The organism is Pontibacter russatus (genome assembly GCF_009931655.1).
GTDB lineage: Bacteria > Bacteroidota > Bacteroidia > Cytophagales > Hymenobacteraceae > Pontibacter > Pontibacter russatus.
On sequence record NZ_CP047984.1, the window covers coordinates 2,549,853 to 2,665,195 of the forward strand.

A 115,343-nucleotide genomic window follows, 5' to 3' on the forward strand; every position below is an offset into this window, starting at 1 on the left:
CCGAGAACCGCATCTCCGTGGAGCGGCGCAAGTTTAACGAGGCGGTGCAGGATTATAACTCCTATATCCGCTCCTTCCCACGCAACATGATAGCCGGCATGTTTGATTTCGAGCAAAAAGGCTACTTCGAGGCCGAGGCCGGCGCCCAGACCGCCCCGACGGTAGAGTTTTAATTGTTGATTGCTGATTGGCGGGGCTGCCCTTTAGGCAGCCCCGCCAATCAGCAATCAACTCCCAACAATCAAGTTTATGCCAAAAGACACCATTACCCCAGACGACGAGAAGCAGATTATGGCCGCCATTGCCGAGGCGGAACAGAACACGTCGGGGGAGATTCGGGTGCATGTGGAAAGCAACTGTGAGGGAGATGTGCTGGACCGGGCCACGGAGGTTTTCGCGGACCTGCATATGCACCAGACCAAACTGCGCAACGGCGTGCTGTTTTACGTGGCCCTCGACGACCACCAGTTCGCAGTGCTGGGCGACGCGGGCATCAACGCCATTGTGCCCGAGCGTTACTGGGAGGACATCACCGCTGAGGTCATCAGGCATTTCAAACAGGGAAAGTACGCCGAGGGCCTGGCAACGGGCATCCGGATGGCTGGTGAGCAACTGAAAACGCACTTCCCCTACAACCCGGCAGGAGACACCAACGAACTGAGAGACGACATCTCGTTCGGCGATTAAAACCTTTCTATGAAGCACCTCTTTCTATTTCTGCTCCTTTTTCCCTTTTGCCTCACGGCTTTAGCCCAGGACGGTGATTTTCCGCCGCGGCCTGACCCGCCGCGCCTCGTCAACGATATGGCGGACATGCTGAGCGCTGAGGAGGAGCAGGCGCTGGAGCAGAAACTGGTCAACTACTACGACACCACCTCCACCCAGATTGCCATCGTCACCATCACCTCCATCGGGGGCTACGACGCGAACCAGTATGCCGCTGAACTGGGCGAGCGCTGGGGCGTGGGCAGCAGCGAAAACGACAACGGCCTGATTATACTGGTGGCGAAAGACGAGCGCCGCGTGGCTATCCAGACGGGATACGGGATGGAGGCCTATATACCTGACGCACTCGCCAAGCGCATCACGGAAAACACGCTGAAGCCGAACTTCCAGCAGGGCGCGTATTACAAGGGTCTAAACGATGCCACCAACCTGATCATCGGGCTTGCCAGCGGCGCCTACCAGGCTGACCCTACCGCCCAGGGCGGCGAAGGTGAGGGTGGCCCGTCCTGGCTGTTCATCATCATAATCGTCATCCTGGTTGTCTTCCTGTTTTCGAGGAGGGGAGGCGGTGGCCGGGGCGGCAGGAGATATTCCCGCACGTTCGGGGGGCCGGTCTTCATTCCCGGCGGGTTCGGCTCTTTCCGCACGGGCGGCGGCATGTTTGGCGGCGGCATGTTTGGCGGCGGCGGAGGCGGCGGCTTTGGAGGCTTCGGCGGCGGCTCCTTCGGAGGCGGTGGCGCCAGCAGCAGTTGGTAGTACCAGTGCCTGGCGAACGGCAGCGGGGGCGGCATGAAAGAAAATCATGCCGCCCCCGCTGCCGTTTTCGCTGCCCGATAGATTCCTATATACCGCCCACGGCTGCAAAAGACAGAATACCCAATACAACCGCACCCACGCCGAAGCCCGCGGCCGCCCTGCCTGCTTTGCGGCGGTGGGCCTGCCTTTGGTAAGCCTCCTGGTAAACAGTGTCTTTCATCAGGTAGCGGTTCGGGTTCTGGTCAGAGGCTGTGTTGGGGGGCACGGCCGATAGTACAGACCCAGTCGCCAGCCCTGCCACCGGATGCAGGACAGTGGAGCCCAGGGTAGTCCAGAAAACGCCTTTTGCCTTGTAGTAACTTTTGGCGTCGAGTTTTGCCTGCAGCGCCAGCAGGCGGAGGTTGTCGGGGCTGCTCACGCCCTCTTTATATACAAGTTCGGGAGCGTCCGCCGGTTCAGCCCAGTACCTTCGCCTTGCCTCCTCGGTCTCCTCGCGGGGCATGGCATAGGCAATCTCACCAGTATTGCCCGGGTGCCGGTACTGTGCTGTGTCAGCGCTTTCCTGCGCCGTTCTCCCCACGGTATCCTTCCCGCTGTTCTGCCCAACACTGATGTCCTGCGCCCATCCTGCTGTGCAAAGCAGACATAAGACCAGCGCCAGCGCCTTTCTTGCAATTCCCGCCATATACTTTATATATAAAATGATGCTCAGGCTGTTGCTCCGCTGGCAGGCTGCAGTTTCAAAACCGGCGCAGCAGCAGAGATAGGTATATATGAATTCAGCTATACGAAAAGCTACGGTCTTTGTTTATTTTTATTTTATCTGATAATGCTGCAAGCAAAATAATTTATTAGGTTGTTCCTGTTGCGGGCGCGTAATCATTTCAGCATTTTTGGCGTTATAGGAACTTTGAAGCTTCCAAGCCTCTTTAGAAGCAGAGGACTCAACACATGAAAATATTCGGAGACAGCACTAAATCGAAAGTGATTGTCGGCTTTGTGCTGGCACTGGGCATTGTGCTGGCCGCCATCAACCTGACCTATACCAGTTTCACCAAACTGCTCGGCTCCGTAGATGTGCTTTCCCGCCCGAACAGGAAGCTGGCAGAGATGCAGTACACGCTGGCCACCATCTCCACCGCCGAGAGTTCCATCAGGGCGTACACGCTGACGATGCAGGAAGACCACTTCCGGAATTACCTGGCCCACCTCGATACCATTGAAAACCAGATAGACTCGCTGCAGTTCCTGATGCAGCACACCCCGCAGGAACTGGCCCAGCTGGATTCCATATCGTCGCTCTTGCAGGACAAGCAGAAAAGCCTGGAGCAGTACGTTGCCTTGAAGAAGGAGCAGCAATCGCTTGATTACTCAGACAAGGCCATGCGCCAGATTGCCTCCACCGTAGAGGAGCAACCGCTGGCCACCACCATCAAGCAGCATACCACCACCACCATCTCCGACAGGCTCACGCTGAACACAGGAGAGACGGCAGAAGACAGCATCCAGCAACTGCAGCGGGAGTATGAGGTATATAAAGAGCCCAAGCGGGGCTTCCTGAGCAAAATTTTCTCCCGGAAGGAGAAGAAAGAAGAAAAGATGCTGCCGCCGCCCAAAGTAATCGTGCCGCAGCTTAACGTGACACAGGAAATAAGAATAGACACCAACGCCACCGCCACGCCTGTGGCACCGCTGGCGAAAGTGCGCCGCATCCTCCATAACGTGCAGCGCGAGTCTGACCGCAAGAAGGAACAGCTGCAGGCCAAGGAACTGGCCCTGCTGCAGCAGGACAAGCACATCATGGACCAGGTGCGCGACATGATGTACCGGCTGGAGCGCAACGAGCAGGAGCAGATACAACAGAAATCGCAGCAGGCGCGGGCCGTGGCAAAGGAAACCTCCATGGTGCTGCTCCTGATAGGCGTGCTCGGGCTCGGGGCCGGCGTGGCGTTTATACTGGTGATTCTGCGCGACATTACCCGCAGCAACAACTACAAGGCCCGGCTCATATATGCCCAGAAGGAAGCCATACAGTTAGCCCGCGCCAAAGAGGCCTTTGTGGCGAACATGAGCCATGAGATGCGCACGCCCCTGAACGTGATTCTGGGCTTCTCGCAGCAACTGCGCCACACGCCCCTGCTGCCGCAGCAACAAGAGCACCTGGAGGCTGTGAACGGCGCAGGCGAGCACCTGCTGCACATCGTCAACGATGTGCTGGACCTTTCGAAGATAGAAGCGGGCAAGCTGCACATCAGCCATACCGTATTCAGCCTGAAGCAGTTGCTGAAGCAGCTGGAACACGCCTTCGCGCTGAAAGCCTCCACTAAACGCATCCATTTCCTGACACGCACAGACGAGACCATTCCGGATGTGCTGCAGGGAGACGCCCTTCGCCTGAAGCAGGTGCTTTTCAACCTCGTGGACAATGCCATCAAGTTTACGCATGAGGGGCAGGTGCTGGTGAGCGTGCGCCTTAAAACCATCCGGCGCACCCGCGTGGTGGTGAGCATCGCCGTGTCCGATACCGGCATCGGCATTCCGGAAGAGCGCATACAGCATGTGTTTGGGGAGTTTAACCAAGCCGACAGTTCTATCCTCCGGAAATACGGCGGCACCGGTTTGGGCCTTTCCATCAGCAAGAAGCTGGTGGAGATGCAGGGCGGGACGCTGTCGGTACAAAGCGTGCATGGGCAGGGCACTACCTTTACCTCGGTGCTGCCACTGCAGGTGGCAAAAGGCGAGTTGCCGGTGCCTGCTGACACCGTCGCTCCATTAGCAGCCACCTTCCAGGGCGTTAGAGTGTTGGTGATTGATGATGATGCCTACAGCCGTAAACTCTGCGATCTTATCCTGTCGAGATGGGGCATGAAGGTGCACCTGGCGAACGACGGCATGGAGGCCATCGAGCAAGTGCGCAGCCATCGGTTCGACGTGGTGCTGACCGACATACAGTTGCCAGGCATGAGTGGAAAAACGGTGGCCCGCAATATCCGCAAGCACGACAAAGAGGTGCCGATACTGGCGCTGACGGCAAATATCCTGAGCAACGAGGAAGACTTTTTCAAGAACTCCGCCATTTCCGGGCACCTGCTGAAGCCCTTTACGGAGCAGGAGTTGCACCAGAAACTGGCCGAAGCCTTGCCGGGCACACTGGTTGCAGCCGAGGCAGAAGAGCCGCAGCCAACTGTAGCGGGCGCAGCGCCCGCGCTTTTGCTTTCTCCTCCCGCAGCAGCAGAGCGGCTGTATGACCTGAGTGAGATGCGCCTTTTCACGGGGCCTGATGAAGAAACACTGGCTGCCGTGCTCGAGGTATTGCTGGCAGACCAGCACCGGAACCTGCAGGAACTGACCTCTGCCGCCAGGCAGGAGCAGTGGCCAAAGGCTGCAGGCGTAGCCCACAAGATGCTGACGGCCTTTAAGCACCTGAAGGCGCACAGCGTGACGCCGGACCTGCTGAAACTGGAGCAGGTGCTGCACACCGGTAAAGTGGAGCAGGGGGACTTAGCGGAGGTGGTAGCCCGCGCGGCTCGGAACACACAACAGGTGCTGGCCGCACTGCAGGAGGAAACAGAAGCGCTGCGTGCAGTGCCTCAGCTTTAGCTAAGCCTCGATATCGTACAGCTTCAGTTTGTTGTAAAGCGTTTTGCGGTCGATGTTGAGCAGGCGCGCTGCTTTCGACTTGTTGTATTTCACGCGCTCCAGCATCTGCAGTATCATCTCCTTCTCGTTGCGCTCGTTGATGCTCTTCAAATCCGTATCATATGCATCTATACCGGCATATGCGGCAGTCACTCCGTTTACCCTGGCGGGCTCGGTAAGGGCAGGTGTGAACGTCACAATCTCAGCGGGGAAGTCCTGTGTGGTAATTAAATTGCCTTTGGCCAGCAGCACCGCCCGCTTCACCACATTCTTCAACTCGCGCAGGTTGCCGGGCCAGGTATAGGTCAGCAGCACCTCTTCCGCCGCCTCGTCAAATCCCGCCACGTTCCTGTCCATCTCCTGGTTAGCCTGCTGCATGAAGTGGTTGGCAAACAGGAGCACGTCATCATCGCGCTCGCGCAGCGGCGGCACGTTTATCTTAAACTCGTTCAGGCGGTGGTACAGGTCCTCTCGAAACTGCCCGTTGGCCACGGCCTGCTGCAGGTCCTCGTTGGTGGCTGCCAGCACCCGCACGTCCACGTCTGTGTCGGTGGTGCTGCCTATCTTCCGCACCTTGCGCTCCTGCAGCGCGCGCAGCAGTTTCACCTGCACCTCGTAAGGCAGGTTGCCAATCTCATCCAAAAAAATGGTGCCGCCTTCGGCTGCCTCAAATTGTCCCTGCGTGTCTTTCATGGCCCCGGTAAAGGCCCCCTTCAGGTAACCGAACAGTTCGCTCCCGGCCAGTTCACGGGAAAGCGCGCCGCAATCTATCGCCACAAAAGGCATGTGCTGCCGTTTGCTGCGCTCATGGATCATGCGGGCCACGTACTCCTTGCCGGTGCCGCTCTCGCCTTCTATGATCACAGAGAGGTAGGTAGGGGCAACCAGGGATATAAACTCTTCTATATGGGCCGCCTCGCGGCTTTTGCCCATCACAAACCTGGGGAGGCGGGTTGCTGCTTCCGGCGCTGCATCTGCACTGTCTTCGGTTTTCTTGTGGAGGGCGTTCTGTATCACCAGCAGGGTCTCGTCCGGGTTGATGGGCTTGGTGATGTACTCAAAGGCCCCCATCTTGATTGCCCGCACGGCGGTGCGGATGTCGGCGTAGTGCGTCATCAGGATAACGGGTACGTCCTCCGCCAGCACCTTTATCTGGGGCAGCAGTTCCAGCCCATCCTTGTCAGGCAGCCGGAAATCCGTCAGCACCAGGTTAAAAGAAGACGACTTGAGCAAACGCAGCCCATCATTGGCTGTAAAAGCAGTTTCCACTTCATACTGCTGCCTTTGCAGAAAGGCCTTCAGCATCATGCAGAACGAGGGGTCATCATCAATTAATAATATCTTAGGCATAAATTTGTGTAACTAAAGTACCGCCATGTCACGTAGCGGCAAAAGCACTTAAGTAACGACAAAGATACACCGATTGTTCTACACTTGCCCGCTACTTATTTATCTGCTGCCTGCGGCGGCGGTATAATGCGGCGCCGGAACGGCTGCCACGGGCCCTATAAACAAAAAAAGCCTCCGCGCCAACGGAAGCTTCCCCTCTGAAAAAATATCTGCGCCAACAGAAAACCTCTCACTAATAACCTATGAGTAAAAGGACAAAAGTATCAAGATGCAAGACTTTCTATGCTATATAGTATTGATTTTCAGGCAGCTTATATATATGGTGATTTTATGGCTATAGTGCAAGTTAATTTTGTCCGGGAACTTAACTGATGTTACGCAAGCTTCATTTTGTCATCCTCTGAAGGAAGCGCATATATGGCGCTCGCACCATATACGCAGAGACTTTTAAACCGGTCCCTTTTACCTTCGCCGCCACTTTTGTGCCTGCAGCTGCCAATGCGTCAAGTTTTCCCTTTTTCCGGTTTCGTTAGTTGTGCGCACTATGGTTTTCCGTGGGCTGCACTGTATTCCCCTCTCCGTCGAAACGGGCAATAGCCCGCATCTGATCAGGATTGGTGAAATATATTTCATATATGGCTCCGGCCTGCGCGTCTGCCGCACCGGTTGTCACCAGATACACCTCCCTTACTTTCCAGACTGTCAACACGTCACTTTTCAGGGCTTTCCGAACCCCGGCAGGCAGTTCCTTTTCCAGGATTTGCCGCCTCTCCGCATCCGGCCGCGCCTGCTCTGCCACTGCCGGCTGCTGCGTTGAGGAGGAATTAATGAGCTGGGCTTTGGCTTCCGTAAAAAATAATCCCAGACCAATAACCGCAATTACCAGAACACCCGTTTTTTTCATTCCCTCTTTTCAGGTTTTTCAAATTTATATGCTGCCGATCCGGCAAGAGATAATTATGCCAGAAACCTCCTTTCATATATAACCTTTTAAAACACAGCACTATACAACCGAAGCACATCACTTAAACCGCCACAAAGAAGGTTATGCTTGTGGAAACTTTCTACACGTTGTGGCAGCTGGCAACACAATGTGCAACGGGTGTAGCTGCACTACGCGGGCTCGCCTTTTCCATACAGCCCCTGCCCCCGCACCTGCTCCTGTTGCTGAAAAATTACCTATCTTTATACCATGAGCGAACCACGTAAAAAACTGTTCCTGCTGGATGCCCTGGCACTTATATACCGCGCGCACTTTGCCTTCAGCAAGAACCCGCGCATTAACTCCAAAGGCATGAACACAGGCGCCGCCCTTGGCTTCACCAATACGCTGGTGGAGGTGCTGCAAAAGGAGCGGCCCACCCATATAGGCGTGGCGTTCGACACGGCAGCAAAAACCTTCCGACACGACAACTTCGCCGACTACAAAGCCAACCGCCAGGCACAGCCCGAGGACATCTCCATCGCCATCCCCTACTGCAAGAAGATTGTGGAGGCCTTCAACATTCCGGTGCTGATCCTGGACGGCTATGAGGCCGACGATATCATTGGCACCATGGCGTGCAAGGCAGAGAAGGAGGGCTTCGATGTCTATATGATGACGCCCGACAAGGACTATTGCCAACTCGTGACGGAGCACGTTTTCCTGTATAAGCCTGCTTTTTTGGGCAACGCCGTGGAGGTGTGGGACGTGCAGAAAGTGCTGGACAAGTGGGAAATCGAACGTGTGGAGCAGGTAATCGATATACTGGGCCTGCAGGGCGACGCCGTGGACAACATCCCGGGCATACCGGGCATTGGCGAGAAAACAGCCAAGGCGCTGATACAGCGCTTTGGCTCCGTGGAGAATCTGATTGCCAACGCGGAGCAACTGAAGGGAAAGCAGAAAGAGAATGTGGTGAACTTCGCGGACCAGGGGATGATGTCGAAAGAACTGGCGACGATTCACTGCAACGTGCCGCTTGATTTCAGCGCGGAAGCCCTGCATTACGACGGCCCGAACGAAGAACGAATTGCCGAACTCTTCGCGGAGTTGGAGTTCCGGCAGCTGGCGCAGCGCGTGCTGGGGCAAAGCCTGGCCTCGGCTGTTTCGGCGCCGGCTGCAAAACCGGCACGCAAAGGCAAGGCCGCTGACCAGAGCCAGACCTCGCTGTTTGGCGCTGCCGCCGTCGCAGCTGTAGAGGAAACAGACATAGCGGCCTCCGGGGAGGCTCCGGCTGCCATGCAAACCATCAACTCCACCATCCACAGCTATCACCTCATCGACACACCGGAGCTGCGCCAGCGCCTTGTAAAGTACCTGCTGAAGCAGGACGAGATTTCCTTCGACACAGAGACCACCAGCATAGACGCCATCACCGCCCGGCTCGTGGGCATGTCGTTCTGCTACATCCCTGGTGAGGCGTATTATGTGCCTGTGCCCGCCGACGACCAGCAGGAGGCGAAGCGCATCGTGGCCGAGTTTAAGCCCGTGCTGGAGAACCCGAACATCGCCATGGTCGGCCAGAACATCAAGTACGACATCCTGGTGATGAAGAACTACGACGTGGAGGTGCAGGGGCCGATTTTCGACACCATGCTGGCGCATTACCTGCTGGAGCCCGAGATGCGCCACAACATGGATGTGCTGGCCGAAACGTACCTCAACTACTCCCCTGTGCCCATCACCGACCTGATCGGTCCGAAAGGAAAGAACCAGAAAACCATGGCCGACCTGGAGCCGGAGGAGGTAAAAGACTACGCCTGCGAAGACGCCGACGTGACGCTGCAGCTAAAGCAGTACTTTGAGCCGCTGCTGCAGGAGCAGGGCCTGATGAAGCTGTTCTGGGATGTGGAGACGCCGCTGGTGCAGGTCATCGCTGACATGGAGAAGGAGGGCATCAGCATCGACTCGGATGCGCTGGCTGATATATCTATTCAACTGGAATCTGAAATTATAGGGCTGGAGAAGCGCATATTTGATATAGCCGGCGAGCAGTTCAACATCGGCTCGCCGAAGCAGCTGGGTGAGATACTTTTTGACAAACTGGAACTGCACGGCAAAAGCAAGCTCAAGAAAACAAAGACCGGCCAGTACGCCACCGGCGAAGAGATCCTCTCAAAGATGGCCGCAGAGCACGAGATCGTGCGCCTCATACTGGAGCACCGCGAGCTGACGAAGCTCAAATCGACGTACGTGGATGCGCTGCCGCAACTCGTCTGCCACCTCGACGGCCGCGTGCACACCTCCTTTAACCAGGCCGTCACCGCCACCGGCCGCCTCAGTTCCACCAACCCGAACCTGCAGAACATCCCGATCCGGACGGAGCGCGGCCGCGAGATCCGCAAGGCCTTTGTGCCCCGCAACAACAAGCACCTGATCATCTCCGCCGACTACTCCCAGATTGAGCTGCGCATCATGGCCGATTTCAGCGGCGACCCGACCATGAAGGAAGCCTTCAAAAACGGCATCGACATTCACGCCTCCACGGCCAGCAAAGTGTTTCATGTGCCGCTGGAGCAGGTGGACAGCGAGATGCGGCGCAAGGCCAAGACGGTGAACTTCGGGATCATATATGGCATCTCCGCTTTCGGGCTGGCGGAGCGCCTGGCGATCCCGCGCCGCGAGGCCGCCGATATCATCGAAGCGTACTTCCAGGAGTTCCCGGCGGTGAAGGAGTATATGGACAGCACCATTGAGAAGGCACGGGAACTGGAGTATGCCGAGACGCTGCTGGGCCGCCGCCGCTACCTCCGCGACATCAACTCGCGCAACCAGACCATCCGCGCCTTTGCCGAGCGCAACGCCATCAATGCCCCCATCCAGGGAACCGCTGCTGACATCATCAAGATCGCGATGATCCATATACAGGATTACCTGAAGCAGGAGAAGCTGCAGACGCGCATGATCCTGCAGGTGCACGACGAACTGCTCTTTGATGCCCCGAAAGAGGAAGTGGAGGTCGTAACGCCGAAGATCGTGGAGCTGATGACGAACGCCCTGCCGCTGAGCGTGCCGATGGAAGTAGGCCTGGGCGTGGGCGAAAACTGGCTGGAGGCGCATTAATGACCTCGCGGTGTCCAAAGGTCCCGCGAGCGTCTAACCCGCACCAGACGCTCGCAGGAGCTGCGCACGCTGCGAGGTCTCTTCAGTAAGCCACCCCATATATAAAAAAGCACCTCATGCGGAGGTGCTTTTTTATATATGGCTCTATGCTTATTAGAATGATTACGGGAAAAGCACCGCGCGGTACTGCGTCACATCCACTGTCGGGATTTTAGCGTTGTACTTGCTGTTGATGGCCTTGATCATTTCATTCGCGATGATGGCGTAGCCTCTCGGCGTGGGGTGGACGCCGTCCAGGGAGAACAGGTTGCCGGATATATAAGCCGGAGAATAAGCGACGCCATTTTCCGAAAATCCTCCCTGAATAGCAGTAAAGAACTGATTGGCATCAAAAATTGCCAGTCCTCTGTTCTCAGCCTGCGCTCTGATAATGCTGTTGAAAGCCTCTGTGGCAGCTTTTATATTGGATATTTCTGCCATGTCGAGCAACAGCGCGCTTGGCCAGGGGTTGCCTCCCGAAAGACCGAACATTTGGGTCGTGTCAATCTGGTAGGCGGCCAACAGGCTTAGAAGTGTTCCCCGCACCACCAGCGCATCTTTGCTTGGGCTTACCTGTCGGGCCAGGTCTCTCCAGTACTTGCCGGTAGGCTGCGCCAGCAAAGGAGCGTAAGCAGAAGCCGTCAGAGGAATCAAAACGCCATTTTGGGGAGCATTGATCTGGCCTGCTGCCACTTGAATACGGTCTCTGCCCCCTCCTGTAAGGGCCACAAAACCCGGAATGCCGTTTGCATCCAGCGATTGCTTTAAGACTGGCCCTACTGTTGTGAAGAAAGGAACAGCCTCCACACCCGGTATAGTGCCTACGATGCCCTCCTGCCCGTCTGCAGTCAAGGTGTTAAGCATGGCAGCATAGTTTGCATCGAAGGTGTTTGTAGGTGTGATCGTCCGGAAATCGGAGTTTAACACACCGCCTGAAAACGCACCGCCGGAAGTTGCATAAAGCAGCACGTCGTTGTTTCCCAACCACATGCTAAAGAAGGTATGGTCAGTGGCGGCTACACGCTCCAGGTACGTTTGGTTGGGAGCAGTGTCAGGCGTGATTCGCTCATAGTACGGGTTCGCGCTACTGTAGCTTGTCGAGGTGATATCTGCCACCCGGATGTCAGGCACGCCCAGGTTTTGTATTGGTCCGGTGTACTTTGTGAGCAGGCCATTGGGCCTTGTCACGGCAAGCTGGTCTGTAACAGGCGCAGTGATGGGTGTGCCCTGCGCGCTGAAGCCTGTCAGCCGCAGATAACCGGAGCCATTCTTCTGCTCTTGCGTGAACAGCGGCTGCGTAAAATCGCCGCCGCCCACCAACTGCAGCTGTTCCGCCAGAATCGCCGGATAGGAATTCAACTGGCCATCGAGGTACAACCCATTGTCCTGGTAACCTGCTGTCAGGGAGTTGCCCACGGCAATGTAAGTAGAGAAATCAGCCGTTTCCCCAGCCGTTGGCGCCGGTGCGTCAATCTCCGGGTCGCAGCCAGCAAGCAGCACGCCAGCAAAAAGAGCCGCCAGCACACCTGGTTTATATAGATGTCTTTTCATGTTCGTGAGGAGAATTAAAAGGTGAAGTTCACAGCCAGGCCCGGTATATAGGCCACAGACTTGTAAGTGCCGGCAATGCCGCCGGAGGCCGCGCCGGTGTCAGTTCTCTCTTTTTTGTTGATGTACAGGAAAGACGCGTCGAGGCTGATGTTGTCGGTAACAGCATAGCCCACCCCAACAGACAGCCCGCGGGAATCAGCGTCCGGTGTCTCGGGCGTCAGGTAGCCATCCTGCACGGGCGTCTTGTCCAGGTAGGCTCCGGCCCGGAGCGCCAGGCCCTCGCTCACCCTGTACTCAGCGCCGACACGGTATATATAGGCATCCTCGTAGTTGCGGGCGTTCTCTGTAAAGTCTGCCCCGTTCACTGTTTTGGAGTAGTCGAAGCGCAGGCTCTCGTAGGCGCTCCAGCCCACCCGGCTAATGTCCACGGCCAGCGTCAGGGCCTCGGTGGGCATATAGCCGATTCCGAGGGAAAGCGTGGAAGGCAGAGGAAGCTCCGCGTCAAACTGCGTGCCCTCCGGGAAGCGCCCGCTGATAGACGGGGCAACGGTGAACGTGGCATCGCCGCCCTCCACTTTCATATCTACGCGCGAGCGGTAGCTTAGCCCCACCGAGAACTTTTCGGTAGGCTGAAAGAAAACACCCGCGTTGAAGCCGAGGCCGCTCGCGTTGCCGTCCAGTTCCGCCTTGCCATATTCGCCCTGCTGGTTTTGCACCGGAATGCTGCGCTGCAGGTTTACCCCGCCCACCGAATACACGAAGCCCACACCCACACCCAGCTTGTCCGTCAACTGGTAACTGAGCGTCGGCTGGATGAAAACGGCCGTCAGCGAGAGCTCGTTCAGTCCAAAACGGCCGCTCCACGCATCGCCCCACACCACCGAACTGCCAAAGGGGGTGTACACGCCCAAACCGGCCTTCAGTTTGTCGTTGATGCCATATACTGCATATAGCTGGAAGGGAGTTCCCACGGGGCTGTCCGTCAGGGCCTCCGCCCCGCCCGGCTCCGGGGCCCGGTACGCAATTTTGGAGACGATGCCGCTTACTCCAACCGTAACGCCGTTCTCGCGCAGGTAGCTCATAGCCCCGGGGTTAAAGAAGATGCTGGACGTGCCGGTATAAATGCCGGTGCCGGTGTGGCCCATGCCTATCTGGCGCTGGCTGGCGAGGTTCACCTGGAAGCCGCCGGCCATGGCCGAGGCCGAGAGTAACGTGCCTCCCAGTAGGGCTATAATTTTGTTTTTCATATATGCTGCTGTATAAAAGAGCGGTTAAAGTGTAAACAAATATATCATGAAAGGCGGGATGCACAAGGCCGGTTTATAAATAATTTTTAGTTCGGGCCCAAGAATGAAGAACCCCAACTGTACCACTTGAATTTAAGATCATCTGCCTGGCAACAGGCGAAACCGATGCCTGCGCCACATATGCCACACCTTATATATACCATATATAGCTATGCGGGCCAAAGGCAGCCGCAATACGGCGCCGCCGGACACGGTGTGGCGCGGCCTGTTAAAGTGTAACTATTTCATGGCAAAGGGGCTATCTTATTTCTCCCCCCTACGTTTACAAATCTTCGGAAACAGAAAGAGAATTTTATGTATGATGTGATAGTGATAGGAGGAGGGCCAGCCGGGCTGAACGCTGCCATGCTGCTGGGCCGCTCAAGGCGAAAGGTACTATTGTTCGATGGGGGCAAGCCCCGCAACCGCTGGTCCCGGAGCATGAACGGCTTCCTGACCAGCGACGGCATGAACCCGCGTGAGTTTATACAGCGGGGCCGCGCAGAGCTGGAAAAATACAGCGTTGAGATAAAGGATATAGAAGTAGCCTCTGCCACTTACAGCAAAGGCCAGTTTGTGGTGAACGACGCCGGGGGCACTGTGTACCGCTCGCGCAAGCTGCTGCTGGCCACCGGACTGAAGGACAACTGGCCGGAGGTGGAAGGTTTTGAGGAGTTCTACGGCAGGAGCGTACACCACTGCCCCTACTGCGACGGCTGGGAGAGCCGCGACAAGCCCATTGCGGTATATGGCAAAGACCGCAGCGGCATCGGGCAGGCGCTGGCCATGAAAAACTGGAGCGACGACGTGACGCTATTCACCGATGGCACCGACAAGTTGCAGCGCGCTGACCTGGAGCTGCTGGAGCTGAACGGGATAAAAGTAGTGAAAGGAAAAATTGACCGCCTGGAGGGAGAAGACGGCATGCTGCAGCACATTGCGCTGAAGAACGGCGAACGGGTTCCGCAACAGGTCCTGTTTTTCTCAGAGGGCGCCCGTCAGCAGTCTGATTTGGGCGAAATGCTGGGCTGTGAGTTCACCAGCAAGGGCGTTGTGAAAACCCGCCGGAAGCAGCAGTCCAATATTCCGGGTTTATATGTGGCCGGCGACGCGGCCCGCGACATGCAGATGGTGATAGTGGCCGCCGCAGAAGGGGCCAAGGCGGGCGTCGCCATCAACATGGATTTGCAGCAGGAAGACCGGAAGCGCGTGCCTGAGGCGGAGCGCCACATGTAGTGCTCGGTGTGCAAAGTTTATATATAACGGGGGCCAGCCGCTACCCGCCGGGCACTGCCTCGGGGGTGGCGCGCTCGCCCTGCGGCACCGCCTGAAACAGGTGCTCGCGCAGGCAGTAGCGGTAGCCGTGTACCAGCAGGTGCATCTTCAGGTTATCTACCGCGATCGGCTCGTTCTCTTCCACCGCGCGGGTATTCGAGAAACGGATATCGCCGCCATCGATGATGGTCACCACACCGGGCCCGAACACCTCCACCTGGTCACCTCCCTTGATAATGATGCCAGTCTCTTCGCTCAACCCGACACCGATATACTCCGGCTCGTGGGCCACCGCGTGCGCCAGCCTGCCAAAGCGGCCCCGCTCCGCAAAGTGCGTGTCTATATACACATGCCTGATAAAGGAGCAGCCCTCGGTGGTTTTCATCTCGCCTTTGATGAGCGAATAGTGCCCGTAGCCATCATATATCATCCGGTCAGACATGATGGCGGCGCCCGCGCTGGTGCCGGAGATAATGATGTCCTCCGCGCGGTAACGGTGGCGCATGATGTGGAGTAGTTGCGTGCCGTTCAGGAAGTTTGCCAGCCGCACCTGGTCTCCTCCGGTGAAGAAGATAACGCTGGCGCTGCCGATGCGCTGCAGGTTTTCGGGGGTGTCGGCGGGGTGGTTCTCATCTATCCGCATAAAGCGCACGTTGCTGCAGCCAAGTTCCTCAAAGGCTTCTTTGTAAGCATTGCCCGAGTTTATGGCATCCAAAGGCTGCGGCGTGGCCGTGGCAATCACTTCTATATGTGCCGTCCGTTCGCATATCTTGCTTCGGATAAGTTTAATCAGGCCTTCGTCATCCCCGCCGCCCAGTGCAATCAATTTTCCTTTCACCTGTTCCATAGTCACGTTCACATCCAAAGATGTACCTTATACTCGGTGTGGGTGTGCTTTGTTGAGGCAGGAATGGTGCAGATGAACCTATAGGGCCCGGTAATGGCTGATGCAGAGCAACTAAGGAAGCAACACCTGCCGGGGCTGGCGCTCTTCCCGATCCGGCACCGTGCCGTCTGGCAGTTGCCACGGCCGCTGCCGCTCAAAGGGCAGCATAAACAGGCGCTTCGGCGACTGCTCCTGCGGATCGCGGTAGGCGGGCACGCCAATCGTAATCTCATCCTGCGGCACGTTCAGGCGCAGCGACCGGTGCAGGCGGTCCCAGCACGAGAAGATGACGGAGAAGTTGCTGTTGGTTTCGCGGGCCACAATGGAGTGGTGGATGCCGTGCATGCGCGGCGTTACGATGAACTTGCAAAGCTGGCGCTCTGCGCGGTAAGGCAGCCGCAGGTTGGAGTGGTGAAAGGCGGCGGCGCCCTCAAAAATCACCTCGTAAAAAAGCACCAGCGGCGCAGGCACCCCAATTAAAGCGATGGCGGTGGCGCGGTAAGGCACCGAGGCGATGTTCTCGCCTATATGGAAGCGCCAGGCCGTGGAGAGGTCCAGGTCCAGGTCGGAGTGGTGTACGTTGTGGAAGCGCCAGAGCAGGTCGGACTTGTGCAGCAGCACGTGCCACAGGTAGTTGGTGTAGTCGAGCAGCAGGAACCCCGCCGCGTATCGGACCCACTTTGGCAACCCCAGCCAGCGCAGCAGCCCAAAGTTATATGCCTGCGCCCGTTGCGCGGCAGCGTACATGCCGGGCACCAGCAACAGCCGCAGGGCGGGCAGCGCCGCCGCCGCCACGCTCCCGTTTTCCAGCAGCCGCTCCATTTTGGGGCGCGTGCGCCGCCGCAGTTGCCGTTTCGCCTCCAGCACAAACAGCGCCGCAGCGGCCATGCCCAGCAGTGGCATGCCTATATTATCAAACTTAGGAAATATGATTTTCATGTTCTTCCATTATTCTTAAACCTGCCGCTTGGTTACAGCAAAAAGCGCCTGCTTTGGCCGATACGCGTCATTTCTGATGATCCGCCGGAGCAGCAGTATAAAGAAAAAATATTTTATGTTCGGTTGCGAACATAAAAGTGTTCGGCATCGGACACTCCCAATAGGCCTATTCTGATTAAAAACGTATATAATATATTGACAGACAACATTTTATATATTCTGGCATACTTCATGTAATTCTGTCAATCAGAAGTTAGAGAATAAATAGGACCCCAAGCAACCTTTTAACCAGCGGGACTATCTATTAAGCAGAACAGTGACTAAAAATAAAACAGAAACTTAAAATTTACTACCATGAAAATCGTAATCCTTCTTTTCGCTTTTGTATTCGGCTTTGGTGCCAACGTTAAAAAGTCAGCAGATGACATGAAAGAGATCTCGCAGAGAAACGAGGTCAGAAAGTACCATAGCTACCCGAACCTTCTGCCGGTGGTAGAAATTGTTGCCGAGCGCAGCTAAGCCTACCGTGCATCACCTGACATCAGTCACCCATTAGACGCAACAAAATACTACTATGAAAATCATCGTTCTTCTTTTCGCCATTGCTCTCGCGCTGGGAGCGACAATCAAAAAGTCTGCCGCAGACCTGCAGGAAATCAGCGTCAGGCAGGAACTGAACCTGTACAGGCACCAGGGCAACATGCTGCCGGTGGTGGAGGTGGTGGCACCGCGCAGCTAAGCTGCCTGCCGCCGCCCCGCCCGCACCCGCTTCCTTACGCTCACCTGTCTTTAGTACCATTACCGCCATTAGTGCATCTAAAACTATGAAAATTGTAATGCTGCTCCTCGCAGTTTTTGCATGCCTGTGCTTTGCCTGCAAAAAAACCCCCGACCAAAGCACCCTGGTGGCACAACGGCAGCAACTGCTGGCCACTGGTGCCCCGGTGCAGGAAACTCCTTCGCACCCCCTGGCTATGAACTCCATATAGCCTGGGGATGCCCAGGTCCCTCCCGGACAAGAGTTGCGCCAGTTGCGGTGGCGGCGACAGTAAAAAGGAAAAACGTCGGAAGCCAGGCAGAGGTTAGTCCCCGGCGCGTGTTTGCAAACACAGGATACATGCATCCTGCCACTCAAAATGAGTCCAATAAATAGCTGCGGGCCTCTACCCAAGCCTACCGGAACAAGCTATTTGTGCCATATACTATGAAAGCGGGCCGCGCAGCACGCTGTCAGGTTGCAAATCAGGAACCGGCCGCGTTAGGTTTTCTGCCACGTGCTACTTCTTCAGGAAAGCCCGGCAGCACCTGGCTTTCCTTTTTCATCTGCACTTTAAATACTGCCTTCCGGTTTAGTTCTCCTGCTTTTTGAAAATGTCCAGGACGCCGGGCTTGTCGTCACGCTTCCTGTTGTTTTTGTCGTTCTGCCGGCCGAAGGGCCACAGCCGCTTCTTCTCTTTTTTCTCCTTTACCAGCACATAGCGCACCGAAACGCCCGAAGAAAGCTGTATCCAGTCCTCGTGGTGGATGTGGAAGGCGGGCTTCACGTCGGCGGAGAGCAGGAAAGGCAGGCCGTTCACTTTGTATTCGATGCCGAGGATGACATCGCCCCCCGTGAAAACGCCGCTGTCCTTGAGGTTGCCGATGTGCGCGCCTGCGCCAAGGTAGTAGTTAAAGCGCTCGCCCAGCAGCGGGAAGTGCCACTCATACAGGCCGGTGGCGCTGTACTCGCGCGAGCCGACCGCCGCAATGGCCTCCAGGGTGCCTCTGTCGTGCAGTTTCTGCTGCAGGGTCACGCCAAAGCGGTCGCTCTCGAGGCGCACACCGGCCGCGGTTCTGTATTTCTGCGCCACACCTGCCACGCTTATGCCGCAGAGCAGGCCAACTAGCATCAATATCTTTTTTATCATAGGGGTCCGGATGTTCTAAGTTTGGGCAGCAGGTGCAAATATCTTACCTGAAACGCACATTTGCAGCCGCTTCATATAGAAGGAGAGGGAATTGCGGACGCAGGGTCGCCGCCTGAGTTTATATATGGCTGACACTCAAAAATTTAAATCTGCGCCTGTGCCGTATACGATTTTAGCATAACCGCGCCACGGAGGCCTTCCCTATATATCGCGGCGGTAGCCCCGGTTGGCTTTCTTCTGGGCCTGCCGCTTTTTGCTTTCCAGGCGCTGCCTCACGCTGGAGCGGGTGGGCCTGGTGGCGGTGCGCTTCTTCTGCCTCGTGAGGGCCTGGCGCAGCAGTTCATAAAACCGACTGATACACAGTTCTTTATTCCGAAGCTGCGTGCGTTCCGTCTGGCTCACCACCTGCAGGTAGCCCTCGTTGTTGATGCGGTTCGCAAGCTTTTCCTGCACCAGCGCCTTTTCCTCCTCCGTCAGCAGCTCCGACTGCTGCACCTGAAACCGCAACTCTACCTTGGTGGCCACTTTATTCACGTTCTGGCCGCCCGCGCCCCCGCTCCTCGAAGCCTGAAACTGCAGCTCGCTCTCAAAATCTCTTGCCTGTACGTCTGTCATATATCTTACAAGAATACTGAAAATACCCGGTTTTGATACGTTAGCATGAAGGTTGTGCCCCCAACTCAAGGGAAAATGCGGGAAAAGGTGATGCTATATATCATCCGGATATAGTACGGCAAACATCCCGCCGCAAAACATTGAAGCCTTTCAACTTGTATCCCGTTATATACATACGCCTGAATGATTTAGCCTATGAAATGGTCTCTTAACCTTGGTCGCGTGGCCGGTATAAAAATACTGGTACACTGGACGTTTGTGCTGCTGCTGGGCTGGGTGGCTTTCACGGAAATGCAGCGCGGCAGCGACCTGCAGACCACCCTGCTTGCCCTGGCCTTTATCCTGTTGGTTTTCTTATGCGTGGTGCTGCACGAGTTGGGGCACTCGCTAACGGCGCAGCGCTTCGGCATCAACACCAAAACCATCACGCTGCTGCCCATCGGCGGTGTGGCTAGCCTGGAGCGGATGCCCGAGAAGCCGAAGCAAGAGCTGCTGATAGCGGCTGCGGGCCCCGCCGTGAACGTAGTAATCGCGCTTATTCTCTGGCTGGTGCTGCCCTCGCTGCGCGATGTGCCTACCGAGGAGTTTTTCATGCGCATCACACCGGCCAACTTTTTTTACCTGCTGTTCTTCGTGAACATCGTGCTGGTGCTGTTCAATGCCATCCCCGCCTTCCCGATGGACGGCGGCCGGGTGCTGCGCGCGCTGCTGGCCTTTAAGCTCGGCCGCCCGAGGGCCACGCAAATCGCGGCTAACCTGGGGCAGTTGCTGGCCATAGGGTTTGTCTTCATCGGATTCTTCTACAACCCGTTTCTCATCCTGATCGGCGCTTTCGTGTACTTCGGGGCATATTCCGAGAACATCCTGGTACAGCACCTCGACTACCTGCGCGGCCACCGCGTGCGCGAGGGCATGATGACCAGTTTCGTGACGCTGCCCCCCACCGCCACCGTGCGCGAGGCGCTGGACAAGCTGCTGATGGGCTCGGAGCATGAGTTCATTGTGGAGCAGGACGGCGTGGTGACGGGCACCCTCACCCGCTCACAACTGATACAGGCCGTGAAAGCAGAGCAGATGCAGCTGCCTGTGGCGGAGATTATGTCGGCGGAGGTGCGGACGTTTGATGTGCAGGACAAGCTCTCCGATGCCTATACCGAGCTGCAGAAAACCCGCGTGCCCCTCTACCCCGTGCTGGAGAACGGCCGACTCGCCGGCGTCATCAACACCGACAACATCAACGAGTTCATCATGATTAAATCAGCACTCACGCATTAGGCCGTATATAAGCTCTTGTTCTTTCCATATACAGGCATCTCCTCGTGGGGCTACGCGAGCCGGTTTGTCAGATTCAGGATTTATAAGATTTGCAGGATGGACAGGATGAACTTTGATTGTCACATCAGCCTCCTGCGTTTCAACCCTCGGCTGTCGCGCGGACAGTTTGCGAACCAATGCCGTCCAATCCGGAACGAAGCCACTTAGATATAGAAGTCCCGCCTATATCTAAATGGGATATATAAACTGCCTGCCCGTATATCCCTTCGCCCCATGTTATGGACACTCCACCGCCTGCTCCGGCCTCCTTCACCTATATATACGAAAAAAATCGTACATAAATTTCTTTTTACGAAAAGATTCGTATATACTTGTAACGCATCTTCTGCTGCACCTTAACCTTCTATAAACTATATGGCATTGGAAAAGACACTTAAACCCACCGAGTCGGAGCTGGAGATACTGCAGGTACTCTGGCAGCACGGCCCAAGCACCGTGCGCCTTGTACACGACGAGCTGAGCAAAACCAAGGAGGTTGGCTACACCACCACCCTGAAGCTGATGCAGATCATGACCGAGAAGGAAATGCTGGAGGCCGATAAAACCAGCCGCTCCCATATATACCGCCCGCTGCTGGAGGAGGAGCGCACGCAGCGCCAGTTGCTGGACCGTTTTCTGGATGCCGCCTTCCGCGGGTCGGCCAGCAAGCTGGTGATGCAGGCGCTTGGCAACAGCAACGCCTCGAAGGCGGAACTTGACGAAATCAGAGACTTACTTGACAAACTGGAAGGAGGCAAGAAATGAACCCGATCCCTAACATCATCCCCGAGACCCTGACACATGCCCTTGGTTGGGCACTGCTGCACTCGCTGTGGCAGGGCGCTTTCGTGGCCCTGCTGCTGGGCCTGCTGCTGGTGCTGCTGCACCGCCACAGCGCCGCTACCCGCTATGCCGTGGCCGGAAGCGCCCTGCTGGCGCAACTGCTGCTGGCGGCGGGCACTTTTCTGTATTACTACAGCCAGCCGGATCCGGGTGCGCCGCTTGCTCCCGCACAGGCCAGGGCCGTAGCCGCCACAGAATTACAGGCGGCGGCACCAGCCTCTTTCTGGGCCGCGCCTTTTGAGGTGGGCGCCGCCTATTTCGAACAGCACATGCCCCTGCTTGTCACGCTGTGGATGCTGGGCATGCTGGTGATGGCCCTTCGCTTTTTGGGCGGGCTGGCCTACACCAGGCGCCTGCGCCACCTCAGCACCTCGCCGCTGGGGGCGTACTGGCAGCAAAAAGCGGAGACACTCGCACAGGCCATGGGCATGCGGCAGGCCATCCAGTTGATGGAGTCGGCGGTAGTGCAGGTGCCCATGGCCATCGGGTTTGCCAAGCCTGTGATCCTGCTGCCGGTGGGTGCCGTAACCGGCCTGACGCAGGCGCAGGTGGAGGCTGTGCTGGCGCATGAGCTGGCGCACATCCTCCGCAAAGACTACCTGGTGAACCTGCTGCAGTCGGTGGTGGACATGCTGTTCTTCTATCATCCGGCGGTTTGGTGGGTATCGGGGGTGGTGCGGGCGGAGCGCGAGAACTGCTGCGATGATATGGCCGTGGCCGTATGCGGCGACACCCTTATATATGCCCGCGCCCTCGCCGGTATCGAGGCCATGCGCCTGCCTGTCGCCCCGGCCACGGCGGTTGCCTTCTCAGGAAACAGAGGCTCCCTCCTCAACCGCATCAAACGGCTGGTGGGGCAGCCTTCGCTGAAGCCCACGTTTACCGAGGGTTTTGCCGCAGCCCTGGTGCTGGTGGTGGGCCTGCTGGTGCTCTCGTTCGGTGCCGTGGCGGGCCTACAGCCGCAGGAAGAGGAGGATGCCGTGAAACTGGCGCACCGCATTGCCTCCGTAACACCCCCTGCGGCAGTTGAAGGCGTAGCCGAGGGTGGCGAAGCGTTTTCATATGCCGTGCAGGACTCTACCGGAAACACTCGCGACATTGTGATCATCAAAAACAAGAAAGGCAGGGTGAAGGAGCTGTACGTAGATGGCAAGCGCATCCCGAACAGGCATATTGACGAATATGAGTCTCTGATAAACCAGCGCCTGCAGGCCGTGAACGATGCCCCACGGGCAACACGCCAGGAAGTAGCGACGGAACTGCGGGCGGCGCGCGCTGCAGCAAGGGAAGCCCGCAGCAGTAACCTGGAAGCCAGCGCCTCCCGGTTTGACTTCCCTGACCACCAGTTCGATTTCTCTGACTTCCAGTTCAACTTCTCCGGCTTCGACACCCTGGTACCGCCGCCTCCACCACCATTGCCGCCTATGCCACCATTGCCGCCTATGCCGCCGGCTCCGGCCATCGTTCCTCCTGTGCCGCCCGTGCCGCCCCTGGAGGGCGACAAGAAGGCTCAGAAGGCTTACCAGCGGGAGCTGAAGGCATATGAGGCTGCAATCAAGGTGTTTGAGACAGAGATGGAGAAGTGGGGCGAAGATTATGAAAAGGCGGCAGCGCAGTATGAGAAAGATCTGCACGAAAGTGGGGCGTTGAAGGCTTATGAGAAGGAAGTGAAGAAGTATGAGGAGGAGCTGCGCAAAAGCGGGGCATTGAACACAGACCAATACCAGAAGCAGGCAAACCAGCACCGGGAACAGGCGCAGCGCCACGCACAGCAAAGCCGCGAACTGGCCCGCCAGCAGCAGGAACTGGCGCTGGAGCACCGTAAAATGGCGCAAAAGCACGAAGAGCAGTTCCGGAAAATAAAGGACGAATTGGTAAAAGACGGCATCCTTAAAAAAGACGAGGAGAGCCTGAGCATCCGGATTGACAACGGCGACCTGTACGTGAACGACAGGAAGCAGCCGAAGAAGGTATATGAGAAGTACAGGAAGCTGCTGAATATGGGAGAAGACGCTCCCTCCAATTTCAGGTATCAGCGCAAGAGCGACTGATTTACCGCGAACCAGCAGCCATTGTGCCCGCCAGCTTTTCTTGTTGGCGGGCATTTTTTAATTTTGGCCCTGCTTAACCCTGCAACCGGCAACGGAGAGCCCCCCTTCAGGATACTGCACCGGTGCCATATGCCTGAAAGCAGCGGGTATCGGGCTCAGAAAAACCATGCCTCCGAGGGCACCGCCTGAACGGGAGCCCCGGAATAGCACGGACTTCCGCCCGAACAAAAAACTATATATCCCGGCAAGGGTTGTTTCGCGTACGTATAAACCGCCGGACTTTTTTCGTTAAGATGTTTTATATGTTTTACCATCTTCTGACCTATAGCTTCCTCCATGGATAAATTTTACACGCCAGCCGCTGCGGTACTTCGCGGCAAGCCCCTGCTGTTGCTTTTCACGTTCCTCTTTCTTGCCTTCCATACCCGCGCCGCCGAGAACCCGCACATGGTTCCGCTGACGCTGGCCGAGCGCGTGCAGGCCGCAGGCATGGTGGTGGAGGGAGAGGTGGTGTCGCAGCAGGCGTTCTGGGACGCCCGCCACGAGAACATCTATACCTCTAACATCATCCGGGTATATAAATCCTTTAAAGGAGGCACAGAAAGCCAGCTGGTGGAACTGATAACGGAGGGCGGCAGCATCGGCCTGAAAAAGCACGTGTTCTCCAGCGCCCTGCAGCTGAAGCCGGGGCAGCAGGGCATCTTCTTCCTGGCGCCGCAGCAGGCGCTGCAGCGCACGCCGGGCAGCCAGCACCCCAGCACCAAAGCCTACGGCAGCCAGCAGGGCTTCGTGCAGTACCGCATCCCCGAGAACAAAGCCACCGGCGTTTTCGAGACTTATGAGAGCGTGCAGGCGCTGTACCAGCGCCTGACAGAGCAAACGGGCCAGCGCTACCGCACCCTCACCCCGAACACGCGCCTGGAGGCAGGGCTCTCCGCAGCGAAACAGCAGCAGGCGCAGGCCGGGGCACAGGCCCCGTCTATCTCCAGTTTCTCCCCCATCACCACCAACGCCGGCACAGGCGTGGTGCTCACCATCAACGGCTCCGGCTTCGGCAGCACACGCGGCAAGGGTGCCGTAGAATTTAAGAACGCCGACGACGGCGGCCAGACCTGGGTGCGCCCCCTGGCCCCGGAATACATCTCCTGGTCCGACAAGCAGATAAAACTGTACATACCGTCTGTCTCGGAGGAGGGCGGCACGCCAGGCTCAGGGCTTATCCAGGTGGTGACAGACGCAGAGAGCAGCACGCTCAGTTCCGTTCCCATCATCATCGAGTTTGCCTACTCCAACGTTTCATTCGAGGAAAAACCCTTCCGGCCCATCCTCACGAACATAGACGGACTGGGCGGCTACACCATCCGGTTTGCACCCAGCATGCAGAACAGGCTGCCCGCGCAGGAGGGCTTTCGCCGGGCCATGAACACCTGGATATGCGTGTCGGGGGTAAACTGGCGACTGGGCGAGCCCACCGACAAGGAAGCCATTGCCGAAGACGGGATCAGCGTCATCGGGTTTGCACCTGCCTCCACTGTCGGGCAGGGGGTGCTGGCCCGCACCGTCAGCCGCTACGAGGGCTGCAGCAGCGGGCAGGACACGCTGTTCTGGGTAACGGAGTTCGATATGGAGATTAACAGCAACATCACCTGGCAATATGGCCCCGCGCCGCCCATTCAGCGCCAGTTCGACTTCGAGACGGTGATGCTGCACGAACTGGGCCATGCCCAGCAGCTGAGCCACGTTATCCTGTCGCGGGCGGTGATGCACTATGCCATTGAGTTTGAGGTGCTGGTGCGCGACCTCAGCACTGCCGACATTGCCGGGGGCAACCTGGTGGTGGCCAACAGCACCGGCCCCAACATGTGTGCTAAGCCGCCGATGGTGCTCAATGACGAGGGGCGGTGCAACCTCGCTCCGGAGATATATTCGCTTCAGGCGGACTTCACCAGCCCGGAGGCCGTCACTGTGGCCTGGAGCTCGATAAACGAGCGGGTGGTTGCCAGCTATATGGTGGAGCGGAGCGCCGCTGGCACCGACTGGGAAGATGTGGGCAGCGTAGCCGCAAAAGGCCCCAAGGAGGGCCTGCTGGATTATGTGTTTGTGGACAACAACCCTGTTACGGATATCGGTTACTACCACCTGCGCGTGGTGTACAACGACGGCTCATTCAGCTACTCGCCACCGGTGCGCGTCATTAACCCGGCCTCGCTCCGCCAACTGCAGGTATACCCGAACCCGATAAACGAAGAAACGCAAACCGTAACGCTGCTATACCTCGTGGAAGGCACCGCCACCATGGAGGCGCGGCTCTACGACACGGCGGGCAGGCTGGTATGGGCATCCGACCTCACCTTCGGGGACGCCAACCTGCCCGTCGAGGTGGAGGTGGGCGACCTGGCGGCTGGTCTGTATATCCTGAAGTGGCAGGAAGAGGACAGAAGCGGGAGCGTGAAGATACTGAAACGCTGACTACCATCCAGAAAAGGCAGCGCCCGACAGGCCCTGCCTTTTCTTTTGGCGGATTTTATAAGCCAGCCTTTTATATATAAAAATGCCTGATTCCGATGCCTGAAAGCCCCCCTTTACTAAAGTGAAGGCACTCCCAAAAACAGACGGCCAGCCTTTCCATTCCCCGGCATTCGCCGTACCTTTGCAACCGTTCAATGTTGAAATTTCTGAAAGGATATAGAGCTATGATCAGACGACCGAGACGCAACCGCCAGACAGAGGCCATTCGCAATATGGTGCAGGAAACCACCCTCACCACCCACGATTTTATATACCCGCTTTTCCTGATTGGCGGCCAGAACCAGCGCATGGAAGTGAAGTCGATGCCCGGCATCAACCGCTTCTCCATCGACACGGTGCTGGACGAGGTGGCCGCCTGTGTGGAACTGGGCGTGAAAGCCTTCGCCCCATTCCCGAGTATCCCCGAGGAGCAGAAGGACAAGTACGCCACCGAAAGCCATAACCCCGACGGCCTCTTCCCGAGTGCCATCCGCGCGATAAAGAAGAACTTCCCAGAGGTGGCCCTCATCACCGACGTAGCCATGGACCCCTACAACTCCGACGGCCACGACGGCATTGTGGAGAACGGCGAGATCCTGAACGACGAGACCCTGGAGGTGCTGGGGAAGATGGCGCTGGTGCAGGCGCAGGCCGGTGCCGACATTGTGGCCCCGTCGGATATGATGGACGGCCGCATCGGGCACATCCGCCAGGTGCTGGACGAGAACGGCTTCCAGAAGGTGGCGATCATGGCCTATACCGCCAAATACGCCAGCGCCTTCTACGGCCCCTTCCGCGACGCGCTGGGCTCGGCCCCGAAGGCAGGCGACAAAAAGACTTACCAGATGAACTACGCCAACAGCCGCGAGGCGCTGATAGAGGCCGAGCTGGACACCGCCGAGGGCGCCGACTACCTGATGGTGAAACCTGCGCTGTCCTACCTCGACGTGATTAGGCTGCTGCGCGACAACTCCCACCTGCCCATTGCCGCCTACAACATCAGCGGCGAGTACGCCATGGTGAAGGCCGCCGCCCAGAACGGCTGGATAGACGGCGAAAAGGCGATGGTCGAAATCCTGACCAGCATCAAACGCGCCGGCGCCGACATCATCCTGTCTTACTTCGCCAAAGAGTACGCCCAATTCCTGAAGAAGTAGCCTCGGTTATATATAAACTGCCCTCTCAAAGCACATCAGCCCTTCGCCGGTGTGCTTATGTTTTTGGCTCTTTCTTGAGTTCACAGGCAGCCATATATCCATTTATATATAGTATATTCGGTAGCCCGGCTGCGATTAGCTGCGGAAATCGACAATAAACCGTATGTTTATATAGGCTGTCTATCAATCAGTGGGCAGAGTATAGAGGCACCGCAGGCAGACAAACAGATAAAATGCATATGTCAATAACAACAGAAACGGAACTGATCGGGATGAGAAAGGCAAGCGAAGCCGTTGCCTGCACTTTGAAGGAAATGCGAGACTACGCTCAACCCGGTATGACAACAAAACAATTGGACAACTACGGGGCAAAAGTCCTGTCGGATTTCGGAGCAAAATCTGCACCGTACCTAACCTATGGTTTTCCTGGTTTTACTTGTATAAGCGTAAACAACGAATTTTGCCACGGTATTCCGTCCGACAACAGAATACTGAAAGAAGGCGATTTGGTCAATATTGATGTTTCAGCCGAACTCAACGGCTTTTGGTCGGACAACGGAAACTCATTTGTGCTTGGCGAAGACATCCATCAACACCAGAAACTGATAGACGCTTCAAAACAGATTTTGCGTAAAGCAATCTACAATATAAAAGGTGGGGTCCGTATTTCAGACATAGGGCACCTCATAGAAACAGAAGCGAAGAAACGCGGCTACAAAGTAATCAAGAACCTGACGGGACATGGAGTAGGCAGAAGCCTTCATGAAGAGCCAAGCGAAATAGCAAATTACAAAGACCGTTTTAACCTGACCAGGTTTAAGAAAAACGCTGTTGTTGCCATTGAAACATTTATATCAACAACATCAACGTATGCCGAAACCCTAAATGATGGCTGGACAATGGTCGGAAACAAAGGTGGCTTTATGGCACAGCACGAACATACCATTGTAGTTACTGACGGGGAACCGATTGTGTTGACAGAAAAAAATGAAATATGGAATTGAAAGACAAAGAAGACAAAGACAGGAAAGCCAGGACTACTAACATTGGTTTGGTGAAGGCGGGCTGACGTGTTTTGCAAAGGCATCTATACAAGGTTTAGCATATATACCTCGACTGCCCTTCTTAAAGCCCTAACCCGTCGGCGGCAATCAAAGACTTAGTTATCGCCCGGAATCCAGTAGATTTAGTCAGGAGAATGATATATAAACAAACACCCGCATTTTCTTGGAGATAAATTTCACGACTGTAATCGACCTGTCAGGGACCTTTGCCTTTGCCATCAGTGGGATCAGGTTAGCATCAGGCAAGCAGATTGACTGGTTTGGCGCCTATATCATTGGCCTGGTAACGGCTATCGGAGGCGGAACAACCAGGGATTTGCTGCTTGACGTAACGCCGTTCTGGATGGAGGACGGCAAATACTTCCTGACAACGGGCGTGGCGCTGCTCGCCACTTTGCTGTTCAAGGACAAGCTGTTCAGGTTAGGCAACACGCTGTTCTTGTTTGATTCCATTGGCCTCGGGCTGTTTACAATCGTTGGCATCAGCAAAAGCCTTGAGGCGGGCCTGCCCTTTTGGGTTTGCATCGCCATGGGCACTATCACGGGCACAGTCGGGGGTGTCGTTCGGGATGTGCTGCTAAACGAGGTGCCGCTCCTGTTCCGGAAGGATATATATGCGCTTGCCTGTGTAGCAGGAGGAGTTGTTTATTTCATGTGCCGCCACTTCAGCCTCCCGGCAGGCCTGACGGAACTGGTTGCGGCATCTACAGTCATCTTAATCAGGATAATAGCGCTTAAATTCCATATCCATCTGCCGATACTAAGCTCCATAACGACTGATACCGGTGATAATGAAAACAAATCATAGCTACCGCCACCAGCAAGGTGTATGAGTAACAGCTTCCTGTTGTAAGCTACTATTCATCAAGAAAAAATCAATATAAATAACATACATGCACAACACCATTCTACTAAAATTGCTGCAACTAATTCCAGTGTTCAGCCTTCTGCTGGCAGTTTCTTTTGCCGTAAGTGCCCAGGAGGCAGACAGCATCTGGTATGACAAAAAGTGGAAGGAAACCACTTCACCAGAAGAGCGCTTTTACCTGAGGACAATCAGTACCGTAGCGGGAGCAAATAGCTTTGAAGTAACGGACCATTATCCGGATGGCAGCGTGCAAATGAAAGGCTACTTCTCTTCAATAAAACCTGAAGTCAGACAGGGAGAGTTTCACTACTTTTCTGAAACAGGAGTTCTGACCCTGAAAAATATCTGGGTAAATAACATTGTAGCAGAAACCTTCAGCTATGACACTACCGGTAAGCAGACGCAACATATTATTAAAAGAGAATACTTGGCTACCTTATCTCCAGAGGAAAAATTCGAGAAATACGGCATTAAAGAGATTGATAAGCACCCTGAGTTTCCTGGAGGGCAGGATTCCTTTTTAGCCTTCCTTTCTGAGAACATGGTCTATCCCTCCAAGGCTGTGCAGGAAAAGATAGAAGGAAGAGTTATTATCGCAGTTACAATCAATAAACGAGGCAAACTTGAAGAGGCAAGAATTCTTCAGTCGGCTCACCCACTTTTAGATGAAGAAGCGCTAAGAGTAGCAAAGACTTTACCTAAGAAAGGGTGGGCACCCGCCCAAGATAAAGGAGGAAACATTTCTGCTGATTTCACCTTTCCTGTTCTGTTTAAGTTATAGCGACAATCATCTTGCTGCTTCCGCAAAAGATGATTGCCCGGAACAGCCTTGTGGAGTCTGTTATGCTTTCAGTTCCACCTTCTTGCCTGTTTTCACGGCCTGGTAGATGGCGTCGATGATTTTCAGATCTTTCAGGCCCTCTTCGCCGTCCACGGGCACCACGGGCTTTTTACCTTCCAGAATAATGCCCGCCATCTCGTCCATCTGCACCGTCTGGTGCATCTGGTGCGGCTGGGTCAGTTCGCCCTTGTGCGTGCGCCCTTTGATGGGGCCGTAGCCGGTGGCAGGCTGCAACTCGGCAAATCCTTCTTTGCCGTTCAGGAAAAAGCGGTCGAGGTTGCTCATGCTGTAGGTCGAGAGGCAGGAGGCCACCGCCCCGCTCGGGAAGCCCAACTGGAACTGGATGGTCTCGTCCACGCCTTCCTTAAATTTCACCGGGTCTGTTTTAGTTTCCTGCGCCGTCACCCACACAGGCTCCTCGCCCACCATATAGCGCGCACCGTTAATGGAGTAAATCCCGATGTCCATCATCGCGCCGCCGCCCGCCAGTTGCTTGTTCAGCCGCCACTGGTTTGGGTCTCCTATCGTGAAGCCGCTCAGGCCCTGGAAAAACATAATCTTGCCCAGTTCCCCGGCCTCCCGCATCCGGATAATCTCCAGCGTTTTGGGCTCGAAGTGCAACCTGTAGCCCACCAGCAGTTTTACATTCGCTTTGTTGCAGGCGTCTATCATCTCCTGCCCCTCTTTGGCGTTAATGGCCATCGGCTTTTCACAGATAGCGTGCTTCCCGGCTTTGGCCACCCGTATCACCTGGTCGTGGTGGAGAGCGTTTGGCGTGATGACGTACACCGCGTCAATGTCGGGGTTGTCTTTGATGGCGTCGAAGTTTTCGTAGTTGTAGCAGTTCTTGGCCGGGATGTTGTACTTGCCCTGCCAGTCTTTGACCTTAGAGGGCGTGCCGCTGATAACCCCCACCAGCTTCGCTTTCTTAGAGGCCTGCATGGCCTCCGCCACCCGCGTTCCGTAACTGCCCAGCCCCATGATGGCTACCCGCAGCACCGGCCCCTGGTAAGGCTGCCGGAACAGACTCTCTGCACTTGGCAAACCGGAAAAACTCAGAAAAGGCAGCCCAATGGCCGAAAAAGTAAGCTTCTGTAAAAAGTCGCGGCGCGTATCCATAGCGGTCAGTTATATACAAATTATATATAGAGTGAGGCAAGCGTAATAACAATCTTCAATATATGCAAAGGAATCATAATATGAAATAATTAGAGCCGACGTGCTGATAAATTGCTGCAGCCTCAAGAAGGAAGCACGAAACCTTATGAAAAAAGACATAGCTTATATATGGCGCATCATTGCCGGAGCGCGAACCTGGCGGCCTCTCACACTCATAATTTCGCACAGCGCCAGCCGCCTGGGCAACAGGTAAACAGCTTTTGCTGAAGCGGATAAATTCTGGCCCAGTTTTGGAACGACTTTGCCGCTATCGCGCTTTTATAGTACCTTGACAAGAACGTAACGTTACCGCAACCTTTGTTTATGAGAAGATTGAGCCTCTGGCTTGTCGCCCTATGGCTGGCCGCTGCCGTTCCGGCGCTCGCGCAACGAGGTAAAACCCCCATCCGTGCCAATACCGAAGCGCTGCAGCGGATAGCTGTCTCTGCCGAGAAAGACTACAAGGCGGGCCGGGCCAGGGCAATTGAGCTGGCGCACAGGAAGGGCTGGGTAATAGAAAGCACCTCCAAAGACGGCACCCATATCTCACTGCAGGGGCTGGATGCCAAAGGCCTGCCCATTTACTACATCACGTACAACAACGCCCGCGCCGCCGCTACCACCAAAACAGACCAGCTGTGGGCGGGCGGCTCGCTGGGCCTTAGCCTGAGCGGCGCCAGCAGTGCGGTGGTCTCCCGGCTGGCGATATGGGACGGCGGCAAAATCAGGGCAACACACCAGGAGTTGAAGGGGCGCGTGCAGCAGGCAGACGACGCCAAAGAAAACAACGAGCATGCCACCCACGTGGCCGGCACCATGATAGCCGCCGGCGTGAACCCCGTGGCAAGAGGCATGGCACACGGCGCCAGCCTGCAAGCATATGATTTCAACGGCGATGAGGCCGAGATGGCCAAAGCTGCGGCAAGCCTGCTGGTATCGAACCACTCGTACGGGGCCATATCCGGGTGGCGCTACAACGATGAGCGGAAAGGCACTGACGAAGACCCGTACTGGGAGTGGTGGGGCGACACCGACATCAGCAAAACAGAGGATTACCGCTTCGGCTACTACGACAGGCAATCGGCCAGTTGGGACAGAATCGCCTATAATGCACCCTACTACCTGATTGTGAAGTCTGTGGGCAATAACCGGGGGGAGCAGGGGCCTGCGGTGGGCGAGCCATACTTCCAGCGCGACAGCGACGGGAAATTTACCCTGGTGAAGTCGCGCCCGGCCAACCTGAGCAGCAACGACGGCTACGATGCCATTTCCACGGCGGGAAACGCCAAAAACATTCTGGCCGTTGGGGCTGTGGCCCCACTGGCCGATGGCTACACCAGGCCGGAGGATGTGCTGGTGTCCTCGTTCAGCAGCTATGGCCCCACCGACGACGGCCGCATCAAACCGGACATTGTCGGGAACGGCGTGGCCGTGCTTTCCAGCGCCGCTGGCAGCGACCGCGACTATACCACCCTGAGCGGCACCTCCATGTCGGCACCGAACGTGTCGGGCACGCTCCTGCTGCTGCAGGAGCACTACGCTAACCTGCACGGCGGCGCTGTGATGCGCGCCGCCACCCTCAAAGCCCTCGCCATCCATACCGCCGACGAGGCAGGCACCGCCAAGGGCCCCGATTATATATATGGCTGGGGGCTTCTGGATGCCGTGAGCGCCGCCAACATGATTACCAACACCAGGGGCACCCACCTGATACAGGAGAAATCGCTGGAGCAGGGCAAGCCGCAGACGCTTACAGTGCGTGCCTCGGGGGCCGGTCCGCTGCGTGTCACCATCTCCTGGACAGACCCCGAAGGCAGCGTGGCCCAGATAGGCAGCAACGCCCTGAACAACCGCACTCCGCGCCTCGTGAATGACCTGGATGTGCGCGTTACCGGCAAAGGCACCACTTATCTGCCCTGGACGCTGGACCCCACCGCCCCTGACGTGGCCGCCAAACCCGGCGACAACGTGCGCGACAACGTGGAGCAGGTGCTGGTGGAGAACGCCGTGCCCGGCGAAACCTACACCATTACCATCAGCAACAAAGGCACCCTCACGAAAGGGCCGCAGGCATACGCGCTGCTGGTGAGCGGTGCCGGAGGCGCCACCGTGTGCGCCAGCGCCCCAGCCTCAGAGGCCGGCGCCAAAATCACCAGCTTCGCCATCGGCGGCAAAACAGTGGCCGGTGCGTCGGGCTGCACCACCTATCGCAACCTCACCAGCAACGTCTTCACCCTGGAGCCGGACCAGGCCCAGGCCATCAGCATCGTAACGGGCTCCTGCGCCGCCGATGCCGCCAAAGTAGTAAAAGTGTTTGCCGACTGGAATGGGGACGGGGAGTTTACAGACGCCGGAGAGACGGTGGCCACATCAGATGTGCTGAACGGAACGGCAACTTTTACGGGTACAATCAAGGCTCCGGCAACCGCTGTAGTGGGGGATAGGGTGCGCCTGCGCGTAGTGCTGCAGGAGACGCAGGATGCCGCCAGCGTAAGCGCCTGCGGCGGCTATGCCCGCGGCGAAACGCAGGACTACCTGCTGCAGTTCTCGCAGCCGGGCAAAGACATCGCCGTAACGTCTGTCATACCATTGGGCACTTCGCTCTGCGCCACCTCTTCGCAGTCTGTGGCGGTCAGTATCCGCAACCTGGGCGCTGTGGCGCAGAAAAACATCCCGGTCACCATCAGCGTACGCGAAAACGGCACCGAAGTCACCCAACTCACCGGCCTATATACCGCCACTTTGGAGCCGTTTGCGGAAGCCGAAATGCTACTGGAGGATAACTTTGCCACCAGGGCAGGCAGCACTTATGAACTGGTCGCACTCTCGAACCTGGCCGGTGATGCCATCAGCGCCAATAACCGGATGCAGCGCACGTTTACCGTGCAGCCGAACCTGGCGGCACCTGCAGGCATATCGGCTACCTACTGTGGCGACAACCCTATTTTAACCTTGTCACACCAGGGGGAGGGCACCATCTTCTGGTATAGCTCGCCTACCAGTATGCAGCCGTTGGCGGCAGGCAACGGCGTGCAACTGCCCGTAAGCCAGGTGAATGGCACTTTGTATGCGGCTTACAATGATTTTGAGGGCACTGCTGGCCCATCCGATAAAACGTTTGCCACCGGCGGCGGGTACAATCAGTTTTCGCCGGATGTGCTGGTGACGGCCCAGGCGCCACTCGTGCTGGAATCCGCCCGTCTATATATAGGCCATGGCGGCAGAATCACGTTTACGGCTTTTGATGCAGACGGCGTGCCGGTATCATCGCGCACGCTGCAGGTAAGGCCCACCCGCAGCCCGGCTGCCCCCGACGCCCAGCCTGACGACGCAGCAGACAAGGGCGCCATCTACTACCTCGGCCTGGAACTGCCGGAGGCGGGCAACTACCGGATAGCCATCTCTTACGAGGACGGGGCCACCATTTTCCGGAGCAACGTGGGCGTGAAGGGCTATCCCTTTGAGATTCCGAACGTGTTTGCCATCACCGGCAACACCGCCTCGACTACGCCGGAAGAATATTACTACTACTTCTACGACCTGAAGGTGCGCGGCCTGGGCTGCGAAAGCGAGCGGGTGGCAGTGCCGCTGATTGAAGGCGCCCCGCTGCCACAGCCTGTTGTCACACGCGAGGGGCAAAGGCTGGTGTCCAGCATTGCGGAGGGCAGCCACCAGTGGTTTGCAGATGGCAGGCCAATAGAGGGCGCCACAGCCCACGAGTACACCCCGACATCAAGCGGGCTCTATACCGTGATGGTGGCAAAGGACGGCTGTATATCGGAGGCCTCTGCGGCGCTGCGGTTTGATTTTGAGTCCTCGGAGCGTGCCGTGAGCGCTGATTTGCTCGCTTTCCCCAACCCCAGCAAGAACGGCATGTTCAGCCTGACACTGGAGACGCAGGGCCCGCAGGATATCGCCATTGAGGTGGTAGACCTGCTGGGCAAGCAGGTATATAGCGGCACCGCCAAACAGTTTAACGGCCAGTACAGGGCAGAGATTGACCTGACCACCCACTCATCGGGCCTATACCTCCTGCGGGTGCAGCACGGCGATAAGCTGGAAACCAGCAAGCTGCTCATCCGGCGCTAGACCATATATGACAGCAAAGAAAATGGCAGGCTATATATAGCCTGCCATTTTCTTTTAATTCTGACTTGTAAAGCGGCCAGCGCATAAGCAAGGGCGGCCACAGCACAGCGCTACAAATCCTCTTCGCGCACCAGCATCAGCACCGCCGACTGCGGCACAATGAAGTAACGCTCGCCCAGGTAGTTTATCTCGATAGCGTCTCGCTGCAGGTAGATGGCCAGGTCGCCTTCTTTGGCCTGGAGCGGTATATAGCGCACCTCTTCCTCCTCCTGCCCCAGGGGCTCTTCGTCAAAGCCATAGTCGGCCGGAATCGGATAGCCGGGGCCCACGCGCATGATGTAGCCTTCCTGCACCTTCTCGCGCTCCTGCACGCCCGGCGGCAGGTACAGGCCGCTCTTGGTCTGCTCACGGGTGGTTTTGGGCTTTATCAGCACACGATCACCTACAATGATGATCTTCTCTAGCTTGTTCTTCTCAGAAATCCTCATCGGCAAAGTCTGCATGTTATATCGGGTCAGCTGTTACTTTAAAGCGCATGTCGGCCTTAATGGTTATATCCTCTGAAACAGGCTTGGCCAGCTCGGCCTTCGTCCGGATGCTGTAGGTTTCTCCCTTGATGAATTCATCCAGCTTGGCGTTCGTCGACTTCAGGTTCAGCGTGGTGGCGTTGGCCGGCACCTCGTCCAGGTACGCAATCTTTACTTCGTCTTTGCCCTCGCTCGATATATAAATCTCTATCTTTTTCAGGAAATCGAAGTTCTCGGTGGCTGGCTCCGTAATGCTTAGCGTCAGCCTGTTCAGTGTAACATCCTTTACCAGTTCTGCGCGGGTTTTGTTGTTCTTAAAGGTCTCTTCGGAGTTGGTGGTGACCGTAACGGGCGTGAGCGGCACGAGCGCACCTATCGGAAAATGCGACTCGACTATAATGGTTTCCTCTTCTTCGATGTAAAACGTAAGCAGGTCGTCTATTTTCTCACAGGCCGCGGCCACCAGGGCAAAAAACAGTATGGCAACAAAAAATGGTTTCTTCATCACAATAAGGGCTTAACGTAATGGATTTAAATGCAATTAGTGGTAGGGAGAAGCACCTAAGCTGCTCTCCCTGCCACAAATTTACAAACGCCAACGCATTTTAGGTACAAATTCCCGGTTATTGTGCTGATTCGTCTCCGTGTTCGTTCCAACTCATCGGATAATTTTGGTCCATATAGGGCACCGCGTCCTCGGTTATATATAAGGGCTTGAACGTGTCGATCATCACGGCGTACTCCTCTGTTCCTTTTTTGCCGATACTGGCCTCTGCCGTGCCAGGGTGCGGCCCGTGCGGGATGCCGCCCGGATGCACCGTAAACGAAGCGATGTCCACGCCCTTGCGGCTCATGAAGTTGCCCTCCACGTAATACAGCACCTCGTCAGAGTCCACGTTGGAGTGGTTGTAGGGCGCCGGGATGGACAGCGGGTGGTAGTCGAAGAGGCGGGGCACGAACGAGCAAATCACGAAGTTGTGCGCCTCGAAAGTCTGGTGTACCGGCGGCGGCTGGTGAATGCGGCCCGTGATGGGCTCAAAATCATATATGGAGAAGGCGTAGGGGTAGAAATAGCCGTCCCAGCCCACGGCATCAAACGGGCTGAAATCATAATAATACTGGTGCAACTCGCCTTCCTTCTTAATCTGCACCAGCCTTTCGCCCGGCTCCGTCTCCGTAACCAGCTCCAGGGGCGGGCGGATGTCGCGCTCGCAGAACGGCGCGTGCTCCAGCAACTGCCCGAACTGGTTGCGGTAGCGGCGCGGCGTCTCCACCGGACTGAACGACTCGATGACCAGCAGCCGCACCTGCCCCGCGTCAAACCGGAATTTGTGGATGATGGTGCGCGGGATAACCAGATAGTCGCCGGGCCTGAACGGGATGCGGCCCATCTGGGTGAGCAGGTCGCCGCTGCCCTCGTGCACGAACACCACCTCGTCGGCCTGCGCGTTTTTGTAGCAGTAGGCCATCTCCCGCTCCGAGGGGTTGCAGATGCTGATGGCCACATCGCTGTTGAAGAGCATGGTCTTGCGCGCGCTGAGGTAGTCGGGGCCGGTGGTTTCCACGCTCAGGGTGCGTATATGGTGCGGCGCCAGTTTGATGCCCTCCGCCTTTTTCGGAGCAAAGGGCTTTGGCTCCCCGATGCGGCTGATCCGGGTGGGCGGGTGTATATGGTACAGCAGCGAGGAAACACCGCTGAAGCCCAGCGTGCCCACCAGCTGCTCTTTGTAGAGGCTGCCGTCCGGCTGCCGGAACTGCGTGTGCCGCTTGTGCGGGATCTCTCCTAACTTATGGTAGTACGCCATGCGGTGGTGCTATATAGGGTTGGGTAATTCAGACAGCGCGTGCAAGCCCACAGCCGCCATTCTCAAGACAGACATTTATATGCTTCAGGTCTGCGGCTTGGAGTACCGGACTATCAGGCTCTTTCGGATTTGCAATCCGAAATCTTCTTTACAGCCTAGATTTCCTCCGCGCCGATTTGCCTTACATGAAGCCTGCTCAGACTGGGCTGCTGCCTTCGCTCCTTCAGATTTATTTCTGCGCAAACAAAAACAAAACTACGCTCCTTACCCTCTGCCCCTGGCCAGGCTCATCGCCTGGCTGAAGTGCTTCAGCGCCTCCTGAAACTCCTCATCCGACTCGTGCAGCACCGGAAAGAAGCCCTTGTTGCCATATATGCTGCGCGCGATAAACGCCTTGATGTTATTGCGGATCAATTCTTTGGAGCGGGCGTATTCCTCCTCCTTGAACTCCACGTCGGCGGCGTTGGCCAACTGCACCACCTCCTGCAGCATCTTGTCCGTTACCTGGAAATTCTTTTTGAACTTCTCAAACGGCAGCTTCTCCAGTTCCTTGCGGTGGTCGCGGTAATAACCCAGCGTATACTCCCGGATTACGTTCTTGTTGTAGAGCTGGCTCAGGTAGGGCGACAACTCAGTGGTGTCCTGGGGCACAAACACATCGGGCATAATGCCGCCGCCGCCATACACGGTGCGGCCGCGCAGCGTCTCGTACTTCAGCGAGTCCACGAACAGGCTGCTGTCCGGGTGAAAATACTCGCCGTTTTCGAAGCGGTGCATGATGTCCATCTCATACTCCTCGGCACCCTCGGTATAGGGCTTCTGGATGGAGCGGCCGCTGGGCGTGTAGTAGCGGGAGATGGTGAGGCGCAGCTCGGACCCGTCGTTGAGCGGAATCGGCATCTGCACCAGGCCCTTGCCAAAAGAGCGGCGGCCCACAATCAGGGCGCGGTCGTTGTCCTGCAGGGCGCCGGCCACAATCTCGGAGGCCGAGGCGCTGCCCTCGTCGAGCAGCACAATCAGCGGGCCCTTCTCAAAATCGCCCTCGGTGCGGGCAAAGGTTTTGGAGTCATACTTGTCGCCTTTGCCGTCGGTATACACAATCAGCTTGTCGCCGGAGATAAACTCGTCGGCCATCCGGATGGCGTGGTCCATATAGCCGCCGGGGTTGCCGCGCAGGTCCAGTATCAGGCGCTGCAGCCCTTTTTTCTTCAGGCCGGTGAGCGCCTCCTTGAATTCCTCGAAGGTGTCGGACGCGAAGCGGCTGACTTTTATATAGCCTGTCCGGTCGTCCACCATATAGCTCACGTCCACAGACTGCGTCGGGATTTTGCTGCGTTGCAAAGAGAAGGGAAGCAGTTTTTTGGTACCCTCGCGCTTCACGGTAAGATTCACTTTGGAGCCCTCCGGGCCGCGCAGCCGCTTGAACACGCCCTCGTTGTTGATGCCGATGCCCGCCACCTTCTCGCCGTCCACTGTGATGATTTTGTCACCGGCCTGGATGCCCGCCGCCTCGGAAGGGCCGCCGCTCAGCGGGGAAATCACATAGATGGTATCATTAAAAATGTTGAACTCCACGCCGATGCCCTCAAAGTCACCCTCCAGGTAAGAGCGCGCCATGGCCAGTTCGTCTGCCGGTATATAGGAAGTGTGCGGGTCCAGTTTCTCCAGCATCTTGGTGATGGCGTAATCCGAAAGCTCCTCTATGTCCACGGTGTCCACGTAGTCGCGGTCTATATAGCTGAGGATGTCGCGGTACTTGAGGTAGCTTTTGGCTGTGTCCTGCGGGTTGGTGGAGGAGGGCGAAAAGGTATTGGCGCCAATCAGCACCCCCACTGCCAGCGCCAGCCCGATAAACAGCGGCAGTTTTACCTGAAATGGCGAGTTCCGGATATGCTTCCTTTCTCCCCCTTGCTCTACGTTGTCCATAATCTAGCTTAAGAATGTGCGCGTACCTGTCTCCACCAAAGCACCGCAGCAACCGATGCCACAAGTTAATAAATATCCAGAGGGGCCAATAGATTTATACAAGTACGCATGTGCGAAAGTTGCGGCCTGCAACCGGTTATTGCCCCTGCTACTGTGCCTATAACACAATCCGATGCCAAATAATTTAAATTCCGGTTCTTCTTCTTTTGAAGCCCATCAGCAACTCATGTTTATATAGGACTAACGCAGTTCAATTCTTGCCCCTCTTTGAAGGGGGAGTTTCTCACATTGTTCATACCTTTGCGCAAGTCCTGTTAAATATGGTTTATATATGCTCGAGCGCCCCCGCTCGTGTCCGTTATCATAGGGCCTCCGGCCGGACTGCGTTGTGTACCAAGCATCACATCAGGATGATTATATCAGGATTTAGGTTTGAAATCTATCTATAGATGGCTGCTCCCGCGCCCGGCTGTTCCTCAACAAAAAACCATATAAATCCCTACCTTTGCAGTTCAGGAAAATGCATATGGGCAGGATAATGGCGATTGATTACGGGACAAAGCGCGTGGGGTTGGCAGTGACGGACCCGCTGCAGCTAATTGCCAATCCCTTAGAAACCGTTCACGCCAAAGATGTGTTGTCTTACCTGAAGGCCTATGTGCTGCGCGAGCCGGTGGAGGCGATGGTGGTGGGCATGCCGCGCCGCCTGTCGGGGGAGGCCACGCAGGCCACCCAGCACGTGGTGGGCTTCGTGCGCAAGCTGCAGAAGGAGCTGCCCGGCATACCGGTACACACCGTAGACGAGCGCTTCACGTCGAAGATGGCCCAGGCGGCGATGCTGGCGGGCGGCCTGAAAAAGAAGGACCGCCAGGACAAAGCCACCGTGGACCGCGTGAGCGCCGCCATCATTTTACAGTCGTATTTAGAGAGCAGAGCTATATGATTTACCCGATTACCGCTTACGGCGATCCCGTTTTAAAAGAAGAAGCACAAGACATCCCGCAGGATTACCCGGACCTCAAAGAACTGGTGGATGATATGTTCACGACCATGTACCACGCGCACGGTGTCGGGCTGGCCGCCCCCCAGATCAGCAAGAGCATCCGCCTGTTCGTCATCGACTCTGAGCCTATGATGGACGACGAGGACAAAGGCAAGGGCGTGAAGAAGGCGTTCATCAACCCGGAGATTGTGGAAGAAGAGGGCGAAGAGTGGGGCTTTGAGGAAGGTTGCCTGAGCATCCCCGGCGTGCGCGAGGTGGTGTACCGCCCCGAGCGCATCGTGATCCGCTACTTCGACGAGGAGTGGAACGAGCACGAAGACTCCTATGACGGCATGACGGCCCGCGTCATCCAGCACGAGTACGACCACATCGAGGGCATCCTGTTCACCGACCACCTGAACGGCCTGAAGAAGCGCCTCATCAAGGGCAAACTCGCGAAGATTTCCAAAGGGGAGGTGGACGCCGACTACAAAATGAAATTCCCGGCGCTGGCAAAGAAGCGCTAAGGCCAACGCCTCAGTTATATATGAAACTGCCTGCCACTTAGCTGTGGCAGGCAGTTTCATATATAGGGGAGTCCTGGATGGCCGGAAAATACCGCCGCCACGGTTCCGGCTATATGGCAATCTCCCAAAAAGCTGTATTTTTAGGGGCCGGAATTACCTGTGGCAGGGCAATGGCATTATATGTGTAGCCGGAGGTTGCCTATATGCCTTAAACTTTTAACGACAACATGAACAGCAGACGCAACTTCATCAAATTATCGGCCTGGGGCACTACCCTCCTCACGGGCCTGTACCCGGCCGGGAAAGCATTTGCCGGCACGTTGGGCAAGGGCGCGGCAAACAAACCCATCGTCATCTCCACCTGGAACCACGGCATGCCGGCCAACGATGCAGCCTGGAAGGTCCTGTCGGGGAACGGGAGCGCACTGGACGCGGTGGAAGCGGGCGTGCGGGTGCCCGAAGCAGACCCGGAAGTGCGCACAGTGGGCTATGGCGGCTTTCCGGACCGTGAAGGCAAAGTAACGCTGGACGCCTGCATCATGGACAAAGACAGCAACTGCGGCTCGGTGGCTTTTCTACAGCATATCAAGCACCCGATTTCTGTGGCCCGCAAAGTGATGGAGGAGACACCGCACGTGATGCTGGTGGGAGAGGGGGCGTTGGATTTCGCGCTGTCACAGGGTTTTAAGAAGGAAAAACTTTTGACCCCCGCTTCTGAGAAAGACTGGAAAAACTGGCTGAAGGAGTCGAAGTACAAGCCGGTTATCAACATCGAGAACCACGATACCATCGGCATGCTGGCCATGGATGCGAACGGCGACCTCGCGGGCGCCTGCACCACCAGCGGCGCCGCTTTCAAAATGCACGGCCGCGTAGGCGATTCCCCTATCATCGGGGCGGGTTTGTTCGTGGACAATGAAGTGGGCGCCGCCACGGCCACGGGCCTGGGCGAAGCGGTGATGCGGATGGTGGGCAGCCACTTAGTGGTGGAACTGATGCGCCAGGGCAACTCGCCGCAGGATGCCTGCAGGCTGGCGGTCGAGCGGATCATCGCCAAGCAAAAGGATGTGAAGGATTTGCAGGTTGGCTTCATCGCCCTCAACAAGCAGGGAGAGTACGGCGGCTACTGCATCCACAAAGGCTTCGACTATGCCGTGCGCGACAAGGCGACCAACAAGTTGATTGACTCCAAATACAAGCTATAGCCCGGCCAAAGCATGCAAGCACTCGAAATCTGTATCGACTCGGCACATGCGGCCATCGCGGCTGAGAAAGGCGGCGCGCAGCGCGTAGAGCTCTGCGACAACCTGGCCGAGGGCGGCACCACGCCCAGCGCCGGCATGATCGCGCTCACCCGCCGATATATAAACATCGGCTTGCACGTGCTCATCCGCCCGCGAAGAGGCGATTTCCTGTACACCCACCTCGAATTTGAAATCATGAAGCACGATATTGAAGTGGCGAAAAACCTGGGAGCAGACGGTGTGGTGATAGGCATTCTGAAAGCCGACGGCACCATTGACACAGACCGCACACGCCAGCTGATGGAACTGGCCCAACCCCTCAGCGTCACCTTTCACCGCGCTTTCGATTTAACTCCTGATCCATATCAGGCGCTGGACGAGCTGCTGCAGCTAGGGGTGCCACGCTTGCTGACTTCCGGACAGCAGGCATCGGCTTTCGAGGGCGCCCCGCTTATCCGGGAACTGGTGAAGCAGGCGGGCGAAAAGCTCATCGTGATGCCGGGAGCGGGCATAAACGAGCAGAACATCAAAGAAATAGCAACGATAACGGGAGCTAAAGAATACCACACCTCCGCCCGCAGCAAGTTCGAGGGGGATATGGCTTTCCGGCGAGAGCACCTGTTCATGGCCAGCGCCCAGCCTCTGTCAGAATACGAGCACTATACCGCCGACGCAGACAAAATCGCCGCGATACGCAAGGCTGCTGAAGCGTAGTTTAGCGGCTATATATGGTGCTTTTTCCGGCTTTGATTGATGGCTGGGACGGTTTGCCAATTATCAGCACTCGCCCAAGTTTATATATCGCATCCTGGCAATTAATTAATAATCTCTCCTTTGTTATTGGCCAACTTTTCGCGCCATCGCTGGAGTTCCCCAGGTGATTGCCTTACCCAATCCGTTGCTTCGCCAACGATTCTTAGCGGTGCCTGGGAGCGATAGGAGCGTGTCGGGTTGCCCGGGAATTTTTTGTCTGTCACGTTGGGGTCATTCTCAAAACTGCCGGTCGGCTCAACGATATAAACACGTTCACGCCCATCGCCTTTCGCCAATGCAGCAGCAAGCCCCGCCCCGTTAACCAGGGCCGTGAAATAAATGTGATTCATTTTGAGTTCAGCTTTGTAATTAGAACTGCCCCCTGCTGTCAGCAACTCGCCCACCTGCAAATCTGCTTTGGTGCCATGATAAAAGGGTCCTTTGTCCGAGGGTTTATCTTTAAACGATGCTGCTAAATCATAATTCTCTCTTGCCTTATCAGATTCACCTAAATCCTCATAGCATTTGGCAATGTTTGCATATAGAGAGGGAAAAGCACTCTTAACAGCGTCTGTATTTATCTTCAAGGCAAACTGCAAAGCCGCTTTGAGCCATTTCAATTTGTCGGACACATTTTTTTGATGCCGGGCTACATAATGACCTGACATGAACTTTTCAAAGTCGTTTGTCGCTTCGTCCCAGGCTTGATGAAACAGCTCGCTTGCTTCTTCAGGTTTTCCTTTTTCTTCAAGGGCCATCCCCTGAAGGCACAGTTTAACAACGTTGTTGCTTGGGCTGAACTCCATTTTCCAATTGATTTGGCTGTTAAGTGTTATAATATCAATTTAGCTGGTCGTCCTTAGGAGGGTGTATTGTTTCATAACGACCGTCAGCGTTACTCGTGCATAAAGCGGGCAAGGCATAGCCGCAGTTTAGCTTATGTGCCTGGTTAGGCTGCACTTTTCTCAAAGCGCTTTATCGTTTCCAACTCTTTTTGCTTTGTTGCCATTTCTTCTTCCAAATCGTAGTCGTCTTGCAGTCCGAGCCAAAACTTTGGGGAGTTTCCAAAGTAGTAGCTTAACCTTAGGGCTGTGTCTGCTGTAATGCGCCTGTTGCCCTTCAAGATTCCGGATATTCTGGTTTGAGGTATACCAATGTCCTTTGAAAGCCTGTAGGCTGTGATGTTTAAAGGAACAAGAAACTCTTCTTGCAGTATTTCTCCTGGATGAATATTAGGTAGTCGTCCCATTGTCTTTTCTTAGTGGTAATCTATAATTTCTACTTCTGATGCCTGGCCGTTGTTCCATAGAAAAATGATTCTCCATTGGCTGTTAATCCGGATACTGTAGAACGCTTTCAAGTTTCCTGCTAACTTCTCTAATCTGTTGGAAGGAGGAATCCGGAGGTCAGCAATGTCTTGAGAGTTGTGGAGCATCCTTAATTTGCGTCTGCCAACTGTCTGGATTTCTATTGGCAGCTTTGCAACCCTTTCTCCATTCCAGATTTTTTCAGTCTCCTTTGACCCAAAAGATATAATCATACTTACTTAACACGATACTAACGCCAAAGGTAAGCATTAAGTTTAACACTAAAAAGACGTGTAATTCTACTCTTTGAAATACAGCCCAACAGTTAGTGTAAGCGGCGGCGAAGGCCGTTGGCCGAGATGCCGTTTACACAATGTTAGCTGCTGCCTTTTTTATTTTTCTGTGTAGAAGCTAGGAAAACACTGAGGCCCAATTGCACCGCCACCAAATTCTAAAACCACGTTGTCTCTATAGAAAATATAAGTGCAACTGTCATTATATTTAGTAATCAAACTGTCATTTAAGTTTTGGTTAAATATTTTATAAAAATACATTCCCATTCCACTTCTCTGCCAGCCAATTGTCACTGGATTTCCACTTTCTGCTGAAACGCAATTCGCCTTGTCCAGCTTTGATTTTAATGTCTTAAGTTCGGATTTGCTCCAATGTAATACTTGTAACAAAGAGTCAACCTTTTTTGAATCCATATATATGTTCCAATTACTATCATAGACTCCATTCCTCTTTATGTGGAATATACCGAGTTGTCCATCTTCAAATTCTATCTGTACAAAAGTTTCCTTTGGTACGATTGAATTAAAATAATTTTTTGCTTCAAGAATCTGTTTTTCCTTTTCCTCAAAATTTACTATTAAATCCTCTTTAGAATATATTGGCCCTGAATCAAAGGCCATATAGAGGAATACAAAGAATCCTCCTACAGCAATGAAGAGTATGATTAGGAGAATTAAAAAAACTTTAAGAACTAAATTCATTTTTAAGGTTGCAGCTAACTTGTATATATACGGAGTTATTCCGTATATCCTCCCAATATAGGCGGATAAACGGAACTGAACGACCGAATATACTATATATAGAGCAACGGATAGGCAGTTTCTTCCCACTGCAAGAACATAACGCCTTGTACCCAATGTGAGGCTGAGGGTGTTGTTTCCGGCATACCTCATGCTATATAGGGTTCCTTTATTTCCAGGGATTGTCGGGCTTCTTCAAAACAGCTATGGCGCGGCAACCTGTTATCCGGCAGCATCCGTACACGGCAGGTATGGCACTCAGAACCAAAGGCATCCTGCTGCTGCTCACTCTCCTCCTGCCCCTGCACGGCTACACCTGGGGCTTCTTTGCGCACCAGCGCATCAACCGGCTGGCGGTGTTCACGCTGCCCCCTGAGATGATTGGGTTCTACAAAAAGCATATCCGCTACATCACTGAGAATGCCGTGAATCCCGACCGCCGCCGCTACGCCGTGGAGTGGGAGGCCGCCCGCCACTACATCGATCTGGACACCTACGGCGACAGCGCCCTCTACAAAATACCGCGTTTCTGGCCCGAGGCGGTGGCGCTGTATTCTGAGGACACCCTGCAGGCATATGGTATTGTTCCCTGGCACATCAGCCTGATGAAATTCCAGCTGACGCAGGCATTCAAAGAACGAAACCTGGACCGCATCCTGCGCCTCAGCACGGAGATGGGCCATTACGTGGCCGACGCCTGCGTGCCGCTGCACACCACCCAGAACTACAACGGCCAGCTCACGGGCCAGCGCGGCATCCACGCCTTCTGGGAAACGCGCCTGCCCGAGCTTTTCTCCGGCGAGTACGACTTTTTTGTGGGCCAGGCCCAGTATATAGAGCGGCCCCAGTTGCGGGCGTGGGACCTGGTGGCCAGCGCCCATACGGCATTAGACTCGGTGCTGCACTTTGAAAAAGAATTGACGCAGGAGTTTGACGAAGAGAAGAAATACGCTTATGAGGTGCGCAACAACCTGACCACCCGCGTGTACTCCCGCGCCTTCTCGGAGACATACAGCCGGAAACTGAACGGGCAGGTGGAGCGGCAGATGCGGCTGGCGATACAGGCCACAGCCAGCTACTGGTACACCGCCTGGGTGGATGCCGGCCAGCCCGACCTCAGCACTTTCCCGGAAGCGCTCACCGCGGAAGAGCAGCAGCGCCTGGAGATGGAGAAAAAGGAATATGAAGCCGGACAGCACACGCCCCGCGAAGAAGGCAATCACTAAGCAAACCCCCTCCTTCTCCGGACCAGCCGCATCCGCACCTCCTTTATATACCGCACACCGCTGGGCAGCCGGTCGTACCGCAGCACAGGAATGGGGGTTGCCTCCGGACCAAAGCTTTTGTAGAAATGCAGGATATCCTGCTCCCGCTCATTGGGGCTCTCAAAGTCGAGCAGCATCTCCTGCCCCGCATATTCCCGGATTATATGGTTGATGAGCAGGGTGCGGCCGTTCTGTTTGCGGCCATGCTGCGGAGCTGCGTTAAAGAGATAAACGATATGCCCGCCCCATATAACGAACAGGCAGCCGCCGTTCTTCCGGCCGCTGGCATCGGTGGTGTAGCAGAGCCGGGCAATGCCTCTCTGCCGCAGCGCCTCGTACAACTGCCGCAACTGCATATAAGCCGCTTCCGACACGCCGCCATATATACGTCCGGCTGCCTGTTCCCTAAAAAACCGGATAACAGGTTCTATATCCGTGCTCTCCTCTATTGCCAGTTCCGCCTTCTGCGCGCGCTTCAGGTTCATCTTCCGGTCGCGGGTGTAGCCTTGGTATAATTGTTCGTAAGGCTTGTTCAGGGGCAGGTACAGCGTCAGGGTCTGGCTTATATATACTTCTGGCGGCAGCCCCGCGGGGAGCTTGTTGGCTGTATTGAAATGGTAGCCGCTCACGTACCGGAAACGCTGGCACACCTCCTGCACAAAGGCTATATAGGTAGCTTCTGCTACTGTCTCGGTCAGGCCATAGATGCCCAGTTGCTGGCAGAACAGTGGCTGCTGGATATAGCGGATGCCGAACCTGCTTCGCCACGGCACAGGCATCACGGTTATATATGCGCCTGCCGCATCCAGCTCCACCACTGCCTCCCACCCCGGCGCCACCACATCCAGGTACCACGTCAGGGCGTACACCTGCCGCTGCCGCGACCGCTCCACCACCGCGTCCCACTGCGTCCGGTCAATGTCGGGGTGCTTCAGGTAGAGAACAGGCATGGTTCAGTGGTGGGTTTATATATAGCTCAGGGGAAAACACGGGATGCGCCGCAAAGCCCATAACTCCGGCCACGGCGAAGGAAAACCTCCCGGCGTGGGGCAAGTTACAAAAGAGCGGCAACATCTGCATGGGCACAGGCAACCACTCCCGCTGATTTCCGGAAACCGGGTATTTGCTGCTGCCGATGGGCGTGGTGCCCTATATGGCCCTTGCCCGGGCAGGTGCGGGTCAAGGCTGCTGAAACGAGAAGGCAGGGAATACGTGCCTCCTGCAGTTCAACAAATCCTATATGACAGAGAAATTTATTGGCGAAAATTTGCTGCTCCTGAACGCTGACATCTTCAGGTTTCGTATTGATGAGCTGAATTCGCGAAGGCGCGGTGGTATGATACTGCCAACTGGTATATAGCAAAAAGGCCGCCCTGCTTAGGTGTGGCCTTTTCATTTCATGTTGGACTAATTTTTTAAGATACTATTAGTGCAAGAGTACCTACAGCTGTAAAGTAGCCTGCAATAAGCCAGTAAGCGACAACGTCGCTGTTAGAGTAAATTTTCTTCATGTTTGACACCCGTTTAAGTTAAAAATCACTTAATTACCTTTGGCTGCCATTGTATTTAACTACGAATTCTATAGGAGTTTTGTTTTCCTTTTTGCACCTGAAAATATATTTCTTGCACAATTCAGGCTCAATTGCCTCCTCAAATTGGAAGGTTTATAATTTAAGTTAAAATTGTACCTGTCATGGACTCAATATTGCGGTATTCACATCATATATAATTATCCATATATAACAAGAAGAGCCGCTGCAGATAAGGGCAGCGGCTCTTCTTGTTAGTCCGTAGTAACAGAAGCAGGCTTTCGCGCCTGCTTCCATTTCATTTATATTACCATTAAACCAGCTTCTTGTAACGGATGCGTTTTGGCTCGACATCGCCCAGGCGCTTCTTCTTGTTCTCCTCATACTCCGAGTAGTTCCCCTCAAACCAGTACACCTGCGAGTCGCCCTCAAAGGCGAGGATATGGGTGCAGATGCGGTCGAGGAACCAGCGGTCGTGGGAGATGATCACGGCGCAGCCGGCGAAGTTCTCCAGCGCGTCCTCCAATGCCCGGATCGCGTTCACGTCCAGATCGTTGGTCGGCTCATCGAGCAGCAGCAGGTTGCCGCCCTCTTTCAGCGTCATGGCCAGGTGCACGCGGTTGCGCTCCCCGCCCGACAGCTTATCCACTTTCTTCTCCTGGTCACCGCCCGAGAAGTTGAACTTGCTCACGTAGGCCCGCGACACCACCTGGCGGCCGGCCATCATCATATGCTCTGTCCCGCCCGAGATCACCTCAAACACCGACTTATTCGGCTCCAGTTGCGTGTGCTCCTGGTCTACATAGGAGATCTGCACGGTGGAGCCCACGGTGAAGTCACCGGCGTCCGGCTTCTCCTGGCCCGTGATCAGCTTGAACAAGGTCGTTTTGCCTGCACCGTTTGGCCCGATGATGCCCACGATACCGCCCTGCGGCAGCGCGAAGTTAAGGTCCTCGAACAGCAGCTTATCGCCGTAGGCCTTGCTTACGTGGTGCGCCTCAATCACCTGCGCACCCAGGCGCGGGCCGTCCGGAATAAAGAGCTCCAGTTTTTCTTCTTTCTTGGAGGCTTCCTCTCCCACCAGTTTATCGTACTGGCTGAGGCGGGCTTTTGACTTGGCGTGGCGCGCTTTCGGGGCCATCTTCACCCACTCCAGCTCGCGCTGCAGCGTTTTCTGCCGCTTGCTCTCTGTTTTCTCCTCTGCTGCCAGGCGGTTCGATTTCTGCTCCAGCCAGCTGCTGTAGTTGCCTTTCCACGGAATGCCCTCACCGCGGTCCAGTTCCAGAATCCAGCCGGCCACGTTGTCGAGGAAGTAGCGGTCGTGGGTCACGGCGATGACGGTGCCCTTGTACTGCTGCAGGTGCTGCTCCAGCCAGTCCACCGACTCGGCGTCGAGGTGGTTGGTCGGCTCGTCGAGCAGCAGCACGTCCGGCTCCTGCAGCAGCAGGCGGCACAGGGCCACGCGGCGCTTCTCACCACCCGATAAGTTTTCAATTTTAGCATCCTCCGGTGGCGTGCGCAGCGCGTCCATCGCGCGCTCCAGGCGGTTGTCCAGTTCCCAGGCGTTCAGTTGGTCAAGCTTTTCCTGCACCTCGCCCTGCCGCTCGATGAGTTTGTTCATCTGATCATCCGTCATCTCCTCGGCAAACTTCATGTTGATTTCGTCGAACTCGCGCAGCAGCCCCACTACTTCACTCACGCCCTCTTCCACCACCTCGCGCACCGTTTTGGCGGGGTCCAGTTGCGGCTCCTGCTCCAGGTAGCCGACGGTATAGCCCGGCGACCACACCACCTCGCCCTGGAACTCCTTGTCGACACCGGCGATGATCTTGAGCAGGCTGGACTTACCGGACCCGTTGAGGCCCAGCACCCCGATTTTGGCGCCGTAGAAAAACGACAGGTATATGTTTTTGAGCACTTGCTTCTTGGGCGGGTAGATCTTGCTGACCCCGGCCATTGAGAAAATTATAGTTTCGTTACTCATGCTGTAGTTAATAGTGTTTCGCTAATATTATTCCAAGTACACGGCTTCGGGCTTCTCCCCCTCTCAAATTCTATCCGCCTGATTCTTATCCCATAAAAGAATTACAAATATCGTAAAAATTCAGGCATATGCACTTCGCAAAATTGGCCGAAATCCTTAAACTTGTAAAAATACTGCATTGGTTAGCGCCTGTTCTTGCCTATATTAGCACTCAGGTAAACCTGCAGCGCCGCTCCTGATGCCGAAAAGCCGTGACAAACGTTACAGGATGCCCTGTGTAGGCCAGGGGTAAGTTTCGCATTGCTGGCTTATCCTGTATTTTCGACCCTTAACCCTATCCAGTAAAATGGAAAACAACGACCTATTGGAAGAAGCCAGAAAATATGGCTTTATTCAGGAGCAGCAAGTGTGGCTGAAGCCCTTTATGAACTACCCGGCCCGCCGGGTGGGCGACGTGAAAGAGTCGGAGGATGACTCGCTGGTGTACTTTGCGAAGCGGTATGAGATGTTCCGGGACAAGGTGAGCGACCTGCTGGCGCGCATCGAGGCGTCGGAGAACAAGGGCTCGTTCCTGATGAAGGTGCTGCACATGAAGGAGCAGATAGGCAGCTACGACGCTTTAGGCGATTTCGAGCAGCTTTACCATACGCTGGCCGGGGCAGAGGCAGCCATAAACGAAACGATCAAGCAGAACCGCGAGAAGAACCTCGCCTCCAAAATAGCCCTGATACAGGAAGCCGAGGCGCTGCGCGACAGCATTGACTGGCAGGAGACAACAGACAAACTGAAAGACCTGCGCGGCACCTGGATCAAAACCGGCCCGGTGGAAAAGGACCTGACAGAGGAGATTGAGGAGCGCTTCAGGGCGGCAGTGGAGCATTTCTTCGAGCGGAAAAAAAGCTTCTTCGAAGACAAGAAGAAGATGCAGAACCGCATCTACGACAAATACCGTGACCTGATTTCGCAGTCGGTGGCCCTGCAGAACTCCGAGGACTGGGAAGTGACCACCGCCAAGCTGAAAGCTTTGCAGAACCAGTGGAAGGAAGTGGGCGGCACCCTGCCGCGCAAAACCATGACCAGGCTGTGGACAGACTTCCGGAAGGCGCACAACCACTTTTTCGAGCGCCTGAAGAAGAAAATCAACAACGAGAAAAACGAGTCGCGCAGCAAGTATTACGAGACCAACTACGAGCGCAAAAAAGAGCTGGTAGAGGAGGGAGAGCAACTGCTGCAGCGCCACAGCCTCAGCGATGCCGTGAAGCGCGCCAAAGAGCTGCAGGCCGAGTGGAAGAAGGTGGGCCCCGTGAGCCCGGAAGTGTCGGATATGATTTGGGAGCGCTTCATCAAAGCTTGTGACCGGGTGTTTGAGATGAGCAGCCTGGAACATTACATCCGCAAGCGCCAGCAGGCCGCCAACGAGACTTACTCCGAAACCGATGACCTGCAGGCACGCATCAATGCGCTCCGGGATTTTATCAAGTCAGACAAAAACGAGTTGGAGGTGCTGGAAGAGAACCTGGGCAAACTAAGCGACACGCCCGGCAACGAAGCTTTCCGCAGCATGCTGCAGGGCAAGATCCGCAACTTCAACCGCAAGATCGGCACCAAAACAGCTATGATTGAGATGTTCCGGAGCCAGCTGAGCGCCATCAGCCGATAGCCCGTTCGCACACCATATATACACGAACCTATATATAAATTGCCTGGATAGCATCTTCTGCACTGCGCCAGGCCCCTGCTTCGAAGCATGCTCAAGATTATTTACCGAGCCGGCACCCGCCACTGGTGTGGCGGGTGCCGGCTTTTTTGCCGCCCTGCTTGTTTCTGCCTTTCCTGTGGCCACCGCACCTGACAGCTAATAAAGGGCTGAAAATATTCGCCGCTTTTTGAACATTTGCGTACCTTCTGCGTTGTGTTGGTAAAAACAGACAAAAAAGCAATTAATTTTTGCTAAAAATTTTTGTTTTTGTTTTTATTCATACTTTTGCAAACCGTTTCAAAAAGCCAATATCTTAAAGGAGAAAATACTATGTACTGGACACTTGAATTAGCATCATACCTGGAGGACGCACCTTGGCCAGCCACGAAAGATGAGCTTATCGACTTCTCAATCCGCTCAGGTGCCCCCATGGAGGTTGTGGAGAACCTGCAGGCTCTGGAGGACGACGGCCAGCCCTATGAAAACATCGAGGAAATATGGCCTGACTATCCCACCAAAGAGGATTTCATGTTCAACGAAGACGAATATTAAAAGGAATTACGAATTATTAATTCCGAATTACGAATTGAGGATAGTGATTTAAGCTTGCTTTAATCCACTCGGAATTCGGAATTTGTAATTAGGAATTCGTAATTGGATAAAGCTTGATTATTGAAGCAAAAAATCTGGTTGCGGGTTACGGACGGCGCGTTCTTATCCGCAACCTTTCTTTTTCTGTGCCAGCCCCGGCTTTTGTCGCCATCATCGGGCACAACGGCGCCGGCAAAACCACACTCTTCCGGGCTTTCCAGCAGAAGATTGCCTACCAGGGGCAACTGCTGGTGCAGGGGCAGGACCTGAAGCGGCTCCACCACCCTGCAGAGCAGGGGCTTCTCGCTTACCTCCCCCAGAAAAACACGGTCACCTTCCCTATCAGCGTACACGACCTGGTGGTGATGGGACTGTTCCGGAAAAAGCGCTTCTTCGAGAACTACAACGCCGCCGACTATGCCCTGGCCGCTCAAACCCTGCAGCAGCTGCAGCTTTCCCATCTCTCCGACCACGACTTCACCACACTCTCCGGCGGCGAGCAGCAACTGGTATGGCTGGCCCAACTGATGCTGCAGGACGCCCAAATCAGCCTGCTCGATGAACCCACGCAACAGCTCGACGTCTACTACAAAAACCAGGTGTTCCGGCTGCTGCAACAGTGGGTGCAGCAGCACGGCAAAACGGTGCTCTGCATCACGCACGACCTCCAGAACCTGCCCCCGCTGCAAGGCTTCCTTCTCAACCTCTCCAAACCTGAACCGGCCTTAGAAGCTATATCAGCAGAAACAGTGCAGGCCAACCAAGCTTTTCTGGAGGCGGGGCGGCAGCCGGTGGTGTAATTGTAATTGTGTAGATTGGGTGGACAGACGCTCGCAGGAGCCCCCTAAATGCTCCGGGGAGGGTGCGCACGCTGCGAGGCCTTTAAATTAGCGAAGGCAGTGCTGCATGAAAGATTTTGCAGTACCGGATCAAACCACCCCCAACCCCTCCTTATCCAGGGCGGGGAGTTTTCTTACCGATGTACAAGGCTTGCACCATGGCAACTCCTGCGAACACATGGGCCTATGTTAGATAGATATAGTGCGCCAGTTACCTCCACCTTATTTTAAACTTCTCTTGCGAAGGCTTCTGCCAATACAAGATCCTCGGGCGTGGTTATTTTGATGTTGCGGTAACTGCCCTCCACCAGCACAATTTTCTCCCCAAGCTGCTCCACCACCGAGGCGTCGTCGGTGAAGTGCCCCTGCTCCGGCTGTTCATATGCCCTCCGTAGGATGCCGGCCCGAAAGCACTGCGGCGTCTGCACCAGTTTGTAATTTGCCCGTGGCACCGACCGGCTTCCCTCCTGCGTCAACTCCCGGACAGAGTCTTTCGGCGGCACAACCACCACGGCACTGCCATATATGGCCGCCGCCTCAAAAGCAGCCTTTATAGTGTCTGTTTCCACAAACGGCCTGACGCCGTCATGCACCGCCACCAGTGCCTCGCCCTGCACTGCCTCCAGGCCGTTTTTGACCGATGCAAAACGCGTAGCGCCCCCCGCCACGGCTATATGGCCTACAGTAAAGTGATGCCTGCGGCACAGTTCCTGCCATACAGCAAGTTGCGTCTGGGGCAGCACCACGATCAGGCGCACCTCCGGGTTGTATTGGTAAAACCGCTCGATGGTGTGCATCAGGACGGGCTTGCCTGCCACCTCTGTAAACTGCTTGGGCAGTTCCTGCTGCATGCGGCTGCCGGAGCCGCCCGCCACTATAATCGCATATTCCGGAAGATGGGTCATAACTCCAAAGATATGGGTTTGGTATACGAGTTCCGAATGGCGGGCCCGGCGGTTGCCTAAATGAAACAGGCCGGACTTATCAGCCACAGGGTTATATATAAAGTGCCTGCACGGCCTTCCCGCAGAAGCCCCGCCATATGGATAGAACGGGCACCAAACTCTCCTGGCGTATATATGGCTTTGGGCTGCCGCCTGTATATAGCTGGCAGCCTCGCTCAAGGACGCTTTTAAAGCAAAACGCCCCCTGCAGGGCGGCAGGAGGCGTTTTATATATGGCTTCTATATGCCGTGTCCTAAAATTCCGGTTACAGGATCAGCATCACATCGCCGTAGCTGAAGAAGCGGTACTTTTCCTTCACGGCCTCTTCGTAGGCTTTCATGATCAAATCATACCCACCGAAGGCCGCCGCCATCATCAGCAGGGTGCTCTCCGGCATATGGAAATTAGTGATCAGGGCATTCGCGATCTTGAACTCATAAGGCGGGAAGATGAAGCGGTCTGTCCAGCCTTCGTTTGCTTTCAGGCGGTTGTTAGCCGACACCGAAGACTCCAGCGCGCGCATGGTGGTGGTACCAATGGCGCACACGCGCTTCTTGTTGTCCAGCGCCCGGTTTACGATTTCTGCCGTCTCGGCCGGCACCATAAAGTTCTCCGAGTCCGTTTTGTGCTTGGTCAGGTCTTCCACATCCACCGGGCGGAAAGTGCCCAGGCCCACGTGCAGCGTCAACGGGGCCACGTCCACGCCTTTTATCTCCAGGCGCTTCAGCACCTCTTTGGTAAAGTGCAGGCCTGCGGTGGGGGCGGCCACTGCGCCCACGTTTTTGGCGTACACCGTCTGGTAGCGCTCCCGGTCCTCGGGCTCCGCCTCCCGCTTGATGTACTTCGGAAGCGGCGTCTCGCCCAGGTCGTTGATGGTCTTGTAGAACTCCTCGTCCGAGCCATCGAACAGGAACTTGATGGTGCGTCCGCGGGAGGTGGTGTTGTCGATCACCTCGGCCACCAGGTCACTCTCGCCGAAGTACAGTTTGTTGCCTACGCGTATCTTGCGCGCGGGGTCCACCAGCACGTCCCACAGGTGGATGTCCTTGTTCAGTTCGCGCAGCAAAAACACCTCTATCTTCGCGCCAGTCTTCTCTTTGTTGCCGTACAGGCGGGCCGGAAACACCTTCGTGTCGTTCACCACCATCACGTCGCCGTCGTCAAAGTACTCCAGGATATCTTTGAAAACCCGGTGCTCTATTTTGCCGGTGTCGCGGTGTACCACCATCATGCGGGACTCGTCGCGGTTTTCGGTGGGGTGGCTGGCTAAGAACTCTTCGGGAAGGTCGAATTTAAATTCGGATAATTTCATATATCAACTATTACGGTATTCACTGCGTTGGTTTCTGATAATAGAACACGCAGGATGCCTGCCGTGTTTCATAAACATCTGCTTTGTAGAAACCAAAAAATCAAACCGCAAATTTACTCAGTTTGCCCGAATTATTCTTACTTTTAAGGAAATTACTTCTGCATGATTCAACCTGAATTTAGAACAAAACTATGATATACCTGCGCCTGATAGCAGAAAGTTTCCGTTTCGCGTGGCAGGCGCTGCGGGCTAACATGCTGCGCACGTTCCTGTCGCTGCTTGGCGTCACCATCGGCATCTTCGCTATCATCTCGGTGTTCACGCTCGTCGACTCACTGGAGCGCAACGTGCGCGACAGCATGAGCTTTATCGGCGACAAAGTGATATATGTGCAGAAGTGGCCCTGGTCATTTGGCGGAGAGTACCCCTGGTGGAAGTACTTCCAGCGCCCGGAACCCACCATGCGCGAGTTCCGGCAACTGGAAGACCGCATCACCATGAGCAACGGGGTGGCCATTTTCGCAACGAAGGGCGACAACACTTTCAAGCACGAGAACAACAGCTACTCCGGGGCTAACCTGATGGGCGTGACCTACGAGTACAACAAAGTGGCGGAGATTCCGGTGGCACAGGGCCGTTACTTTGTGCCGCAGGAGGTGGAAGCCGCCCGCAACGTGATGCTGCTTGGGGACGAGGTGGCCTCCAAACTTTACCCGCACAGCAACCCGCTGGGGCAGGAACTGAAAGTGGCGGGCCAGAAGTTTACGGTAATTGGCGTGATCGAGAAGCAGGGCGAGAATATGTTCGGCATGCCAAACTTCGACCAGATGGGCATTGTGCCCTATGGCTCCTTTGCGAAGATGTTTGACGTGGGCCCCGACGGGCTTGGCTCCACCATCGCCGCCAAGGGCCGCGAGGACGACCCGGGCCTGCTGGAGTTGGAGTACGAGGTGCGCGGCCTGATGCGCAACATCAGGGGACTGCGCCCCCGCGACGAGGACAGCTTCGCCCTGAACCGCCCGGAGATGGCCACGCAGGCCATCGGCAGCTTTTTTGAGGTGGTGGGCCTCGGCGGCTGGGTGATCGGCGGGTTTGCCATACTGGTGGGCGGCTTCGGCATCGCCAACATCATGTTTGTGTCGGTGAAGGAGCGCACCAACATCATCGGCATCCAGAAATCGCTTGGCGCCAAAAACTACTTCATCCTGTTCCAGTTCCTGTTCGAGTCGGTGTTCCTGAGCCTGCTGGGCGGCGGCATCGGCATCCTGCTCGTGTTCCTGCTCACGCTCATCCCGCAGGACATTATGGCAGTGGCGCTGTCGGTGGGCAACATTATACTGGGGCTGGGCGTATCGGCCGTTATTGGCATGCTCTCCGGTATCATTCCGGCCGTTTTGGCCTCCAACTTAGACCCTGTTATTGCCATCCGCTCTAAATAAATACAGTTAAATCCCCGGCTTTTGCTGCGCCCCCACACGGCGTCGCGCAGCCGGGGCTTAATTTTTGTGATGCTGTACGCCTGCCATATCTATGGCAGGGTGCCGCAGGCACCGGAAGATGACGACGAGAAAAATGACGAAGCTTAGAAAGACAAGTAAAACCAAGCTGCACGAGGAAACAGTAAACACCGGCAGCGGCCAGACCATCCTGAACCCGGATGTAAATAATAACAAAGCTACCTCTATTACCGACCTGCGCGAAAGCGGCGAGTCCACGGCCCCGCCCGCCTCGGTGGAAGACAGGAGAATACGCCAGGCTTTTGTAGACAAAGACTGGAACGAGATAAAGATTGCGGACTCCTGGCAGATCTTCAAGGTGATGTCTGAGTTTGTGGAGGGCTTCGAGAAGCTGGCGAAGATAGGCCCCTGCGTTTCCATCTTCGGCTCGGCCCGCACCAAAAGCACACACAAGTATTACCAGATGGCCGAGGAGATTGCCGCCAAACTGGTGCGCCACGGCTACGGGGTGATTACGGGCGGCGGCCCCGGCATAATGGAGGCAGGCAACAAAGGCGCCCACTCCGAGGGCGGCAAGTCCGTGGGCCTCAACATCCAGCTGCCGTTCGAGCAGTTCAACAACATCTACATCGACTCCGACAAGCTCATCAACTTCGACTACTTCTTTGTGCGCAAGGTGATGTTTGTGAAGTACGCGCAGGGTTTTATCGGCATGCCGGGCGGCTTTGGCACGCTGGACGAGCTGTTCGAGGCCATCACCCTGATCCAGACGAAGAAGATCGGCGCTTTCCCGATTGTGCTGGTGGGCCGCTCTTACTGGGAGGGCCTGTTCCAGTGGATTGAGAACGTGATGCTGAACGAAGAGAGCAACATCAGCCCGGCAGACCTGGACCTGGTGCATATCGTGGACGATGCCTCCGACGCCGTGAAGATTATCGACGACTTCTACAGCAAGTACCTGCTGTCTCCGAACTTTTAAGCTGCATACCGCTACGGTATATATACCCTGCCGAAAAGAGCAGCCCCGATGCAGGGCTGCTCTTCTCTTTTGTGCTGCGGCGCCACAACCGCTTTTCGCCCTATCTTTACCGCTTTGCCTGCGTACATCTCTGCATGAGCATGAGGGCATTACTTTCCAGAAAAACAAACAAGAGGGTGAAGCAGGACCTGAAGGTCCAGGAAAAGCAGAACATCGAGATCCGCGACAGCCTGGCCATGGAACGCACCAAGCTCGCCAACGAGCGCACGCTTCTGGCTTATATGCGCACAGCCATGGCGCTGGTGCTGGCCGGGCTCACGTTCATCAAGCTCTTCGAAGACCCCGTATATATAGGCGTGGGCGTATTGGCCATTCCCTCTGGCCTTGGGGTGGCCTTTTACGGATACGGTAGGTTCACGAAGAAGCAGAAGGCCATTTCGCAGCACACCACCGCCTATACGCCCACCAGCCCCATACACGCGGAGGTGGCCGCGCAGCAGAAAAAAGACCCGGCCGCCCACATATGATCGCACCGCTGATCTTCGCTGACATGGAGCCGGAACAGAATGTAACAGCCCGTAACGAGCCATTTTCAAGAGCCGCGGTGGCGGAATCGCCCGCCGGTCTACAGGCTAATAAGTACCCGGACAAAATCAAATTGCTTTATACACAAAAGAACTATAGATATGATACCTGAAAATCAATAGTATATGACATAAAATGTCTTGTGTCTTAATACTTGTGTTCTTTTATTTACCTCTTAAAAAAACAAGATGCCTGATCCTGACAAAGAAAAGATAAAGAGACTCAAGAAGAAGCTTAAGCTGCAGGAGAAGAAGAATGCCGAGATCCGCGACCAGATGGCCGTGCAGCGCACCATCTTCGCCAACGAGCGTACTCTGATGGCCTACCTGCGTACGGCGATTACCATTATGGCCGGCGCCTTTGCCGCCATCAAGCTGTCGCAGCACAAGTACATGGAGGTTATTGGGTTTGTGCTTATGCCCGTAGGACTTGCCCTGGCGGTGTACAGTTTTTACAGGTATTTTCAGAAGCAGCGGCTCATACAGCGCCAGCGCCAGGATTATGCACAGACCAGCCACCACCACGCCGAACTGCACGAAAAGGAAGCCTCGCGCTAAGGCAACATCGACTGACGCACCACTCACGATACTTACCGGACGGTAAACCAAATGCTGCTGTTTTCTGTTAAGATGGGTTAGGGTTTCGCTCCTGCAGAAGCCTGATATTTCGTACCTTTGCCATTTAAAACCACACACGCTGCATGGCTTTTAACCAAGAGCAACAATCCATTAACGGCACCGCTACTTCCGACACCGCCCTCGCCCCGCCCGCCGTGGCCGGCGAGGCGCAGCAGATTGAGGTATACGGTGCCCGCGAACATAACCTGAAGAATATCTCCATTAAGCTGCCGCGCTACCAGTTGGTGGTGTTTACCGGCATCAGCGGCTCCGGCAAGTCCTCCTTGGCCTTCGACACCATATATGCCGAGGGGCAGCGCCGCTACATGGAGACCTTCTCGGCCTACGCCCGCTCGTTTATGGGTGGCCTGGAGCGCCCGGACGTGGACAAGATAGAGGGCCTCTCGCCGGTTATATCCATCGAGCAGAAAACCACCAGCCGCAACCCGCGCTCCACGGTGGGCACCATCACGGAGATATATGACTTTATGCGCCTGCTCTGGGCGCGCACCGCAGAGGCCTTCAGCTACGTGAGCGGCGACAAGATGGTGCGCCAGAGCGACGACCAGATTGTGAGCCATATTCTGGAGAACTTCCATGACAAGCGCCTGGTGGTGCTGGCCCCGGTGGTGAAGGGCCGCAAAGGCCACTACCGCGAGCTGTTTCAGCAGATCCGCAAGATGGGCTTTATACGCGCCCGCGTGGACGGCGAACTGGTGGAGATAACACCGAAGATGCAGGTGGACCGCTACAAAATCCATGACATCGAGATCGTGGTGGATAAGGTCGTGGTGAAGGAGGAGGACCGCTTCCGGTTGTCGGGCTCGATCCAGAACGCCCTGACGCACGGCAAAGGCACCGTGCTGACGCTGGACCCCGACACGAACCAGACGCACTTCTACTCCCGCCACCTCATGGACCCGGCCACCGGCATTGCCTACGACGATCCGGCCCCGAACTCCTTCTCCTTCAACTCCCCCTACGGCGCCTGCCCGGTTTGCAATGGCCTGGGAGAGATACAGGAGATAACTGAGGAGACCGTGATACCGGACAGGAGCCTGAGCATCCGCCGGGGGGGCATCGCGCCGCTGGGCGAGTACCGCGATATCTGGATTTTCAAGCAGATTGAGGCGCTGTTCAAGCACTTCAAGGCCTCTGTGGCCACTCCCATCAAAGACCTGCCGGAAGACCTGCTGCATATACTGCTATATGGTCTGGACGAGGACCTGGAGGTGAGCACGAAAAAAGGCAACTATACGGTAGAGTTTGAGGGCATCATCCACTTCCTGAAAGGCCAGATGGAATCGGACTCGGACAACATACGCACCTGGATAGAGGACTTTACCCAGACCACCGTGTGCCCGGAGTGCAACGGTTACCGCCTCAAAAAGGAGTCGCTGCACTTTAAGATCGACGGCAAAAATATCGGGGAGCTCTCAGTACTGGACATAAACAAGCTGGCTGCCTGGTTCGAGGGCCTGGAGGACAGGCTGAGCGAGCGCCAGAACGTGATTGCCCGCGAGCTGCTGAAGGAGATCCGGAAGCGGATCGGCTTCCTGCTGGACGTGGGCCTGGATTACCTGAGCCTGCACCGCCCCGTGCGCACGCTGTCGGGTGGCGAGAGCCAGCGCATCCGGCTGGCCACGCAGATCGGCACGCAGCTGGTGGGCGTTTTATATATCATGGATGAGCCGAGCATCGGCCTGCACCAGCGCGACAACGAGCGCCTGATCAACGCCCTGAAAGACCTCCGCGACCTGGGCAACTCCATCATCGTGGTGGAGCACGACAAAGACATGATCCTGCAGGCCGACTACGTGGTGGACATTGGCCCGGGTGCTGGCATACACGGCGGCCAGGTGGTGACGGCGGGCACGCCGGAGCAAATGGTGCAGGCGGGCACCACCACCGCCGATTTCCTTAGCAACCGCCGGGGCATTGCTGTGCCGCGTGTAAAGCGGCCCGGCACAGGCGAGGTGCTGAAGCTGAAAGGTGCTACCGGCCACAACCTGAAAAACGTGACGCTGGAGCTGCCGCTGGGCAAGATGATCTGCGTGACGGGCGTGTCGGGAAGCGGCAAGTCGTCGCTGATACACGACACGCTGTACCCTATCCTGAACACGCACTTCTTCCGGGCGAAGCGGGACCCGCTGCCCTACAAGAGCATTGAGGGGCTGGATAAAATCGACAAGGTGATTGAGGTGGACCAGTCGCCGATTGGCCGCACGCCACGCTCCAACCCCGCCACTTATACCGGCGTTTTCACTGATATTCGCACCTTGTTCGCGCAGCTGCCGGAGGCGAAGATCAGGGGTTACTCTCCCGGCCGCTTCTCCTTCAACGTGAAAGGCGGGCGCTGCGAGGCCTGCGAGGGAGCCGGTATGCGCACCATCGAGATGAATTTCCTGCCAGATGTGTATGTGCCCTGCGAGGTGTGCAAAGGCAAGCGCTACAACCGCGAAACGCTGGAGGTGCGCTTCAAGGGCAAGTCCATTACCGATGTGCTGGATATGACCGTGGAGCAGGCAGTGGACTTTTTCGACAGCCAGCCGCGCATCCTGCGCAAGATCCAGACATTGAACGAGGTGGGCCTGGGTTATATCACGCTGGGCCAGCAGGCCACCACGCTGTCGGGCGGCGAGGCGCAGCGCGTGAAACTGGCAACCGAACTGTCGAAAAAAGACACAGGCCAGACGCTCTATATCCTCGACGAACCGACCACCGGCCTCCACTTCCAGGACATTGAGCACCTGACGGACGTGCTGCACAAGCTCACCAATAAGGGCAACACTGTGCTCATCATCGAGCATAACCTGGATATAATCAAGGTGGCAGACCATATCATCGACATCGGCCCGGAGGGCGGCGAAGCGGGCGGCACGATTGTGGCCACAGGTACCCCGGAGGCGGTGGCGGCGGCTGGCAAAGGCTATACAGCCAGGTTCCTGGAGGAGGAACTGAAGACGAGCCACTACCGGGAAAGCGAAGAAGCGTAGGGAGTAATCCTGGCTCACAGCGGAGGCCGCTATATATAGCGGCCTCCGCTGTTTATATATTGTCTATCGTCTCTTCCAGCTCTTCCACTGTCTGCTGGTGCTGCCGCAGCAGGGGCAACTGCTTGGAGGCATACTGTTTCAGCTCCATTACCTGGCCGTTCTCCGCCATATCTTCGTAGCGCTCAATCAGTTCGTTGTGCTGCTTTGTGATGCGGTCTATATAGGCCAGGTCGAAGGCGATGCCCGATTTGGCGGTTATCTCCTCATATAGCTCGTGGTGGCGCGAACCGAGCGTGCTGGGCAGCACAAAATTGCGCTGCATAGCCACCTCTTGCAGCTCGTTCAGCATTTGCTGGTTGGCCTGCACCATCTCCTGGGCAATCTCCTTCACCTCCGGGCTGACGGCTTTCTCCAGGGCTGCCCCGCCGAGTTGCACCTCCAGCATGCTGGCGCTCGCGGCCTCGGCCGCAAACAGGGCGTCGTTTTCCATGCCCTCCACGCCCGCCGCCTCAAACTGCTGCACGCTTTGCTGCACCGCCAGTTCCACGCTGTCGTCGGGGGTGCAGGCGGTGGTGAACAGGAGGGCCGCGGCTGATAATACTGTTAGTGCAGATTTTTTCATGGTGCCAGTTGCGTTAAACAATAAAAGCACCTGCAAGATAATACTTACAGATGCTTTTAGTACTCAAATTATATATAGAACGTTGCCTGACTACTGATCAGCGGGCGTACCGGCGTTTGTGTTGTCGCCATCCAGCGCGTCGTTGATCTGTCTGGCACGGTCGAGGTGCTTCTGCAGGGTGGCGACGGTAGTTGCAGCGAAATTCTTGATTTCAGCGTCTTCGAGGTCTTCGGCGGCATCCTTGAACAGCTCCACGTCTTCTTCGTGGTCGCTCACCATCAGGTCCATATAGGCGTCATCGAAGTCAGCGCCTGCTTTTTCGCGCAACTCCTTCACATGGTCCATATGCTTGTCGCTCATGCTGTCAGGCAGTGTGATGTTCTTCTGCGCTGCCAGTTGCTTCAGCTGGTCGTTGGCTTTGGTGTGGTCGGTCACCATCATCTTCCCAAAGTCCTTTACATCCGGGCTCTGCGCCTTCTGCTGCGCCAGATTCCCTAATTCCACTTCCATCATACCACCGCTGGCAGCCTTCGTCATAAATTCAGAGGCTTCGTCTACCTGCTCTTCCATAGGGGTGTCTTCTACCCGCTGCTCGTTCACTTCCTGCGCCTCTTCTACGGCGCCTTTTTCCTGGTTGCAGGCAGCCGTTCCGAACAGGAGGGCGCCTATTATGGTCCATGTTGATGCAATCTTTTTCATAATTCTGTTGTAGTTTTAGTTCTCAAATGGGGTGCAAGCAGAATAATTTATACGTTTCAGAAAATATTGAGTTCTTATAGCCGGTCTAACTAATCCTATTATATATGGCTGAGAACTGCCGCAGGCTGAGCGGGCGCAGGGGCAGCCACGCTATTTTATAACGCTAACCAGTAAACCACATACGCATGATGTACAACAAACCAATGTTTGAGAGAGAGAGAAGAAACCGTGTAGGGCAGCTGTTGCTTGTTATTGCGCTGCTGTGGATGCCGCTAACGCAAGTGCAGGCGCAGGACGGGTACGAAGACGACATGGAGGAGGAAGAGGTGGAGCGCTACCGCGTGCTGAAGGTGAACCCCTTCCAGTTGGGAGACGTCTCGCTGTCCTATGAGAAGATGCGCACGAATCGCATCTCCAACGAGATTGCCTTCAGCTATATATACCGGAGCTTCCTGCAGGGCGACGGCGGGCTTCCGGAGGACGTGCGGGTGCAGGGGGCGGGCATCCGGATGAGCCAGCGCAAATACTCCAACAAGGCCTCAGGCAAGCCCTACGGTTTCTTCCACGGCTTTGTGTTCGGGTATCGGTTCATGGCTTTCGAAGAAGGTGTCTTCGGGCTGCCGGAGCACGCGCCCGGCGACCCGGATTACCGCCTGGTGGGCCGCCTGTACCAGAACTCGCTGGACCTGAGCTATCAGCTTGGGGTGCAGTTCAGGCTATCGGAGCACCTGACGGCGGAGGCGGCCGGCGCACTGGGGGCCCGTGCCAAGTACGCGCTTGCCAAAAACGCAGGCGCGCTGCTGACGGATAACATCATAGGCCATGCGTTGGTGGCCGAAGACAACTCCGCCGTTTTTGTGGTGCCCGCGCCGCAGCTTATCCTTTCGGTTGGCTACGCATTTTGATACAGCCAACAATACCGGCTATATATAAAAGGGAACAGCCAATGCAAAAGCTGCATTGGCTGTTCCCTTTTATATGAGATTTCGTTTATGTAGAAGTAAGGCATATATAGCCTTCGCTGCTACCTTCCCTTAAACTGCGCCTTTCGCTTCTCGTTAAAAGCGGCTATGCCTTCCTGGTAGTCTTCCGTGTTTCCGGCAATCTTTTGGCAGTAGGCCTCATATTCCAGCATCTCGTCCAGGGTGGAGCTGAAGGATTTGTTCAGCATCTTTTTTATCAGGCCGATGGCTTTGGTAGGGGCAGTGGCGTACCGGGCAGCCAGTTCGGCCACGGCGGCATCCAGGGCCTCCGGCGCCACCACCCGGTTCACCAGACCCAGTTCCTGCGCCTCCTCGGCCGTTACTTTCGAGCCGAGCGTGCTCAGTTCAAAGGCCTTCAGCGAGCCCACGGCGCGCGGCAGGAAGAAGGACGAGCCGGAGTCCAGCACCAGCCCCACGTTCACGAACACCTCTATCATACTGGCCGCAGACGAGGCAACCACCATATCGCAGGCAAGCGCCAGTGAGCAGCCCGCCCCGGCGGCCACTCCGTTCAGTTTACATATAATAGGCTTGGGCAGGTCACGCATGGCCCTGATGATGGGGTTATACCGCTTCTCCAGCGACTCGGACAGGTCGCGCTTGCTGGCTCCCGCGATGGCTTTCAAATCCTGACCGGAGCAGAAGGCTTTTCCGGCACCCGTCAGCACCACCACCCGCACGCTTTCGTCGCGGGCCACCTGCTTCAGCGCATCCTGCAGGTCGTAGCTTTGCTGGTCGTTGAACGCATTGAAAACGTCCGGCCTGTTCAGGGTGATGGTGGCAACTCCATTGGCTACCTCATATAGTAAGCACGCGTAGTTCATCCTGTTTCTCCGTTGGCTGCCTCGTAAAGTTAACAAAACACCTCCTTGCGGCAAGGCACCTATATAGCTGGGTTTACAGCCCCCCAGCGAAAGCCGCCACAACCGCCAGCAGCAGCCCGCTGGCAAAGCCCGCATATACCTGTGCGGGCGTGTGTACATGCAGGGCCAGCCGCGCCGTGAGCACCGCCCCCGACAGCAGGATTCCCAGCGCTATCGGCACCACCATGCGGGCCTCCGGGGCGAGCCAGTTCAGGACAAGCAGCAGGCCCAAGCCACCGCCCATCCCGATGCTGTGCGCGCTTATCTTCCAGAACAGCGAGATGAGGTAAGTCAGGAAAACGGAGGCGGCGATAATGCCCATCACAAAGTAAAAGAGGGCATCGAAGTTTGCCTCGCGGTGCAGCAGGTAAGCGGTGATGGCATAGCAGACACCCGTAAACAGCAGGGGCAGGCCACGCTGATCGCGCCTTTCCATCTCCACCGAGTCGAGGTGGCCGAGGCGCACCATGCTGTAGGCCGCCACACCCGGAAGGATAAACGTGGTAAAGAATATCATGGCCAGCACCACCCACCTTATATGGAAAGGCAGCGTGAGCGTAGACACGGGCATGTAATACAGGATAATCGCGAAAAGGTAAGTCGGGAGCAACAGCGGGTGGAAGGCCACCGACAGCACCTGCGCAAGGGTACGATTCACTATCAGTTATGAATTACGAGTAAGTGTAGCAGCCATATATGAACTTAAGCGGAAAGAAGCTATACCGGCGGCGGTTGTGGTTTGTTTTAGAAACGGCTACTTATCAACACGTCGCGCTGTGGATAACGGTATTAGTTCAGCTAAGATGAAGCATAATGAACCTTCCTACTCCCCTTATTAGGCGGAGTTGTTTTCTATTGCTCGAATAACTGCTGGCTTTAAGCATTATCTTATTGTCATGCGCCTATATAACTTGACAGCATCAGGCTTTAAACTTACAGGCTTACCTTTTTTCAAAGTTTTTCCAATGAGTGTCTCTATTGTTTTAATACTTCGCTCTGAGCATTGTATCTCTCCTTCAATCCAATTATCCCAGCCAAATAAGACCTCTTCTCCTTCTTTTTCAAGGATGATAAAGTCAAAGTCAACTCGTGCGTCGAAACCATCATATCTATAAGCCTCTCCCCAATTATCAGACTTCAGTAGACTGATGATTTTGTTCCACAGAAGTGTTTCAACATTTGTTACTGTTACCATTACAATTTCGCCCAATTAACCGCTTCCTATAGAATATGTATATGCCTTTCTCACAGCGCCAGCACCTGCTGCCAGATGTGCTCATTCACCGGGATGCCCCCTTCTGCATTGCGGCGGCGCGTGGCTAAAGAACTCTCTCCAGGGTACCGGATCTCACCTTCCCCATCCAGCAGTCCGCTGCTTTTGGTGTATTGGATAATACGCCCGCTGATGCTCTCGTCTATATGGTTGGCGTTGATGCACAGGAAAAGCTGCGACACCCCGGCCTCGCTTCCGGTTACCGTGATTTCGCCTGTCGTGCGCCCGTCGCTGAGCGAGGCCACCAGCACATCCAGCACCAGCGACAGCCCGGAGCCCTTCCAGAAACCAATCGGCAGCGTTCGCTTCGTCTTTCTGATCTGGGTTGGATCGATGGTCAGCTGCCCGTGCTCATCGTAGCCGCCAGCCACCGGCAGCTCTTTCCCCTTCAGCTCATACTCCTGCAGCTTGCCATACGAGAACTGCGACATGGCCATATCCAATACGATATGGCCTTCCTTTCGCGGAATGGCGATCACCAGCGGGTTGTTGCCCAGGCGCGGATCGGTACCGCCCCAGGGAGGCATGTTGGCGATGGTGTTGGTGGAGCATATACCGATACAACCGGCGTCTGCGGCCTGCCAGCCGTACGTGCCGGCCCGCATCCAGTGGTTGGTGTTCCGGACAGCCACACAGCCCATGCCATTTTCCTTGGCCAGCGCAATGGCGCGTTCCATGGCTTTGGTGGCCGTATACATACCGGGGGCCAGGTGGCCGTCCCACTGCTCCGTCACGCCGTTTTGCGCCACCCTCTCAGGCTCCGCGTCTACCGCAATCAGCCCGTCCCGCACCATCTGCACAAACACCGGAAAACGGTTCAGGCCATGCGAGTACACGCCGTCCCTGCTGTTCTCGGCAAATATGCGGGCGCACAGGGCCGCTTTTTCCGCTGCAAAATTCAGTTTCAAAAGCACGCGCTCGAACTGCGCCTGCAACTCCTCAAAAGATACTTTCATTTCCTGCTGTATAAAGTCTCTGAAAGTTTAACGGCAGTTGCCGGATGAAGGATAGCTGAGAGACATGCGCCGCTGTTGCGTGTTCTCACCAACAGCCTGATGGTCAAAAGACACAACAAGGGCAGTCAGGCGAATGTCATATATACCCTATATAGCCAAGCCTGCTATATATAACCGGCGCTACAGCTCCTTGCGCAGGCGCGCCACCGGAATGTTCAGCTGTTCGCGGTATTTGGCTACCGTACGGCGGGCAATGTTGTAGCCTTTGTCGTTCAGCATCTTCTCTATTTTCTCGTCGGAGAGCGGCTTGCGCTTGTTCTCGTTGTCGATGATCTCCTTGAGGATGTGCTTCACCTCACGGCTGCTGGCGTCTTCGCCGGAGTCGGTGGCGATGCCTTCGGAGAAGAAATACTTGAGCGGGTATATACCGAACTCGGTCTGCACGGCCTTGCTGTTGGCCACGCGGCTCACGGTGGATATGTCCATGCCGATCTCCTCGGCAATGTCCTTCAGGATCATCGGGCGCAGCTCGCTCTCATCGCCCTCCAGGAAAAAGTCGTGTTGGTATTTGATGATAGCCTCCATGGTGCGCAGCAGCGTGTTCTGGCGCTGCCTGATGGCATCGATAAACCACTTGGCCGCGTCCAGCTTCTGCTTCACAAACGTCACCGTCTCCTTCAGTTTCTTGTCCTTCTTGTCTGATTTGTCGTAGGCGTCGAACATCTCGGCGTAAGAGCGGCTGATGCGCAGGTCCGGCGCGTTGCGCGAGTTAAGCGAGAGCTGCAGTTGCCCGTTGTCGTTGGTGAGGATAAAGTCAGGGATGATGTACTGCACCCGCATCATGCCGGCACCGGCGCCACCCGGCTTTGGGTTCAGCCTGATGATCAGGTCCACGGCCTTCTTCAGCTCGTCTTCCGTGATGTTGAACTTGCTCTGTATCTTCTGGTAATGCTTCTTCGAGAACTCATCGAAGGCCTCGTGGATGATGCGCTCGGCCAGCAGCGTGGTGGGGTCCTGCTCGCGGCGGGCCAGCTGCAGCAGCAGGCACTCGGGCAAATCGCGGGCGGCGATGCCGGCGGGGTCGAAGGTCTGGATCATGCGCAGCACCTGCTCCACCTCCTCCTCCGTCGTTTCGATGTTCTGCGAGAAAGCCAGGTCGTTGACGATGGCGTAGAGGTCGCGGCGGATATAGCCGTCGTGGTCGATGCTGCCGATCAGCTGCATGCCGATGTTATACTGCTTGTCGTCGAGGTCGAGGAAGCCGAGCTGGTCCATCAGCGAGTCGGTGAGCGAGGAAGTCATGGCGATTGGCATCTCCCGGTCTTCCTCATCGCCGCCGCGGTCGCCCTGCATCTTGTAGCCGCTTATCTCGTCGTCGTTCAGGTAGTCGTTGATGTCTACATCCTCGTTCTTGCCGTATTCGTCCTCGCCGTAGTCCTCGTCCTGCGACTCGTTGAAGTCCTCGGCAGGCTCTTCCCGCCCCTCTTCCAGGGCCGGGTTTATCTCCATTTCCTCTTTTATGCGCGCCTCCAGCTCCACAGTAGGTATCTGCAGCAGCTTGATAAATTGTATCTGCTGCGGCGATAACTTCTGGGACAAAAGTTGTCTTAAATCGAGTCGCTGCATAGGTTTTAAAGAAAAGAAGTGCCCGTAGGTACACCTCCAAATTTAGGATAATTTTACTTGCATTTACAAAAAAGGTTAAAATATCGTTACTTTGGGAGGTTTTCGGAAAGACGCGTATTGCGTATCACGACACACGTATCACGTATCAAGAAAAAAGAGCCTCAGACAAAGGGGAAAGACTTCGGAAGTATTATAGAAAGTATATAACCGCTTCATCCGGATCTCTGCTTATATGTCATACGTCGAACCAACTCCGACTTTAGCTTTGAGAAGTCGTGATACGTGATACGTGCGTCGTGATACGCACATAACAACCTTACACATGCAACGCATAAAAGTAAAAGACCTGCTGACAGGCGCCGAGGCGGGCAAAGAAGTACTGCTGAAAGGCTGGGTGCGCACCAAGCGCGGCAACAAGTTCGTGAGCTTTATCGCCGTGAACGACGGCTCCACGATAAACAACCTGCAGGTGGTGGCCGAAGCGGAGAAGTTCAGCGAGGAAGCGCTGAAAGACGTGACGACCGGCGCGGCCATTGCCGTGACCGGCGAGCTGGTGGCCTCGCAGGGCAAGGGGCAGGCCTATGAGGTGCAGGCTACCCGCATTGAGGTGCTGGGCAAGGCCGACCCGGAGACCTACCCACTGCAGAAGAAGGCGCACTCGCTCGAGTTCCTGCGCGAGATCGCCCACCTGCGCTTCCGCACCAACACCTTCGGGGCTGTATTCAGAGTCCGTAACGCCCTGGCTTTTGCCGTACACCGGTTCTTCAACGAGAAGGGCTTCGTCTATATGCACACGCCTATCGTGACCGCCTCCGACGCGGAGGGTGCCGGGGAGATGTTCCGGGTAACCACGCTGGACCCCATCAACCCGCCACTGACTGAGAGCGGAGCGGTAAACTACGCGGAGGATTTCTTCGGCAAGGCCACCAACCTGACGGTGTCGGGGCAGTTGGAGGGCGAGCTGGCAGCCATGGCCTTCAGCGACATCTATACCTTCGGCCCCACGTTCCGGGCGGAGAACTCCAACACCACGCGCCACCTCGCCGAGTTCTGGATGATTGAGCCGGAGATGGCGTTCTACGACCTGAAGATGACCGCCGACCTGGCCGAGGAGTTTATCAAGTACATCATCCGCTACGCGCTGGAGCACAACCGCGAGGACATCGAGTTTCTGGGCCAGCGCCTGGCGGAGGAAGACAAAGCCAAGCCGCAGCACGAGCGCCAGGAGATGACGCTGCTGGAGAAACTGGAGTTTGTGGTGAACAACAGTTTTGAGCGCATCACTTACACCGAGGCCATCGACATCCTGCTGAACTCGAACCACTACAAGAAAAAGAAGTTCCAGTACGACGTGAGTTGGGGGGTAGACCTGCAGAGCGAGCACGAGCGCTACCTGGTGGAGAAGCACTTTAAAAAGCCGGTGGTCGTGACGGATTACCCGAAGGACATCAAGGCGTTTTATATGCGCCTGAACGACGATGGCAAAACCGTGGCCGCCATGGACATCCTGGCGCCGGGCATCGGCGAGATTGTGGGCGGCTCGCAGCGCGAGGAGCGCCTGGACCTGCTGGTGGAGCGCATGAAAGGCGTGGGCATACACGAAGAAGAACTTTGGTGGTACCTGGATACCCGCCGCTTCGGGGGCTGCCCGCACGCGGGCTTCGGCCTCGGCTTCGAGCGCATGGTACAGTTCGTGACCGGCATGGGCAACATCCGCGACGTGATTCCTTTCCCGCGCACGCCGCAGAACGCAGAGTTTTAGGCGGCTGCCTCTATATAAACTGGTTATATATAAAAAGAAGCCCGGTCCTATATGGCCGGGCTTCTTTGTGCAAGCCTTCGCCTCCCGGCATTCAATGGCTCAGCGAAGTGTTTATGTATAACAGGACACAGCAAACGAAAGCTGCCTATATATAACCCATATATAAAAAGGGAGCCACTTGGCCCCCTTTTTTGCTTCCAGACTTTCCAGGTCCGGAAATGTTGTTTATATAGCTACGTGTGCCGTAAAAGGCAGGAAACCTACACCAGCTCGTGCTTCATCAGGTACTCCGCAATCTGGACGGCGTTGGTGGCCGCGCCCTTGCGCAGGTTGTCGGCCACAATCCACATGTTCACGGTGCGGGGCTGTGTTTCGTCGAGGCGCACGCGGCCTACCAGCACCTCGTCTTTGCCGTGTGCGTCCTTCGGCATCGGGTACTGCAGGTTCTTCACGTCGTCCACCACTTTCACCCCCTCTGTCTCGTTCAGGATGCGGTAGATATCGTCCAAAGAAAAATCTTTTTCAAACTCCACGTTCACCGACTCCGAGTGGCCACCCATCACCGGGATGCGCACTGCCGTGGCCGTTACGCGAATCGAGTCGTCGCCCATGATCTTCTTTGTCTCGAGGATCATTTTCATCTCCTCCTTGGTATAGCCGTTGTCCTGGAACACGTCGATGTGCGGCAGCACGTTCAGGTCTATCGTGTAAGGGTAAGCCTTCTCTCCGTCTTTGCCGTTGCGCTCGTTCATGAGTTGGTCCACGGCTTTTTTGCCCGTGCCCGTCACCGACTGGTAGGTGCTCACCACGATGCGCTTCGCCTGCAGTTCCTCGTGCAGCTTGTTCAGCGCCACCACCATCTGGATGGTCGAGCAGTTCGGGTTTGCGATGATCTTGTCTTCCGGCGTCAGCTCGTCAGCGTTGATCTCGGGCACCACCAGCTTCTTGGATGGGTCCATGCGCCAGGCCGAGGAGTTGTCTACCACCGTGATGCCTGCCGCGGCAAACTTAGGGGCCCACTCCGTGGAGGTGCCGCCGCCCGCTGAGAAAATCGCAATCTGCGGGGCGGCCGCAATCGCGTCCTGCATCCCGATAACCTTTATCTGTTTACCCTTAAACTCCATCTGTTTCCCAACAGACTTCTCTGAAGCAACCAACAACAGCTCATCCACCGGAAAATTACGTTCTTCCAGCACTTTCAAAATTTCGCCGCCAACCAATCCTGTGGCGCCTACAACTGCTACTTTCATTGTTTTTAGGTATATAGATAAATAATTAGTGTGCCGATTCTCAAACCGCCGAAACGGCCGCTGGCTTATATAGCGCATCGTCTCGGCAGCTATATGCCCGCACGCAGCCCGCTACCGTATCAAGCGTTCTCCTGCTTCGTAAGTTCCGGAAGCAATGCGTGCAGCCACCCTGCAAGTTGCTGTGAAGCAGCCTGAAGAATGCGAAATATCCGCAAAGTAACGAAGTTTTGTTCAGAAGAATGCAATAGAAACGAACATTGCCTGCAAAATCTATAATATCGCCCTCCTGCTGGCTGCAGCGAACACTAAGCACTCAATAATTTTAACAACTAAATTTTGCATTTTGAAGTTAACAGGCTATTACTGCACAGGTTTACCTATATATAAATATGGCACTATGGAGAAATTTCCACTGCTGCTCCTGCTTGGCATCTTCCTGCTGGCGACTGCCGGCACTTTTGCCCAACGCGTAAAGCCAAAAACCCCGACGGCAGTGCCGCCAGGGCAGACGTATGCCGAAAAGCTGGGCTGGAAAAAAGGCGACCGGGTCGTGATTCTGCACATCGACGATGCGGGCATGTCTTATGACTCCAACCTCGGCACCATTCGCGCGCTGGAAGAGGGCGTGGCGAACTCTGTCAGTGTGATGATGCCCTGCCCCTGGGTGCCGGGCTTCGTGCGCTACCTGAAGGAGCACCCTTCCGTAGACGCCGGTTTGCACCTGACGCTCACCTCTGAGTGGCGCGACTACCGCTGGGGGCCGCTGGTCGGGAAGCCTGCCGCCCCGGGCCTGGTGGACCTGGAGGGGGCTTTGTGGCCGTCGGTGGGGCAGGTGGTGGAAAGCGCCTCGGCTGATGAAGTGGAAAAGGAGATTCGGGCGCAACTGGAGCGGGCACGCGCAATGGGCTTTGAGCCGACGCACCTCGACTCGCACATGGGCACACTTTTCGCCACGCCGGAATTTATGGAGCGCTATATAAAAGTGGGGGTGGAAGAAAAAATACCGGTCATGTTTCCGGGAGGGCACAACAGCTTCCTGGCGGAGCAATACAAGGAAGAACACAAGGCCCAACTGATACGCGAAGGAAAATATATGGAAGGGCAGGCCGTGCCAACTCCGCCCATCCTGGCCCAGACGCAGCCCGTGGGCCAGCAGATATGGAATGCCGGATTGCCGGTGCTCGACGATCTGCACAACACTTCCTACGGCTGGAAGCTGCCCGCCGGAACGCCCGCCACCCCCGAAAACCTGCGGCAGATGAAGACGGAGAAGTATATAGACGCGCTGCGGAACATGAAGCCGGGGCTGACGATGGTCATCATGCACTGCACAGACCCCTCGGAAGTTTTCGGGAAGATTTCAGACTCCGGCGCTACCCGGCAGGGCGACCTGCTGGCGATGCTGGACCCCGCGCTGCGGGAAACCATCCGCCGGGAAGGCATCATCCTAACCACATGGCGCGAGGTAAAGGAGCGGCGGGACAAGGTGGCAGCAGCAAAATAAATCTGCCGCTTCATCAACTCCTCAGGCAGCTAAAGCTGACACAATGCAGTGGCCTATGCGATATCCCTTACTTGTTCTATTACTGCTTCTTCCACTTTTCGCGCAGGCACAACTGCGCGAAAGCTTCTCTGACGGCGATTTCACCCAAAGTCCCGCCTGGTCAGGCGATATAAGCAGCTTCATCATCAACGGGCAAAGCCAATTGCAAAGCAACGGCCCGGCTGTAACAGGAACCACTGTACAACTGGTTACCTCATCACAGGCGGTGACGGGTACGGTGTGGGAGTTCTGGGCCGAACTGAAACTGGCTACTTCTTCCGGCAACTACGCTGATATTTACCTCCTCTCCGATGCGGCGGATTTGGGCAGCAGCAACACCAGCGGTTATTTCGTGCGCCTCGGCGGCACACCGGATGAGGTCAGCCTTTTCCGGAAAGATGGAGGCAAGAGCCCGGTATATATCATCAACGGCGAAGACAAAACCCTCGGCAGCAGTACCGGTAATGTAGTGCGGGTGCGCGTCAGCCGGAGCGTAGCGGATATATGGCAACTGGACATCGACCTTTCCGGCACCGGGCAAAACTACGTCAGCCAGGGCACCACCACGGATTCCATATATAAGCGCTCCGAATACTTTGGCGTGCTGCTACACTACTCCTCCGCCAACAGCCAGAAATTTTCCTTCGACGATTTCACCATCACCGACGCGCAGCCTCCCGTGCCGGACGAACGGCAAGTTATCAGCCCGCAGGAACTGACACTCCGATTCAATGAGCCGCTGCAACCGGCACAGGCCGGGGACGAGGCGAATTATACCCTGAACGGCAGCCAGAAACCCATCATTGCGGAGCTAACGGAGGCAAACACGGTGCGGCTGGTTTTCAGCCGGGATTTCAGTGGCGGCACAAATACCTTGAGCATCGCGGGTTTGTCCGACCTATATGGCAATGTGCTGACGGCTCCTGTTGAAGTGCCGTTTGATTTTGTGCTGCCCGCCATCCTGCCCGACTACAACCAACTGCTCATCACCGAAATAATGGCCGACGAAGCCCCTGCCCTGGGGCTGCCGCCGCAGGAATACATCGAGCTATACAACCCCACCGACCAGCCGCTTTCGCTCCAGGGCATCCGCCTCTCCGACGCCACCTCCACGGCCACTTTCCCGGATGTACAGCTGCAGCCCAAAGCGTATGCCGTGCTGGTGCCCAGCGCGCAGGTAGAGCGCTTCAGTATATATGGCAACGTGATTGGCGTCAGCAACTTTCCGGAGTTGAACAACGGCGCGGAGGTCTTGCAGCTGCGCCGGCCCGACGGCAGCCTTATATATGCCCTGAGCTACAGCGATGCCTGGTACAAAGATGTCGCAAAGCAGGAAGGCGGCTGGAGCCTGGAGATGATAGACGTTACCAACCCCTGCGCTGGCAGCAGCAACTGGACAGCCTCCGCCGATCCGCGCGGCGGCACCCCCGCACAACCCAACTCCGTTGCCACCGCTAATCCCGACAGCACGCCCCCGGTGGTCAGCAGTGTAACAGCTGTTACGCCCACACAAGTACTGCTGCGCTTCAGCGAGCGGCTCGACAGCACGCAGGCCACTGATATAGGCAACTACAGCCTCAGCCCATATATGGCTATCACCCAGGTAGAGGTGGTCGGGCCGCTGTTTATGGAAGTGATGTTGCAGCTATCCGAAACCTTGCAGGAGCGGCAGCTATATACCCTGAACGCCAGCGGCCTCACCGATTGCTCCGGCAACCTCAGTGCTCCGCAGCAGGCTGCGTTTGCCTTGCCCTCTGCGCCGGAACCGGGGGATGTGGTGCTCAATGAAATCCTGTTCAACCCGAGGCCCAACGGGGTTGATTTTGTGGAACTGGTGAACCGGAGCGGAAAGTACATCGACCTCCGGAACTGGCAACTGGCCAACTCCCGCAACGACAGCGTTACGGGCCACCGCACCATCACCGCCGATCATTATATACTGGAACCGGGGCAATATGTGGTGCTCACGACTAATCCGGAGAACATCCGGACAAACTATCCCGCCGCCCCGGAAAAGGCTTTTCTGCGGATGAGCGCCCTACCGTCTTATCCCAACGAGGCGGGGACAGTGGTGGTGTTGCAGCCGGATGGACAGGTGGCTGACCGCTTCAGCTATGATGAGGAAATGCATTTTGAGCTGATAGATGACGTGAAAGGCGTGTCGCTGGAGCGGGTGCGGCTGGAGGGACCGTCGCAGGCAAGCAATTTCCATTCGGCGGCCAGCACCGTGGGCTTAGCCACGCCCGGCTACCGCAATTCCCAGGCGCAGGCGGAAGTGGCGGCGCGGCAGTCGTTTCAGGTGGAGCCGCCCGTTTTCTCCCCTGACGGCGACGGCCACGAAGACTTCACCACCATCAACTACAGCACAGCACAAACCGGCTTTGTGGCCAACATCACCGTCTTCGACGCCCAGGGCCGCGAAATCCGCAGGCTTGCCCGCAACGAATTGTTGGCTGCCAACGGCTTTTTCCAATGGGACGGCCTGCGGGAGGACGGTGCCAAAGCAGCTATCGGCTATTACCTGTTCTACATCGAGCTTTTCGACCTGAACGGGCAGAAGCGGGAGTACAAGGAGAAGGTGGTCGTGGGCGGGAGGCTCTGATAAGTGGCTTCGTTATACAGCTGCCTGCAATGCCGGTTTCAACTACCCCTGCCCCTCCTTGTACAAGGAGGGGAGTCTGATAATATAGTTTAAAGCTGCAACGACTATAGTTGGAGATACTACAGGTGCAACAAACTCATTATATATAGCCATCCGCATGCAATAAGCAGGAAAGTAGAAGGAGTAGGTAAAACTCCCCTCCTTGGATAAGGAGGGGCAGGGGTGGTTGGATAAGCTATCAGTTTTACTCACCAAACGACTGTATCCACGGAATCAGCGTTTGCAGCATCGGCACGAACGAGCTGCCGTGGGTGCCGCCCTCTATCGGGATGAGCTCGGTTTGTTCGGCGCCCTGCGCTATAAAACGGTCATAGGTGATGCGGGAGTTTTCGAAAGGCACGATGTCATCTGCCGTGCCGTGGTAAAGGCGCGTCGGGCTCTGCGGCACCCAATCCAGGAAACTGTTGGCCTGTAGTGCCTGCTTCAGCGTCGTCTCCTTGCCTGCGTCTCTGAGACCATGGAAAAAGGCAGGGGCAAAAAGCTTCTCCGGCTTTGTCGTCAGGCTGCGGTTGATGGCGCTGCCACCGTTCTCCCCGTTAAAGAGCAATGGCAGCTTGCTGGCGTAGGGCTCCTGGAAAAACGCTGAGAGCGGCCGGTTCCAGTTGTTGGTGTGGATATAGGACTGCAGCACGTAAGCCAGGTAGGACGGGTACGAATATTCCTGCCCGGAGGCCACACCCGCCAGCATCGCTGTTAAATCGTAGCCGCCTGCGCCTGCGGCCGAGGCCGTTACCCTCAGGCCGTGCGCCGGGTTTGTCTCAATCTCCTGCTGGGCTGCCAGTGTCACGTAGCCTCCCTCAGAATAGCCCATCAGGAACAGCTGTTCATTCACAGGCACCTGCTGCTCCCCGGCAAAGGCTTTGGCGGCCTTTATCATATCTACCACCGCCAGCGCAGAGTGCTTCTGGTCGTAATACGGATGGAAAATATCCTCCGACTCCCCAAAACCTATATAGTCGGGGATAAGCGTGACATAACCGGCGGCGGCAAAAAGCTCGAACCCGGAGAGGTCGGTAAAGTTCGTCGGGGCTTCTGATTTCCGGAAGATGGTGCCATGCTGCGCACTCAGGATGGGAGCGGGCGTGGCCATGTGCTGCGGCACACATATCAGCCCGGAGGCCCTAATCCCCCTGCCCTGGTACGTGGTATTATAGATGACTTTGTAGACCGACACGCCATACTCGATCTGATCGGCGTAAGCGGCATAGCCCTCCGAAGTGGCGATGGACTGCAGCATCTGCTGCGGCACGCTCACCAGCAACTCCGACGATACATAGTAGTCGGTATAGTCTTTCTCAGGTGCGGCTGCCGCCGTTTCGGCGGCAGCCGAAACCACCTCTTTCTCGCAGCCGGTGTGCAGAAAGAGGGAGCTCAGCAAAATTGTATAGGTAAGGAAGTTTTTCAGCACGGGTGTATTATTTTAAATGGCAGCAAACACAACACTGTTGGTGCTTTGAAAGTGCCATATATCCTCGTGCCTGGGAAATATACAGAGCTACTGTTCCGTCAGTTGGTTTATATATAACCCCTTCCAGCGATGCAGAATTTGTGCTGCGAAGCGTGGACAGCAAATTTCCCGCGCCTTCTTGGGTTATATATAAAAAGCATTCGCAACGGATACTGCGCGCAAAGGCGTTCTACAGAACCTGACCCTCCGGAGGGGAATCTGCAGACAGGTAAAATGCAATGCGCCTGAACCAGTTGACAGTGATAGAAGGGAATAGGCAAGTCAGACTTTGTTCTCTTCAATGTGGGTTTTCCTGACAGTTTATGGCGGGATACTGTCCGCAGCAACGGTGCTTAGAACGTCTGTGCTAAAAGCGTCATCAACCTATTCACTCCACTGGAATTTCGCCTGCTGACCAATAGAGCATCGTTTTGGCTTTGGCGTACTTTGCCCGGAGGGCATATAGCTTCAGCTGAGATTCCATGAGCTTTACTTCGCGGGCGTTCACCAGAAACAGGGAGCTTTCGCCGTTCTCGAAGCGGACAACTTCCCCGTTGCGGAGCGTTTCGGCATTCTCTACCATTTGCTCCTGCAGCCTTATCTGTTCCTCCAGTGCCAGCCACTCGTTGAAGGCAGCCAGAAGGCTGTTTTCAACTTCGCGGGCAGTTTGCGTCAGCTCCAGGCTGTTTGCCTGCTGCTTGGCTTTGGTGAGCTGCAGCTTTCCCCGCTCCTCCCGCAGAAACAAGGGCATACTAAAGCTCACCCCCAACTTGTAGTTCGCACCCAGATGCTGGCGCTCCAGCACATCAGGGTTCAGGTAAAAATCGCTTTGCAGCACGTTATACTCTGCGTTTAGCTTGGGCAGCAGTTTATTTGCGGCAAAGCGCTGCTCTACCTCCAGTTGCCGCCCCTTCAGGATGAGTTTGCGCAGCTCGGGGTGGTTTGCCCTGGCAATCGCCAGCAGCTGCTGCACCGAGTCCTGTGGCAATGCGGTGAGTTCGCTGCCAAGCAAGGCTGGTACTGTTGTTTCCTGCAACTCCAACGGTACCTGGTCCGGCCCCCAAAGGTGCGTGGCCACCGTCAGCCTGGAGTTGTTGTACGCCAGCTGGGCCTGTTGCAGCATGACCATCCGCTCCTGTACCGCCACGAGGGCCTCCACGGTATCGATGGCGGCGAGGTCTCCTTCCTGCACGCGTATGCGCACTCCCTGAAGCCGGAACGACGCCAGTTCCAGCGCCTCCTGGTACAACTGCACTTCCCGGAAGTACAGCAGCCAGTCCCAGTAGTCTTTGGTAGACTGCAGCAGCAGCTTGTTGATGAGCTTTATCCGCTCTGCCTCTGCAATGCCCTGCATCAGGTTTGCCTGCTTGAGAATAGCGCGCCGCTCGTCTATGAACAGTCCCTGGCCCAGTGGCACAGAGATGCCGGCATAGCTCAGGCCTTCATCAGGCGTGCCGCTCTCCGGGTTCAGGTACTGCCCCTGCGTCTGTTCGTATCCGGCTACCAGCTCCGGCCCAAACCAGGTGGGGATGCGCAGGGTGTTGCTCCAAAGGCTATAGTACTCCTTGCCGTTGTATTCTTTGCGGTAAACTTTACTGCTGATAACAGGATCAAAGGAGCCGCGCGCCATCCGCAGCTCCTGCCGTGCCTGCTCTGTGAGCAAGGCCGCCTGCGAGGCAACCGGGTGGTGCTGCAGGATGAGGCGGTGAAAGTCGCGGAGCGTAAGGGCCTGAGCCGAGTCCTTTGCCTGTGGCTGGGCAGCAACCGGAGCCTGTGCCCAGGCGGCAGGCGTCCCGGACACAAGCAGCACAAGCGCCAGCAACAGAAGTATATGGTTATTCTTCATAGCTCGCCTGTGCTTTGCTGTCTTTAGCCTCTGTTTCCGTGGCACCTGTGTAATCTGCCGGGAAGTTGTTCAGCAGCCGCCAGAGCTCGTACCAGATAGGCACTGTGTTCAGCATTGCCCAGCCCTGCACGCCGGAGCCGACACGCAGGGCGGCAGGCCAATCCTCCTGCTTCGGGTCAGGCACCACCAGCAGGCGGTACTTGCCGTTGGTGCCCGTGTTGTCTATCACCGCCACTTCGCCGCCGAAAGTACCGAAGCTGGCACCGGGCCAACCGGAGAACACCAAGGCGGGCCACCCCTCAAACTGCAGCCGCATGTCATCACCCAGTTTTATCAGCGGGAGGTCCAGTGCATCCACATACAGCTCCGCTGCCAGCTGTGGGTTATGCGGCATAATGGTTGCCAGCGCCTCGCCCTCTTTCACCGTCTCGCCGATACCCGCTTTCAGTGTCCTGACCAGGTACCCGGCCTGGGGCGCCAGGATGTGGTAGTACCGGCTTCTGACCTGGGTGCTGTTGTACTCGCTCTGTAGCTTGGCCACCTCCGCCTGCGTGCCGAGTACGTAAGAGCGGGTGGCATTCAGCTCTGCCTCCGCCTTCGCAATCTTATCCGCATACGCTGCCTGCAGCGAGTTCAGCTCGGTCCGGGCGTTCTGCAGTTCTGCGCGGGAGGCGTCATACTTGTTTACCGAGGATAAAAGTTTTGCCTGTGCCTCCTGCAGTTTCAGGCGGCGCTGCTCCAGTTCCGTCAGCGACTTCAGGCCCTGGTTGTACAGGTTTTCCTGCCGGACGAACTGCTCCTCGGCAATCCGAAGTTCCGTGCGTTGCGCCACCACGTCCATGCTGTCGCTCTGCAGCTTCAGGCGCGTTTGCTCTACCTTGTTCCGGCCCTTCTGCAGGCTGAACACCAGGCCCTCCCGCAGCGCCTGTATCTGTTCCCGCATGGCCCCGGCTTTGTCTCCGGTTGCCACGGCAGCCCCCTGCTTTGCCTCCAACTGCTCTTTAATGTTCACGAGCAGGTTCGGGTCCATGTATTTTTCTTTTATCTCGGATAGGCTGGCGATGGTGTCGCCTTTGTTCACAAAAGCGCCTTCCATCAGATGCCACTGCTCAATACGGCCTGCTATAACGGACTCTACTGTCTGGGGCCTGTCCTGCGGCGTAAGGGCTGTCAGCACACCCTGCGAGTTGATGTTCTGGGTCCAGGGCAAAAAGAGGCACAGCACCACCACCAGGAAAATGCCCCCAATCCAGTAGGTGAGCACGCGGCCCTGTCGGGGTGTCTGCACCTGCTTCATCGCTTCCAGGTGCATATAATCTGTCTGGCTGTTGTCTTCTACTGTCTTTGCCATGGCTTTTTAGGCTGTTACTTCTGTGAGTTCCTTCAATAGCCCGTGCTGGCGTATCTGCTCATAGCTGCCAGAGGCCACCAACCTTCCGTTCTGCAGCAGCAGTGTGCAGTCGCAGAGCTCCATCACGTCCAGGTCATTCGATACGATGATCATTGTCCAGTCAAACTGCTCGCTGGTGAGGGTGCGCATCAGGTGCATCTTTTCCTTTTTGCTCATGCCTACCCAGAAGTCGTCTATAATGAGCAGCTTGGGGCGCCTTACCAAGGTGCGGGCCATCACTATTTTGCGGGCAATGCTACCCGGCAGGCGCTGGCTCCCGCCAACCAGGTAAGACTGCAGCCCTTCCGGCAACGCATGCACAAACTCACTGAGCCCTGCCAGGTCAATCGCCCACAGCACGTCCTGCATCGGCAGGTCTCCGCCCATGGTTATGTTATCCAGCAGGGTTCCGTCAAAAACCTGATCCTTCGACATGTTGTCGCCTATCAGGCTGCGCAGGTTGCCGATGTGCAGGTCACGGAGCGAGACGCCGCTGTAGATGATGCTGCCTTCATAGGAGGGGTACAGGCCCAGCAACAGGCTGACGAGCGTACTCTTGCCGGAGTTGTTGCAGCCTGCCAAACAGACGCGCTCCGATGGTTTTATGTTGAAGCTGATATTTTCGAGGGCGTCATTTTTTTCGTGCGGGTAGCGGTAGCGGAGTTGTTGTACCTGTATGCCCAAGCCGCCTTTTAGCGGAAGGTCCTCCAGTTTGATGCCCTTCACTTCCTCGATAGGCAAATCTGTCACTTGGCCTATCTTGTCCAGGCTTGTCAGCACATCATACACCGTGTCCAGCTTTATAATGATCTTTTCCACTGCTGTCATAATCAGGATGATGATGATTTCAGATGCTACGAACTGGCCGATGTTGATTTCCCGCTGCACCACCAGGATACAGCCCAGCACCAGCAGCCCGCCTGTGATAAAGGTCTTGAAGCCCACAAAGCTGAGGTACTGCGTCATCAGGACGTTGAAATGCTCCTTCCGCACCTTCAGATAATTGGTTACGTAGCCGTTGGTGCGCTCCATTGGCAGGTTGGTGTGGCCTACCAGTTTATACGTGCTCAGGGAGCGGGCCATCTCCTCCAGCCAGGCCACCAGCTTGTACTTGTACTTCGATTCCCTTATGCTTGTCTCCACGCCTTTTTCGCCGGTGCTCCAGATAATAAAGACGAGCACCACCACCAGTATTATCCCTAAAAAGATAAAGTAAGGATGATAAAGCGAGAGCAGGAGCAGGCCGAAAATGATTTGGATGACAGCAGTGGAGAAGTCCAGCAGTATCTTGGCCAGCCCTTTCTGAAGCGATACCACATCGAAAAAGCGGTTCATCAGCTCGGGCGGGTAGTATTTGTGCAGGGCCTCTGCCTGCAGGCGCGGTATACGGTAGGCGAAGTCGAAGGCGTGCCTGACAAAGATGCGCTGTTGCAGGTACTCCACCAGCCACAGCTGCATCACCTGCAGGCCACCCACGATCAGCAAGGCCAGCACGATCAGCCCTATCAGCACCACCACCGAAACCGGTATCTGCCCGCTGGACACAAAGCCGATGATGCTCTGTATGCCCAAAGGCAGCGCCAGACTGATGAGTCCTGCCGCCACAGCATATACGTACAGGTATATGATTTCGCGCTTCTCAATAGCGAGCAGGTTCAGGAAACGCTGCATGGGCGCTATATGCTTTTGCTTGCCGGGGTTAGCCATGGGTTTGCTGCTTGCTTAGTTGTGGTGTACTATCTATGGCCGAGAACAGCAGGTGCTCCAGGAAGTGCATTGTCTCCTCTTCTGGATGCTGCGCCTCCTTTATCTCTGTGAGCGAGGGCAGGTGCCTGGCAAAGTACATTTGCTGGTGTGCCGCCTCCATGACGGTGCTGATGAGCGCATGCGGGTATTTGTAAGCCGGGTTTACTTCGAGTACCATCTGCGCCAGGCGGCGGCAGAGGCGCTTTATCTCCAGGAAGTAACCTTCTTTGTTTTCGGCATCCACCTCCTTGGTGTGGTACACTTTAGACGACTCCGCCACCACAATGCGGTACAGGATGCGCTCGTCTATATAGGCCACATTCGGGTCATCGTCCTGCCCAGCCTTTGTCAGTATATACAGCGCCCTGCGCAGGCGCTGGCGCGGGTCCGCGATGTTGTGCGTCTGGAACGTAACCGTGTAGTCTACCCAGGCCCAGTACCACGAGACGAGATACACCAGCAGCTTGTGCTTGTTCTCGAAATAGCGGTAAACGGAGGCCTCTGTAGAACCTATTTCCGCTCCCAGTTTCTTAAAAGTGAATTGCTCAAAACCCAGTGCATCAATCATCCTGATGCTTTCCGAGATAATCCTTCTGCCCAGTTCCGTGCTCTCTGGCTCGCGCAGGTAAGAGTTATGATCCAGGGTGAGGTGTATGTTGGTGGCCATTGCTGTCGTTGTCCCGGTTTTATGTTTTTAAGCCCCTACTGTTCATAGGAGCGCTTATGCTGGAGAAGCGTTATGAAATGATGCGCTTTTATGTGTAATAGCTTTACTATCAGAAATGTTTTCAAAACTATTATATTTTTTCCCCTGCAGTCCATATAGGCGGGAGCTTCTTCTAAGGCGGCTGTGTGCAGGCGCTGTATGGAATCTATCTCGCGGTTGGGGAGAATAAACAGGTGATGGAAGAACAAGCAGATTGCCGTATGGGACAAGGATCCTCTTATCTATATATACTGGCTAACCCATTCGGGCAGGAGCGCGGCGAAGGGGCAGGGAACGCGCAGGCAGAAGATGCCGAAAAGAAGCGTTATCTTTACGCCTCACTTTTGCCGTATGAAAAGGCAGGGGCCACGATAACCGCAGCAATATGAAGTTCGAAGATTACCGCATCTCCGAGGAAATAAAAAAGAGCCTGGACAAACTGGGCTTCCGGAAGCCGACCGATATCCAGTTCAAAGCCATTCCGCCGATCATGAAGGGGGAGGATGTGCTGGCCATCGCCCAGACCGGCACGGGCAAGACGGCGGCCTTCGCCATTCCGGTGCTCGACAGGCTGCAGTTCGGCAAAAACCGCCGCCGCGAGGACGGCATCAAGTGCGTGGTGATGGTACCGACGCGCGAGCTGGCGCTGCAGATTACGGAGGTGTTTGAGCAGATCGGCCGCGGCACCCGCGTCAAAACCTTCTGTGTATATGGCGGGGTGGAGCAGGGGCCGCAAATCGCGAAACTGGAGGCGGGCATTGACATACTGGTGGCCACGCCGGGCCGCTTGTTCGACCTCGTGAGCCAGGGCTATATCCGGCTGGAGCGCGTGGAGATACTGGTGCTCGACGAGGCCGACCATATGCTGGACCTGGGCTTCATCCACGACATCCGGCAACTCATCACCAAGCTCCCGCGCAAGCGCCAGACGCTGTTTTTCTCGGCCACCATCAACGAAACCATCAAGGAACTGGCCTACTCGCTGGTGAACAAGCCGGTGCGCATCCAGATCTCCCCGAAAGACCCGGTGTCGAGGAACGTGGACCACTCGGTGATGTACATGGACATGGACGACAAACGCTACTTCCTGGAGCGCGTGGTGAAGGAAAATCCGGACAAGAAAATCCTAGTGTTTGTGCGCACCAAGGTGCGGGCCGAGCGGGTGATGAAGGCGATGGAGCGCGTGGGCATCCAGAGCATGACCATCCACGGCGACAAAGAGCAGAAAGACCGCCTCGACGCCATGAAAAAGTTCAAGAAAGGCGACGTGAAACTGCTGATCGCCACCGATGTGAGCGCGCGCGGCATCGACATCCCCAGCGTGGAGTACGTGGTGAACTACGACTTGCCGGAGCAGCCCGAGAACTACGTACACCGTGTGGGCCGCACCGGCCGCGGCACCGCCAAAGGCATCGCCGTGTCGTTCTGCAGCCCCGAGGAAAAGCCCATTCTGGACGAGATCCAGACTTACCTGACCAAAGACATCAAGGTGCTGGAGGTGGACAAGGACGACTACGAGGCCACCATCGACTTCAGCGCCGCCGCCACATACGACTGGAAAGCCCTGCTGCGGGAGGCCGAGGAAACCGATGAGAAAATAAAAGCCTCCAAGGCCAAAAAAGCGAAAGCCAAGGCGAAGAAAAAGAAGAAGTAAGTTTATAGACTTAAGACGCAGGATTTTTAATATGCAATGGGCTCTATATCATATATAAATCTATATCATATATAAACAGTAGAGAACCGGGGCAACGTTACATCATTTTCACCTGAAGCTATATATCTGCCGCCACCTGGCCTGTTTATGAAGGAATCATATATGGAACAACAAAACACGACTGCCGAGCTGGTGCTGGATGCGCGCGCCGCCTTGGGCGAGGGCGCTATCTGGCACCCGATTGAGAAGAAACTGTACTGGGTAGATATAGAAGCGGCCGAGCTGCACATTTACGACCCCGCCACCGGCAAAGACAAGGTACTTCCCACAGGAGAGAAGCCCGGCACAGTAGTACCCGTAGAAGGCGGAGGTGTTTTAATGGCCGCGCAGAACAGCATCTACAGCATGGATACCGGCACCGGCGAACTCTCTCTTGTCACGAAACCGCTGCATACCCCGCTGCTTCGCTTCAACGACGGGAAAGCCGACCCCTCCGGCCGCTTCTGGGTAGGCACCATGGCCTACGACACCAGAGAAGGAGCCGCAGCGCTGTACCGGATGGACAAAGACAAGCGCTTCCACCAGGTAGCGGACAATGTCACCATTTCCAATGGCCTGATGTGGTCGGCAGACAGGAAGACGATGTACTACATCGATTCGCCGACCCTGGCGGTGCAGGCTTTTGACTACGACGACGCCTCCGGCGAAATCAGTAACGGGAGGATTGTGATCCGTGTTCCGGAAGCGGTGGGCGGCTCCCCGGATGGCATGGCCATCGACACTGAGGGGATGCTTTGGATTGCGCTGTGGGGCTCCGCCGCTGTGATATGCTGCCACCCCGCCACCGGCGAAACACTGCAGCGCGTGGAGGTGCCCGCCCTGCAGGTAACCTCTGTTGCCTTTGGTGGCGAGAACCTGGACACGCTCTACATCACGACGGCCCGGACAGGGCTGAGCCCGGAGCAACTGGAGGCATACCCGGAGAGCGGCGGACTATTCGCTGCAAAGCCCGGTGTTCGCGGCGTGCCGGCGGAGTTTTATAGGGGTGAATTGTAACAGGAAGCCTTGGACAAGACAAGGGTCTCTGATTTTAGAGAACTTTTCGCACATTTATATATGGCAATGGCTTCCACGCAGCAAGGCTTAAATTCTTGTGCCATATATAACTTGCCCCTTTCGCTCCGGAGAATTCTGGTACTATCTATAGGGGCGTTTACCTCTTCCCCTGTTCCAGCAGCCGCTCTATCCAGAAAATCAGGAATAGCGCGACGAGGTTGATGCCGATGAATTTCTGGCCAGTGGCGTTGCCAAAATCGAACTGGAAGGAGGAGAGCGCCACGCGGAACTTGAAGGTCCAGGAGCCGACCATATCAAAGCCAAAGCCGATGCGCAGGCCCGCCACGTACTGGAACCCATACTCCCCGAATGTGAAATAAACCACCTGCAGCACCTGGTGGAGAAGCGAGAGCACAAGGCCGCGCGGCGGGTTGCGGAACAGCATGCGGCCGCACAGGATGGAGAACATGAACAGCGCGGCGGCAAAAAGCGAGAAGCGCAGCACCTGCTGCGTCAGCACCAGCTCGCCCCGGAACATAACCCAAAGCGTGAGCAGAATGCCTAAAATGCCGCCTATAATCTGGTACAGGGCCAGCGCCGTAACCTGTTTTCTTAGCTGCTTCTCCAAGGGCTGGACGTTGCTTGTTGTGGGGCAAAGGTAGCAAATCCGGCGCGGAACTGAAGCCAGGCAGCCTTTAGCTGTTTAGCCGCACCTGCACAAAGCCGTTGGGGTAGGTTTTGCTGCTGCTTACGTTCAGTCTCGTTTCCTGCGCCCCGGCGGCAAAAAGCGGGATGCCCGCGCCCAGCACGATGGGGATATAGGTGAGGATGATCTCGTCGATGAGGCGGGCGTTGAGCAGGAGCGTGTTCAGCTGGCCGCCGCCCATCAGCCATATCGCCTTGCCCGGCTGTTGCTTCAGTTCCTGCACAAACGCCACGGCATCGGTGTCTATAAACTGCACCTGTGCTGTGTCGGCGTGCCCGCCAGAGCGGCTGAACACAAAGTTGGTTTCGGTGGGTAAAGGGAACGGCGTGTCAAAGCCAAGGATGACTTTGTAGGTGCTGTGGCCCATCAGGGTGGTGTCGATGGTCTGTGTGAATTCGCTGTAGCCGTAGTCTTCCCCCTCCAGCGCATAGGCTTTGTCTTCCAGCCAATCGATGCTGTCGTCGGGGCGGGCTATATAGCCGTCGAGGCTGGCGGCAATGTAAAGCACAATTTTCCGCATGTATATATGATTTATATCAGTTTGTATGACCTATATACAGAACTTACGCAAACGGCCCTTGCCGCGTGTTTTTACCGGCAAGTTTCTTTCATATGAATTGTGTTAAAGTTGAAAAGGCTGATTACTCGGATTAGTATTCTGTGTAGAAAGCGTCAAACCTCCCATTAGACACTTCCACCACCTCACCAGTAGCTGAGTTGAAGGCCTTGAAGAAGAATGTTCCAGTTAATGTCTTTTTAGAGCAGTTTATCTCGGTGATTGATAATAAGCCTGTATTGACAGAGTCAGTCTCAAACTCATCAGATGAAAGGCTTTTGTCAAAGTATCCTCTGCTCAGCGTATCTGTTAAAGTATAATCTTTAGCAGATATGACCTTACCGTCTCTAACGCTCAAGTATATTCTCTCAGAACCATTGGAAGCCCTAATAGCCAAAACGCTGTCACCATAAAGTAGACTTATAGTAAGCGGGCGCGCCTTAAAGTCGCCGTTATCGCTGGGCCACCATAGCTTGCCGTTCACTCTGGCGCAGAACGGCTCGTCTTCGCACAATTTGTCTTTGCTGCATGCCTGTAGCCCGAGCAGCAGGCCAAGTGCTGCAGGCAGCAGCCAGCGGGCTGGGGTAAGCCGATTGAAAAGGTCCTGTTTCATAAGCTTGTTAAATTAGAAGGGGTTTATGTTTGATAAAGCAATCAGATTCAGAGCGGCTAGCCGCTACAGAAGCAGTCATGGCTCCGTCATGGTGCTAAAAGGATGACATTCAAAAGTAGCAGCCCACATTTGGACTGAAACAAGAGCGCCGTCTGCCCGTCAGGTTTAGCTACCACCCATATGCTTCGGCAAAAGAGCGGCAAGGCCACAACTGTGGTGCAGGCATTTATATATTTAGAGAAACTGAAGGAGAAGCGCCTCGTTAGAAGCCGTAGGGAAAATATACAATAGCTACCGATAGCACAAGTATTCAGTATATTATATTTTTAATAACAAAAAGTCCTTCTGGCGGTCCTGGTTTACCTGAATGCTCAACGCCACCCGGTTGGGGGCACCTTTTGAAGCAGCCACGAGGGCTACGCACATGAAGGTATAGGATGTTATATATGGCTGCGTTCACAGGAGGATACATGGGAGGATCACTTCCTGGAGAGCACGGTCAGTTTATCGCCCACGCGCAGGGTGCCGCCGGCGCTGCCGGGCAGCAGGTTCTGGCCGAACAGGATTTTATTGCGCTGCTGCCGGTACATGGCCAGCGTCCGGAGTGGCTCGGGGCTCTTTTCGGCTGTGGCCTGGTTGATGGTGGTCACGACGCAGCGGGCGCAGGGCTTTACGGCCCGAAACAACTGGCTGCCTATCGTAAATCCGTCCCAACTGTCTTCCGCGAAGGGCTCCCCACCCCGGAACACCAAGCTCGGGCGGAACTGGTTCATCAGCACGGGCTGCTCCAGGCGGCTGTTCAGGTCGTCGAGGGCCGCCTGCCCGATGAGCAGGAACGGATACCCGTCGGCAAAACTCACGACCTCTCCGTTGGTGGCATAATCGGTGTCCACGAGGCGGCGGGTCTGGGGCGGCATATGCACCAGGCGCGCCGCCATGCCCAGCGCCTCCGTAAACCAGGAGCTTATGTCGGGACTGACCTCCAGGGCCGGCACCGTGTCGTCCCACACCGTTACCTGCAACTCGCGCCCGGTGGCGGCAAACGGTATATATAGCGGCTCCAGTTTCCCCTGCTTGTGGCGCACCTCCAGCCCCTCCTGCTCCAGCGATACCTGCAGCAGGGCCATCTGCGCGTGCTGGCGCTGCGTCAGGAAATTCCCTTTCTCATCCACCAGCATCCAGCGGCGGTCGTGGCGCAGGCCTCGGGCCTCAGCCTCTGCCGCTTCCAGCCGGATGCCGCCCAGCGACTTTATCGGGTAAATGTAGATATCAGACAGGTATAAATCGGTCATTGAGGCTCAGTATATAGGTATGCGGTTGCTGCCTGTGCCGGGAACTGTGGCAGGCCCTGCAAAATTAAACGCCGCCCGGCGCTATGCAAAGGCATGCTGTTTATATAGGCCGGCTGCCCCGCTGCCCTAACGGAAAAACAGGATTCATGAAGGACACACATATCAGGTAGCAGGGCACAAGACATTTTTTATTGCTTCCGGCACGTCGTCAATGATACAGGATATAAGTCACTTATATAGATTGCGCAGATTGATTTTGTTGTGGTACTTATGGGAGGAGTGCTTTTCAAAATTCATTCACTCACCCACTCATTCAAAATTAAACTCAGTACCGCATCATGACGACAACCTGCTGCGCCTGTTTCACATTATACTCGAAGGCAAGCCGCTTGTAATTGATGAGGTCGATGATGGTGCCCACGAGGCAGAGGCCGCCGGTGAAGAAATACAACAGCCCCATCCCGATCTGCCCCAGCACGAAGCGGTGCAAACCCGCCAGGCCGATGAAGCCGATCAGGGTGGTGATAAGCACGAGTTGCGGCTCCCGGCGGCGGGTGCGGTAAATACTGGCAAACTGCTGCGCCTCCTGCTCCGGCATGTCATTCACAAGCGACTGGATGAAGCTCATCTCGTCCGGCTCCAGCTCCGGCATCAGGTTCAAAATATTAGCCATAGTTTTATATCAGGTTTTGATGTGGTGGTGTACAGTGAGATGGTATAGAGGCGCCACTTCCTTACCATATTTTTAAAGGTGCTGTGCCCTATGTCCTGCCGCCTGTGTTTTATCAGAGCTGCCTTGGCATATCAGCAGTTGTCCGCAGCGGCGCAGCAGCAGCAGGACCGCAGGCAGGGCCAGCGGGTGCGCCTCCCACGATGCCCGCCACTCGCCCCGGCACATATAGGCAATGGCGTGGCCCAGGCCGCAGCCCCAGCACCCCTCCGCCCACAGCCAGCTGAAGGGGCAAAAGCTGAACAGGTGCTCCCCGCCCGGGTCCATCAGCGCCAGCGCGCTTAGGCCCAGCAGCCAGGCCGCTGCCTCCGGCAGGCCATTTTTCCGTTTCAGGGACAGCTTCATCTATAGTCCGGCAAGTCAGGATTTAACTTAAACAGATAGCAAGGCGTGGTGATAAATCAGGATATAATTTAGAATAATATTCTCAGAATCAAAAACCTATGAAAACAAACCTTCGCCTGCTGCCCTTGCTTCTGCTGGCATGCCTGAGCGGCTGCTTCGGCCTGAAGACCTCGCGGCGTCCAAAGGTCCCGCGAGTGCCTGCATCTCAAACGCTCGCGGGACTTTCGGACACCGCGAGGTTCTGTACAACGCGCTTGTATATAACTACTCCAGAATCGTGAACTCGGTGCGGCGATTTTCCTGGTGCTGTGCCTCGGAGCAGGACACACCGTCGGCACAGCGGTTGATGAGCCTCGTTTCGCCATAGCCCTTTGCTTTCAGCCTGTCCCTGTCGATGCCTTTGGAGATGATATAATCCACAGCGGCCTGCGCCCGTAGCTGCGACAGCATGTCGTTGTAGCGGTTGGTCTGGCGGCTGTCGGTGTGGGAGCTCAGCTCAATGCGGATGGAGGGGTTATCGTTCAGCGTCTGCACCAGCTTGTCCAGTTCTCTGGCGGCATCGGGCCGGATGGCGTACTTGTCGAGGTCGTAGAAGATGTTCTCCAGCGCGATGGGCTTGTTCGGGGTGCTGCGGTTAAAGATCATCTCCACCTTCACCGAGTCGGTGTTGAAGCGGCAGTCGGGGGTGAGGCTGCGCGTCTGCGTCAGGTACTCCGGCTTCGAACCCTTAATGGTATAGTTGGTGCCCGCCTTCACCGGGAAAACAAAGCCGCCGTCTTTGCCGGAGTACACTTCCAGGGGTTTGGTGCCGCCTTCTTCCAGCAATTGCAGCAGCACGCCCTCCACCGGCGCCTCTACCTTCCGGGATGTGCCGGCCACCGCGAAGCGTTCCACCGTCCTGCCGATCAGCGTGCAGGGCACACTGACTTCCTCAAACGTGAAGATGTCGTCATAACCGTTCTCCCCCAGGCGGCCCGAGGAAAGCATCCCCTTCGTGCCGGTGCTGTCCATCAGTATGCCGAGGTCGTCCTGAGGCGTGTTGAGCGGATACTTCAGGTTCTCCACCTTGGTCCAGGCCTTGTGCGGCCCAACGGCTCTGAAGATATCCAGACCGCCCATGCCCATATGCCCGTCGGAGGAGAAGTACAGCGTGCCGTTCTCGCCCAGGCTGGCGAAGCTCTCGCGCCCGCTGGTGTTGATGGTGTTGCCCGCGTTCACGGGCTTTCCCCACGAGCCGTCTTTCTGGCGCTCGCTGTAGTAGATGTCCGTCTCCCCGAAGCCCCCCGGCATATCCGACACAAAGTACAGCACCTGCCCGTCGGGGGTGATGGCCGGGTGCCCGATGGAGAACTCATCGGTGTTGTTGTACTTGAAAGGCTTCACGTTATTCCATTTTTCCCCTTTCTGCTCAGCGGTATAGATGCCGTGCCGGTTGGTGTGGGTGCGGTTGTCACTGCCCTTGAACCAACTGGTGGGGTCGGTGCTGGCGTGCCTGGCGCTGCGCTTTACTACGTGTGTGCGGGTAAAGTAGAGGGTGTTCTCTTTCGCCAGGAAAACGCCTGGCCCGTTGTGATACTCCGTGTTCACCTCCGATGGCAGCGGCACCGGCGCGCCGTAGGTACTGTCGGAAGTTGCCTTGGCTATATATAACTGGATATAACCGTTGCCGGTCCAGTTGCTGCGCTCGGTCTGCTGCTTCTGGTTGGCAATCAGCCGGTCAGAGGCGAACAGCAGGCCATCCGGCAGCTTCACGGGGCTGAAATCCGCTCCGGCGCTGTTCAGTTGGGGGTGTTTCTGCACCTCATATGCCATGGGGTTTTGCATCCAGTGCAGGGCGGTGTCGCAGGAGGCGGCCATCTTCAGGGCCAGGGCAGCCTGCGCCGGCACTTTGCGGCCATAGTCCAGAAACAGCTGCTTCGCCTTGTCATAATTGGCGTTGCGCTTAGCGGCTTCGGCATAGAGGAAGATGTTGGAAGGGTCTGCCCCCGGAAAGGCGATGGTCTGCGCGTACCAGAACTCGGCCTCCCGGCTGTTGTTGAGGATGCGGTAGCTGTCGGCGATGCGCTGCACCACCGTCAGGCTGGGTTCTCCTTTCTCCAGGATAGTCTTATAGGCCTCGAGGGCCAGGCTGAACTCATAATTCTGAAAATACTTGTCTGCCTGCTTCATGTCCTGCGCCGTCACCGCCGCAGTCCCTCCCATCATCAACCACAGCAAAAGCAGCGCAAGGGTAAAGTTGATTTTCATAAAAAATGTACTGTAAAGATTATAGGTTTCGGGGCGTCAGGATACGGCCGTACTTCTTTTGCAGGAAAGTGTAGCCGAGCGACACCTCATGGCTCCCGTAGTTCCGCAGTTCCGTCAGGGTGATGTCGTAGGAGTAGCCCACCCGGAACCGGGGCGTGGCATATACCTGTGCCATCACCGCCAGGGCGTTCCGCTTGTCCAGTTGCTTCATCTCCTGCTTCGTGAACATGGGCACGGCCGTGCGGTAAGAGGCGCCCACCCAAACAACCCGCTGCAGCAGCAAAAAAACGTTCAGGTCAACGCCGGTGGGGCTGCGAAAATCCTCTTTGATGAGGATGCTGGGCTTCAGGTGCATATGCCGGCCCAGGTCGAACAGGTAGCCGGAGGAAAGGAAATAGTGGCGGCGCGGGGTGGAGATATCTGTCTCGCTGTCTTTGAAGGGAATGAGGCTGGCCGCCGACAAACCGGCGTAGTAGCGCTCGGTGTTAAAGAACACGCCTACCTTCAGGTCCGGCAGCAGCTGCGACACGCGCGTCTGCGGTACGGCCATATCCGGCATCTCGCTCCCCGGCCTCAGGCGGGTGCCATCCAGTGTGTACTGCGAGGCCCCCACCGCCAGGCCCAGCGCCAGGGTTGAGAAACGGTCGAGGCTGATGCGGGAGGCGGCGTTGAGGTAGGCGCCTGTCTGGCGCTGCACCCCTATCTCGTCGTTCATCAGGTGCAGCCCCCAGCCCAGGCTCTTGTTCCTGGCGGGCCCGTCTATGCTGATGGTCTGGGTGGTGGGGGCGCCATCGAAGCCGGTCCACTGGCTGCGGTAGGTCGCGTTGATGTTCAATATCTGCTTGCTGCCTGCGTAAGCCGGGTTTATCACCAGCTCATTAAAAATATACTGGCTGTACTGCGGCGCCTGCTGCGCGAAGGCCGCCGGGGCCATTGCCAGCCCCAGCAGTACAAGTACTATGTTTAATTTCTTCCCGAACGTGGCCATCTCCTTATCTCACTATCGTCACAAATCCCTTGAAAACTTTTTCTGCCCCGTCGCACATCTTCACGCTGGCCACATAAAAATAGGTGCCCTCGCTCAGGTTGTCGCCGTCCCAGTTGCCGCTGTAGCCTTTGGCTTTATATACCTCGTTGCCCCAGCGGTTCAGCACCGTCAGCTCGTTCTGCGGGTAGTTCTGCAGGTTACGGATCACCCAGGTGTCGTTATTGCCGTCGTTGTTCGGTGAGAACACGTTCGGGAACGACAGCTCCGATTTCGCCAGGTTCCTGTCGGGTACGATGCTGATGGGGGCGCTGCTGCACACGCCGTTGCTCACCGACAGGGTAATGGCGCCCGCGCCGTCGCCGGGCGTAACTGTGATTTTGTTGGAGCCCCCGCCGGAGGTGATGGTCCAGCCGGGCGGCACCTCCCATATATAGGCCGTGGTGCCCGGTGCTGCCGCCACCTCATACACCAGCCCCGTGCAGGGCGAGCTGCTGTCGATGATAAGCGCAGGTGCCGCCAGGGCAGCGCCGCTGACCTGCATGGAAACGCGCTGTCCGCTGCCGCAACCGCTGACGGCGGCCACCTCCACGGTGCCTGCGCCGCTTCCGGCTGTTACGGTTATGGCTCCGGTGCCCTGTCCGGCGGTAATCTCCCAACCTGCTGGAACGCTCCAGGCATAAGAGGCGGCGGCGCTGGCTGAAGTCACTTTATATATCACCGACTGGCTCACGCAGACATTTGCAGGCCCCTCGACGGCACCCGGTGCAGCAGGCAGGCCCTCTGCAGGCGTCACCTCCAGTTTAGTGGTATTGCTGCCGCCACAACTGTTGCGGGCCGTCACCTTCATCTCTCCGGCAGTGTGGGTGGCTTTTACTTCGATGCTGGCTGTGCCCTGCCCTTTCAGGATTACCCATCCGGCTGGCACCTCCCATATATAAGAGTCCACGCCAGTTGCGCCCGCCACGGTGTAGACGGTCGGAACGCCCACACAGGGAATATGCGGACCAGAGGCGAATACCGGAGTGGATGGCAGCACTTGCGGCGCCACCGGCAGGGCCTTTGTGCTGCCTGTACCGCAGGCGTTGGCTGCCGTTACTTTAATGTCGCCTGCGGTGGTGCCTGCCGTCACTTTGATGCTGGTGGTGCCCTGCCCAGCGGTAATCGCCCAGCCGCTCGGCACCTCCCATATATAGGAAGCCGCGTTCTGCAGGGCGGTAATGCTGTAGGAGAGGTTGGCAGTGCCCTGGCAGAAGCTGCCCTGCGGACCCTGAATGGCTCCGACGGCAGCCGGAGCGCCTACGGTCGGCACCACGGCCAGCACAGCGCTTTGGCTGCTGTTCCCGCACCCATTGGCGGCTGTCACGGTAATGTTGCCCGCTGTTTTACCTGTCTTTACCTCGATGGCAGGCGTGCCCTGGCCCTTTACAATAACCCACCCGGCTGGCACAGCCCATATATAAGAGGTGGCCCCGCTTACAGGGGCTGTGCTATACGTTTGCGTGCTGCTTTCACAGGCTGAAGGCGTGCCCGAGATAGCTCCCGGTGCGGCGGGTGGCTGCGTCGAAACCGTTACTGCTTTGCTCACCGTCAGTTCGCCGCAGCCGTTTGTGACCGTGAGGCGCACTGTTCCGCTGGTGCTGCCTGCTTTTACCGTCAGTTGCGGGGTGCCCTGCCCGGACACGACGGCCCAACCAGCTGGCACTTGCCACACCAAGGTGCCTAAATTGGCCGCATTCAGGGCCTGAATGGTGAAGGTGGTTCCCGTGCAGACGCTGCTGCTTCCTTCTGACAGTTTCACGTTGGCGGGGGTGGCAGAAGCAGGCGTGACGGACAAGGATTTCTGAGGGCTAGTGCCACAGGCGCTCACGGCTTTGACGGTGATGCTGCCGCTGCCCGTGCCCACTTTTGCCCGGATGCTGGTGGTGCCCTGGCCAGCGGTAACACTCCAGCCTGTCGGCACGGTCCATATATAGGACGTAGCCCCAGCCACCGCCGCGACGCTGTAGGTTCCGGTGCTGCCGGCGCAGCCGAATTGCGCCCCGGCAATAGGCCCCGGCGTGGCGGGCGCATTGGGCGTGGCCTGCACCGCCAGCACGCTTCTGGCCGTGGCGCCGCAATCGTTGATGGCGGCCACAGACACTTCTCCGCTGTTAACGCTGGCATTCACGGTAATCTGGTGTGTGCCGGCCCCGGCGGTAATCACCCAGCCTGCCGGTACACGCCAATCATAACTCAGCGCCGTTGCCACAGGCTCCACGGCATATATAAGCCCTTCCTCCACGGTACACGCCAGCGTTGCCCCTGTTACAGGGCCAAGCGCCGCCGGGGCCGTGGTGACAGGTTTTACGGCCAGCCTGGCGGCGGGGCCAACGCCACAAGAGTTCTCTGCCTGCACCGATACGTCTCCGGCGGCCGTGCCTACCCTTACAGTTATCTCGCTGGAGCCCTGCCCTGCCGTAATCGCCCATCCGGCTGGCACGCTCCACTTGTAGCCCGTGGCGCCGGCCACAGGGTCTGCCGTATATATGGCGGTGTTGCCTCCGCAGCCTTGCAAGGAGCCCCGGATAACTGCCGCAGCGACGGGGGCCGCCTCGCTGATGGTTACGGGCAGTTGCTGCGACTCGCCCACGCCGCAGGAGTTGGATGGCTGCACTGTCACCTGCCCGCCGGTTCCGGCAGTGTTTACGGTGATCTCGGTGGTGCCCTGGCCTTTCAGGATTACCCACCCTTCCGGCACGGCCCAGGTGTAGCTGGTCGCTCTGTCCACTGCCGTTATGCTGTATATGATATTTTTCTGGTTGCCGCACAGGCTGGCGGGCCCACTTATAGCGTCGGGCTTAGCTGGCGGGGCCGCCATTGATGTCACCTCGACCACCCTGGCAGGGCCTTCGCCACAGGTGTTGCTGGCCACTACCTTCACCAGGCCGGAGTTTGCCCCTGCCTTCACCTGGATGCTGGTCTTCGAAAGCATGGTGTAGGTCCATCCCGAAGGGACGCTCCAGATAAAGCGCGTGGCGCCCTCCACCTCGGCGATGCTGTATATATAGCTCTCGTTCACGCAGACCTGCCGGGGACCCGTTATCTCCCCCGTCCCCGACAGGAGCACGCAGAAACTAAGGTCGGCCGTGTTGTTGCTGCGTATCTCGTCGATTCCGTAGCCATATACCAGCGCCCTCAGATAGCCCGAGCCGGCTTTGTTTATCCGGGCGGTGATGGTGAGCGTGGCTTCCTCCTTGTAATCGAGGTTCCCGACGGACCAGGTGCTGCCGTCGAAGGGGGCGTCCGGCACGGAAGAGGCATAGTGCAGCAGCTCGCCCGTATACTGGATATCGGCCACCGCGACACCGTTCTCGTTTACAGGGCCCTTGTTTTTGATGGCGATGGTGTAGGTAATCGTCTCGCCGAAGTCGTAGGTGTTGACGCCTTTCGAGCCCGGCGTTTTGCCGAGCGTTATTTCCAGGTCTGCCGGGAAGTTGAGCACGTTGTTTGTCAGCCTGATTTCGCCCTCGGTGGCCACCAGGCGCCCCTGCAACTGCGCGCCCTCATTCAGCGTGATGTTGCTCCCGGAGAAAACGTTGCCCAATGCCGAAGCGCCTCTGTTCACCGTCACGTCTCCTTCCACCAGCCAGTAGAGGTTAATGCCGCTGGCTCCGTTCAGCATCTCATACTCAGCCCGCTCAATATCCAACTTCCCGCTCACCTTGATGATGATCAGCGGGTTGTCCTGCCCCTGCCCGTTAAAAGTGAGCTTTCCGTTAAGCGTTGCGTTTCCGTTGATGTGGTACACACCCGGCGTGATTGTTTTGCCTGCCAGGTTTCCGCTGCTCAGGGTGGCGGTGGCAGGATACCCGGCCAGGAGCGACTGAACTTCCCGCGCCTGCGCTATGGCCAGTTTCGCATAGGCAGTCTGGGGATGCTTCTCCCGGCGGATTTCCCCGGGCGGGAAGCCTTCTATCGGGCCGTCTGAGGCGCCCACACTAGCGTGCACAACGGTGCCGCCCTCATTCTTCACTTTGAGCGAAGCAAGCGCATTAAATTCATATAGGGGCCCGAGCTGAGGGACACCCTGGGCAAAGGCAACAAGAGACACCATGTAAAAGCCAAATAATAAGAGTATGACTTTTCCTGAAAAGCTTCTCATTGAATAATTCTGAAAATGTTCTTTATATATAAATCCCTGTTAGGAGATGGTTTCTATGGGCCTGCACAAGCATATTGTACAATATCAACCGTTTACATGCTACTAGCTCCAAATATAACCTTTGTTTGTCGAAATCCTATTATTATATTTTTATTAAAATCCACCTATTCAATTCATATGCCTTATCTGCCTCTTGCAAATCCTATTATAACTCTTCAAACGCTGAAACACTATCTATTATAAAAAGTTTCACTTTTCCACCCTTTGATTTTACAATATAATTATACCAATAAATATATATACTTATGCGACACACCTCTAAAGTGACCTGTATCATGCAAAAACAAAATTGAATAATACTTATAACAAACTTATTACAGCCAATACTGGAGTACGTTATTTGTCTTTGGCCATATACCTTATCAGGAGCGTAAATTATCCCTTCCCGTGGCAGCGGTAGGCGTCAGTGCCGGCAGAAAGTTTACCGCTTCCTCTAACCTTCCCAAACCAGGATTGGAAGCAATACTCTACTGATGCCGCCCGCCTGGGCAAAGCCATGCGCAGGGCAAGGAGCGCCCCTGAGACATACAGTTACAGGAGCGCGAGCCGCCGGGAAAACGGCCCAGTATTATAGCAGACGGTACAGAGGATCGTTTTATATCAGCACGGGATAGGCAGGCTACAAGAGGCCATATACAGGCGAAAGCCGCGCTGGCTCCCATGTACAGGAGCCAGCGCGGCTTTCGGAAGAATAGATTTTAGCTACGGGGCCGCTACCAGACCCACTGCGGGCATATGATGCGGTTGTTGTTCAGCAACTTAAAGCCAATGACTACCTCGTGCGTACCGGCACTTACCCTGTTCAGGCTGGAGCTGGTGGCGTCGTATGAGTAGGAGATGTCCAGCAGCGGACTTACATATACCCCCACCATGCCCACCAGCGCGTCTTCGTGGCGGTAGGAGGCGCCCACCCAGAAGCGCTCGTCGTACAGCACGCGCACGCTGGCATCAATTGAGGCCGGGCTTGGGTCAGCCAACTTCAGCATCACGGACGGAATCACGTCCAGCCAGTCTGTCGGCTCGAAACGGTAGGCGCCCGTCACGAAGTAATGCCGCTGCAGCCCAAAGGTTGCCTCCGCGCCCTCCGCCGGCTGGAAGCTGCCGACATCCTCCAGCAGTTGCGCGCCGGAAACGCCCACCGAAAAATTCTTGGAGTACAGCCACAGCCCCAGGTTCAGGTCGAACACGTTGTTGTTGATAGTGCCGCCGCCAATGAGCGGGTCGTTCGGGTTAGTCAGCTCCAGTTCTGCCGAGTTCACGGTGTTCCGGATGATGCCTGCCGAGGCCCCGGCCGACACGTTGAGCGTGGTGGTGAGGGGCAGGTGGTAGGCGTAGGAGAAACTCACGCTGGACGTGCGGAGCGGCCCTGTCTTGTCTGTGAAGAAGGACGCGCCGATGCCGTGGTGCGCCAGCGCCCGGTGGTACTTGTTGCCGGAGGCACCCTTGTTGAGCGGCGTGTGCGCCGTTACGTAGGAGGTGACCGGGGCCCCCTCCAGGCCCACCCACTGCCGCCGGTGGCTCACCCGCACATCCGCATAGTCCTCGATGCCGGTAATGGCGGGGTTCAGCAGGAAGTTGTTGAGCATGTACTGGCTGTACTGCGGGCGCTGCTGCGCCCGCGCCTGCATGCCCAGCGCTGCAAAAAAGATTATCAATAGAAGCGGCTTCTTCATAAATCAGCGAATAATGGTCACGCTGCCGGAAATAGGCTTTTCGGCGCTGTTGAGATAAATAATGTAGTAATACGTGGCAACCGGCAGCACCTCCCCGTTATAGGTGCCATCCCATGGCGTGCCGTAGCCGGCCGAAGAGCTATAGACTTTGTTGCCCCACCGGTTGAACACTTCCACCCGCATGTCAGGGTAATTCTCGTGGTTCTCAATCTCCCAGATTTCGTTCACCTGGTCCCGGTTCGGGGTAAAGGCGTTGGGCACGATGATGGAAGGGATCACCGTGACCGTCACCTCGTCGGTGGCGGTACATCCCTCGGCTGTCGTCACGGTAACGGTGTAGGTGGTGGTCTCCTGCGGCGAGGCGATGGGCCGGGCCAGGGTAGGGTCGTTGAGTCCCTCGGCAGGCTCCCACAGATAACTCACCCCGCCGGTGGCTTCCAGTTCCGCTGTACGGCCCTGGATGATTGTCACATCCTCGCCGGCATTGGCCACAGGCTCCACAATGGTAACAGTCGCTTCAGTGCGCGCGGCGCTGGTACAGCTGTTGGCGTTTACCGCCTGCACATAGTAAGTGGTGCTTTGCTGCAGGTTCGGCGTCGTGAAGCTTGGCCCCACAAATACAGGCGACCCGCCGGTGGGCGCGGCATACCACTCGATGGTATTGCCGTTCGTGTTCGCCACCTCAAGCGTAGCGGAGCCGTTGGGGCAGGCGGTGGCATCCTCTACCGTCAGCACCGGGTTTTCGGGCAGCGGTGTAACCGTGATTTGCACAGACTCAGACACACTCGAGCAGCCTTCAGAGCTCACTCTGCGCCTGAACCAGGTATTTTGCGTGAGCGTGGGCGATGTGTAATTAATGCCGTCTTTATCGTCGGGCGCTGGGTTGAAACCCACATCCGGGCCACTGGTGCTGCTTTCCCAAAGGTAGGTATAGGTGCCGGTGCCGCCCGTCGGCGTGCTGCCCCGGAAGGCAACCGTTGTCTGGCCAACGCATACGGCGGGCTGCTCAGCGGATATGGTGTTGTTCAGGATGCCCTCGTTCACCTTAATCGTCACCACGCCGCTTGTGTTGGGCTTACAGTCCCCGGCCGATACCACGCGCCGGTAATAGGTGGTTTGGGTGATGTTGCCGGGCGTGTAGCTCTGGCCTGTGTTGGTGCCTGCTGCCGGGGCAAAGCCGCTGGCCGGCCCGGTCGTGCTGCTTTCCCATAGGTACATGTACTTGCCGTTGCCGCCTGTCGGGGCTGAACCCGTAAGCGCCTCCGGGGCAGTACCTGTGCAGACCTCCTGGTTATCGCTGATGGTGTTATCGGCGATGGCCGGGAAGACGGTAATGGTGATCGGCTCAGAATATGAGGTACAGCCACCCGATGTCACGGCACGCCTGATCCAGATCTTGGATTGACTCAATGCTCCCGCCGGGAATGTATAATTTTCCTCGTTGCTGGTACCAGAAGCAGTTACAAAGCCTGCATCAGGGCCTTCGGTGCTCAACTCCCACAGGTATATATAAGGTGCACCGCCCCCACCCGTAGGGCGGTTGCCGATAAGTGGCGCTGGCGTGTCTCCTTCGCAGAGTTGCTGCGCCGGACCGATGGTATTGGCACTGGCGGGTATCGGATCAACGGCAACAATGGAGACAACGTTGCTGGAATCGGTGGAGCAACTGCCCGAGAATACCAGGCGCCTGAACCAGGTGTTGCCTTCCACTGGCTCAGTTGGGGTATAGTTGATCGTATTGTTCACACCGGGGGCAGCTTTAAACTCACTGGCAGGCCCGGTGGTACTAAATTCCCATTTGTAGCTATAGGGCACGCTCGTGTCGCCGCCTGAGGGTGTGCTGCCTGTTAATCGGGCCGGTGTTTCTCCTATACAAACGTTCTGAGTTTCGCCTTGCGCTGCGGCAATGGTGTTATTGGTAATACCCGGCACCACATCTATTGCGATGGGCGCTTTGGGCCCGATGCATATCACGCCATTGGCCGTATCCACCGCGGCCACATAGTATGTTATATCAGCTGTGAGCGACGGCGTCGTGAAAGTCTCACCAGTAGCGATCGGGATGGCCGCCGGAAGGTCCGAGTCGAACCAGGCATATATGGGCCCCGGGCCTGAAGGCTTCAGCAGCACCGTGTCGCCGGCACAGACAGCGCCGGGCGCCGGTATGGTAGGCTTGGTGGGCTGCTGCAGAATCACGACCTGCTGCGTGGGCGCGGGCTGCCCCTGGTAAATGGAATTGGAACTGCCGCACTCGTTCACGGCCTCCACCGCCACGGTATAGGTGCCGGGCGTCGTAAAATCGTACTTGAACTGGAAGGTGTCGGAGTTGAAGGTGCGGGTGGTGCTGGTCGGGCCGGTGATGGAAATGGTCACTGTCACGTTCTCGCCCAGGTTTTTGTCCACAAACAGGCCACCACCCCCAGAGCCGCCACCTCCCGGAATGCCACCGCCTCCTGGCAGGCCGCCCCCGCCAGCCCCGCTGCTGCTGTAGTCTATGGTCAGAGGCCCGCAGTTGGTGACACTGGCGGGAACCTGCACCTGTGGCCAGCCCACGACCACGCTCTGCGAGGTGGTGTCGGTGCCGCAGCCGTTCTCCACAATCAACTGAAGGGTATATACGCCGGACTCTTCAAAGATGAAGACGGGCTCGGGAGAGGTGAGCGAGCCGGAGTCCAGCCTGTAGCCCTGGTCTGGCTGCACCGACCAAGTATAAGACAGGTCGCCGCCCGAAGAGCTGTCGGTGGGCGTGATGATGACCGGCACACAGGGCGGCACCTGGTCTTCTTCCAACCGCTCTTTCTTATCTATGGTGAAATTCGCTTTCGGCTCCTGGCTCAGCTTAAACTCCTGCGTGAACACCGCCTCGCAGCCGTTTTTGTTCACGGCCCGGATGCTGATCGGGTAATTGCCCAGGGTGTCATAGGCCGTCGGGTTCTTGATCGGGAACTGGTTTGCCAGGTACTCCTTCTCTTCTCCGTTGCCCCAGTCCACAAAGTAACGGGTGATGTCGGCGAGGTAGGGTGCCTGCGTGGCGTTGGTAATGGTGGCATATATGGCCGTGTCGCCGGGGGCCACGGTGTCGGGCAGGCACACCTGAAAGTCATTCTCTTCGGTAAAGGCCACCACCGGCAACTGCCGCACATTGATGGTCTGCGTGATGGTGTCGGAAGAACAGCCTGACCGGTTCACGCCATATACCTGCACGGTGAAGGGAACGGTGCCGGTGCCGGTCGTGTCGTAGGTTTGGGTGACGGGCACAGCGCCTGTGCTGGACACGGTGTTGCCATTCCCGAAGTCCCACACGTAAATCACATCCTCGGTTGGGTTCACCACATTGAAGGCAACCTCGGTGCCGGAGCAGATGGCGCCTGTCGGGGAGATATTAAAGGTGGGTCTTGGCGGCTTCGGGTCAACGGTCACGGAGAACTCACCGGATGTTGGCGTGCCCTGGCAACTTCCCCCCGTTGCCTGTACGGTATATATACCGCCTATATTTGACTTATATGTGGCTGCTGTGGCGCCGGTTATCGCCTGCCCGTCCCGGAACCACTGATAGCCGGTAGGGGTGAAGTTAGCTCCCGGCACTGCATTCAGGGCAATGCTCTCGCCCTCACAAATATTGGAAGCCTGCTGTGACACAATAGACACGGTGCAGGTAACGGAAGTCTGGCCAAAGGCCTGCCCCGCGAACAGAAAGCACAGCAGCAGCCAGCAGATGGAAACGTGCTTTTGTAAAAGAAAATGCATTAGGTCGTGGTTATAAGGGTGAACTACAGGCTTCGCGTTTCTCTGAGCATTACAGTATCAATATGTTTCAGGGTTCATGGGGAGGTCGGCTTCGGTATGGCTTTGAGGGCAAGAAGGAGGTCATGGCAAAAGCAGTTAGTCCGGGCGGCACGTCTCAGGCCCGGCAACAGGGAACATTTCCACCTTATACCTTATTGCCAAAACCCCGAAAAGGTTACATAGCAACTTCATATTTTAGCATGGCCAAATAAGTAACGTACTGGCTTCTTGCAAATTGCATGATTCTCTCTTCCCGAAAAAGTTTGCAGCAACCGGCAGGGCCTGTAAGCCGCGTCTGGTGCCAGGAAGCCAGTAGGTTCGAGATGGCCTGCTTTTGTACTGATCCTGGTATATAGGCAGCACGCAGAACAGCCCTCCGCACCAGCAATATAACAAAGATAATCGGCAAAGTGAACGGCGTTGGGAGCGGCAGCCGCAGGTGCCGCGACGGCATGCAAAAGGCTGGGCAGCGCATCAAGGCAAGAGGCGCCTCACGCAATCAGGGGCCGGAGCCGGGCGGGTTATATATAGCTGCCTATATATAAAAGGCGGCAGAAAGCGCTGGCGGCGGACGCAACGGGCAAGCTATGTACCAGGGTAAAAGCAGCACATATCATATATAAACGCGATACAAAAGGCTGTGTGCCCTGATACCGGCTACCTGCGTCCTCTTACTTATATATAGCGTCAGTTCATGTTTAGCCAGGCCTGGGCAGCGGCTTTGTCCGGAAAGTTCTGGAAGGCGATGCTGAACATGGCCTCCTCCCTCGCCTCGCTCACATTTTTCTCCCGAAGGAAGTCCTGTGTGCCGACGCGGGCGAGTTTCTGCAGGCGGGTGTCCATCAGGTCGCGGGCAAACTTTATCAGCACCCCCTTGTGCTCATGGTTGGAAGTGTCGATGGTGGCTTTGCTCGAGTCGATCAGGAGCTTTTTCACATCGTAGTGCTTTACCGTTTCCACAATAACGCTGAACGCCTCCTTTACCTCCGTCATCATCAATGGGTTGAAATCCGGACAGTCTACATCCAGGATATCCGTGGCAGGATTATAGTTCAGCCTCACCAAACTGTTGTCGTACAGCACCATTCTTCTTTCTCCTATAATGCCAGGGCAAGATATTCAAAAGCCTTGAGAAAGAGCCTCATTATCTGCCGGAAGGCCAATAAAAATTCATATATACCCCTGCACAGACGCAGGCGGCACCGGAGGGCGCTGGCTTTTGGCAGGCTTCGCCTTTAATTAGCCACCAGCCTCCCCGACTTTTTCAGGTACCGGACCGAAAGGTAAATCAGGCCGAGCACAACGATCACCGCCGGGATGAGCATGTTGCGGAGGTCCATGTCGTAGCCGGTGAGCTGTGGGTACTTCAGCAACAGGATGAGCGCGATGCCCACCAGCCAGACGAACTGCGTGTTGTACTCTTTCAGAATCCAGCGCCGGGCGTTAAAATGCATCTGGCTGAAGGTGGCGCCGAGCCCTCTCGGGTCTATCAGCCATCGGTTGACGCGGGAGCAGTAGGCGTCGAACTGCGGCCCGAACTTTTTTCGGAGGAAGTTCTCCTCGGCCAGCACGATGGCCTGGTATATGAACAGGAAGAGCGGGATGAACACCGCCACATATAGAAGCGAGTTGGAGAGGACACCCACCCCGGCCAGCATCAGGATGTTGCCTACGTACAGCGGGTTTCGGCAGTGGTTAAAGATACCCTCCGTCACCAGTTCCTCGGCATACACTTTCTTGTCCTTGCCGCCGCGGATGATATAGGCCAGGCCGATGGTGGCGCCCCGGATGAGCTGCCCCGTCACGGTGATGACCAGGCCGAGGATGATGGGCCACAGGTAGTAGTTCTCGCCGAATGCCTCCCTTGTGAAGATGGCCGGAGACGGGATGAAGAGGGCCAGGTACAGGAAGATGAACAGGATGTTCCGGTACTTGAAAAAGAAATTGCCGATGGATATCATTTATTTTTTGATTGCAATGACGCCGGAGAAATTGTACCACTTGAAGAACGTCTCGCAGGAGGCGAAGCCCGCCTCGCGCAGCATGTGTACGTTCTCGCTGAGCTTGTAGGGGATGAGCACGTTCTCGAGCGCCTCCCTTTTCTGCGATATCTCCATCTCGCTGTAGTGGTTCCTGCGCTTGTAGTTGTAGTAGTATTTGATAAAGTCGCGGTTGAAGACGGTGTCCTCGGTCAGCACCTTCTCCACCAGAATCAGCACGCCGTTGGCCACCAGGCCCTCGGCGATGCTTTTCAGCAGCCTCTCGCGGTAGATGGGCCGGATGAACTGCAGCGTGAGGCACAGCACCACCACCGAGGCGTTCTGTATGTCGGCGCCCTGCTGTATATCGGCCGCCTGCAGCTCGTAGGGCCTCACCAGGCCCGCCTCTTTCAGCTTCCGGTCGCATTTCTGAAGCATCTCGGGCGAGTCGTCGATGCCCACAAAGCGGATGTCGGGCGGTATCATGGTGTCCATGCCGATCAGGGTGGTGCCGGTAGAGCAGCCCAGGTCGTAGACGTTGGTGCCCTCCTGGGCGTGGTCTGCCGCCAGTTCCGCCACCATCCGCTGGATTTCGCCATAAAAAGGAACAGAGCGGTTCACCATATCGTCAAATACGCTGGCCACCTTGGCGCTGAACTTGAAGTCTGAGGCTGCTTTCAGCTCTTCCTTGAAAACCTCATCGGTCTCTTTGTTGCTTTCGGCCATATATCAACTGTAACAGTTTTTGGGCATCTGCCAGGCTTTACGTCCCGGTACGCACCCACTATTTAGAAATAAAATCCATATAGTACAAGACGCTCCCGCAAATTGCTGTCATCACAGTTATATATGGCCCAGTTCCACTGCAACCCTCCCACAGCAGCGCGAGGATATATAGCTTGCCTGGGCCGGTACGTAGAAATGCTGCCAAATTAAGTATAAATAATCGCTTTTATACCCGTATATGCAGTGTGTTACCTATTCTATTTCTGATTCATGAACGCGGAGCACACCACTATCACAACGCAGGAGCAGTACGATGCAGTGGCCGCCCGCCTAGAGGAGTTGAAAAACGCCCCGGCTGGCTCGGAAGGGGCGAAAGAACTGAAGTTGCTGACAAAGCTGATCGTCGATTTCGAGAGAAAGCGGTCGCAGTCTGTTTAGAAAAGCTGAAACGACATTAACACTGTCCCCGCTATATATGGCATATGCTTCCCCGGTAGGCAAAGCACCCGGATTCAGTCTCTGAATATAACCCAGCGGAACCTGCTGCTTCCACGCCCTGCTGAACTGCTACATATATTTCCTGTGTTCCTACTGTCACACCTTTGATATAGCGCTTCCCCATACGCTTTACGGGCATATGAGGTAGTCTGGTTAGCGGCGTTATATACTGCTTCGCATCCGGCCAACTTCTTTGAAAGACCTATGGGAGGTTACTGTACCAGCAGTTTCCCAGACCTGACTTCACCTGACGAGGACCGTGCTTGGATGATGTAGAGCCCGGGGCTCAGGAGCTTCCCGATCACCACCTCCGCCCTGGCAGCCCCCTGCTCGTCGGCGCTTACCGTCAGGGTCTGTGCCACACGCCCTGACGCGTCTGTCAGCGAAATGGTAACCAAGGCCATGCTACGCAGGTTATGAACCACCAGAAGCGCAGCACCTCCTGCCGCCGGATTGGGATACACCTCCATATCTTCCATATCTTCGCTTTCCGGCCTTACACGCATGGCTTGTGTACTTAGCGCTGTGGCCGTTGTAGTCGCGGGTTTATCAGCTTTCAGCAAGGTCAGGCAGGGTTTTCCGTCACCGTTGCCATCATAGTACTCAGTAAGGTACAGATTGCCTGTGCGCTCATCCTCCACAATATCGAGCGGGTTGGCAAATGGCTTCCGGAGGCCCGGAATCTGGCTGCCTGTAACGGCACTGATAATGTCTTTCGAGGTTCCTCCCGGCTGCAGCACCATTATATCGTCCCCCCCGCTGAAGCGGCATACCAGCAGCCTGCCCTTCAGTTTGCCGTCAAAGGCGTTGCTCTTGTACTCGATCACACCGTTAGGGGAGATGTTGGGCCCGAAGTCGTAGGACCAGCCCCTGAAGTTGGGCTCCCTGGGCGTGCCCACCGGATAGCCGTAGGTCTGGCCGTTCGCTGTCCAGACCACCTCACCGAGATCGGTGCCGCTGGTCGGGTTTCCGCCGTTCAGGATGTACTCTTTGCGCAGCGTATTGGGGTGGCCGTAATACCCGCCTTTCTGCACCCTGTACAGGTAATCGTTCTGTGTGTCACGCACATCCGTCATGGCCGCGATGGTAGGCCCGGTATACGTTTTCCCGTCAGACCACACAGAGCCCGATTTAAGCTCAGGGGTGCTGCCTCCGGCCGCCGAACCGTTGGTGGGCACATAGAGCTGCCCGTTCGAGTGCCAGACCAAGTCATAGGCATTCCGCACCCCCCTGGCATATATGGTGAGCGGGGCGCCCGAGGAAAACGGATCGTAGGTTCCGCCCCCGTCGCGGGTTTTAGCATTTATGGGCAAAGCAAGCTGCTGTGCCCGGGCAATATCCAGACGCAGCACAGCGGCGGTCAGAAGCCTTTCGGGCCTGTTGCCCCAGGCCGCGTCAGGAGCCCCCATGGCCGTGTTGCTGCCCTGTGTGAAGTACAGCGCCCCATCCGGGCCAAAATCGATGGAGTTGGTCGAGTGGTCCTTGTAAGAGCGGGGAAGGTTGATAACATAGTCCTTGAGCTGTGGGCTGGAGGGGTTGCTCAGGTTAATCCTTGTGATCTTGCCGGTCCAGTCAGGAACAGCATTGTAGGCCGCGGAAGAATGGCTTATCCAGGCAATGAGATTGGTAGCCGTTGCGGATGGGTCGAAATGAAAGCCGATCAACAGACGCTGTGTGGTGCCAAAAGGAGAAATGGTAACATGGTTGCGGATGGTGCCGTCAGCGTTTATATCCCAGCGCTCTATCTTACCGCCCGAAGAAACCGCGTAGAGCCGGTGGTCCGGGCCAATCACAAGGGTTGTAAAGCCATAGCTCCCGAAGCCGTTATCCACCAGGGTTTTCATGGTAAAGGATACCCCCTCCAGGTCGGTGGGCGTGTCGGGGGCCGAGCTGGTTGTGGTGAAACGCGATTTGAAGGGGATAATGGCATACCCGTTCAGGTCCTTTACCTGATCTGATATCTGAAACTCATAGGTGGTGCTGGCATTAAGCGCGGCCGAGAGCGTAATCGCGTCGCCTGCGGCCGTTGTGTTAACGGCTGTTCCCGAAACCTGGCTTAAGCCCGAGCCTGTTACAGCAAACAGCTTGACTGTGGCTGTGTTGGCTGTACTGACATCAAGGGATTTGCCGCTCGGAAATGCCAGGTCTACCGACATCGACTGGTCCAGGGGAACATTGGTAGCTCCGTTGGCAGGGCGCACCGCCGCTACATAGGGCCTTGATGAAAGAGACTTGACAGAGAAGTTATCGAACGTGTACGTTACCGACGAGTTCGAATTACGGTGTGTGGCATATATGCCGGCATAGGCTGTAGAGGCTGTGAGGCCCATGTTTGCAATACTCAGGCTTTTGGTGGAGTACGCCGCTCCCACGTTCAGGTAGGTAGACCCGTCTGTGGAGTAAAAGGCTTCCGCTGTGTTGGTTGCCGGATCTACGGTTAGCCGCAGTCTCATGTACTTTGTGTTGAGCCCGGTGATGGCGGAGGTGATGCGCTGATCGGCGGAGCCCGAGGCATCATTTATTTCTCTTCTGAACTCTACTTTATTGGCAATCACTACCAATTTCAGGTACGTCTTGTCATTCAGGCCAAACCAGATCCCTGCCTGCTGACCTGAACTGCCGTTATAAGGTTTAACCAGTATAACATCTGTCTGGAGCTTTCCCCGCGAATCCACCCGCACCCCGAGCGCGTTCAATTGGTTGTTGTTGGTAAGGTAGGCTATGCCTTTGTTTGTAACCAGCTTCAAGGTGCCGGAGCTCACCGTCAGCTTTGACGGCTCATAGCCCGGCACGGACGTGTAACGCGGCGTGCCATCCGCAGAAAGGCGCGTGCCCGAGTAGTCAGCTGCCATCCGGAAGCCCGTGCCTACTCCGTTTTTATCCTTCACAGTTCCGGAAACACTACTGCCAAACGTGAGGCTCACCGGAAGAGAGGCCTGTACCTGGTCACAAGATAAGGGGCTGATGGGCGGGCAGCCTTGCGCGGCCGCCTCAACAGAAATGAACATGCTCAGCGCCATCAGCAAGACCTGCCATGCTGAGGCAAGATTAAAAGAATAGCACATCGTCTTTTGATTAATGTTTACCTGCCTGAAATAAGCTGCAAAGGGGAGATTTGCCTGAAAAGGCCGTGGAGGAAGAATAGAGAAGAAAAGAGCTCATGTGAGGCACATCTCTTTCCCTGATTGATGTCCCGTGTAGGTTGAACCTGACAACACAAATTGGCGCTCTTGTATATGCCGACGTGCCGGTTCCGCAGCTAACTGAGGCCTGCTACCCGGAGGCTATGGCGCCGCCAGACGGTAACCTCAGCACCGCCACCGTGCTGTTCTGTAACATTACAGGTAGATTTTATAACCTGCCCAAGCAGGCCTAGTGCTTAATGGCAGGCAATATCGCCTAACAGTGCCTTGCGGGGAACTTAGCGATTGCCGCGTCCGGTGGCCACGTCAGCGCAGCCACCGGGCGCCATGAGGTGCTTACTCGATAATCAAATAAAACTCGGCCCTGCCTGAGGTTGCCTGAGCCTTCACCAGGTACATTCCCGGGTTCGCCTGCCTGCCTGAAAGCAGTTCTGTGCTGGCTGCCCCCTCGTCGTCAGTAAGCAATACTTTTGTCTGAAGATGGCGCCCTGCCATATCATACAGGGTGACAAGGGTGGTTTCGCGCCCGGCAAAGCCCGATAGCTCCACCTGCACTTTCCCGCCTTTGCTCGGATTGGGGTATACCTTCAGTTGTGCTTTATGCCCCACCGCCACGGCTTCCAGGGCTGATGAGTTGGAGGCAGCCAGCTTTGCCCCGGAAGGTGCCCTGAATATTTCGACACCTGCTATGGCCACGCGGTTAACGGTAGGGTTAAACTTGATATGGAGCATCCCGTCCGTCACATTTACTGTAAAGTCTTTCACCAGCGCGGCTCTGTAGCCTGCCTCCCTGTAGATATCGAAGCCGGAAAGGCGCAGTTGATTTTCTATGCTGATGCTGAACACCCTGGCTCCCACGGCTGTGAAGTAATTCTCTACAAAGTGCATGCGCACATAATAGCTGCCATTGGCAATCGGAATCTCGTAGCGCGTTTCGGCCAGGTCAGTGGACGCCGACAGGTAGGTCTGATAGAGGACATCGTCTTCTGTAGCCGCGATAGCCGTTGTCACAAGCTGCTTATCCAGTTTTATACTGCCTTTGCGGTAGTTTACATCAGCCTCCCAAACAACGCCTGCAATGGTCTTGCTGGCGTCAGAGGCGCCTTTTATGCGCTTGGCAGCCGTAATGGTGAAACTGCTACTGTTGGCAATGCCATAAAGCAGTATCCGCAATGGGGATGCGGCGCTGTTATAATGCACCAGCAGGGCCGCATTTTTGATGCCCTGGCTACTCGGCCTGAAGCTTACCGCGATGTTAGTGGAACTCTGGGGCCCGAGCGTGGTGGTGGATGGGGCTGTGGCCGAGAACTCAGCTTTACCAGGCCCGACTACCTCTACGCCTTTTATCAGAATAGAAGGATCGTTGCCGCTGCTGTATGTTTTGCCTGAGTTCTTCAGGTTCACACTCATGCTTTTGCTTCCGCCTGTCAGCAACGAGCCAAAAGACACTGCTGAGGGCGCGGCAGCCAGCTCTGAGTAATGGGCCGAGCCTGCTTCCGGCTTCAGGTTGCCTACATAGTATATATTGTCCTGGTAATCATAGTTGGTGTACTGCGTGCCGAGGTAATCGCCACCAATGATGTAAGCATTGGGTATAACATTGCCATTGGCGTCTATTGCCTTCCAGATGCGCATGCCTATCTTGCCCTTGTAGTTTCTGGTCCTGTCGGAGTAAGCGCTAGCCACCCTGAATCCGAAGGCCCCACTCGCGCTGAACGTGCCCGCGGCCACCTCCGTGGACGAACCGCTCCTTCTGGGAAGCAGCGATTGTCCATCCAGTGAGTTGTGCGTAAACAGCGTATTGATGGTGGAGGTGCCTTTGCTGTACCACTGGAACCGCTCTGTGAAGGAGCAACAGCCGTGGTAGGCCGCCATCTGCACCACCGTAACCGGCCTGCTGGGATCCGCGCGCACAAAAAAGGCCGACAATATCTCATCAGAGTTGGGCACCAGGCTGCTTCCATCTATTACGCCGTCATTGGAGGCAAACCCGGTCCTGGACATAAACCCTAAGGCACGTATTACCTCCACGGCATATGGTTCGTTGTTCCCTTCGCCTCTGTACTGCCACAACCCGTGCAGTTTCACCTCCTTTGCAGGGGCTGAAGCATCATTGGAAGCTATGGTGAGCCTGTCGTTTAGTATTTTCACCCGGCCCCCCAAATCTTTTGCTACAAACGCTATGACCACCTCAAGAGAGGCACCCGTACCCAGGCTTCTGGGCAAGGAGGTGCTGGAATTATAGGCTGTGCCATTAAGCGAGACAATTCTCCAGGCTGCCGTGTTAGAAAGCGTCAGATTGCTTATAGTAAGGGTTCCGGTGCCTCTGTTACTGATTTTCAGCCTCAGCTTATCATGGTTGGCGTTGTAAGGGGTATAGGTGCCGTCGCTGTTCGTGCGTCGCCACGGAATCTGAATGCGGGAGGCAACAAAACGGTCTGGCGCCGGAAACTTATCCAGGTTCTCCACCACCATGTATGCATTGCTCGATGAGCTTTGTATCATCAGGGCCTTCAAAAAGGCTTCCCTAAAGCCAGGGAAGGCATAGACTGTGTAGCCGGTAAAGCTGCGCGCCAGAAAGCCGGCATGCCCCATAGCGAAGACGCCTGTGCCGTTCGCTCCGGCTGCCACTGCCTGCCCGGGAGGAAGAATAGTGCCGAGTGTCAGGATGAGGCTCCCCACCATGCCTAATACCAATATCTCCATCTTCTGCCTGATGGAATTCAAAACAACAAGAAATGCTACGTATTCCTCTTTCATAGCCATAAACGGTAATGAGAGCTTCAAATAACACAAACGACAATTCATGCAGAACCTATGGTATAGGCCCGGGGAAGTTGTAAGGTAATCAGTATTTCAGGCTACTGTTATTTCTGTTTTTAATTTCAGGCTACTGTTATTTCTGTTTTTAGGACTTATACAACGCAAGATTTTACAATTCAAAGCAAATTTTTCTCACTGCTTATACCTTTTGCGTAAATCCTACTTCTATAGGAAAAACGCTTCTTGTTTGGATGTCTCAGTATAATAACCAGCAAGAATTCGCTTTATATAGTTAAATTTAATATTATAATAGTATAATCAATTTATTATACGCACACTCCTCCTTTTCGTATACAAACTTCCATTAATTAGTATGTATATAGCTCTCTTCTTGGTGAATGGCTTGATTTGGCTGCCAAAAGTTTATAGAGCTGCTGCCCGCTTTGCCAACTATCGCTTTCCAGAACAGCTTGATGCTATAAGACTATATATAAAGTATATCCGGCGTTATCGATATTTAGCAGGTTTATTTCATGAAATAGTATGGCTCTCCAATCTTCACTCAGTGAAGTTGCCTCCACCTATCTTGCATTCCAAGAAGTAGCAGTTCAGTACCCAAAAGCTTCCAAACGCTTCCAGAGTGGTATTAGACGGTTAAATATCGACAGAAACCGTTCACTGGTCGGTGCATACCCATCGCACGTACGCCATGTGTTATCTATTCAGCGGCTTAGCCACAAGCAGGCTCAGGATGGACAATTTTTCTCACGCACCCCTGCAAGTGACTCGTGAGAAGGAATATTGAGCATTGATAGAAGCTGCCTCCAGACAACCCCACTACTTAACCCAATTCACCTGCTTGTACCTTACTTCTTCAAACGGAGGAGATAAAAGGCTAACGCATGCCAGAAGAGACACTTGCCCGCTTGCCTCGTATCTCTTCTGGCATGCTGCCGAAAGCCTGGGTTCTGCTCAAGCAGCAGCATATGTGCCCCCTAGCTAGTGTGCATTGAACCCAACCGTTAATGTCCCTCCCGGTTCCGGAGATCGCGCAGCACGCTCTTCAGCTTTCGCGGATCGTCCATATACCGCGCCAGGTCAAAAATCTCCACTTTCCTGAATTCCACCGGATGGCTCTCGCTCTGCAGGGCTATATACCCCTCCTTCAGAAGCTGGCCGTCCTTTTTGAGGGCAGGGTCATAGTTGCTCACGTTGCCGCCGCCAATCTGCGGCTTCTCATATACCAGCACCGTGTCTCCTTCCACGATGTGCGTGACGATGGAGTCTCCCAGCACAAGCACCTCGGCGCGCACCCATTGGTCGCCGTGGTAGGTTTTGGAGCTAGAGTTAATGCAGTGGGGCGTGAAGAGGGTATCGCCCACCACCACGTTGGTACCGGGCGTGCAGAGGTTCGCGGTGCTCCGCTCGTCCTGCCCGTTGCCCCCCAACAGCTGCGCCTCCAGCGAGATTGGGAAGTCCTGGTCGAGGCCCATGGTGCTGGCCGGCTGGGCGTGCAGCATGGCGCCGCTGTTGCGGATGGCCCAACCGGGGCCGCCTGCCACCTGCTCCCCCGTAAAGCGGTACTCTACTGCCAGCAGGTAAGCCGAGTAGGGCTTCTTGTAGAAAATATGCCCGTACTGCTCGTTAAAGGCGTCGTACTGGTCGTAGCGCACCACCATCTTCCCGTCCTCCACCCGGAAGGTGTTCCCGTAGTTCTCGTTCAGGGGGTGGCCCGTGATCTTTATATCCCAATCCTTCAGGTCTTTCCCGTTGAAAAGCTGCACCCATTCCTCCTGGGTTTCCTGGGTCTTCCCGGCTTCCCGGGTCTCATTTTTCTGCGGAGTGCAGGACAGGCACGCCACGAGCAGGCAGGTACCGAGTAAGGCTTTTATTTTCATCAGATACGTTCTGTTTAAATTATATATACCCGTTAAACGAGGCAGGAATGAGATGCCTCAACTTTTTTAGCTGCCACCCCATTCCTGCCCTTCTAATCCCCCGCGCTTCCCGTAAGATATTCTTTACTGTGGCAGTCGCTATATATAGCCACGCGCCATTTATTTCTTCTGCTGCGACAGGAACGTGACGAGCGACGCAAACTCCTCGTAAGACAGCGAGTTGGCGAGCCCTGCCGGCATCATAGACGTCTCCAGTTCCTTGCGCGATTTGATATTGCTGGTTTTAATCGTGCTCACCTGCCCGGCAATGTCGCGCATCACGATGCGGTCCGCCGACTCCTGGGTGATGAAGCCCATATAGCTCTTCCCGTCTTTGGTGTTGATGAGCACAGACGCAAATCCCTGGGAGATAGAGGCGTTCGGCTTCAGGATAGACTCCGCAATCTGCTCGCGGTTCATGATAGAGCCGATCTGCCCCATGAAAGGTCCCTTCATCGTTTCGCCGTCGTTTATGCTGTGGCAGGCGATGCAGCCCTGCTGCGTAAAGAGGGCTTTCCCCTTCACCGGGTCGCCTTTTATTTTAGCGATGGCCAGCATCACGTCTTCGATGGAGGATTTCCCAATCTGGCCTTTCTGGCTTTTTATCTTCTCCAGGTCAACATTGTTTTCCTCTTTTGCCGCCACAGCCTCATCCATTCCCCCAAAATCCGCAATCTCCATCCGGTGCCGGGCGTTCAGGTCGGCGAAGAATTCCTTGCCGGCGGCGTCCGCATTCTCCCACTCCGCCTTCAGGAACTGCTCGATGGCTGGCGATGCCTCCCAGGTGATGCCCTTGTAGTAAGGCCCGTGCGTGTCTGGGCGGGTGCTCCACCACCACGACCCGTCATAGGGCGCCTCTATTTTATAGAGCCGCGACAGGGTGGTCAGAATTTCCGCTTTCAGTTCTTCGTCGCTCGTCTGCTTGTAGGCTGCCATCAGGCCGTCCACTGCCTTCTGGTCGTGCATGTAGCGCAGGGCCCAGAGGGCGAGCTTGGAGTTGTCTGTTCCGATGGCGTCCACGGCGGCGTCCACGGCGTTCAGTTTCACCAGGGCCTGCACCGCGAGGTGGGGCAGCACAACCGGTGCGTTCGGCACCGCATGGGGCCCCTCGGTGCCTTTTTCCGGTGCGGCAAGGGAGGCCGGAACATCAACCTGCAGCAAGGCGGGGGCCGCTTCTTTGCGGCCAAGGCGGCCGAGGCCGATGATGGCCGCCGCCTGCACCCGCTCCGAGGAACTCTCGAGGCCCTTCAGGAAAGGCTCGATGGG

Annotated in this window: 94 protein-coding genes and 2 pseudogenes (2 of these 96 cut by a window edge); 41 read left to right on the plus strand and 55 right to left on the minus strand. The window is 56.1% G+C overall.

From position 1 onward, the window contains the following. From GSQ62_RS10235 to GSQ62_RS10245, 3 genes are all read left to right on the plus strand, one after another. On the plus strand, positions 1 to 173 hold the 3' portion of the coding sequence (locus GSQ62_RS10235) for a LemA family protein (protein ID WP_161889407.1). It extends 406 nt beyond the left edge of the window; 173 of the gene's 579 nt are visible here — the last part of the coding sequence; its start codon lies off the left edge, out of view; it ends in the stop codon at positions 171 to 173. A gap of 76 nt (positions 174 to 249) precedes the next feature. After that, positions 250 to 687, plus strand: coding sequence for a TPM domain-containing protein (locus tag GSQ62_RS10240; RefSeq protein ID WP_161889408.1), 438 nt, complete (start codon positions 250 to 252; stop codon positions 685 to 687). A 9-nt stretch (positions 688 to 696) separates the two neighbouring features. Continuing rightward, positions 697 to 1,482 (plus strand): TPM domain-containing protein, encoded by a 786-nt coding sequence (locus GSQ62_RS10245; RefSeq protein ID WP_161889409.1) that lies wholly within the window; start codon positions 697 to 699, stop codon positions 1,480 to 1,482. 85 nt (positions 1,483 to 1,567) lie between these two features. Here GSQ62_RS10245 and GSQ62_RS10250 read toward each other — a convergent pair whose 3' ends face one another. Further along, positions 1,568 to 2,167: a hypothetical protein gene (locus tag GSQ62_RS10250; protein WP_161889410.1), complete on the minus strand. Its 600-nt coding sequence runs from the start codon at positions 2,165 to 2,167 to the stop codon at positions 1,568 to 1,570. A gap of 266 nt (positions 2,168 to 2,433) precedes the next feature. Here GSQ62_RS10250 and GSQ62_RS10255 point away from each other — a divergent pair, with 266 nt between their 5' ends. Beyond that, on the plus strand, positions 2,434 to 5,082 hold the full coding sequence (locus tag GSQ62_RS10255; RefSeq protein ID WP_161889411.1) for an ATP-binding protein: 2,649 nt from the start codon (positions 2,434 to 2,436) through the stop codon (positions 5,080 to 5,082). On the opposite strand, the gene GSQ62_RS10260 is transcribed toward GSQ62_RS10255, so the two are convergent. Together GSQ62_RS10260 and GSQ62_RS10265 are read right to left on the minus strand one after the other, a co-directional pair. Then, positions 5,083 to 6,471, minus strand: coding sequence for a sigma-54-dependent transcriptional regulator (locus GSQ62_RS10260; protein WP_161889412.1), 1,389 nt, complete (start codon positions 6,469 to 6,471; stop codon positions 5,083 to 5,085). It abuts the gene before it with no gap. Between the two features lie 529 nt (positions 6,472 to 7,000). Beyond that, positions 7,001 to 7,375 (minus strand): hypothetical protein, encoded by a 375-nt coding sequence (locus GSQ62_RS10265; protein ID WP_161889413.1) that lies wholly within the window; start codon positions 7,373 to 7,375, stop codon positions 7,001 to 7,003. 288 nt (positions 7,376 to 7,663) lie between these two features. Here GSQ62_RS10265 and polA point away from each other — a divergent pair, with 288 nt between their 5' ends. Beyond that, complete coding sequence (gene polA, locus GSQ62_RS10270) at positions 7,664 to 10,516, plus strand: DNA polymerase I (protein ID WP_161889414.1); 2,853 nt, start codon at positions 7,664 to 7,666, stop codon at positions 10,514 to 10,516. A gap of 162 nt (positions 10,517 to 10,678) precedes the next feature. Here polA and GSQ62_RS10275 read toward each other — a convergent pair whose 3' ends face one another. Both GSQ62_RS10275 and GSQ62_RS10280 read right to left on the minus strand, forming a co-directional pair. Then, complete coding sequence (locus GSQ62_RS10275) at positions 10,679 to 12,106, minus strand: SGNH/GDSL hydrolase family protein (RefSeq protein ID WP_161889415.1); 1,428 nt, start codon at positions 12,104 to 12,106, stop codon at positions 10,679 to 10,681. 14 nt (positions 12,107 to 12,120) lie between these two features. Further along, positions 12,121 to 13,353 carry an OmpP1/FadL family transporter gene (locus GSQ62_RS10280; protein WP_161889416.1) on the minus strand — a complete coding sequence of 411 codons (1,233 nt, stop codon included), beginning with the start codon at positions 13,351 to 13,353 and terminating at the stop codon, positions 12,121 to 12,123. 354 nt (positions 13,354 to 13,707) lie between these two features. Between GSQ62_RS10280 and GSQ62_RS10285 the strand changes: the two genes are divergently transcribed. Beyond that, the gene (locus GSQ62_RS10285) at positions 13,708 to 14,628 is read left to right on the plus strand and encodes an NAD(P)/FAD-dependent oxidoreductase (RefSeq protein WP_161889417.1); all 921 of its coding nucleotides are present in this window, start codon (positions 13,708 to 13,710) and stop codon (positions 14,626 to 14,628) included. A gap of 40 nt (positions 14,629 to 14,668) precedes the next feature. Here GSQ62_RS10285 and GSQ62_RS10290 read toward each other — a convergent pair whose 3' ends face one another. Both GSQ62_RS10290 and GSQ62_RS10295 read right to left on the minus strand, forming a co-directional pair. Continuing rightward, complete coding sequence (locus GSQ62_RS10290) at positions 14,669 to 15,514, minus strand: cyanophycinase (RefSeq protein WP_161889418.1); 846 nt, start codon at positions 15,512 to 15,514, stop codon at positions 14,669 to 14,671. A 111-nt stretch (positions 15,515 to 15,625) separates the two neighbouring features. After that, positions 15,626 to 16,492 (minus strand): sterol desaturase family protein, encoded by an 867-nt coding sequence (locus tag GSQ62_RS10295; RefSeq protein WP_161889419.1) that lies wholly within the window; start codon positions 16,490 to 16,492, stop codon positions 15,626 to 15,628. 354 nt (positions 16,493 to 16,846) lie between these two features. Between GSQ62_RS10295 and GSQ62_RS10300 the strand changes: the two genes are divergently transcribed. The 3 genes from GSQ62_RS10300 (at position 16,847) to GSQ62_RS10310 (ending at position 17,481) form a co-directional block, all read left to right on the plus strand. Beyond that, on the plus strand, positions 16,847 to 17,011 hold the full coding sequence (locus GSQ62_RS10300) for a hypothetical protein (protein WP_161889420.1): 165 nt from the start codon (positions 16,847 to 16,849) through the stop codon (positions 17,009 to 17,011). Between the two features lie 55 nt (positions 17,012 to 17,066). Next, positions 17,067 to 17,231 carry a hypothetical protein gene (locus GSQ62_RS10305; RefSeq protein ID WP_161889421.1) on the plus strand — a complete coding sequence of 55 codons (165 nt, stop codon included), beginning with the start codon at positions 17,067 to 17,069 and terminating at the stop codon, positions 17,229 to 17,231. A gap of 85 nt (positions 17,232 to 17,316) precedes the next feature. Beyond that, entirely contained in the window at positions 17,317 to 17,481 is a 165-nt protein-coding gene (locus GSQ62_RS10310) for a hypothetical protein (RefSeq protein WP_161889422.1), read from the plus strand. A 360-nt stretch (positions 17,482 to 17,841) separates the two neighbouring features. Here the strand turns inward: GSQ62_RS10310 and GSQ62_RS10315 are convergent, their stop codons facing one another. Beyond that, positions 17,842 to 18,399: a hypothetical protein gene (locus GSQ62_RS10315; protein WP_161889423.1), complete on the minus strand. Its 558-nt coding sequence runs from the start codon at positions 18,397 to 18,399 to the stop codon at positions 17,842 to 17,844. A gap of 201 nt (positions 18,400 to 18,600) precedes the next feature. Further along, positions 18,601 to 19,014, minus strand: coding sequence for an alternative ribosome rescue aminoacyl-tRNA hydrolase ArfB (gene arfB, locus GSQ62_RS10320; RefSeq protein WP_161889424.1), 414 nt, complete (start codon positions 19,012 to 19,014; stop codon positions 18,601 to 18,603). A gap of 195 nt (positions 19,015 to 19,209) precedes the next feature. Between arfB and GSQ62_RS10325 the strand changes: the two genes are divergently transcribed. The 8 genes from GSQ62_RS10325 to GSQ62_RS10360 all read left to right on the plus strand — a co-directional run bounded on the left by GSQ62_RS10325 (position 19,210) and on the right by GSQ62_RS10360 (position 29,600). After that, the gene (locus GSQ62_RS10325) at positions 19,210 to 20,289 is read left to right on the plus strand and encodes a site-2 protease family protein (protein ID WP_161889425.1); all 1,080 of its coding nucleotides are present in this window, start codon (positions 19,210 to 19,212) and stop codon (positions 20,287 to 20,289) included. A gap of 414 nt (positions 20,290 to 20,703) precedes the next feature. Continuing rightward, positions 20,704 to 21,093 carry a BlaI/MecI/CopY family transcriptional regulator gene (locus GSQ62_RS10330; protein WP_161889426.1) on the plus strand — a complete coding sequence of 130 codons (390 nt, stop codon included), beginning with the start codon at positions 20,704 to 20,706 and terminating at the stop codon, positions 21,091 to 21,093. Continuing rightward, positions 21,090 to 23,222 carry a M56 family metallopeptidase gene (locus GSQ62_RS10335; RefSeq protein ID WP_161889427.1) on the plus strand — a complete coding sequence of 711 codons (2,133 nt, stop codon included), beginning with the start codon at positions 21,090 to 21,092 and terminating at the stop codon, positions 23,220 to 23,222. The genes GSQ62_RS10330 and GSQ62_RS10335 overlap by 4 nt, the downstream gene beginning before the upstream one ends. A 336-nt stretch (positions 23,223 to 23,558) precedes the next feature. After that, positions 23,559 to 25,691: a T9SS type A sorting domain-containing protein gene (locus GSQ62_RS10340; RefSeq protein ID WP_161889428.1), complete on the plus strand. Its 2,133-nt coding sequence runs from the start codon at positions 23,559 to 23,561 to the stop codon at positions 25,689 to 25,691. A 224-nt stretch (positions 25,692 to 25,915) separates the two neighbouring features. Beyond that, the gene (gene hemB, locus GSQ62_RS10345; protein ID WP_161889429.1) at positions 25,916 to 26,887 is read left to right on the plus strand and encodes a porphobilinogen synthase; all 972 of its coding nucleotides are present in this window, start codon (positions 25,916 to 25,918) and stop codon (positions 26,885 to 26,887) included. A gap of 239 nt (positions 26,888 to 27,126) precedes the next feature. Further along, positions 27,127 to 27,891 (plus strand): type I methionyl aminopeptidase, encoded by a 765-nt coding sequence (gene map, locus GSQ62_RS10350; protein WP_161889430.1) that lies wholly within the window; start codon positions 27,127 to 27,129, stop codon positions 27,889 to 27,891. Between the two features lie 223 nt (positions 27,892 to 28,114). Next, on the plus strand, positions 28,115 to 28,759 hold the full coding sequence (locus GSQ62_RS10355) for a trimeric intracellular cation channel family protein (RefSeq protein WP_161889431.1): 645 nt from the start codon (positions 28,115 to 28,117) through the stop codon (positions 28,757 to 28,759). An 85-nt stretch (positions 28,760 to 28,844) separates the two neighbouring features. After that, the gene (locus tag GSQ62_RS10360; protein ID WP_161889432.1) at positions 28,845 to 29,600 is read left to right on the plus strand and encodes an energy transducer TonB; all 756 of its coding nucleotides are present in this window, start codon (positions 28,845 to 28,847) and stop codon (positions 29,598 to 29,600) included. Between the two features lie 60 nt (positions 29,601 to 29,660). On the opposite strand, the gene GSQ62_RS10365 is transcribed toward GSQ62_RS10360, so the two are convergent. Further along, on the minus strand, positions 29,661 to 30,779 hold the full coding sequence (locus GSQ62_RS10365) for a Gfo/Idh/MocA family protein (RefSeq protein WP_161889433.1): 1,119 nt from the start codon (positions 30,777 to 30,779) through the stop codon (positions 29,661 to 29,663). 363 nt (positions 30,780 to 31,142) lie between these two features. On the opposite strand from GSQ62_RS10365, the gene GSQ62_RS10370 reads away from it, so the two are divergent. Next, positions 31,143 to 34,907, plus strand: coding sequence for a S8 family serine peptidase (locus tag GSQ62_RS10370; RefSeq protein WP_161889434.1), 3,765 nt, complete (start codon positions 31,143 to 31,145; stop codon positions 34,905 to 34,907). A 110-nt stretch (positions 34,908 to 35,017) separates the two neighbouring features. Here the strand turns inward: GSQ62_RS10370 and GSQ62_RS10375 are convergent, their stop codons facing one another. The 4 genes from GSQ62_RS10375 to GSQ62_RS10390 form a co-directional block, all read right to left on the minus strand. Further along, on the minus strand, positions 35,018 to 35,395 hold the full coding sequence (locus tag GSQ62_RS10375) for a co-chaperone GroES (protein WP_161891403.1): 378 nt from the start codon (positions 35,393 to 35,395) through the stop codon (positions 35,018 to 35,020). A gap of 16 nt (positions 35,396 to 35,411) precedes the next feature. Continuing rightward, entirely contained in the window at positions 35,412 to 35,939 is a 528-nt protein-coding gene (locus GSQ62_RS10380) for a hypothetical protein (RefSeq protein WP_161889435.1), read from the minus strand. 118 nt (positions 35,940 to 36,057) lie between these two features. Next, positions 36,058 to 37,239, minus strand: a complete 1,182-nt coding sequence (locus tag GSQ62_RS10385) for a homogentisate 1,2-dioxygenase (RefSeq protein WP_161889436.1) — start codon at positions 37,237 to 37,239, stop codon at positions 36,058 to 36,060. Positions 37,240 to 37,503: 264 nt separating this feature from the next. Continuing rightward, positions 37,504 to 39,165, minus strand: coding sequence for a S41 family peptidase (locus GSQ62_RS10390; RefSeq protein WP_161889437.1), 1,662 nt, complete (start codon positions 39,163 to 39,165; stop codon positions 37,504 to 37,506). Between the two features lie 526 nt (positions 39,166 to 39,691). Here GSQ62_RS10390 and ruvX point away from each other — a divergent pair. From ruvX to GSQ62_RS10410, 4 genes are all read left to right on the plus strand, one after another. Then, complete coding sequence (gene ruvX / locus GSQ62_RS10395; protein WP_161891404.1) at positions 39,692 to 40,108, plus strand: Holliday junction resolvase RuvX; 417 nt, start codon at positions 39,692 to 39,694, stop codon at positions 40,106 to 40,108. Further along, positions 40,105 to 40,674: a peptide deformylase gene (gene def, locus GSQ62_RS10400; RefSeq protein ID WP_161889438.1), complete on the plus strand. Its 570-nt coding sequence runs from the start codon at positions 40,105 to 40,107 to the stop codon at positions 40,672 to 40,674. Before ruvX ends, def begins: the two co-directional genes overlap by 4 nt. Before the next feature lie 227 nt (positions 40,675 to 40,901). Then, positions 40,902 to 41,879 carry an isoaspartyl peptidase/L-asparaginase family protein gene (locus tag GSQ62_RS10405; RefSeq protein ID WP_161889439.1) on the plus strand — a complete coding sequence of 326 codons (978 nt, stop codon included), beginning with the start codon at positions 40,902 to 40,904 and terminating at the stop codon, positions 41,877 to 41,879. Positions 41,880 to 41,891: 12 nt separating this feature from the next. Then, on the plus strand, positions 41,892 to 42,632 hold the full coding sequence (locus GSQ62_RS10410) for a copper homeostasis protein CutC (protein WP_161889440.1): 741 nt from the start codon (positions 41,892 to 41,894) through the stop codon (positions 42,630 to 42,632). 101 nt (positions 42,633 to 42,733) lie between these two features. Here the strand turns inward: GSQ62_RS10410 and arr are convergent. The 5 genes and pseudogenes from arr to GSQ62_RS10430 all read right to left on the minus strand — a co-directional run. Continuing rightward, positions 42,734 to 43,111, minus strand: a pseudogene (arr, locus tag GSQ62_RS21150) (NAD(+)--rifampin ADP-ribosyltransferase); the annotation flags it as partial. Between the two features lie 36 nt (positions 43,112 to 43,147). Further along, a pseudogene (locus GSQ62_RS21155) lies at positions 43,148 to 43,477 on the minus strand (rRNA adenine methyltransferase); the annotation flags it as partial. Positions 43,478 to 43,620: 143 nt separating this feature from the next. Then, positions 43,621 to 43,920, minus strand: coding sequence for a HigA family addiction module antitoxin (locus GSQ62_RS10420; protein ID WP_161889442.1), 300 nt, complete (start codon positions 43,918 to 43,920; stop codon positions 43,621 to 43,623). Between the two features lie 9 nt (positions 43,921 to 43,929). Beyond that, entirely contained in the window at positions 43,930 to 44,211 is a 282-nt protein-coding gene (locus GSQ62_RS10425) for a type II toxin-antitoxin system RelE/ParE family toxin (protein WP_161889443.1), read from the minus strand. A gap of 159 nt (positions 44,212 to 44,370) precedes the next feature. Then, positions 44,371 to 45,165, minus strand: coding sequence for a hypothetical protein (locus tag GSQ62_RS10430; protein ID WP_161889444.1), 795 nt, complete (start codon positions 45,163 to 45,165; stop codon positions 44,371 to 44,373). A 98-nt stretch (positions 45,166 to 45,263) separates the two neighbouring features. Here GSQ62_RS10430 and GSQ62_RS10435 point away from each other — a divergent pair, with 98 nt between their 5' ends. Beyond that, a complete protein-coding gene (locus GSQ62_RS10435; protein ID WP_161889445.1) occupies positions 45,264 to 46,238 on the plus strand; it encodes a zinc dependent phospholipase C family protein in 975 nt (324 codons plus the stop codon). Here GSQ62_RS10435 and GSQ62_RS10440 read toward each other — a convergent pair. The 3 genes from GSQ62_RS10440 to ettA form a co-directional block, all read right to left on the minus strand. After that, a complete protein-coding gene (locus GSQ62_RS10440; RefSeq protein WP_161889446.1) occupies positions 46,235 to 47,227 on the minus strand; it encodes a GNAT family N-acetyltransferase in 993 nt (330 codons plus the stop codon). The two genes, GSQ62_RS10435 and GSQ62_RS10440, sit on opposite strands and share 4 nt — an antisense overlap. Before the next feature lie 104 nt (positions 47,228 to 47,331). Then, positions 47,332 to 47,673 carry a hypothetical protein gene (locus GSQ62_RS10445; protein WP_161889447.1) on the minus strand — a complete coding sequence of 114 codons (342 nt, stop codon included), beginning with the start codon at positions 47,671 to 47,673 and terminating at the stop codon, positions 47,332 to 47,334. Between the two features lie 446 nt (positions 47,674 to 48,119). After that, the gene (gene ettA / locus GSQ62_RS10450; protein WP_161889448.1) at positions 48,120 to 49,790 is read right to left on the minus strand and encodes an energy-dependent translational throttle protein EttA; all 1,671 of its coding nucleotides are present in this window, start codon (positions 49,788 to 49,790) and stop codon (positions 48,120 to 48,122) included. Between the two features lie 346 nt (positions 49,791 to 50,136). Here ettA and GSQ62_RS10455 point away from each other — a divergent pair, with 346 nt between their 5' ends. From GSQ62_RS10455 to GSQ62_RS10465, 3 genes are all read left to right on the plus strand, one after another. After that, entirely contained in the window at positions 50,137 to 51,450 is a 1,314-nt protein-coding gene (locus GSQ62_RS10455; protein WP_161889449.1) for a DUF349 domain-containing protein, read from the plus strand. A gap of 369 nt (positions 51,451 to 51,819) precedes the next feature. Further along, on the plus strand, positions 51,820 to 52,041 hold the full coding sequence (locus GSQ62_RS10460; RefSeq protein ID WP_025608825.1) for a DUF2795 domain-containing protein: 222 nt from the start codon (positions 51,820 to 51,822) through the stop codon (positions 52,039 to 52,041). A 113-nt stretch (positions 52,042 to 52,154) separates the two neighbouring features. Beyond that, a complete protein-coding gene (locus GSQ62_RS10465) occupies positions 52,155 to 52,880 on the plus strand; it encodes an ABC transporter ATP-binding protein (protein ID WP_161889450.1) in 726 nt (241 codons plus the stop codon). Between the two features lie 266 nt (positions 52,881 to 53,146). On the opposite strand, the gene GSQ62_RS10470 is transcribed toward GSQ62_RS10465, so the two are convergent. Further along, positions 53,147 to 53,824 carry a 2-C-methyl-D-erythritol 4-phosphate cytidylyltransferase gene (locus GSQ62_RS10470; protein ID WP_161889451.1) on the minus strand — a complete coding sequence of 226 codons (678 nt, stop codon included), beginning with the start codon at positions 53,822 to 53,824 and terminating at the stop codon, positions 53,147 to 53,149. A gap of 305 nt (positions 53,825 to 54,129) precedes the next feature. Then, complete coding sequence (gene queA, locus GSQ62_RS10475) at positions 54,130 to 55,176, minus strand: tRNA preQ1(34) S-adenosylmethionine ribosyltransferase-isomerase QueA (RefSeq protein ID WP_161889452.1); 1,047 nt, start codon at positions 55,174 to 55,176, stop codon at positions 54,130 to 54,132. A gap of 191 nt (positions 55,177 to 55,367) precedes the next feature. Here queA and GSQ62_RS10480 point away from each other — a divergent pair, with 191 nt between their 5' ends. The 6 genes from GSQ62_RS10480 to uvrA all read left to right on the plus strand — a co-directional run bounded on the left by GSQ62_RS10480 (position 55,368) and on the right by uvrA (position 61,810). Next, a complete protein-coding gene (locus GSQ62_RS10480; protein ID WP_161889453.1) occupies positions 55,368 to 56,615 on the plus strand; it encodes an ABC transporter permease in 1,248 nt (415 codons plus the stop codon). A 21-nt stretch (positions 56,616 to 56,636) separates the two neighbouring features. Next, the gene (locus GSQ62_RS21000) at positions 56,637 to 56,762 is read left to right on the plus strand and encodes a hypothetical protein (protein WP_262886630.1); all 126 of its coding nucleotides are present in this window, start codon (positions 56,637 to 56,639) and stop codon (positions 56,760 to 56,762) included. Further along, on the plus strand, positions 56,749 to 57,612 hold the full coding sequence (locus GSQ62_RS10485; protein WP_161889454.1) for an LOG family protein: 864 nt from the start codon (positions 56,749 to 56,751) through the stop codon (positions 57,610 to 57,612). The genes GSQ62_RS21000 and GSQ62_RS10485 overlap by 14 nt, the downstream gene beginning before the upstream one ends. A gap of 140 nt (positions 57,613 to 57,752) precedes the next feature. After that, entirely contained in the window at positions 57,753 to 58,139 is a 387-nt protein-coding gene (locus GSQ62_RS10490; protein ID WP_161889455.1) for a DUF202 domain-containing protein, read from the plus strand. 246 nt (positions 58,140 to 58,385) lie between these two features. After that, positions 58,386 to 58,754: a YidH family protein gene (locus tag GSQ62_RS10495; RefSeq protein ID WP_161889456.1), complete on the plus strand. Its 369-nt coding sequence runs from the start codon at positions 58,386 to 58,388 to the stop codon at positions 58,752 to 58,754. 143 nt (positions 58,755 to 58,897) lie between these two features. Continuing rightward, entirely contained in the window at positions 58,898 to 61,810 is a 2,913-nt protein-coding gene (gene uvrA / locus GSQ62_RS10500; RefSeq protein ID WP_161889457.1) for an excinuclease ABC subunit UvrA, read from the plus strand. A 52-nt stretch (positions 61,811 to 61,862) separates the two neighbouring features. On the opposite strand, the gene GSQ62_RS10505 is transcribed toward uvrA, so the two are convergent. Together GSQ62_RS10505 and GSQ62_RS10510 are read right to left on the minus strand one after the other, a co-directional pair. Continuing rightward, on the minus strand, positions 61,863 to 62,432 hold the full coding sequence (locus GSQ62_RS10505; protein WP_161889458.1) for a DUF4142 domain-containing protein: 570 nt from the start codon (positions 62,430 to 62,432) through the stop codon (positions 61,863 to 61,865). Between the two features lie 90 nt (positions 62,433 to 62,522). Continuing rightward, positions 62,523 to 63,131, minus strand: coding sequence for a DUF4142 domain-containing protein (locus tag GSQ62_RS10510; RefSeq protein WP_161889459.1), 609 nt, complete (start codon positions 63,129 to 63,131; stop codon positions 62,523 to 62,525). Between the two features lie 185 nt (positions 63,132 to 63,316). Here GSQ62_RS10510 and GSQ62_RS10515 point away from each other — a divergent pair, with 185 nt between their 5' ends. Further along, a complete protein-coding gene (locus GSQ62_RS10515; protein WP_161889460.1) occupies positions 63,317 to 64,036 on the plus strand; it encodes an ABC transporter ATP-binding protein in 720 nt (239 codons plus the stop codon). 119 nt (positions 64,037 to 64,155) lie between these two features. Here GSQ62_RS10515 and GSQ62_RS10520 read toward each other — a convergent pair whose 3' ends face one another. From GSQ62_RS10520 to rpoN, 5 genes are all read right to left on the minus strand, one after another. After that, complete coding sequence (locus tag GSQ62_RS10520) at positions 64,156 to 64,938, minus strand: enoyl-CoA hydratase-related protein (RefSeq protein ID WP_161889461.1); 783 nt, start codon at positions 64,936 to 64,938, stop codon at positions 64,156 to 64,158. Positions 64,939 to 65,011: 73 nt separating this feature from the next. Continuing rightward, positions 65,012 to 65,635: a hypothetical protein gene (locus tag GSQ62_RS10525; RefSeq protein WP_161889462.1), complete on the minus strand. Its 624-nt coding sequence runs from the start codon at positions 65,633 to 65,635 to the stop codon at positions 65,012 to 65,014. 225 nt (positions 65,636 to 65,860) lie between these two features. Continuing rightward, positions 65,861 to 66,172, minus strand: coding sequence for a hypothetical protein (locus tag GSQ62_RS10530; protein WP_161889463.1), 312 nt, complete (start codon positions 66,170 to 66,172; stop codon positions 65,861 to 65,863). A gap of 50 nt (positions 66,173 to 66,222) precedes the next feature. Next, on the minus strand, positions 66,223 to 67,206 hold the full coding sequence (yiaK, locus tag GSQ62_RS10535; protein ID WP_161889464.1) for a 3-dehydro-L-gulonate 2-dehydrogenase: 984 nt from the start codon (positions 67,204 to 67,206) through the stop codon (positions 66,223 to 66,225). A gap of 180 nt (positions 67,207 to 67,386) precedes the next feature. Continuing rightward, positions 67,387 to 68,832, minus strand: a complete 1,446-nt coding sequence (gene rpoN / locus GSQ62_RS10540; protein WP_161889465.1) for an RNA polymerase factor sigma-54 — start codon at positions 68,830 to 68,832, stop codon at positions 67,387 to 67,389. 322 nt (positions 68,833 to 69,154) lie between these two features. On the opposite strand from rpoN, the gene asnS reads away from it, so the two are divergent. Beyond that, positions 69,155 to 70,594, plus strand: a complete 1,440-nt coding sequence (asnS, locus tag GSQ62_RS10545) for an asparagine--tRNA ligase (protein ID WP_161889466.1) — start codon at positions 69,155 to 69,157, stop codon at positions 70,592 to 70,594. Positions 70,595 to 70,854: 260 nt separating this feature from the next. Here the strand turns inward: asnS and GSQ62_RS10550 are convergent, their stop codons facing one another. Next, positions 70,855 to 71,844: an aspartate-semialdehyde dehydrogenase gene (locus tag GSQ62_RS10550; RefSeq protein ID WP_161889467.1), complete on the minus strand. Its 990-nt coding sequence runs from the start codon at positions 71,842 to 71,844 to the stop codon at positions 70,855 to 70,857. Positions 71,845 to 72,241: 397 nt separating this feature from the next. Between GSQ62_RS10550 and GSQ62_RS10555 the strand changes: the two genes are divergently transcribed. Continuing rightward, complete coding sequence (locus tag GSQ62_RS10555) at positions 72,242 to 73,348, plus strand: polysaccharide deacetylase family protein (RefSeq protein ID WP_161889468.1); 1,107 nt, start codon at positions 72,242 to 72,244, stop codon at positions 73,346 to 73,348. Between the two features lie 55 nt (positions 73,349 to 73,403). Next, positions 73,404 to 75,989: a lamin tail domain-containing protein gene (locus GSQ62_RS10560; RefSeq protein WP_237586583.1), complete on the plus strand. Its 2,586-nt coding sequence runs from the start codon at positions 73,404 to 73,406 to the stop codon at positions 75,987 to 75,989. A 244-nt stretch (positions 75,990 to 76,233) separates the two neighbouring features. On the opposite strand, the gene GSQ62_RS10565 is transcribed toward GSQ62_RS10560, so the two are convergent. The 5 genes from GSQ62_RS10565 to GSQ62_RS10585 form a co-directional block, all read right to left on the minus strand. Continuing rightward, positions 76,234 to 77,457, minus strand: coding sequence for an alpha/beta hydrolase family protein (locus tag GSQ62_RS10565; protein ID WP_161889470.1), 1,224 nt, complete (start codon positions 77,455 to 77,457; stop codon positions 76,234 to 76,236). A 427-nt stretch (positions 77,458 to 77,884) separates the two neighbouring features. Next, a complete protein-coding gene (locus GSQ62_RS10570) occupies positions 77,885 to 79,342 on the minus strand; it encodes a TolC family protein (RefSeq protein WP_161889471.1) in 1,458 nt (485 codons plus the stop codon). Then, positions 79,332 to 80,693, minus strand: a complete 1,362-nt coding sequence (locus tag GSQ62_RS10575; RefSeq protein ID WP_161889472.1) for an HlyD family secretion protein — start codon at positions 80,691 to 80,693, stop codon at positions 79,332 to 79,334. Before GSQ62_RS10575 ends, GSQ62_RS10570 begins: the two co-directional genes overlap by 11 nt. 6 nt (positions 80,694 to 80,699) lie before the next feature. Next, a complete protein-coding gene (locus GSQ62_RS10580; protein WP_237586584.1) occupies positions 80,700 to 82,439 on the minus strand; it encodes a peptidase domain-containing ABC transporter in 1,740 nt (579 codons plus the stop codon). Beyond that, complete coding sequence (locus GSQ62_RS10585) at positions 82,432 to 83,145, minus strand: TetR/AcrR family transcriptional regulator (protein WP_161889473.1); 714 nt, start codon at positions 83,143 to 83,145, stop codon at positions 82,432 to 82,434. The genes GSQ62_RS10580 and GSQ62_RS10585 overlap by 8 nt, the downstream gene beginning before the upstream one ends. A 236-nt stretch (positions 83,146 to 83,381) precedes the next feature. Between GSQ62_RS10585 and GSQ62_RS10590 the strand changes: the two genes are divergently transcribed. From GSQ62_RS10590 to GSQ62_RS10600, 3 genes are all read left to right on the plus strand, one after another. After that, positions 83,382 to 83,573, plus strand: coding sequence for a hypothetical protein (locus GSQ62_RS10590; RefSeq protein ID WP_161889474.1), 192 nt, complete (start codon positions 83,382 to 83,384; stop codon positions 83,571 to 83,573). Then, positions 83,570 to 84,838, plus strand: coding sequence for a DEAD/DEAH box helicase (locus GSQ62_RS10595; protein ID WP_161889475.1), 1,269 nt, complete (start codon positions 83,570 to 83,572; stop codon positions 84,836 to 84,838). Before GSQ62_RS10590 ends, GSQ62_RS10595 begins: the two co-directional genes overlap by 4 nt. 162 nt (positions 84,839 to 85,000) lie before the next feature. Further along, positions 85,001 to 85,894, plus strand: a complete 894-nt coding sequence (locus tag GSQ62_RS10600) for an SMP-30/gluconolactonase/LRE family protein (protein ID WP_237586585.1) — start codon at positions 85,001 to 85,003, stop codon at positions 85,892 to 85,894. 157 nt (positions 85,895 to 86,051) lie between these two features. On the opposite strand, the gene GSQ62_RS10605 is transcribed toward GSQ62_RS10600, so the two are convergent. The 14 genes from GSQ62_RS10605 to cmoA form a co-directional block, all read right to left on the minus strand. Further along, on the minus strand, positions 86,052 to 86,522 hold the full coding sequence (locus tag GSQ62_RS10605; RefSeq protein WP_161889477.1) for a hypothetical protein: 471 nt from the start codon (positions 86,520 to 86,522) through the stop codon (positions 86,052 to 86,054). Between the two features lie 67 nt (positions 86,523 to 86,589). Further along, a complete protein-coding gene (locus GSQ62_RS10610; protein WP_161889478.1) occupies positions 86,590 to 87,120 on the minus strand; it encodes a dihydrofolate reductase family protein in 531 nt (176 codons plus the stop codon). 130 nt (positions 87,121 to 87,250) lie between these two features. Further along, on the minus strand, positions 87,251 to 87,769 hold the full coding sequence (locus GSQ62_RS10615) for a DUF6252 family protein (protein ID WP_161889479.1): 519 nt from the start codon (positions 87,767 to 87,769) through the stop codon (positions 87,251 to 87,253). A 479-nt stretch (positions 87,770 to 88,248) separates the two neighbouring features. Then, complete coding sequence (locus GSQ62_RS10620; protein WP_161889480.1) at positions 88,249 to 89,061, minus strand: MOSC domain-containing protein; 813 nt, start codon at positions 89,059 to 89,061, stop codon at positions 88,249 to 88,251. A gap of 325 nt (positions 89,062 to 89,386) precedes the next feature. Next, complete coding sequence (locus GSQ62_RS10625; RefSeq protein WP_161889481.1) at positions 89,387 to 89,734, minus strand: TM2 domain-containing protein; 348 nt, start codon at positions 89,732 to 89,734, stop codon at positions 89,387 to 89,389. A 72-nt stretch (positions 89,735 to 89,806) separates the two neighbouring features. Then, positions 89,807 to 90,136 carry a DUF2752 domain-containing protein gene (locus GSQ62_RS10630; protein ID WP_161889482.1) on the minus strand — a complete coding sequence of 110 codons (330 nt, stop codon included), beginning with the start codon at positions 90,134 to 90,136 and terminating at the stop codon, positions 89,807 to 89,809. Between the two features lie 264 nt (positions 90,137 to 90,400). Continuing rightward, positions 90,401 to 92,383 (minus strand): OmpA family protein, encoded by a 1,983-nt coding sequence (locus tag GSQ62_RS10635; protein ID WP_237586586.1) that lies wholly within the window; start codon positions 92,381 to 92,383, stop codon positions 90,401 to 90,403. Positions 92,384 to 92,402: 19 nt separating this feature from the next. Next, positions 92,403 to 93,371: a PorP/SprF family type IX secretion system membrane protein gene (locus GSQ62_RS10640; protein ID WP_161889483.1), complete on the minus strand. Its 969-nt coding sequence runs from the start codon at positions 93,369 to 93,371 to the stop codon at positions 92,403 to 92,405. Positions 93,372 to 93,375: 4 nt separating this feature from the next. Next, positions 93,376 to 97,464 (minus strand): ice-binding family protein, encoded by a 4,089-nt coding sequence (locus GSQ62_RS10645; protein ID WP_161889484.1) that lies wholly within the window; start codon positions 97,462 to 97,464, stop codon positions 93,376 to 93,378. An 821-nt stretch (positions 97,465 to 98,285) separates the two neighbouring features. Then, complete coding sequence (locus tag GSQ62_RS10650) at positions 98,286 to 99,245, minus strand: PorP/SprF family type IX secretion system membrane protein (RefSeq protein WP_161889485.1); 960 nt, start codon at positions 99,243 to 99,245, stop codon at positions 98,286 to 98,288. A 3-nt stretch (positions 99,246 to 99,248) separates the two neighbouring features. After that, positions 99,249 to 102,992 carry an Ig-like domain-containing protein gene (locus tag GSQ62_RS10655; protein WP_237586587.1) on the minus strand — a complete coding sequence of 1,248 codons (3,744 nt, stop codon included), beginning with the start codon at positions 102,990 to 102,992 and terminating at the stop codon, positions 99,249 to 99,251. Positions 102,993 to 103,718: 726 nt separating this feature from the next. Then, a complete protein-coding gene (locus tag GSQ62_RS10660; RefSeq protein ID WP_161889486.1) occupies positions 103,719 to 104,117 on the minus strand; it encodes a hypothetical protein in 399 nt (132 codons plus the stop codon). Positions 104,118 to 104,266: 149 nt separating this feature from the next. Beyond that, positions 104,267 to 104,992, minus strand: coding sequence for a methyltransferase family protein (locus GSQ62_RS10665; protein WP_161889487.1), 726 nt, complete (start codon positions 104,990 to 104,992; stop codon positions 104,267 to 104,269). Then, positions 104,993 to 105,736 (minus strand): carboxy-S-adenosyl-L-methionine synthase CmoA, encoded by a 744-nt coding sequence (gene cmoA, locus GSQ62_RS10670; RefSeq protein WP_161889488.1) that lies wholly within the window; start codon positions 105,734 to 105,736, stop codon positions 104,993 to 104,995. Positions 105,737 to 106,006: 270 nt separating this feature from the next. Between cmoA and GSQ62_RS10675 the strand changes: the two genes are divergently transcribed. Then, on the plus strand, positions 106,007 to 106,174 hold the full coding sequence (locus GSQ62_RS10675) for a hypothetical protein (RefSeq protein ID WP_161889489.1): 168 nt from the start codon (positions 106,007 to 106,009) through the stop codon (positions 106,172 to 106,174). A 272-nt stretch (positions 106,175 to 106,446) separates the two neighbouring features. Here GSQ62_RS10675 and GSQ62_RS10680 read toward each other — a convergent pair whose 3' ends face one another. Further along, complete coding sequence (locus GSQ62_RS10680; protein WP_161889490.1) at positions 106,447 to 109,299, minus strand: Ig-like domain-containing protein; 2,853 nt, start codon at positions 109,297 to 109,299, stop codon at positions 106,447 to 106,449. Positions 109,300 to 109,436: 137 nt separating this feature from the next. Here GSQ62_RS10680 and GSQ62_RS10685 point away from each other — a divergent pair, with 137 nt between their 5' ends. After that, positions 109,437 to 109,610 (plus strand): hypothetical protein, encoded by a 174-nt coding sequence (locus GSQ62_RS10685; RefSeq protein ID WP_161889491.1) that lies wholly within the window; start codon positions 109,437 to 109,439, stop codon positions 109,608 to 109,610. Between the two features lie 103 nt (positions 109,611 to 109,713). Here GSQ62_RS10685 and GSQ62_RS10690 read toward each other — a convergent pair whose 3' ends face one another. From GSQ62_RS10690 to GSQ62_RS10700, 3 genes are all read right to left on the minus strand, one after another. Next, complete coding sequence (locus tag GSQ62_RS10690; RefSeq protein WP_161889492.1) at positions 109,714 to 112,137, minus strand: malectin domain-containing carbohydrate-binding protein; 2,424 nt, start codon at positions 112,135 to 112,137, stop codon at positions 109,714 to 109,716. 1,025 nt (positions 112,138 to 113,162) lie between these two features. Beyond that, positions 113,163 to 114,038 carry a 3-keto-disaccharide hydrolase gene (locus tag GSQ62_RS10695; protein WP_161889493.1) on the minus strand — a complete coding sequence of 292 codons (876 nt, stop codon included), beginning with the start codon at positions 114,036 to 114,038 and terminating at the stop codon, positions 113,163 to 113,165. 159 nt (positions 114,039 to 114,197) lie between these two features. Further along, positions 114,198 to 115,343: the final stretch of a DUF7133 domain-containing protein gene (locus GSQ62_RS10700; RefSeq protein WP_161889494.1), read on the minus strand. The gene runs 1,485 nt beyond the window's last position; the window shows 1,146 of its 2,631 coding nt (coding positions 1,486-2,631); the start codon falls outside the window, past its right edge; its stop codon occupies positions 114,198 to 114,200.

Coding starts and splice junctions, on each gene's coding strand:
- GSQ62_RS10590 (WP_161889474.1), top strand. CDS start 83,382: ATGGAAGAACAAGCAGATTGCCGTATGGGACAAGGATCCTCTTATCTA.
- hemB (WP_161889429.1), top strand. CDS start 25,916: ATGATCAGACGACCGAGACGCAACCGCCAGACAGAGGCCATTCGCAAT.
- GSQ62_RS10485 (WP_161889454.1), top strand. CDS start 56,749: ATGACGAAGCTTAGAAAGACAAGTAAAACCAAGCTGCACGAGGAAACA.
- uvrA (WP_161889457.1), top strand. CDS start 58,898: ATGGCTTTTAACCAAGAGCAACAATCCATTAACGGCACCGCTACTTCC.
- GSQ62_RS10695 (WP_161889493.1), bottom strand. CDS start 114,038: ATGAAAATAAAAGCCTTACTCGGTACCTGCCTGCTCGTGGCGTGCCTG.
- GSQ62_RS10360 (WP_161889432.1), top strand. CDS start 28,845: ATGCACAACACCATTCTACTAAAATTGCTGCAACTAATTCCAGTGTTC.
- GSQ62_RS10600 (WP_237586585.1), top strand. CDS start 85,001: ATGGAACAACAAAACACGACTGCCGAGCTGGTGCTGGATGCGCGCGCC.
- GSQ62_RS10610 (WP_161889478.1), bottom strand. CDS start 87,120: ATGCGGAAAATTGTGCTTTACATTGCCGCCAGCCTCGACGGCTATATA.
- yiaK (WP_161889464.1), bottom strand. CDS start 67,206: ATGAAAGTATCTTTTGAGGAGTTGCAGGCGCAGTTCGAGCGCGTGCTT.
- GSQ62_RS10265 (WP_161889413.1), bottom strand. CDS start 7,375: ATGAAAAAAACGGGTGTTCTGGTAATTGCGGTTATTGGTCTGGGATTA.
- GSQ62_RS10460 (WP_025608825.1), top strand. CDS start 51,820: ATGTACTGGACACTTGAATTAGCATCATACCTGGAGGACGCACCTTGG.
- GSQ62_RS10380 (WP_161889435.1), bottom strand. CDS start 35,939: ATGAAGAAACCATTTTTTGTTGCCATACTGTTTTTTGCCCTGGTGGCC.
- GSQ62_RS10455 (WP_161889449.1), top strand. CDS start 50,137: ATGGAAAACAACGACCTATTGGAAGAAGCCAGAAAATATGGCTTTATT.
- polA (WP_161889414.1), top strand. CDS start 7,664: ATGAGCGAACCACGTAAAAAACTGTTCCTGCTGGATGCCCTGGCACTT.
- GSQ62_RS10385 (WP_161889436.1), bottom strand. CDS start 37,239: ATGGCGTACTACCATAAGTTAGGAGAGATCCCGCACAAGCGGCACACG.
- GSQ62_RS10615 (WP_161889479.1), bottom strand. CDS start 87,769: ATGAAACAGGACCTTTTCAATCGGCTTACCCCAGCCCGCTGGCTGCTG.
- GSQ62_RS10275 (WP_161889415.1), bottom strand. CDS start 12,106: ATGAAAAGACATCTATATAAACCAGGTGTGCTGGCGGCTCTTTTTGCT.
- GSQ62_RS10625 (WP_161889481.1), bottom strand. CDS start 89,734: ATGGCTAATATTTTGAACCTGATGCCGGAGCTGGAGCCGGACGAGATG.
- GSQ62_RS10555 (WP_161889468.1), top strand. CDS start 72,242: ATGGAGAAATTTCCACTGCTGCTCCTGCTTGGCATCTTCCTGCTGGCG.
- GSQ62_RS10470 (WP_161889451.1), bottom strand. CDS start 53,824: ATGACCCATCTTCCGGAATATGCGATTATAGTGGCGGGCGGCTCCGGC.
- asnS (WP_161889466.1), top strand. CDS start 69,155: ATGCAACGCATAAAAGTAAAAGACCTGCTGACAGGCGCCGAGGCGGGC.
- GSQ62_RS10490 (WP_161889455.1), top strand. CDS start 57,753: ATGAGGGCATTACTTTCCAGAAAAACAAACAAGAGGGTGAAGCAGGAC.
- GSQ62_RS10675 (WP_161889489.1), top strand. CDS start 106,007: ATGAACGCGGAGCACACCACTATCACAACGCAGGAGCAGTACGATGCA.
- GSQ62_RS10325 (WP_161889425.1), top strand. CDS start 19,210: ATGAAATGGTCTCTTAACCTTGGTCGCGTGGCCGGTATAAAAATACTG.
- GSQ62_RS10690 (WP_161889492.1), bottom strand. CDS start 112,137: ATGAAAGAGGAATACGTAGCATTTCTTGTTGTTTTGAATTCCATCAGG.
- GSQ62_RS10390 (WP_161889437.1), bottom strand. CDS start 39,165: ATGGACAACGTAGAGCAAGGGGGAGAAAGGAAGCATATCCGGAACTCG.
- GSQ62_RS10595 (WP_161889475.1), top strand. CDS start 83,570: ATGAAGTTCGAAGATTACCGCATCTCCGAGGAAATAAAAAAGAGCCTG.
- GSQ62_RS10575 (WP_161889472.1), bottom strand. CDS start 80,693: ATGGCAAAGACAGTAGAAGACAACAGCCAGACAGATTATATGCACCTG.
- GSQ62_RS10290 (WP_161889418.1), bottom strand. CDS start 15,514: ATGGAACAGGTGAAAGGAAAATTGATTGCACTGGGCGGCGGGGATGAC.
- GSQ62_RS10410 (WP_161889440.1), top strand. CDS start 41,892: ATGCAAGCACTCGAAATCTGTATCGACTCGGCACATGCGGCCATCGCG.
- GSQ62_RS10635 (WP_237586586.1), bottom strand. CDS start 92,383: ATGAAAATCAACTTTACCCTTGCGCTGCTTTTGCTGTGGTTGATGATG.
- GSQ62_RS10295 (WP_161889419.1), bottom strand. CDS start 16,492: ATGAAAATCATATTTCCTAAGTTTGATAATATAGGCATGCCACTGCTG.
- GSQ62_RS10495 (WP_161889456.1), top strand. CDS start 58,386: ATGCCTGATCCTGACAAAGAAAAGATAAAGAGACTCAAGAAGAAGCTT.
- GSQ62_RS10260 (WP_161889412.1), bottom strand. CDS start 6,471: ATGCCTAAGATATTATTAATTGATGATGACCCCTCGTTCTGCATGATG.
- GSQ62_RS10305 (WP_161889421.1), top strand. CDS start 17,067: ATGAAAATCATCGTTCTTCTTTTCGCCATTGCTCTCGCGCTGGGAGCG.
- GSQ62_RS10245 (WP_161889409.1), top strand. CDS start 697: ATGAAGCACCTCTTTCTATTTCTGCTCCTTTTTCCCTTTTGCCTCACG.
- GSQ62_RS10375 (WP_161891403.1), bottom strand. CDS start 35,395: ATGAGGATTTCTGAGAAGAACAAGCTAGAGAAGATCATCATTGTAGGT.
- GSQ62_RS10365 (WP_161889433.1), bottom strand. CDS start 30,779: ATGGATACGCGCCGCGACTTTTTACAGAAGCTTACTTTTTCGGCCATT.
- GSQ62_RS10425 (WP_161889443.1), bottom strand. CDS start 44,211: ATGATTATATCTTTTGGGTCAAAGGAGACTGAAAAAATCTGGAATGGA.
- GSQ62_RS10645 (WP_161889484.1), bottom strand. CDS start 97,464: ATGGTGTCTCTTGTTGCCTTTGCCCAGGGTGTCCCTCAGCTCGGGCCC.
- GSQ62_RS10250 (WP_161889410.1), bottom strand. CDS start 2,167: ATGGCGGGAATTGCAAGAAAGGCGCTGGCGCTGGTCTTATGTCTGCTT.
- GSQ62_RS10280 (WP_161889416.1), bottom strand. CDS start 13,353: ATGAAAAACAAAATTATAGCCCTACTGGGAGGCACGTTACTCTCGGCC.
- GSQ62_RS10310 (WP_161889422.1), top strand. CDS start 17,317: ATGAAAATTGTAATGCTGCTCCTCGCAGTTTTTGCATGCCTGTGCTTT.
- GSQ62_RS10520 (WP_161889461.1), bottom strand. CDS start 64,938: ATGAACTACGCGTGCTTACTATATGAGGTAGCCAATGGAGTTGCCACC.
- GSQ62_RS10640 (WP_161889483.1), bottom strand. CDS start 93,371: ATGGCCACGTTCGGGAAGAAATTAAACATAGTACTTGTACTGCTGGGG.
- GSQ62_RS10315 (WP_161889423.1), bottom strand. CDS start 18,399: ATGATAAAAAAGATATTGATGCTAGTTGGCCTGCTCTGCGGCATAAGC.
- arfB (WP_161889424.1), bottom strand. CDS start 19,014: ATGACAGACGTACAGGCAAGAGATTTTGAGAGCGAGCTGCAGTTTCAG.
- GSQ62_RS10650 (WP_161889485.1), bottom strand. CDS start 99,245: ATGAAGAAGCCGCTTCTATTGATAATCTTTTTTGCAGCGCTGGGCATG.
- GSQ62_RS10550 (WP_161889467.1), bottom strand. CDS start 71,844: ATGAAAGTAGCAGTTGTAGGCGCCACAGGATTGGTTGGCGGCGAAATT.
- map (WP_161889430.1), top strand. CDS start 27,127: ATGTCAATAACAACAGAAACGGAACTGATCGGGATGAGAAAGGCAAGC.
- GSQ62_RS10510 (WP_161889459.1), bottom strand. CDS start 63,131: ATGAAAAAGATTGCATCAACATGGACCATAATAGGCGCCCTCCTGTTC.
- GSQ62_RS10430 (WP_161889444.1), bottom strand. CDS start 45,165: ATGAGGTATGCCGGAAACAACACCCTCAGCCTCACATTGGGTACAAGG.
- GSQ62_RS10620 (WP_161889480.1), bottom strand. CDS start 89,061: ATGACCGATTTATACCTGTCTGATATCTACATTTACCCGATAAAGTCG.
- GSQ62_RS10570 (WP_161889471.1), bottom strand. CDS start 79,342: ATGAAGAATAACCATATACTTCTGTTGCTGGCGCTTGTGCTGCTTGTG.
- GSQ62_RS10515 (WP_161889460.1), top strand. CDS start 63,317: ATGATGTACAACAAACCAATGTTTGAGAGAGAGAGAAGAAACCGTGTA.
- GSQ62_RS10340 (WP_161889428.1), top strand. CDS start 23,559: ATGGATAAATTTTACACGCCAGCCGCTGCGGTACTTCGCGGCAAGCCC.
- queA (WP_161889452.1), bottom strand. CDS start 55,176: ATGAAATTATCCGAATTTAAATTCGACCTTCCCGAAGAGTTCTTAGCC.
- GSQ62_RS10240 (WP_161889408.1), top strand. CDS start 250: ATGCCAAAAGACACCATTACCCCAGACGACGAGAAGCAGATTATGGCC.
- GSQ62_RS10665 (WP_161889487.1), bottom strand. CDS start 104,992: ATGATATCCATCGGCAATTTCTTTTTCAAGTACCGGAACATCCTGTTC.
- GSQ62_RS10330 (WP_161889426.1), top strand. CDS start 20,704: ATGGCATTGGAAAAGACACTTAAACCCACCGAGTCGGAGCTGGAGATA.
- GSQ62_RS10445 (WP_161889447.1), bottom strand. CDS start 47,673: ATGAAAAGGCCACACCTAAGCAGGGCGGCCTTTTTGCTATATACCAGT.
- GSQ62_RS10505 (WP_161889458.1), bottom strand. CDS start 62,432: ATGAAAAAATCTGCACTAACAGTATTATCAGCCGCGGCCCTCCTGTTC.
- GSQ62_RS10580 (WP_237586584.1), bottom strand. CDS start 82,439: ATGGCTAACCCCGGCAAGCAAAAGCATATAGCGCCCATGCAGCGTTTC.
- GSQ62_RS10255 (WP_161889411.1), top strand. CDS start 2,434: ATGAAAATATTCGGAGACAGCACTAAATCGAAAGTGATTGTCGGCTTT.
- GSQ62_RS10435 (WP_161889445.1), top strand. CDS start 45,264: ATGGCACTCAGAACCAAAGGCATCCTGCTGCTGCTCACTCTCCTCCTG.
- GSQ62_RS10335 (WP_161889427.1), top strand. CDS start 21,090: ATGAACCCGATCCCTAACATCATCCCCGAGACCCTGACACATGCCCTT.
- GSQ62_RS10300 (WP_161889420.1), top strand. CDS start 16,847: ATGAAAATCGTAATCCTTCTTTTCGCTTTTGTATTCGGCTTTGGTGCC.
- GSQ62_RS10585 (WP_161889473.1), bottom strand. CDS start 83,145: ATGGCCACCAACATACACCTCACCCTGGATCATAACTCTTACCTGCGC.
- GSQ62_RS10660 (WP_161889486.1), bottom strand. CDS start 104,117: ATGGTGCTGTACGACAACAGTTTGGTGAGGCTGAACTATAATCCTGCC.
- ruvX (WP_161891404.1), top strand. CDS start 39,692: ATGGGCAGGATAATGGCGATTGATTACGGGACAAAGCGCGTGGGGTTG.
- GSQ62_RS10370 (WP_161889434.1), top strand. CDS start 31,143: ATGAGAAGATTGAGCCTCTGGCTTGTCGCCCTATGGCTGGCCGCTGCC.
- GSQ62_RS10440 (WP_161889446.1), bottom strand. CDS start 47,227: ATGCCTGTTCTCTACCTGAAGCACCCCGACATTGACCGGACGCAGTGG.
- GSQ62_RS10630 (WP_161889482.1), bottom strand. CDS start 90,136: ATGAAGCTGTCCCTGAAACGGAAAAATGGCCTGCCGGAGGCAGCGGCC.
- rpoN (WP_161889465.1), bottom strand. CDS start 68,832: ATGCAGCGACTCGATTTAAGACAACTTTTGTCCCAGAAGTTATCGCCG.
- GSQ62_RS10655 (WP_237586587.1), bottom strand. CDS start 102,992: ATGCATTTTCTTTTACAAAAGCACGTTTCCATCTGCTGGCTGCTGCTG.
- def (WP_161889438.1), top strand. CDS start 40,105: ATGATTTACCCGATTACCGCTTACGGCGATCCCGTTTTAAAAGAAGAA.
- GSQ62_RS10680 (WP_161889490.1), bottom strand. CDS start 109,299: ATGTGCTATTCTTTTAATCTTGCCTCAGCATGGCAGGTCTTGCTGATG.
- GSQ62_RS10560 (WP_237586583.1), top strand. CDS start 73,404: ATGCGATATCCCTTACTTGTTCTATTACTGCTTCTTCCACTTTTCGCG.
- GSQ62_RS10405 (WP_161889439.1), top strand. CDS start 40,902: ATGAACAGCAGACGCAACTTCATCAAATTATCGGCCTGGGGCACTACC.
- cmoA (WP_161889488.1), bottom strand. CDS start 105,736: ATGGCCGAAAGCAACAAAGAGACCGATGAGGTTTTCAAGGAAGAGCTG.
- GSQ62_RS10285 (WP_161889417.1), top strand. CDS start 13,708: ATGTATGATGTGATAGTGATAGGAGGAGGGCCAGCCGGGCTGAACGCT.
- ettA (WP_161889448.1), bottom strand. CDS start 49,790: ATGAGTAACGAAACTATAATTTTCTCAATGGCCGGGGTCAGCAAGATC.
- GSQ62_RS10530 (WP_161889463.1), bottom strand. CDS start 66,172: ATGGTAACAGTAACAAATGTTGAAACACTTCTGTGGAACAAAATCATC.
- GSQ62_RS10480 (WP_161889453.1), top strand. CDS start 55,368: ATGATATACCTGCGCCTGATAGCAGAAAGTTTCCGTTTCGCGTGGCAG.
- GSQ62_RS10420 (WP_161889442.1), bottom strand. CDS start 43,920: ATGGGACGACTACCTAATATTCATCCAGGAGAAATACTGCAAGAAGAG.